Source organism: Cyanobium sp. Maggiore-St4-Cus, from assembly GCF_024345615.1.
Lineage (GTDB): Bacteria > Cyanobacteriota > Cyanobacteriia > PCC-6307 > Cyanobiaceae > Cyanobium_A > Cyanobium_A usitatum.
Genome location: NZ_JAGQBL010000002.1, coordinates 113042 through 222921 on the forward strand (window position 1 = coordinate 113042; position 109880 = coordinate 222921).

Genomic DNA, 109880 nt, shown 5'->3' on the forward strand with positions numbered 1-109880 from the left:
TTATCAGTACAGATCATCGAGGCTGGCATGCACAACCCTGGCGAGGTTCTCAAGGTGGGCTTGCTTGGTGTGGGGGTTACCAAGCACTGCCTTGAGATGATGGCGCCCGGCGTAGTGAGGGCGCGAAAGCATCAGCTGCTCTTGGAGCAGGTGCTGACGAGTGCGATCGCTCCAAGCCTGGCTGTCGGCTGCATCAAGTTGCTGGGGAGTGAAGGCCAGCAGATGGAAGGAGCCACCGACCAGCTGCAGCCGCTCGTTGGGTGTCAGCAAGGCCTGAAGCTGGCGACGACGCTGAATAGCCCCATTAAGCACCGCTTCGATGCCCACTAGGCCAAGCTGCCGCAAACCGAGCCAAAGCTTGAGAATTTCGGCGGGGCGGGAGCCCTGCAAGCCACTTTCACCGCCGTGGCTGCCGCCCCAGCTCGGCTCCATGTAGGGCAGTCCGGTGTGAAACGCCTCCGCCAGTGTCTGGGGGCGGGCCAGCAACAGCAGGGAGGACGTTTTGGTGATTCCCAGCAGTTTCTGGGGATTGATCGTGATCGAATCGGCTTGCTCCAGGCCAGCAACCCGATGGCGGTGGGCAGGCACCAGGCCGAACACGGCCCCGATAGCGCCATCCACATGCAGCCAGAGGCCCCGCCGCTGGCAAATCCCAGCAATCGCACTGAGGGGGTCGACTGCCCCCCGAACAGTGGTGCCAGCGGTGGCAACTACCGCGATCACTGGCAGCCCAGCCCGCTCGAGTTGATCAAGCTCCACCTCCAAAGCGCTTGGATCTAGTCGGCCCTGGCTATCTACTGGCACCGGCCGCAGGGCCTGAGGCGGTAGGCCCATAACCGCCAGAGCCTTAGCGAGGGAGACATGGGCATCAATGCTTGCTACCACCACCGCCCGGCCGTCTATGGCCAGACCCCGCTGGCGTCTCGCCGCCACCAGAGCCATCAAGTTGGAAAGGGTGCCGCCGCTGGCGGCCACACCGCCACTACCCGCAGGCAGGCCTAGCTGCTCAGCCAGCCAGGCCGTGAGGCTGCGTTCTAGGCGGCTCAAACTGGGGGACAATTCCTCAGCCAGCATGTTGTTGTTGAGGCCGGCGCAGATCAAATCTGCAGCCACCGAGGCCGGCAGAGGCGGTGGGTCGAGATGGGCAAGGGCACCGGGGTGGTTGGGATTGAAGGCCCCATCCATCACCAGCTGCAGATCGGCGAGCAGCATCTCCGGAGCCAAACCGTGATCTTCCGGCTCCACCGGTGGCAAAACGCTCAAGCCTGGCAGTGGCGAGCGTTCGGCAGCGCTACCAAGCCACACGCAGAGCTGCCGTGAAGCCTGCTCTAAAAAGTCCTGCAGCCTGGGGTCTAGCTGCTCCGGACTGGCAAAGGGCAGGGGCTGGCTGGCCCGCGGGGCAGGGGGGGCGCTAGCCAACGAACACCGATCGGATCAAGCCATTCTCACCTGTGGAGGTGGGCTACAAGTGGGTTTGTGCTGGGGCAGCAAGCAGTGGATCCATCCCTACTCCTGGGCCCACTAGGGCCCCAGCTGCAGCGCCAGTGGATGCAACTGCTGCTGCGCCACGCAGAGCGGGCCGGAAACCAGGGCGAAATTCCCGTCGCCGCTGTGTTGCTCGATGAAAGGGGACGCTGCATCGGCTGGGGCAGCAATCGGCGCGAACAACACAGCGATCCCCTTGGCCACGCCGAACTGGTGGCCCTTGGCCAGGCGGCCCGCTTGCGCGGCGACTGGCGATTTAATGGCTGCACCTTGCTGGTGACTCTGGAACCTTGCCCCATGTGTGCCGGTGCCTTGGTCCAAGCCCGCATGGGAACGGTCATTTTTGGCGCTAGGGATCCGAAGAGGGGCGCCCTCGGCAGTTGCCTTGACTTAGCCAGCAATCCCAGTGCCCATCACCACATGACCGTGATCGGAGGGGTTTTGGGCGAAGAGGCCAGCGGTCTGCTGGCGAGCTGGTTTAGGCGGCGACGGCAGCAGGGGCAACTGCGGGCCTGAAGGCCGGCAGCTCGGTTTCAAACAGGTTGAGCAGGAGGTCGACGTTTTCAGGCTGGCTGTTGTAACCCATCAAGCCGATCCGCCAAACCTTGCCCGCCAGCGCTCCCAAGCCTCCACCTACCTCAATGCCATGCTTAGTGAGCAGGTGCTGGGAGAAGGCTTTGCCGTCAACTCCTGTGGGGATGCGCACCGTGGTGAGGGTGGGTAGGCGCAGTTCTGCCGGAGCATGCAGCTCGAGCCCCAGGGCTTCGAGACCAGCCCATAGGAGCTCGGAATTGCTGCGGTGGCGTGCCCAGGCTGTCTCCAGTCCCTCCTCGGCCAGCAGGCGCAGGGCTTCGCGCATGCCGAAATTCATATTGACTGGCGCCGTATGGTGATACACCCGATCGCTGCCCCAGTACTGATTCAGCAGGGTGACGTCCAAATACCAGTTGGGGACCTTGCCGGCCCGGGCCATCATTTTTGCTTCGGCTCGCGGGCCCATGGTGAAGGGACCAAGTCCTGGAGGACAGCTGAGGCCCTTCTGGCTGCAGCTGTAGGCCAGATCTACCTTCCATTCATCGAGGTAGAGGGGCACCGCACCAAGGGAAGTGACGGTATCAAGCAAGAGCAGGCAGTCGTGCTGACGGCAGAGATCGCCGACGCCCTCCATGGGCTGGCAGATCCCGGTCGATGTTTCGGCGTGGACAATGGCCAGAATTTTGGGCCGATGGGTGGCTACGGCGTTCTCGAGTTCAGCAAGGCTGAATGCTTCCCCCCAGGGCTTCTCGATCGTCACAACATTGGCCCGGTAGCGACCGGCCATGTCGGCCAGACGTAGGCCGAAATAGCCCTTGACGGCCACCAAAACGGTGTCTCCAGGCTCAATCGTGTTGGCCAGGCTGGCTTCCATGGCCGCACTGCCGGTGCCGCTCATTGGAATGGTGAGGCGGTTGTCGGTCTGCCAGGCGTAGCGGAGCAGCTCCTGCACCTCACCCATCAGCTCGACGTAGAGGGGGTCGAGGTGACCAATCGGCATTCGGGCCAGGGCCTGAAGCACGGTGGGATGGGCATTGGAGGGGCCAGGACCGAGCAGCAGACGATCTGGCGTAGCTATTGGGGCCAGCGTGCGGCGATGGGCTGAATTAACTGGTGGCAGCACGGGCAGGGGAACCAAGACCAGGATGGAGCGGGTAAATCGAGCCTAAGCAACAATTCCGGGGCCTAGCGGGCCCGCAGATTGGTGGCACCAAGACCACGGCAGAGATGGTCAAAGGGGGCCCGAACCACTGCCGCGGATGCCACACCGGCGTCGAGCAGCATCTCGCAGACCACATCAGCCATCAAGGCAATGCTGCGCACGGTGGGGCCGGTCGGCACGCCAAGACTCTTGTATGTGTCGTCAAGACCATTCAGCACCCTCTCGTTGAGGATCGATGCGTCGTCGGCGATCAGGGCATAGCTGACGTAACGCAGGAAGTAATCCATGTCCCGCAGGCAAGCCGAAAGGCGCCTTGTGGTGTAAGCGTTGCCACCGGGCAGGATCAGCTCGGGATCAGCAAGCCAGAGACGCTGCGCCGCCTCGCGCACGATGGTCGCCGCCTCTCGGTTGATCAGCTCCACCGCAGCCAGGCGCACGCTGGATTCGGAGTAATAAGCGCTGATGCGGTCGATCGCATTGCGGTCTAAGTAGCGGCCGAGCTGGTCATAACGGCCAATCAGACCAGTGATGGCATCGCGCATGGCGGAATTAAATCGACGCACCTGCATCGGAAACTAGCACTCACATTCCGCCAAATCCCAGGCCAGGGGTGGGTTCTGGGGAAGTTGACAGAAACGGTTACGCAATCCTCGCCTTCAGTTTGGTTACAGCCGATACCAATTAGCTTCTGGCCGATCCGTACGGTCCGGCGACGCCGCAACCGGTCGGCACCCATCCTTCTTGTTCGTAATGGCCCAAACAGCCCAAGACGTCCTCCGTCAGATCCATGAGGAGGGAATCGAGCTAATCGACCTCAAGTTTGTCGACTTGCATGGCAAGTGGCAGCACCTGACGGTCTGCCGCGACCTGATCGATGAGGCCTCCTTCAGCGATGGCGTTGCCTTTGACGGCTCTTCGATTCGGGGCTGGAAGGCGATCAACGAATCGGACATGGCGATGGTGCCGGACCCCAACACCGCCTGGATCGATCCCTTTTACAGCCACAAAACCCTGAGCCTGATCTGCTCGATCCAGGAGCCCCGCAGTGGCAAGCCCTATGGCCGTTGCCCCCGGGCGTTGGCCCAGAAAGCCCTCAACTATCTCGGTTCCACCGGCATCGCCGATACCGCCTACTTCGGGCCGGAACCTGAATTCTTTGTCTTCGACGACGTCCGCTACAGCTCAGGCAGCGGCAGCAGCTTTTACAGCGTCGATTCAGTTGAAGCTCCTTGGAATAGCGCGCGCCTCGAGGAGGGTGGCAACCTTGCCTACAAGATTCAGTTGAAGGAGGGCTACTTCCCGGTCGCCCCCAACGACACCCTTCAAGACATGCGCACGGAGATGTTGCTCACCATGGGCAGCCTGGGCGTGCCGATCGAGAAGCAGCACCACGAGGTGGCAACAGCCCAGCATGAGCTGGGTATCAAGTTTGCCGAGCTGATCAGCGCAGCCGACAACGTGATGATCTACAAATACGTAGTGCGCAACGTTGCCCGTAAGTACGGCAAGACGGCCACCTTCATGCCCAAACCCGTGTTCGCCGATAACGGCAGCGGCATGCACGTGCACCAGAGCCTCTGGAGAGGCGGCAATCCCCTGTTTTTCGGCGAAGGCACCTACGCCAACCTTTCCCAGACTGCCCGTTGGTACATCGGAGGGCTGCTGAAGCACGCCCCCAGTTTCCTTGCCTTCACCAATCCCACCACCAACAGCTACAAGCGATTGGTGCCAGGCTTCGAGGCTCCGGTGAACCTGGTTTATTCCCAGGGCAATCGTTCCGCCGCGGTTCGCATTCCGCTCACGGGGCCGAGCCCCAAGGCCAAGCGCCTGGAATTCCGCTCCGGCGATGCCCTGTCCAACCCCTATCTCGGCTTCGCGGCAATGTTGATGGCAGGCATCGATGGCATCAAGAACCAAATCGACCCGGGCGATGGCACCGATGTTGATCTGTTCGAGCTTTCGCCAGAGGAATTGGCCCGAATCTCCACTGTGCCGGCCTCACTGAATGGTGCCCTTGAGGCCCTCGATGCAGACAAGGATTACCTGCTAGCTGGTGGCGTCTTCACCGAAGACTTCATCAACAATTGGATAACCCTTAAATACGAGGAAGTGCAGCAGCTACGCCAGCGGCCCCACCCCCACGAGTTCGTGATGTACTACGACGCCTGATCAGGCACTGGCGGGCAATAGCGCAGGTGGGCGATAGCGCTTGCCTGCAGTTGCTTTGCCCGGGCCTGGCGCCTAGCCCAGGTTTGGAGCTGATGCAGGGCGTCCCCGGCGGGGTTGGGATCGTGGTGCTTGGTTATCTGGGCCAGTTCGGCTCCATGGAGGCGGTTGTCACGGGCGTGCAACAGGCTCCAGGTTTGAAATTCAGGATCGGAATGCTGGCGCTGCAGGCGGGCAATGGTCATGGCGTGCTCCCCTCTCTCTGGATCCAGTCTGCAGCTGTTTTGGTAGTGGTTGCTACGAAACAGCCATAGCTTCACAGCTCTTCAGCAATCGCGGTGTCAGTACAAATTCGCTGAAATGGAGGCAAGCCATTGCCTAGCCATGCCCGATCAGCTCACAAAGTTGGCCTACCAAACCATGCAGCAGGGCAGGGCGCTACTTGGGGTCACCCATAAGGAGGTGAGCACCAGGCTTATGGGGTTGCTTGCTCCAGATGGCACCCCCAAAACCGTGCCAATCCCGCCTGAATTAATGGGCAGCCTCAGGCAGGCCATGGATTCATTGCACGAGCGCGACTGGCAGGAAGCAGAACAGGGCCTTTACCCGCCATCCCTGCTGTTCGATGCCCCTTGGCTTGATTGGGCGAGTCGGTATCCAATGGTGTGGCTCGATATGCCCAGCACCTGGAATCGCCGCCGGGAGCGCAATGTGCGCGATTTGCCCAGCAGTGTTGATCAAGATGATTACCCCGACTATTACCTTCAAAATTTTCATCACCAGACCGACGGCTACCTAAGCGACCACTCCGCGGCGCTCTACGACCTGCAGGTTGAAATTCTGTTTAATGGCACTGCCGACCCAATGCGGCGGCGGCTTCTGGCTCCCCTGCTGCGGGGTATCAAAGCCTTCGCCGATCGCCCAGCTGGCCAGGTGCGCGTGCTCGACCTTGCCACCGGCACCGGCCGCACCCTGCGTCAGATCAGGGCGGCTTTACCCAAGGCCCAATTGGTGGGATTGGATCTTTCCAGTGCCTACCTGCGCCAAGCCAATAAATGGCTTAGTCAGCTGCCCGGTGAACTTCCGCAGCTAACCCAAGGCAACGCTGAGGCACTGCCCTTTGCCGACGCAAGCTTTCAAGCGGTCACCTGCGTTTTTCTGTTCCACGAGCTGCCGGGGCAGGCACGTCAGAACGTGATTAATCAGGCCTACCGGGTGTTGGAGCCTGGAGGGGTTGTGGTCATTGCCGACTCCGTACAACTGGCTGATTCACCCCAATTCAGTGCCGTAATGGAGAACTTCCGGCGGGTTTTCCATGAGCCCTACTACCGCGATTACATCTCTGATGACATCGGAGCTCGTCTTGCCCAGCCTGGCTTTGAGGGCATCACGGCCCAAAGCCATTTCATGACTCGGGTCTGGACGGCCCGCAAACCTCGCTAGCGCTTCAGAATCCAGGCCAGGAGCAGGCCGGCGGTGGCCCAGCGCAGCCCACGCCAAAACAGCACCTCCTGGCGGTAGGGGGGAGCTAGCTGCTCGGGCAGGGGATCAAGCAATCTCTGGGTTAGCTCAAGGCGCTGGCGTTGCCGCCGCTGATTGACCCCGGAGCTTTTAGCTGTCAAAGATGCCTGGGTGAGCAGCCCATCCAGCAGGTGCAGTAGGCGAATTGGTTGGCGCACCGAGTGGTGGCCCAATGGTCGCGTCGGCATGGCCAGCTCCCAACGAGGCGTTACAGGCTTCAGGATGGAACCTTGAGCCTGTAGCCGTCCAGTGCAAACCCCGTTGTCCAAGCAAAAACGAAGCTGGCCAGAAGGCTCCTTAGAGCTGGCTGTCGCTTTGCAGCGACATCTGGCCATAGGCGACCGGGAATGGCACGCCTTCAAGTCCCAACGCCCCAGGCGCGGCGCTGAGCAGCTTGCTGCAGCCCTGGTGCTGCTGCTTAGGGGTGATGATCCCGGGGCACCTCAATCCTCAGACGCACGCCGCCAGGCCATCGAGTTGGTTGAGCATGGACTCGGCTGGCTCAAGGCTGAGTTGAACGATCCTGGTTGCCCCAGCCACCGACCGGCACCAGCAACGAAGCTCGCTGCCGACTGACTGCCAGTTGCAACCGGTTGCCACGGTTACTCCAGCGCACGTCGTCGAAGCAGTGATGAATCAAAAACAGCCCGCGACCACCCGCAGCATCTAGCTGCTCAGGCAGGCTTGTGCTGCGAGCCGCTGGTGGCACCCCGGCTCCCTCATCCTGCACCTGCCACACCAGCCAGTTGGGGGTTTCAATACGGCGCACTCTCAAGCATTTGGCTGGGTCGCACCCGTTGCCATGGCGGACCGCATTGACCAGTGCTTCTTGCAGGCCAAGCTGCACCTGGCCCTGAAGCTGCAGGCAGCGAATGGGCTCAATCAACAGTTCCAACAGCGGTGCTAGCTGCAGCGTTGAAGGCGTGATGAAGTCCGACCAGCGCAGGGCCATCGGGCTGAGATACGCAGGTGCCGTTTTGACCATACGCCGCTGCCTGCACCCTTGCTCAGGGCCTGATCCGCTGTTGCAGAGCTGGGTGGTTGAGCAGGGCATCCATCAGCCGCACACCGCGCAGTTGATTGACAAGGGGCATGTGGCCCTCAGGGGCCTCAATGGACCACTGGAAGGAGCCGGGGTAGCGAGTCCAGCGGCCTGCGTCCTTCCAGGCCAACTTGGGCCAGAGCAGCTCCCAACGGCCATTGCAACTGCGTAGCAACCTGCCCTGCACCGAGAAGCCAAAACGGCCGCGTGAAAAACAGACCCAGAGCCGATCGAGGCTGTCTAGGTCGGCGGAGGCTATCGGCGGCACCTCGCTGTAATACACGTAGCCGCGGCGTACGGCTTCTGGGCCGGCCAGCTCCCGGAGCAAGCTGCTGGTGATTCGGTCGGCTTCCTCAAGCTGCTGAGCCATCAGGGCCCGTTGAAGGGGTGCGTAGTCCAAGCCGCGGGCCGACACCGTGGCAAGCCAGCCATCGGGGTAGCGGGCCAGAAACTCTTCGCGCAGCCCATCCTGTTCATCGAGCAGGAGCTGAATTAAAAAACCAGCTGCCCAGTCATCTCCGGTGGCATCAACGCCAGCCAGATGGTCTGGGATTAGGGGCCGCAACGCATGGCTCTGCTGCTGCAGGGTGGCCAGCAAGGCACGCCTTTGACGGGTATTGCCGGCCTGAAAGCGCTCAAGCAGGGCACTAGGGCTGGTGCCGGTAGTGGCGGTGACCGGAGGTCCGGAAAGCATGGAAATGGAAGCCGAGCCTGAAGCAGTGCCAGCGTGGCCCACTATGTCAGCTGAGATCCTCAGCAGTGATGTCGGGCTCCTGCCCTCCCCAAGATGTGAACGCATTCCTGGCGGCCGAGGGGCCGATCGTGGACGTGCGCAGCCCAGGGGAGTTTGAACAGGGTCATGTGCCCGGAGCGGTCAACCTGCCGTTGTTTAGCAACGACGAGCGAGCTCAAGTTGGCACTGTCTACAAGCAACAGGGACGGCAGCTTGCCGTGCAACTGGGCCTGGAACTGGTTGGCCTGAAGTTGCCATCCCTTGCCCAGGCCCTATTGGAGCTTGCTGATGCAGACAAGACCCTGCGCCTGCACTGCTGGCGAGGTGGCATGCGCTCAGGCAGCATGGCTTGGCTGGCGAGCACTTTGGAGCTGCCCGTTTTGCTGTTGCAAGGCGGCTACAAGGCCTACCGCCGCTGGGTGTTGGACTGTTTTGAGTCCACCTGGCCCCTACTCGTGGTCGGCGGTCGCACCGGCACGGGCAAAACCGACCTGTTGCATGCTCTTCGCCGAAGAGGGCAGGCGGTCGTTGATCTTGAGGGATTAGCCAATCACCGAGGCAGCAGCTTCGGCGGCTTGGGCCAACCCCCGCAACCGAGCACGGAGCACTACGAGAACCTGCTAGCTGCAAGCCTTACGGCCAGCGCCGGCCAGGCACCGATCTGGCTTGAGGCCGAAAGCGCCCAAGTCGGTCGCTGCCGTATACCCGCGGGCTTGTGGCACCAAATGGGTGGGGCGCCGGCTGTTGAGATCCAACGTCCTATGTCGGAGCGGGTTGAGCAACTGGTTGCGGTATACGGCAATCAAGGGGAGGAGTCCTTGCGCCTCGCCACCGAACGCATCGCCCGGCGGCTTGGCCCCCAGCGCACGGCAACAGCTCTGGAGGCGATCGCCTCTCAAGACTGGGCTACTGCCTGCCTGCAGATGCTCGACTACTACGACCGCTGCTACGACAACGAGCTCAGCAGGCGTTCTAAACCCCTGTTGGCCAGCTTCGATTTGGGCGGAGTAGACCCGGATGCAGCTGCAGCTGAATTGCTGCAACCAGCTCCCTGGTGGGAGCAGGTCTGTGGGGAGTCAGTTAAGGCTGGCTCCTAGGATTGATTTTTGTCCCCGCTTGCCATGGGCGCCGCCATTCAGTTCTTCCGTGGGGTGGATGAGCCGGTCGTGCCCGACATCCGCCTCACCCGCTCGCGGGACGGCCGCACCGGCCAGGCCCTTTTCGTGTTCGACGAGCCCGATGCCCTTGCTCCCGAAAGCATGGGCGACATTACCGGCATGTTTTTGGTGGATGAGGAAGGCGAGCTGGTGACCCGTGAAGTGAAGGCCCGCTTCGTCAACGGCAAGGCCAGCGCCTTGGAGTGCACCTTCACCTGGAAGAGCACGGAGGATTTCGATCGCTTCATGCGCTTCGCCCAGCGCTACGCCGATAGCCACGACCTGGGCTTCTCGGGTAATAAAGATGATGACCAGCCCGAGCAGGACGAGGCCTGAGCCCTTGAAATTCGGCCAGTGGTTAGGCCTGTTGGCATTGGTGGCATCCCTGGTGCTGCTTTGGGGCTTGCGTCAAAGCCTGATCTACCTGTTTGCCGCCGTGGTGTTGGCTATGGCCCTTTGCACCCTGGTGGGATCGATCCGGTCCCGGCTGGGGTGCTCCAGGCCGCTGGCTCTCCTGCTCAGCCTGGGCACGGTCCTTCTGGTGTTGGCTCTGGCTGCCACCCTGGTGATCCCCCCTTTCGTTGAGCAATTCAGCCAGTTGTTGGGCAAGTTGCCGGCAGCAGCAGAAACCCTGCTGGATCTCCTGAGAGATGGTCTATCGCAGGTTTCACAAATGATTTATGGCAGCAGGGATGGTGACCTCTCCTGGCTGCGAGATGGGCTGGTTGGTAGCGACGCTGGCGGTGCCCCAGGCCTCTCCCCCCGCCTCAGCAGCAGCTTGGGCAGCGGCGCCCTGCGCCTGCTTGGGCTTGCAGGTGGCGTTGGCACCGGTCTGCTGCAGATCCTGTTTGTAGTTGCCGTTGCTGTGATGGTGGCTGTGCAGCCCACCGCCTACCTAGAGGTGGGTGTGCTGCTAGTGCCTTCGTTTTACCGGCGCCGCTTCCGTCAGGTTTTGGTGCAATGCGGTGATGCCCTAAGTGCCTGGATGGTGGGGGTATTAATCAGCTCACTTTGCGTCGGCATCTTGGCGGCAATCGGCTTGAGTTTGCTCGGGGTGAAGTTGGTGGCAGCAAACGCCCTGCTTGCAGGCCTGCTCAACATCATTCCCAACATTGGACCAACCCTAAGCACGGTTTTTCCGATGTCCGTGGCCCTACTAGATGCTCCCTGGAAAGCAGCAGCGGTACTAGCGCTTTATGTCGCTGTTCAAAACCTCGAGAGCTATCTAATTACACCTTCGGTGATGCATCACCAGCTCAAGCTGCTGCCTGGCTTCACCCTCACGGCCCAGTTGCTGTTCACGGTTGTGTTTGGCCCGCTGGGGCTGCTGCTGGCCTTGCCGTTAGCCGTTTGCCTGCAGGTGATGGTGCGCGAACTGCTGATTCACGACATCCTGGACCCATGGAAACGTCTGCGCCTTACAGGCTGACGCAATGAACGGCCGCACAGTGCTTGGGGCACTAGCCCTGGTTGTTATCGGGCTGCTCACCTGGGAATTGCGGTGGGTTCTGCTTGTGCTGTTCGGTGCCGTGGTGCTGGCCGTCGCCCTTGACGTACCAATCACCCTGCTGCGGCGTCTCCTGCCTCTGAATCGCCCAGCAGCCTTAATTGTGGTGCTGGTTTCACTGGTGTTGCTCGGCGGGGTGCTGGGCCAGCTGTTGCTGCCTGAGCTGCTGGAGCAGATCAAGCAATTGACCACCCTTTTGCCTGTCTTGGCTTTGCGGCTGAGCAGCCTGGCCCGCCAGGTGGATTGGCTGCCTGATCTGGAGCAGCAGCTGATGGCGCTTGGTACATGGGAGCGGCTCCAGCCCCTAGGCGGCCAGTTACTTGGCCTGGCCGGCGGCGCCGCAAACACCACCATCCAGATGCTGTTGATGGCCTTGCTGGCGATTCTGCTGGCCCTGGATCCTCGCAGTCATCAGAAGGTGATTGTTTCCCTTACTCCAAGCTTCTGGCGCCCCCAGATGCAAAAACTGCTGGGTGAATCCCGCCAGGCTCTGGGTGGCTGGCTCGCTGGCATGACCCTATCTGCCGTGAGCGTGTTTCTGCTCACCTGGGCCGGGTTAGCCCTATTGGGCGTGCCGTTGGCCCTATTGAGCGCCCTTGTATGCGGCCTGCTTACCTTCGTGCCCACGATTGGCCCCACCGCAGCAACCTTGTTGCCCCTAGCGGTGGGGTTACTGGTATCCCCAGCAAAAATGCTTCAGGTGCTAGTGCTGCGGCTTATTTTGCAAAATGCCGAAGCCTTTTTGCTTACGCCTGTTTTGCTACGGCGTACCGTCAATTTGCTGCCCACCGTCGCACTCACAGCCCAGCTATGCCTGGGAGCTCTACTTGGGCTGCCAGGAGTGTTACTTGCCTTGCCATTAGTGGTTGTGCTGCAAGCTCTTTTTGAAGAAGTATTGGTAAAGGAAGTAATGGATCAATGGAATTGATCACTCTTGGTGATCAATTGAAATTGTCACTAGAGTTTTTACTATGGCCTTTGGCGGTAGTGATGCAATAACGATGGCAATAACAACAGCACTGCTGTAGCCAGGAGATGATTGCGAATCGCGGCCGCCAAGGAAGCCAAGGTGAAGTGATCTGCCAGTAGTTGCAGCTCAACTCGCAGATCTAGAAGAGCAAGCAGAGCGAGCAAGATGGGCACAATGGAGCCTCTCAGGCTGCGGCGGCCCGTCCTTGCAACATGAGCAGGGCTCTGATTAGCGACGGGAAAATACCGGCAACAGGGTGGGCGCCACACCGATACTTGAATAAGCTCCCACCAAAATGCCAAAACTCAAGGCTATTGAGAACCAAAACAAGGTGCTGCCACCAAAGAAAATGAGGGCAATCAACGGCAGAAGGGTTGTAAGGGAAGTGTAAACAGAGCGGGTCAAGGTACTTATCACGGCCTCATCTGCCTGGTCCGCCAGGGGCAAGTCTTTGAGCTGTGAACGCTTCTCCCGTATTCGGTCAAAAATGACCACAGTGTCATTGACTGAGTAGCCTGCAATGGTAAGTAGTGCTACTGCAAAAAGGCTATTAACTTCTACCCCGGCTAGCACCCCAAGCCAAGCAAATAAGCCACAAGTGATCAAAACATCATGACCCAGACATACAAGTGCCAACAATGCATAAACGCGATCGTAGCGGAAGGAAATGTAGATGGATATACCTACAAAACTAACTATCAAAGAAACCAAGCTGGCACGCAGTAGCTGGGAGCCAAGGGTGGGGCCAATCGTGTCTACGGACAAACCGCCCGGGACCGTATCGCCGATTTCGCCCTTAAGGGACTTGATCACCGCTTCGGACTGGGCAGGGCTCAGGCTGGGCATTCGCAAGACCAAAGAGCGCCCACCATCAAGAACCTGAACTGTGGCTCCAGTTAGTGGTGGAGCAGGATCTGAGCCATCCCCTGGCAGCTTCAAGGCAACCAGGCTCGCTTGGAGCGAATCAACGGCCAATGGGGCACAGGCTGGGGTGCAGGTGCGCTCAATCTGAATCTGAGTGCCGCCAGTGAAATCAAGCCCTGGGCGCAGTGGAGCTCGGATTGAGGGCGACAACCAACTGACAGCCATTCCCAGCAAACTCAAAAGCAATGCCACTGTGGACAGGAGCCATAGCTGGCGGCGATTGCGATTAACGCGGAAAGAAAACATCGGCCGGTGACTATTTGGTGCCAGGGACATCTCAGGCAACCCCCTCTGAACGTTGAACAAGTGGGATGAAGTAGTTGATGCGCCGTAAGCCGGGGTAGCTCATCAATACCCGCAGGAGTGTGCGGGTGCACGTGAGGGAACTGAACAAACTAAGCAAAACACCAATTCCAAGTGTGACCGCAAATCCCTTGACAAGCCCCGTTCCTAAAGCGAATAAGGCGATGCAGCTAATTAAGGTAGTGACCTGGCCATCAAGGATGGATGAAAATGCGAGTGCGAAGCCAGTATCGATAGAGCGAATTAAGGTGTTACCAGCGCGCAGCTCCTCCTTAATACGCTCAAAAATAAGTACGTTTGCATCTACTGCCATTCCAAGCGACAAGATGAATCCAGCAATCCCGGGTAGGCTTAGTGTGACAGGGATTAGGGCATAAACTGCCAAGTTGAACAGGCCGTATAGGGATAGGGCAACTACCGCAACCACTCCAGCCAATCGATAAACGATCACCATGAACACGGCCACTAGCAGCAGGCCTGTAAGGGCTGCCACAAGGCTGGTACGAATGTTTTCAGCACCTAATGATGGTCCAACTGTGCGCACCTCGAGGATTTTCACTGGTAGCGGCAAGGAGCCCCCTCGGAGCTGAACCTCCAAGTCCCGAGCCTGCTCGGCGGTGAAATTACCCGTGATGCTTGCTGATCCTCCAGTAATGCCCGCGGCCTTGAACTCAGGGCCCACGCTTGCCTCACTTATGGAGCGACCATCTAGGACAATGCCAAGCAAACGACCAGTGCCGGCGATCGACTGGGTAAGGCTGGCAAACTTATCGCCCCCGTCCTTAGTGAAACCGAGAGTCACATCCCAGCCGGTGCCCGTCTGCTGCTGCTGGCGACCTGCGGTGACAAGATCCTTGCCGCTGAGGCCAGCTGGTTCGAATAGGGCAACAATGTCAACGTTCATACGTTGCAGTTCTGCCTCTAGCTGATCACGATCAGCTTGTTTGGTGTCAGGCTTAGTTGGTGCATCTTGCTGGGAGTCAGCAGCTTCCTTAACTGGGCCGTTTAGACGGATTAAAAGTGCTGTTGCTTGGCGCTTCAGGCTGAGCAATTCCTGCATCCGCTGCTCGGTGCCAGGTTTTTGGGCCCGAAATTCAAGTAGTGCTGTTGTGCCAAGAACCTTGGCGGCGCGGGAAGGATCTTGCTCCCCAGGCAGTTGCAGCACAAGCTGATCGTCACCGACAGTTTGCAAGGTCGACTCAGCCACACCCAAACCATTAATGCGGCGGTCAAGCACCTCCTTGACAGCATCAAGCTGCTCCTTCTGGACACTTTTGATGGCACCAGCTGGCATTACTTGGAGAGTTAGTTGGCTGCCACCGCGCAGATCCAATCCCAGGCGCTGGCCTAGGGGAGTCTCCGGTGTGTTCCAGGTAAAGAGCAAGGCCCCGGCCGCAATTGCCAAGGCAAGAATCAGGGCAAACCACCCCTGTTGACGAGCCATATCTAGATCTTTCCGGCGACGAGCTGCTGGGCCGCATCAACAATTTGATGGGGCTGAATGATGGTTAGGTTTTCCAGGGCACCGTTGTAGGGAGTGGGGATGTCCTGGGAAGACAACCGAATCGGCCGGGCATCAAGCTCATCAAAACAGTGTTCCGTAATTAAGGCGATCAATTCAGCTCCGATGCCGCCTGTCTTCATACATTCCTCAACCACAATCACCTTGTGGGTTTTGCGGATCGAGGCGGATATGGTCTCCATATCAAAGGGCGTAAGGCTGATTAGATCGATCAGCTCCACGCTCACCCCAGCCTTCTCCAACTGCTCGACAGCCTTGAGACAGTGATGACGCATGCGTGAGTAGGTGAGAATCGTGACATCCGATCCAGCCTTCACAACCTCGGCCTGGTCAAGGGCACAGATGTAATCACCTTCTGGAATATCTTCCGAAAGGTTGTACAGCAGCACGTGCTCGAAAAAGAGCACGGGGTTGTTGTCGCGGATTGCTGCCTTCATCAGGCCTTTGGCATTGGTGGGAGTGCTCACCGCCACAATTTTGATACCTGGTACGGCATGGAAATAGGCCTCAAGTCGCTGGCTGTGCTCAGCGCCCAGCTGGCGACCAACCCCGCCAGGCCCTCGCACGACAGTGGGAATGGTGTAATTACCGCCGCTGGTGTACCGCAACATCCCCATGTTGTTGGAGATTTGGTTGAACGCCAGCAGCAGGAAGCCCATATTCATGCCTTCGACGATTGGGCGCAGCCCCGTCATCGCCGCACCAACCGCCATGCCAGCAAAGGAGTTTTCGGCGATCGGGGTGTCCAGCACCCGCAGCTCACCATATTTCTCGTAGAGATCCTTGGTGACCTTGTAAGAGCCGCCGTATTGGCCGACGTCCTCACCCATCACGCAGACGTATGGATCTCTGGCCATCTCCTCGTCGATGGCTTCCCGAAGGGCATTGAACAGCAGCGTCTCTGCCACGTCTGGGCTTGCACCATTTAGCTGCCAACCTATCTCAGCCGCCGGCGGCGAAGGTTGAGAGCAGCAACACCGAAAGCAGCATGCCGGGTAGAAGCAGTGTTACCAGCAAACCCAGATCGTGGGGAGTCATGGACAGAAGTTAGGGCTTTTCGGCCGCATCGGCAGGGGCCGATCCGGAACCGGACACCAAGCTGCGCACGAACACCAACGCCAGACCAATGCCAATGAAGGCAAAGCTGAAGGTGGCAAGAAACGACATGCCAACAATCAGCGTTTTGAGGGCCGTGGCGATGCTCTGGGCAATTGCCGAGCCGTAGCTGGGTGGATGCAGTGCGTAGTACGCCACCAATTTCTGGCTCAGACCTAAGGCCAGCCAGGCCAGCAGACCAGCGGTGAGCGAGCCCGAGAGGAAACTAAGCGGCCCTTTACGGGGCGCTGGATCACTGGGCTTGATGGGGGATTCGGATTTTGTCACTGAATCAGGCTGACACCCCGATCGCTGAAGCCACAACACCAAGACTCAAAGCCGTACTGCTCAAATCGTTCGGATTGGTCTGCATGGGCGCTGCGAGCTTCGTCCAGGTCGGAGAACAGGGCGAAAAGACTTGGGCCAGAACCACTCATGGCAACTGCCAAGTGTTGCTCGGCCTGACGCAGCAATGCCAGGCCCTGGCGCACGGTTTCCACCTCTGGTTCCACCACGGCCTGCAGGTCGTTGCGCAGTGGTGGCCAGCTCCCATTCCCCGCGATGGCGCCTAGCAAGGGCGCCTGACGTAGGGCCTGACGGCGCTGCTCAAAGTCGGCTTCAGCCTCGAGATAGAAATCGCCGCGTAGCTCCTTGCAGCGTCCGTAGGCCCAGGGCGTGCTGACACTCACCCCCGGGTGCTTGAGCAGCAGTAGCGCCGGAGGCTCGGTTGACTTGAAGGCCAAGGCTTCCAACCGCTCACCGCGGCCAAAGCAGAGCTGGGTGCCGCCATCAAGGCAAAACGGCATGTCTGAACCAAGCTCAGCCGCCATGCTTTGCAGCTCCTGACTCTTAAAGCCCAGTCCCCATAGCTCGTTGAGACCAATCAGCGCCGCCGCTCCATTACTGGAGCCGCCCGCAAGGCCAGCACCGATCGGGATGCGCTTCTCGAGCACGATCTGGGCCCCAAGCTCGGCAAAACCTGAGCGGGCACGCAACATCTCCCCTGCCTTGACGACCAAATTGCTGCTGTCAGTTGGCAGGTCGGCCCGATCGCACTGGAGGCTGATTTGGCCATCCGCCGTGGGCCGCAACCGCAGGCTGTCGGCCAGATCGATCGACTGCATCACCATCGCCAGCTCGTGGAAGCCATCGGGGCGCAGGCCAAGCACCTCCAAGTGCAAATTGATCTTGGCGGGGGCACGCACGCATAGATCAGCCATGGGTAGGGGAGGCACCGGGCGCAGCAATGACCTGATTCAAGCTGCCCGCCAACGCCACCCAGGCTGCTGGCGCGATCTCCTGGGGCCGCTGCTGCAGGCCGATTCCCGCTGCATCAGCCAACCCAGCAAGTTCAGCTTCTGGCAGCAGCCCTGCGAGGGTATTGCGCAGCATTTTGCGGCGTGCGGCAAAACAGCGCTTCAAAAGCATCTCCACTGTTCGGGCTAGTTGGGGCGCCAATTGCTGCTCCACTGGCAGCGGCTCCAACAGGATCACCTCCGAGTGCACTTGGGGCGGCGGCTGAAAACAGCGCGGCGGCACGGCACAAACGGAGCGGCAGTTGGCCAGCAGCTGCATGCGCACGCTCAGAGCCGAAAAGGCGCTGGCGCCAGGCTCACTGCGGATCCTTTCCCCTACCTCCCGCTGCACCAGCAGCACTAGGCGGTCGTAGGGGTGGGCCACCGGTCGATCGAGCCGGCCCACCAGCCGCTCTAGGAGGGGGCCTGTGATGTTGTATGGAATGTTTGCCACAACCTTGTTGGCGGCAGGAAGCTCCACCGTCAGCACATCCCCCGAGGTGAGCTGGAAGCGCGGCTGGTCGCCGAAGCGCTCCTGCAGGCCCAGCACCAGATCGCGGTCAAGCTCCACTGCAGCCACTGCCGCCGCCGGTGTAGCCAGCAGCCGCTCGCTGAGAGCTCCCCGGCCCGGCCCCACCTCCAACACCCGATCGCTGGCTTCAAGCTCTGCGGCCGCCACGATGCGTGAGAGCACCCCCTGATCAATCAGCCAGTGCTGGCCGAAGCGCTTGCGGGCGCGGTGGGCAGTAAATGTCATCTTGAAGTCGTCAGGTATCCACAATGGCTGTTGCCCCAGATTCAGGCATTCATCCGCAGGCATTAATTTGCGCGGCGGCCATAGTTGCCGCGCTGCCGTTCCTGACCCTTCCCGCTCAGGCAGGCAGCGTCACCGCATCCTCGATCTGGGACAAAAGCAACGCCATTGAACGGGCTAGGCAGCAGCTTCCAGCTGGTGCGGTTGTTACCGCTGAGCGCTGCCAGGAAACGGAGGTAGGGATGGGCAACTATCGCTATTTATGCACTGTCGAGTTCAGCCAGCCAGCGCCGGCTGCTACTACCGATCAGTAATCGGCGCGGATCCAGCGGACAGGTCCGGGCGCCGGTGCCAGGGGCACCAAGGCAAACACCAGCTCCACCGAGCTCTCCGCCCAAACCGGATGGTCCTCCAGCCAGCAGTGCCAGGCACGCTCCAACCGCTGACGCTTGCCGCGACGCAAAGCGCCGGCACCCCAACTATCTGGCCCGCAACGGCTGCGACCTTTCACTTCCACCAGCAACAGGCGCCCCCCTTTTTCCAGCACCAGATCCAGTTCTCCCCAGCGACATGCCCACTGGCGTGAGAGCAACCGCCAACCCCTGCCGAGCAGTAGGCGCAGCACCCGCTGCTCGGCCCAGTCGCCCTGGCGGCGTGCAGTGGTGCGAGCCATAGGCCTGGAGCAGCAACTCCCAGGGTTCCCACGCAGTGCGCTGCTAGGTGGCCTGCCTAGGCTTGAGATACCCACCCAGCCGACATGTTGCCACTTTTATCTTCCGGTCGATCCCGTCCCGGTCGTTCTCCGGGCAGCCTGGCCGGCGGGGTGCTGGCGCTGTTGTTCGCCCTGGTCGGTGCCATCGGCTTGGCCTTGGTCTCCCCCCTGCCCGCCGAGGCGGCCATGGATGTGGCCAAACAGGTGCTGATTGGCGCTGATTTTCATGACCAGGATCTGCGGGGTGCCACTTTCAACCTCACAAATCTGCGGGATGCCACCTTTGCCGGCTCCGACCTTCAGGGGGCCAGCCTGTTTGGCGCCAAGCTTCAGGACGCTGACCTAAGCAACACCAACCTGAAAGAGGCAACGCTCGATTCAGCGATCTTCGATGGCACCAACCTCACCAATGCAGTGCTGGAAGACGCCTTTGCCTTCAACACCAAATTCACAAATGTGGTGATTGAGGGGGCAGATTTCACCAATGTGCCTTTGCGGGGTGATGCGCTCAAAACCCTTTGTGGCCTTGCCAGTGGCACCAATCCGGTGACCGGCCGCGACACCCGCGCCAGCCTGGGCTGCAGTTGAGCTGAATCGATGAGCTTCGACGCCCGTAGTCGCGAACGCCTCCAGGCGTTGGGCCGCAGTCTGCCCCAACCCCTACCCAAGCCTGAGCCTCCTCAGCAAAGCCAAACCAAGGCCAGCGATAGACGCCACAAGGTGGAGCTGGAGCAAAACCCGGAGGCCCTGTTCCGGGAGCTGATGCAGGTCAGCCCCGATGGCACGGTGCCGCCCCACCTGATGGAGCGGCTGCGCGAGCTGGAGAGCCGCCGCCAGAGCGTTACCCCTGCGCCGGCGCCAAGCATTGCCGCCAGCCCCACCAAGCTCCGTGGTCGCAACACCCCTGGGTGGGCCGATCGACGCACCGCAGCGGAATATGGCGATCTATACACCGCCTTCCAGCAATTGCTGCTGGAGGACGAGGAGGACATGCCCTCAGCTATTGATAAGTGATGGCTACACCCCTTTCCAGCGATCCCAGCCTGGCTGCCTTCGGCTCCAGCCTCACCGCCATCACCCTGGCCGAGCTGGGCGATAAAACTTTTTTTATGGCGCTGATCCTGGCGGTGCGCCACCGCGCCCGCTGGGTGTTTATTGGCTCATTTGCCGCCCTAACCGCGGTCACCCTGATCTCCCTTGCCCTTGGATACGGCCTGCGGGAGCTGCTACCCCAAAGCCTGGTGCCCTGGCTGGCCGCCGTGCTCTTCCTCAGCTTTGGCATCAAGCTGCTGATCGATGCCCAGGGCATGGCTGCCAATGCGGCTACCGAGGAGAAGGAGGAGGCTGAGCAGGCGATCAATACGGCGGAAAGCAGCAAGGCCTTCAACACGGCCTGGGCCGTGATCTGGGAGGCCTTCGTGCTGGTGTTTATCGCTGAGCTAGGCGACCGAACCCAGTTCACCACGATTTTTATGGCCACTGCGCCGGCCCAGGTATTCAGCTTTGGCGGCCTGCTCGCCGGCACCCTGTTAGGTCATGCCCTGGTCACCTGGCTGGCCGTAGGCGCCGGCAAGTGGATTGGTCAATGGGTGAATGAGCGCCTGCTCTATCGCCTCAGTGGCGGCCTGTTTCTGGTGTTTGGTCTGGCAGCCTTGAGCCAGGCCCTGAGCTGATCCATCCCCCGTATGGTGCCCCCATACTTTCGCCACAGGGTTTAGGGAGCACCACCATGACCATTCGCATCGGCATTAACGGTTTTGGCCGCATCGGCCGCCTTGCCTTCCGCCGTGCCATGACCCTGGCGGACGTGGAGATCGTTGGTATTAACGACCTTATCGAGGTCGACTACCTGGCCTACATGCTCCGTTACGACTCCACCCATGGCCGCTTCCAGGGTGAGGTGGCCGTCGAAAACGGACAGCTGGTGGTGAATGGCCAGGTGATCCGTATCAGCGCCGAGCGAGATCCAAACAACCTCAAGTGGGGCGAGGTTGGCGCCGACTACGTGCTCGAAAGCACAGGCTTTTTCCTCACCGACGACTCCGCCCGCGCCCACATCAATGCCGGCGCTAAGCGTGTGGTGATGAGCGCTCCCTCCAAGGACGCCACACCAATGTTCGTGATGGGCGTGAACCACAGCAGCTACGCGGGCCAGGACGTGGTTTCCAATGCCAGCTGCACCACCAATTGCCTGGCACCTGTCGCCAAGGTGCTCCACGACAACTTCGGCATCGTCAATGGCTTGATGACCACAGTGCATGCCACCACCGCCACTCAGAAAACCGTGGATGGCCCTTCGGTGAAGGACTGGCGTGGTGGCCGCGGCGCGGCCCAAAACATCATCCCCAGCTCCACCGGTGCCGCTAAGGCGGTTGGCCGGGTGATCCCCGAGCTCAACGGCAAGCTCACCGGCATGGCCTTCCGCGTGCCCACCCCCGATGTGTCGGTGGTGGACCTCACCGTGAACCTGGCCAAACCCGCCAGCTATGACCAGATCAAGGCCGCCATGAAGGCCGCCAGCGAAGGCCCCATGGCCGGGATTCTTGGCTACACCGAAGACGAGGTAGTGAGCACCGACTTTCTTGGCGAGAGCTGCACCTCGGTGTTTGATGCCGGCGCCGGCATCGCCCTCACCGACACCTTCGTGAAGGTTGTGGCTTGGTACGACAACGAGTGGGGCTACAGCTGCAAGTGCCTCGACCTGATGCGCCATATGGCCAGCGCGGGATAGAGCCGGGTCTGATCCGGGAGCTGCCACACCGCGGCTGACCGTGGGACAGGCCGGGCACTGGAGAAGGGTCCTGCCCTTTTCTGCCCATGGCCTGTGCCGCCGTGATCTCCCTGCTCGAACCCTGCCAATCCCGCCAGGGCCACTGGCTGCTGCCAGACGCCGGCTTCCCCCAGCAGCTCGCCAGCTTGCTTGGCTCGCCCCTTCGCAGCAGCGGCAGGCCCCCCAGCAGCTGGCAGGAGCTGCATGCTGTTTTCTTGCCCTTAGCGCCGCTGCCAGCACCGGAAACCCTGTCCCCAACACCTGCTGCTACCTACCGCTACCTGATCTGCCTGGACCGCCGCGGTGGCCGCCTGTCCTGCTGGCGGCGCTATCCGGAAGGGCTCGGCTGGCAACGCCGTTGCGGTCCGATGCCGCTGGCACTGTTCATTCGTCGCTTCAACCAGCGCCTATCCTCCACCCCATGACCGGCAATCTTCAGGCGATCGGCTTTCTATTCAGCTGGGTGCTCGGCTGGGGCATCGGCGGCTCCCTGATCGATGCGGGCCTAATCCAGGCCGGCGTCTATTCCCTCGAGACCGGCCAGCTCGGCACCCTCACCACCTTTGTGTTGTGGACCTTGCTATGGGGCGCAGCTGGCGCCTGGCTCTACCGCCGCTTCACCACCACTACGTCCGAGTCCGGCGAGCCGGACTAAAACAGCGCGGCAGTACGCCTGAACTAGTATGGATTGACCCGCGGCGCGCGCCTGGCACACCCAGCCCATCCGGTCTTTCCGCCATTGCCGGGAAGCGCCAGTCTCGATGCCCAGTTGATCCGTTGCCGCGCCAGCACGGTGTTGCTGCGGGTGAGTGGTGAATCGATGCAGGCAGCCGGAATCGACCACGGCGACCTGCTGATCGTCGATCGAGGCCTGGAGCCCCGCCCCGGCCAGATCGTGGTGGCCTGCCTGGACGGCCGCTTCACCCTTAAACGGCTAGTAGCCCACCAAGGCCGGCTACGGCTAGAGGCAGCCCACCCGGCCTACCCGCCCCTAGAGCTGGATTGCTTTGATTGCGCTCGCATCTGGGCGGTGGCCCTGCACGCGGTCCGCACGCTGGAACCTGGCTGGGGTGTGCCGTAGAGCGCCATGACCTGCGAACCCTGGAGCCGCCGCCGCCAGGCAATCGTGCTGATCGACGGCAACAACTTCTACGCCTCCTGCGAAGCGGTGCTGGATCCCGCCGTGCTGGGGCGGCCGTTGGTGGTGCTCTCCAATAACGACGGTTGCATCGTGTCGCGCAGCGCCGAGGCCCGAGCCCTCGGCATCCGCATGGGCCAGCCCTACTTTCAGGTGCGGCGCGAGCTGGAGCGCCAGGGCGTGGTGGTGCGCAGCTCCAACTACGCCCTATACGCCGATATGAGCCAGCGGCTGATGGCCACCCTGGAACCCTGGGTGGAAGCGCTGGAGATCTATTCGATCGATGAAGCTTTCGGCCAGCTAAGCCGGCCCGCCGACCAGCGCAGCCTGCACGATTGGGGCCGGCAGCTGCGTCACCACGTGCTCTGCCAGCTCGGCCTGCCGGTGGCGGTAGGCATCGGCCCCAGCAAGGTGCTGGCCAAGCTCGCCAACCGACTTGCCAAGACGACGGCCAGCGCCACGGGTGTCTTCGACCTCGGCAGCATGGATGACCCCGATCCCCACCTAGCAGCGGTCGCCATCGAGGATGTCTGGGGCATGGGCCGCCAGCTCTCCCGCTGGTGCCGCCTGCGCGGTGTCGCCGATGCCAAGGCTCTGCGCGACATGCCCAGTGGCGAACTGCGCCGCCGCTGCGGCGTGGTGGGACTGCGCCTGCAGCAGGAGTTGCGGGGTATGGCCTGCCTACCGCTAGAGACCCTGCCGGCCGCCAAGCGGGAAACCTGCGTGAGCCGCAGCTTTAGCCAGCCGATCACCAGCCAGAGCGAACTGAGGGAGGCGGTTGCTACCTACCTGAGCCGGGCAGCGGAGAAATTGCGGCGGCAACAGCAACGGGCTGGTGCCATCACGGTGTTCGTGCGCAGCAACCCCTTCAACGGCACCAGTTTTTACAGCAACAGCGCCACGGTGAGCCTGCCGCTAGCCAGCAATGACACCGCCGTACTGCTGCAGGCAGCCCTACCCCTGGTGGCAGTGCTGTTCAGCCCCCACAAGCCCCTGCACAAAGCAGGCGTACTGATGCAGCAACTGCAGGGAGAGGAGACCCTCCAGCACAACTTGCTGCTGCCACTGCCCTTGGAGCAACAACACCGTCGCACAGCCCTAATGGCCACAATCGACCAGCTCAACCGCCACTACGGCAGCGGCACCGTGCAATGGGCAGCCGCGGGACTGCAGACCCCTTGGCGAATGCGGCGCTCACGACTGTCTGGGGCGGCCACTACCCGCCTAGACGCCATCCCGGTAGTGCGGGCCTGATCACTGCGGGCCGGATGACTGCGGGCCTGATGACAATGGCAACAAGGCGGCTTCGATCATGGCGGCAGTAACGGTGATCGTCTCCTGTTCATCGGCATTGTCGAGGTAGGCCTCAAACGAGGCATAGCGCCGGATGCAGGGAGGAGCGCTGGCAGCGGCGCAGGCCTCAGCCCAGCTGATGTCTTCAGGCTGCACGGAGAGGTAGGCGGTGAGAGCTTCCTCAAGATCGCTGCCATCGCCGATGGCTTCACCGTCCCAGAACACCTCGAAAAACCCCATGGAACCAGGGTGGAATCAGCAGATAGGCAGCGTATGCGGGGATCAGCAAATAAAGGAGTAGACCAAGGATGACTGTGACGAGCCCATGACGCCATTGCCTAAAGCGGCCGGCAAAACCTGGTGGGAACACCAGCGCACCGGGCTATCGAAGTTGGTAGCAGTAGTGGCTTTCATCTTGTTAGCACTCACCCAGAGCCACTGGGAGCTGCAGGATGAGAATGTTGCCACGTTCCTGTTCAGCACCGGCCTTGGCCTGGCTGCCATTGGATCAACAGGTCGGATCTGGTGTTCATTTTTTATCTCCGGCCGCAAGGACGGAGAGCTGGTCACTGAAGGTCCCTACTCGATCAGTCGCAACCCTTTATATGTATTTAGCTGCATTGGTTTAGTGGGAGTGGGGCTTAGCACTGAAACACTCACCTACCCGCTGCTGTTTCTGGTGATATTTGGTCTTTATTACCCGGGGATTATGGCTAGGGAGGAAAGACGGCTAGAAGAACTATTCGGCGAATCCTTCCGCCAATACCGGCAGCGGGTGCCACGCTTCTGGCCCAATCCAAGGCTCTACAGCGAGCCCGCCAGCTGGAGCAGCAACCCGCGCCTGTTTCGCCGCCACATCCTCAGCGACATCTGGTTTGTATGGATTGCAGCAATCATTGAACTGGTGGAGGGCATGCGCAACGTTGGCTGGGTGCCCCACCTGCTGACGCTCTGGTGAAATCACCACCAGTCATCCCAGAAAGGGCCGCCAAAATCGTCGTCATAGCCAGGTTCCACGGTCCATTTAGGAGTGGGGCCACCTGCCTGGGGCGGTTTCGGCGGGCCGGAGAGAGTTTCGGCGTTGATGCCGGGAATCGGCACCACCCCACAGGGGCACTGACACAGACCATCTGGGCCGATCACGCCCTGGCTGGGTTGCTCACAGCTGCAGGGGCAGGGTTGGGCAAGCGCGGCAGGGGTAAGCCCCAAAGACAGCAGTAAAGATGCCAGTAAAAACAGGGAAAGCCGGGGAAGAAACATCAAAGTGAGGGGAAAAACAGAGTGCTGAAAAGGTCTTAGGGCAAGACAGAAGTGCTTACCGCTAATTAAGCCGCCGGTTGAGCCATCACCTCCTCGTAGCCAGCGCGGCGCTGGGAGTCGAGGTGTTCGAGATGTTTGCGTTCGTTGTAATAGAGCTCCTGAAAGCGCAGGGCGTCGCTGTTGAGTTCGCTGAAGAGGGCCTCGATGCGCGATTCCATATCGCTAAGCGGTGCCAGGCCTGAGGCCGTGGCCCGGGCCTCCTCCCTTTCCTGCTCCAGAAGCCGGGCAATACAACGCTCCAGGGTCTCAAGACGCTGACTGCTCCAGGCATCGAGCAGATGCCGACAGCGTTTGACACTCTTCTGGCGCTCCAGAGATGCCGTGGCACCGCGCAGCTGAAGCAGGGGCTGGCTGAAAGCCATGCGCTGCAGCTCATTAGGCTCAAGCAAGGGCGTCAGCCTGGAGAGCAGGGCGCTCTGCTCCACCACCAGCTGATCGCCCAGCAACCGAGGCAAATCAAGATCGGCGAGGTCTGAGCCGGGGTCGTGGCCGCGGTTGATCGCCTCGAGCCGCCCCACACCGAGGTTGACCTCCTCTAGGCCGCTAATCGCAGCCCAAAGCAGGCGGTGGTGCTTCAGGGCGAAATCGTCGAGTTCGCGCTGCCGCAACTCCACCCGGATCGCACTGCGGTAGCCGGGGCAGTGCAGATACATCCGCAACACCTCCGCTTCAGCCCGCTCCCGCAGCCCAGCCTCACCCGGCAACTCCCACTTCTGGGAACGTCCATGCCAGCGCTGGCCTTTGACCTGCTGACGCAGATCGTCTTCCAGCTGGATCGCCAGACGAGCCTGACCACCGCTGAGGCGCTCGGCCACCCGCTGCAAGTAGTGGCTGCGCACTGCGCTCTGGGGCAGCTTGCCAAGCAGGGCAACAAGGGCAGTCACCGCAAGCTGGAACTGGTCGGGACGGGCTAGATCTCGACCCTCGAGCACCTGCTCGATCTGCCAGTCGAGCCAGAGCGGCGCCTGATCAAGCAGGGCCCGGTAATCGCCGGCACCCTGGCTCTTGAGGAACTCATCGGGATCCTTGCCGGAGGGCAGTTGCAGCACCCGCAACTCCAGCTGGCCTTGCAGGGCCAGCTGCTCCACTTCGCCGATGGCCCGTTGGGCAGCGCGCACACCGGCGCCATCGCTATCGAAGTTGAGCACCATCCGCCGCCCCTCGCAGCAGCGGCAGAGCTGGGTGATCTGCTGGCTACTTAGGGCAGTGCCAAGGGACGCCACCGCATTTGTGATACCTGCGGCGTGCAGGGCGATCACGTCGAAGTAGCCCTCCACCACCACGGCTCGGTCGTCCTTACGGATCGCGGCCGCGGCTTTGTCGAGACCAAAGAGATGCTTGCCCTTCTCGAACACCTCAGTCTCCGGAGAGTTGAGGTACTTGGGCTCGCCGCCATCGAGGCTGCGGCCACCGAAACCGATCACCCGCCCCTGGCGGTCCTTGATCGGCACCATTACCCGGCCGCGAAAGCGGTCGTAGAAACCGCGGCCGTCCTGGGTACTGGCGCCCTTGCGTGGCACCACCAAGCCAGCTTCCTCCAGCAGCTCCGGCCCCAGCCCCTCAACCTGCTGCAGGTGGCTGAGCAGGCCATCCCAACGGTCGGGAGCAAAGCCGAGCTCGAAGGCTTCCAGGGTGGCTTCACTCAGGCCGCGACTTTCGCGCAAATAGGTGAGAGCGGCGACTCCCTCAGGGGCGCGCAATTGGCTGCGGAACCAACCAGCCGCCAGGGTGAGTACCCGGTGCAGCTGTTCGCGGCGGGAGAGCTGCTTGCGCAGCCGCTCCTGCTGGGGGCCATCGAGGGTCTCAATCGGCAGCTGGTATTTGCGCGCAAGCTCCAGCACCACATCGCTGAAACTCTGACGCTGGTGCTCCATCAAAAACTTGATGGCATTGCCGCCGGCACCACAGGAGAAGCAGTAGTAGAACTGCTTTGCCGGGGACACCGTCATCGACGGCGATTTGTCGTCGTGGAAGGGACAGATGCCTACGTACTCACGCCCCTTCTTTTTGAGCACCACGTGCTCGCCCACCACATCAACGATGTCAGCCCGCTCCTTGACGGCCTCAATCGTGCGGGGGTGGAGACGCGGCAGGCTCAAGGAAGGGGCTACTTGCGGTGGGCGCTGAAGCGAAGCCTGATTCTGACCGGGGGAGGCAAGCCATGCTCGGCATGGTTGCCAGTGCCCTGAGCTTTTCGCTGATGGGCGTCTGCGTCAAGCAGGTGGGCGGACGCATTCCCGCTGCCGAGGTGGTGTTCGCCCGGGCGATCGTGAGCGTGGCCCTGAGCTGGTGGCTGCTGCACCGAGCCGGAATTCCAGCTTGGGGCAATAGGCGCTGGCTACTGATCTGGCGCGGAGCGATCGGCACGGCCGCCCTGCTGTGTGTTTATGCCGCCCTAGCGGCCTTGCCCCTGGCAGCGGCCACGGTGCTGCAGTACCTCTACCCGCCGTTCACGGCCCTGCTGGCCTGGCTGATGCTCGGTGAGCCAATCGGCAAGCGGGTGCTGGCGGCCATGGCCCTGGGCTGGCTGGGGGTGTTGCTCGTCGCCCAACCGGCCGGACTGGTGCAGGGCGGCGCGACCCTGGCGCTTTTTCCCGTACTGATCGCCGTTGCCGGTGCCCTATTCACCGCCCTTGCCTACGTAAGCGTGCGCTCCCTGGGCAAGAGCGAGCACCCACTGGTAATCGTCTTCTATTTCCCCTTGGTAGCCCTGCCCTTGAGCCTGCCGCTGGTGGCCCTCAATCCCGTGCTTCCCACACCAGCGGAACTGCTTTGGCTGGTCGGGGTTGGGGTCTTCACCCAGCTTGGTCAGGTGTATTTGACCCGCAGCCTCACTGCCCTGCCGGCGGCGCGAGCAACGGCGATCAGCTACGTGCAGGTGCTGTTTGCCGGTGGCTGGGGCTGGTTGCTATTTGGTGAGTCAATCGACAACTGGACCATCGCCGGGGCTGGCCTCGTTCTGGCAGCCACCCTGGTGAGCCTTAGCCACAGTCGGCAACAGAAGCGGTCTTAGCCTCGTGATGGGCGAGAACCCTGCGGCAAAACTCCACCAACTCCTCCGGCGTCATGTCGTGTTTGGCGTCATTGGTTCGCCAGGCGCAGATAACGAAATTTGGCTCGGGAAGATTTGAATGGTGATCGATTGTGGGAAGTAGGGCGTACAGCTTCTTGTGTGCGCCGCTTCCAGCTTCAGCTTCCCGGTTGTCGTAGGTGCCAATCAGATGCCAGTCGAGCTGCTCGCCGGTCCAGTGATCCAGGCCGCGCGATGCAACCACGGCGTTGTGAATGGCGATGCGGTATTCCTGCACCTTGCTACTGCCGCCACGTTTCTGATCCCGCTTGCACAGGGTGACAGCCTTGCGCTGCACCCAACCGGGGTAGATGCGGGCGGCTGTCTCAGGCAGCCAGGCAGGTGGGCTCGTATCCATCATTCAAGTGTTGCTGATCAGCCCCTTGGCTTGAGTGGTAACGGGTCGGTGATCCAGGTCTGCTGGCCGTCAGCCCCGGCCCCGCCAACGGGGCGGGCCAAACGCCAGCTTTGGCCGCGCTCGCCCCGCTGCAGAAAGAGCTCAAAGGGACTGTCCACCCGAATCGGATCGCCAGCGAGGCGCCAGTCGAACTGGCCCTCCAGCCGCAGCCCCTTGGCCTCACCGATCCCGATCGGCTGCTGCTGAGCCACCCGCACCCGACTCACCTCCGGCATGCCGCCGGCATCTAGGGCCAGGGCATCAGCGATGGCGCCCTGGGTGAGCTGAATCTGCAACTCAAGGGCCTGCAATAACACCGATCGCGGCGGCTGAGCGGTAGCACTGCAACCAGTGAGCACCATGCAGACCAACAACAGCAATGGCAGCAACCAGGCGCTCAACCGGGGAAACGGCAGGGGCTGGGCACGGCTGAACACGGCGGGCACGATGGGGAACCTATTACTGACTCCATGATCGGCTGGCTGCAAGGGCAACTCAACCATCCCTGGCAGCAGGACAAGCGCTATGGCCTGCTGCTGGTGTGTCAGGGGGTGGGTTATGAGGTTCAGGTGAGCCAGCGGCAATGGCAGCAGCTGCCGCTGGAGGGCAGTGCGCTTGGGCTGCACACCCACTTGGCCATCCGCGACGACGCCTGGATTCTCTACGGCTTTGGTGAGCGCCACGAAAGGGATCTGTTTCGGGAATTGGTTGCCGTCAGCGGCGTAGGGCCTCAAATGGGCATGGGGTTACTGGGAGTGATGGATCCCAGGGAGTTGGTGCAAGCCATCGTGCAGACCGATCTGCGCCGGCTCTGCCAGGCACCAGGGGTGGGAAAGCGCACAGCCGAGCGCTTGGCTGTTGAGCTGCGCACCAAACTGCAGCAGCGGTTTCTGGGGCAACTGGAAAACCACGGCGATCCGGATTCGCTGGCGGACGGCCCCTTGCTGCCGGCAGAAGGCCGAGATGAAGTGCAGCTAACCCTGGCTGCTCTGGGCTACGAAGCCCTTGAAATCCATCGCGCCCTGCGCGCGGTAGCCGCCGTCGGCATGGGGGAGTCGGCCGGGGCAGAAGATTGGATCCGAGAGTGCTTGCGCTGGCTATCCCGCCAAATGGATTGAGACGGAATACCAATGTCCGTTAGAAGGTATGGTGGGACCTTGCACCGTAGGTCCCCAAACCGGGCCCAGCCTGCGTTTTATTCCCCAGCCCATGCCGCTCACCACCACCAAAAAGCAGGAACTGATCAACGGTCACCAGACCCATGGCACAGACACCGGATCGGTGGAAGTCCAGGTGGCCATGCTCAGTGAGCGGGTCAGCCAGCTGACCGGCCATCTGCAGAAAAACAAGCACGATTTTTCTTCGCGCCAAGGCCTGCTCAAGATGATCGGACGCCGTAAGCGCCTGCTTGGTTACCTAAATGGCATCAGCAAGGAGCGTTACAGCGCTTTGATCGCCAAGCTCGGCATCCGGGGCTGATCGAGGCAGCCATGGGCGGAAAGGGAATGCAGGGTCGCGCCCAATCGGGCAAAGGCAACCCAAAACCGCCCCGGCGTTCCGGCCCCAGCCAGCAGGTAATCCCTGATGCGGTTGCCAATCGCATGGCGCGCCGAATTGCAATCGGCACTGGCATTCCCACTGTCATGGGCATGGGCGTATTTGTTGGTAGCTACCTGTTAGTCAGCCGCCAAATTTTTGACGTTCCCCCCAGTGCCACCTTGGCGGCATCGGGGGGATGTTTTTTTCTAGGGCTGTTGGGCCTGAGCTTTGGTGTGCTGTCCGCAAGCTGGGAAGAGAAGCCAGGCAGCTTGCTTGGCAGCGAGCAGATTGGACTCAATATCAGCCGCTTGCGCAGCTCGATTAAGTCGATGCGCAATGGTGCAGGTAATCAGCCAACCAGCTCAGGCCGCCAAGAGCGGTGAGCTGATTCGGGCCTGAAAATCGGCAGCGGTGAGGGTATCAAGGGCTGCGGCCACATCGCCTACGCAAAATTGGGGGCCAAGCCGCACGAAGCGGGTCTGGCCCGCCTGACGAACCAGGGCCACCACAGGCACTCGCAGGCCAGCCTCGTCCTGGGGTGGCTTGTGGCGATGGAGGCACTCGCGCAGGCGGTGCTGAATGGCTATGTCGGCGGCCTGATCGGCAGGCAAATCGACCATCAACAACTGCAGATCGTCAATGGAGCGGCAGTCTTCGACAATTAATTGGACTCGATCATCACGGCGATCTACCGAGGCCCATACCAGCAAGCGCGCATCCACCATTAGGTGGTCGGCTAAACGGGCATAGCTTTTAGGAAATACGACCGCCTCACAGCTGCCGGTTAGGTCCTCAAGCTGAAGCACGGCCATGCGGTCGCCCTTGCGGGTGTTCACCTGGCGCAGCTCAGGCACCATCACAATTGCGCTCACCTTGGCCTTGTCGGCCATCTCGTCGAGATTGCCCAGAGCAACCGGCGATAGCAACTTCACCTGCTGGGCCAGCTGCTTCAGGGGGTGATCTGATAGGTAGAAGCCCACCAACTCCTTTTCCAGGCGGAGTTTTTCGGTTGGGGGATAGTCGCGCACAGGAGCCGCCTTGGGGGCGGTGCTGATGTCGCCCAGGCCGGTGGCATCGGAACCCCCAGCAGAGTCGGCTGCGGCCGTGGCGCCAAACAAATCAAAGAGGTTTCCCTGACCGCTGGCCCGATCCTTGGCACGGGAGCTGGCCCAGTCGATCACCAGATCCAGATCCGCCATCAATTGGGCGCGATTGCCGAGAGGCTCGAGGGCATCAAGTGCTCCTGAATGGATCAGGGCCTCCAAGGCACGGCGGTTGAGCTGCTGACCAGGAATGCGATCGCATAGCTCAGCTAGGGAGTTGAAACAACCATCGCCAGAGCGGGCCTCAATCAACTGTCGAATCGCCCCATCACCCAGATTGCGAACGGCCGAAAGACCAAAAAGAATCCGATCACCAACGGGTGTGAAATCGATGCCGGAAGCGTTTACATCAGGGGGCATCACCTCGACACCCATTGCATTGCAGTTGGCGATATATCGCTGCACCTTGGCCGAGTCTCCGGCATTGACTGTGAGCAGCGCCGCCATGTAGGCAACTGGGTAGTGGGCCTTTAGGTAAGCCGTCTGATAAGTCACCGCGCCGTAGGCGGTGGAATGGCTCTTGTTGAAACAGTATTCAGCAAACAAAACCATCTGCTCAAAAAGTGCCTCCGCTATTCGCGGTTCGACGCCACGTTCCGTGGCGCCACTAACAAAAAGTCCCTGGTGTTTCTCCATCTCACTCTTTTTCTTCTTACCCATAGCCCGCCGCAGCAGGTCTGCTTCGCCAAGGGAGTAACCAGCCAATTCCTGAGCGATCTTCATGATCTGCTCTTGGTAAACCATGATCCCATAAGTCTCCTTAAGGATCGGCTCAAGCTTCTCGTGGGCTACATCAATTACCTCCCTACCGTGCTTGCGATTAATGAATTTAGGAATCAGACCTGCATCAAGCGGACCGGGCCGGTATAGGGCCAAAATAGAAGAGATGTCCTCAAGCGATGAAGGCTTGAGATCGCGCACAATCTGGCGCATGCCACTGGATTCAAGCTGGAAGATGCCCTCCAGATCACCACGAGCAAGCAGGGCATAGGTACCTGCGTCGTTAAGAGGCAGATCATCAGGATCAACCTTGATGCCGCTGTATTGCTGCACAAGATCGACAGTTTTATCGATCATTGTCAGGTTTTTGAGGCCGAGAAAGTCCATTTTCAATAGACCCATTGACTCCACATCTTCCATGAAGTATTGAGTAATCACCTGGCCATCGTTGTTGCGCTGCAGGGGGACCAATTCATCAAGGGGCTCCGCTGCAATCACCACACCAGCCGCGTGTACGCCAAAGGTCTTGTTTGTGCCCTCAATACGCATTGCCATATCAACCCAGCGCTGCACCACTGGGTCCTTTTCATATTTCTCGCGAAATTCTGGAGCCGGTGATTCGGTTCCAATCATTTCCTTGAGCTTGGCAGGCTTGCCCCGCACCACAGGGATCAACTTGGCCAGGCGATCTGCATCGCCATAGGGAATGTCAAGTACGCGGGCCACATCCTTGAGCACCGCTTTTGATGTCATGCGGTTAAAGGTGATGATCTGGGCCACCTTTTCTTCGCCATAGCGCTTAGTTACATAGTCGATAACTTCGCCACGCCGCTCGATACAGAAGTCCGTATCAATATCCGGCATCGACTTGCGCTCAGGGTTCAAGAACCGCTCAAAAAGCAAGCCATTGGTAACCGGGTCAATATTTGTGATCCCCAGGGCGTAGGCCACCAAGGAACCTGCAGCTGAACCACGACCCGGCCCTACAGGTATGCCGTTGTCCCGGGCGAAGCGGATGTAGTCCCACACCACCAAGAAGTAGGTGGGAAAACCCATCTGCTCCATTACCTGGAGCTCAAAGGCGAGGCGATCGCCATATTGGGGCTCGAAGCTAACGTCATCAGTCAGGCGTAGGCGCTGCCGGAGGCCCTGCTCGGCCACCTCAGTGAGATAGCTCACCGCTGTGTGCCCAGTCGGGATCGGGAAGCGGGGCATCTGATAGCGGCCGAGGATGTCGTAGGCCTCCACCTTTTCAGCCACCTTGGCTGTGTTCGCAACAGCCCGTTCAATCAGCTCGGCAGGAAGGTGGTCATTGAACAGGGAGAGCATCTCGGACTCCCCCTTGATGTATTCCGTACCCGTGTAGCGCAGACGCTTCACGTCGCTGATCAACTTGCCCGTAAGTACGCAAAGCAGCGCGTCGTGGGCTTCTACGTCGTTGGCACTGAGGTAATGGGCATCATTGGTGGCGATAAGTTCAATGCCCAGCTCGGCACCGATGCGGGCAATCCCGGTGTTAACGATGCGGTCTTCGATGCCGCCATGGTCCTGGATCTCGAGGTAGAAGTCGTCGCCAAAAGTGCGTTGATACCAGCTGGCAACCTCTCGCGCCGCATCTGGCCGGCCATGCAAAATCGCCTGAGGAATTTCGCCTCCCAAGCAGGCAGTAGCCACGATCAAACCTTCGCTGTACTGGCTCAACAATTGCTTGTCGATACAGGCACGGGCAAAGATGCCCCGGCCGCGCATGCCGCGTAGGTGGCTGATGCTGGTGAGCTTGACCAAGTTGCGATAGCCGACCGCATTTTTGGCCAGCACCACCAAGTGGTATCGGCGCTCCTTTTTCTGCTGAGGGTCATCAATGGAGCCATTGATGACATACATCTCATTGCCGATGATCGGCTTGATCCCGGCTTTAGCGCAAAGCTTGAGCAGCTCTATGGCGCCATACATGACGCCGTGATCGGTGAGTGCAAGGGCTGGCATGCCCAGCTCCACAGCCCGATCCACCATCGCCGGCAACTGGCTCGCCCCGTCTAGGAGGCTGTAGTCGCTGTGGTTGTGGAGCGGAACGAAGGCCAAGGGCAGGTCTAGCCGGAAGGCATCGGAAGCCTCCCCAAGCTAGGCGACCACGCAAGATCCAGTGTCATTTGCGCGCCAGACCGGCGCAAAACCACTAGATATGGGGCCAGTCCCTAGGGCACCAATGGGGCCACTGGCCGAGCCTGCATCACCTGGGCGGCCTGTTCGTAGTGGTGGGCCACCTGAAGCAGGCGCGGCTCTTCAAGCACTCCCGTGATCAGCTGCAGACCAATCGGCAGGCCCTCGAGATCAAAGCCGCAGGGCACATTGATGGCAGGCAGGCCTGCCATGTTCGCCGGGATGGTGAGCAGGTCGGCGAGGTACATGGCCAAGGGGTCGTCGCTGTGGGCGCCAAAGCCAAAGGCCGTGGTGGGCGAGGTGGGGGTGAGCAGCACATCCACTGCCTCAAAGGCCAGGTCAAAGTCGCGCCGAATCAAGGTGCGCACCTGCTGGGCTTTCTTGTAGTAGGCGTCCACATATCCGGCCGAGAGGGCGTAGGTGCCGATCAGGATGCGGCGCTGCACCTCGTCGCCAAAGCCCTCAGCCCGGCTGCGGGCCGTCATCTCGGCAAGGCTGGTGGCATCTGGGGCCCGGTAGCCGTATTTGACACCGTCGTAGCGGGCCAGGTTTGCAGAGGCCTCTGATGGCGCGATTACGTAATAGGTGGCGATGCCGTCGTTGAAGCGGGGGCAGCTCACATCCACCAGCTCGCAGCCCAGGGCCTCCAACTGGGCGGCAGCGGCCAGCACCGCAGCCTTCACCTGTGGATCAAGGCCCTCAGCTTCGAAGCACTCGCGCACCATGCCTACCCTCAAACCTGCAACAGGTTGGTCAAGGGCGGTGACGTAATCGGGCACGGGGGCCTGCAGGCAGGTGGCATCGCGCGGATCCGCACCGGCGATCACCTGCAGCAGCTCGGCCGCATCCGCCACCGAGTTGGTGAACGGGCCCACCTGGTCGAGGGAGCTGGCAAAAGCGACCAGGCCGTAGCGGCTGACGCGGCCATAGGTGGGCTTCAATCCCACCACCCCGCAGAAGGAGGCGGGCTGGCGAATCGATCCGCCGGTATCGGAGCCAAGGGCGGCGATGCACTCGCCTGCAGCCACAGCGGCGGCGCTGCCACCGGAGCTACCACCAGGCACCCTCTCTGGATTCCAAGGGTTGCGGCTGGGGCCGAAGGCTGAGGTCTCGGTGGAGCTGCCCATGGCGAACTCATCGAGGTTTGTCTTGCCAAGCAAGACAGCTCCCGCCTGCCAGAGGCGGTCGGTAACAGTGCTCTCGTAGGGGGGAACGAAGTGCTCCAGCATGCGGCTGGAGCAAGTGGTAGTAACCCCCTTAGTGCAGAGGTTGTCCTTGATCGCCAGAGGAATACCTGCCAGGGGTGGCAAAGCTTCTCCAGCAGCGCGGCGGGCGTCGATCCGATCCGCATCTGCCCTGGCCCGCTCGGCAGTTATCTCCAGATAGGCGTGAACGGTGGGATCAACCGCCTGGATGCGGGCCAGATGGTGATCGGTGAGTTCACGGGCTGAAACCTCACCATTGCGCAGCTGCTGACGCCATTGAGCAATCCCCTGTTCGAGTGAATCAGCGATCCCCATCAACCCTGTTGCCTGTTGGATTGGACGCTATCAGCCAGCGGCAACGGCCACTAGCCCTCAGTCGAGCTCGGTGAGCGGTTCGCCCCGCCGGGTGCGCAGTAACTGGTGATCCAGAGAACCCGGAGATTCAGCCCGGAGGTCGTTCAAGAAAGCCGGCAGATGTCTTTCCAGGGTGCCGCGACGCACGAAGGGACCAAACCAATAAACAGCATTGGGAGAGTGGGTTTCTACCCGTGCCCACCAGGCCAGGCCCAGACCATTAGCGCAGCTGCGCACTGGCCACAGCAGGGGATTCATGAGGCAGGAGCGGCTTGTGATCCATTCTGCCCGGCGTCGGTACCGTGGCTTGAGGGTTGAGTCACAGTTGAATATCCCCAAGGAAACCAGATTTGGCGGCTGGCTCCATACCCAGGTCAATGACCGGTTCCTGGTTGACCGGTTCCTGGTTGGCAAGTTCCTGGTTGAGCGTGATCGCTGCAGCAATCTGGTGCTCTGCCGATAGCTCTGACTGATCCTCTGGCTCGATTTCCGGCATTACCTCTTGCTCCAGCTCGGGCTCCTGATCGTGAAGAAGCTCAGGGGATCTATCCGGCTGGCCAGCGGGCAGTTGCTGCGCTGCTGCAGAACTCGCTTCGGGTGCCGTGGGCTCTTCCTCAGGCTCGGGGCTAGCGGCTGGAGCCGGCAGCTGGGGGCGCACCAAGCGGGGCGCGGGCTGGGAACCGCTCAACCCCTTCATCCAGCCACGCCGTGCCACCTCATAGAGCAGCAGGGCGGTAGCCACAGAGGCGTTAAGGCTTGGTGTGGCGCCACGCAGAGGGATGCGCACCAGCTGGTCGCAGTTGCGGCGGGTCAGCATGGAGAGACCATCACCCTCAGAGCCGGTGACAATGACCAAAGGCCCAGCTAGATCGGCCTCCTCCAGGCTGACGGTGCCCTCGGCTGCCAGACCCACTACCCGATAACCCTCCTGCTTAAGGGTGTCGAGGGCGCGGTTGAGGTTAACCACCCTTGCCACGGGCAAGTGCTCAAGAGCACCTGCCGCAACCTTGGCCACCGAGCCCGTAAGTCCAGCGCTGCGGCGCTGGGGTAAAACCAGGCCATGGGCACCCAGGGCTTCGGCACTACGCACAATTGCGCCGAGGTTCTGGGGATCAGTAAGACCGTCGACCGCCATCAGCAAGGCCGGCTCACCAATGGTTGCGCAGCCCTCCATCAGGGTCTGTAGATCAAGGGTCTCAGCTGCCGCTGTTTGCAGGGTGATGCCCTGGTGCACGGCACCTCCGGTGAGCTGACCCAGGCGCGCCCAGGTGACCTCCTCAACCAGTACTCCCGATGCCTTGGCTTCTCGCAGCAGCTGCAGAAACTTGGGGCTGAAGCGCATTTCTGGAGTGCACCAGACGCGATGAATCGGTCGACCGCTCTCAAGTGCCGCCTGGGCTGGATGCCGGCCCCAGATCAAATCGGCGCTGGGATCGACGCTGTGGCGCTCCGCATCACCGCTGGGGGGAAGGGTATCGGCGTCGACGATCAGCGGCTTGCCAGCAAACCTGCCAGGCGCTGGGCGGCTCCCCGTGTCAAAACGTCGGCCAACAGGGCGACCATCAGGGCGACCGGCCCCTTCAAAGCGACCCCCACCCTCATAACGACGGCTATCTGGGCGGCCAGAGTCGGGACGGCGGCCCTGGGGACGACCTTCAAAGCGGCCGCCGGGTCGCCGCTCGTAGGGCTTGCTGTCTGAGCCGGAGCGATCGCTGGAAAAACGGGGAGCAGGCGGACGCTCGAAAGAAGGTCGCTCGCTGTCACCACGCCGTTCAAATGGGCGGCGCTCGCCGCGACTACTGGGGCGGTCGGCTGGCCCATCGCGGCGGGGCTGGAAGCGGGACACACCCCGGGGAGCGGGTCGTGCACCGGTCTCTCGCCGGGGATCCCGATCTCTTGGCCCTTCACGGCCTTCACGGCCCTCACGGCCTTCTCTTCCCTCACGCACCTCACGGCCTTCACCGGCTCCATCACGGCGCCATTCAGGCTTGGGACCGCTGAAGCGGGGCGGACGGCCAGCCCCGCGGGCGCCGCCCCCCGTCCGCTTCTCGGGACGGCGTTCAAATCGTGGGCTCATGGCGTTGTCTGCAGGTTATGGATCGATCTCCTGCAAGTGATCTAGCAGCTCGGCTAACCGGGCAGGCTCGTGGAGAAACAACCAACCAAGCAGGGCCTCAAGGCCCGTTGCCTGGCCGTAGGCCGCCGCATCCCCCCGCCGGGGGCCCCTGCCAGCCCGATTGCGGCCCCGGCGCACAAGGTCTCGCTCCGCATCAGTGAGCTGTTGATCAAGCTTCTCCAGTGCCAGAGCCTGGGCGTCGGCACGCACTGCCTGCACAACCTCCTGGTGCAGGGTGTGGGAGCGGCCTGGACGCTGACAGCGCTGCAGGCGGTGATGAAGCTCCCAGACCGCATCACCCAGCCAGGCCAGCTGTAGCGGGCCTAATTCGGCTTGGGGAGGATGGGGGGCAAGGCCAGCTAGCCAGCTCGAAGCGGGCCGCAGCTCAGCCTTTCCCTGCTCAAGCGGCGAGGTTGCCAAGGGCTGTTTCGAGGTCGGGCTGAAGGTGCAGAAATTCTTCTAGGCGCACCAGCTTCACGGTTTGAACAACCCGGGCATTACCCACCACCAAAAATTTCTGCTTATCGCCGTTGCACTGCTTAGCAAGCTGGACCAATGCGCCAAGACCGGACGAGTCGAGGAAGTCGATGTGGCTTAGGTCGATCACCAAAGGCTGACCATTGCCGCGGTGAGAGGCCACAAATTCGCCGAACTGTTTGTCGGAGTAGGCATCCAGCTGGCCAGTAAAGCTGAACAGCTGGCAGTGGGCCTGCTGCTCGAAGCCTCCTCGCAGGGAGACAGTCAATCGCTGCAGGTCGTTGATGGCTCCAGTCCTCGATCCGTTCTGGGGCGAAGTGTAGGGAGCAATTTTGCCGCTGCAGAAGACGCAACAAAAATGCGTTAGCGGCGGCTGGCCATCAGGGCGGCGAAGCGAGCGAAATGATGGTCGGCGTCGTGGGGACCGGGACTGGCCTCCGGGTGGTACTGAACGCCAAACACCGGTGCCTCCAGCAGCTCCAGAGCAGCCACGGTTTGGTCGTTGAGGTTGTGGTGGGTTACCCGCACTCGGTCGGCGGGCAGGGATTCGGGTACGAGGGCAAAACCATGGTTTTGGCTGGTGATCTCCACCTGCCCTGGGCTGCCGCAAGGGTGATTTAAACCGCGATGGCCGTAGCCCAGTTTAAATGTGGTGCCTCCAAGGGCCAGCCCCAGGATCTGGTGGCCAAGGCAGATGCCAAACAGGGGGAGATTGGGCAGGGCGATAAGACTTTTGGCGAGCTCAATAGCGGAGCTAACGGCGGCCGGATCGCCGGGCCCATTGGACAGGAACACTCCCTCGGGCTTGTAACTGAGGACCTGCTCCAAGCTGGCATCGGCTGGAAGCACGGTCACCTCGCAGCCGTGGGCCGCAAGACGCTCGAGGATCGCCCGTTTGATGCCGAAATCAATTGCCACCACACGGTAAGGGCGATCAGGCTGGGATTGCATACGGGCATCAAAAGCGACCCCACAGGTTTGATCCCAGTGATAAGGATTAGGAGTAGTAACTGATGCCGCCAGGTTTAGGCCCTGCATCGAAGGGGCCGAGCGGACTTGATCAAGCAGGGCCGAAGCCGAGGTGCCATCACTGCAAATTGCGCCGTTGATCGCGCCACCATCACGTAAATGACGCACGAGAGCTCGCGTATCAATTGCTCGAATTCCAACTACTCCATGGAGTAGAAGCCAGCCATCTAGGTCACCCTCTGAGCGCCAGCTACTGGTACAAGGTGAAAGCTGGCGGGCAATCACCCCACGCACGTGGGGGCGATCCGCCTCCTGATCGGCTTCATTGATCCCGGTATTGCCCAGTTCGGGGTAGGTAAAGGTGACCAACTGCCCGGAGTAACTCGGGTCGGTCATGACCTCCTGATAGCCGGTCATGCCGGTGTTGAACACCACTTCTCCGATGGCCGTGCCCCGGGCCCCGAAGGCCTCACCCCTCAGCACGGTGCCGTCGGCCAACACCAGCAAGGCAGTGGCAGCGGGCTCGCTCACGGGTTCAGGGCAGTTGCTTTGATCATCCTGCAACGGGGGCTGGCAGGGCGGCGCGTAGCCGCTCTAGGGCTTGCCAGCCAGCTCCATCGGCAATGGCCTGCTGGGCCAGGCTCAAACCAGCGGCGACTGAGTCCGTCAAACCAGCGGCCCACAGCACCAGCGCTGCGTTGAGGGCCACCACATCAGCCTGGGCGCGGCTAGCTCGGCCCTGGAGCACGGCTTCGAGGATGGCTTGGTTGGTGGCGAGATCTCCACCTGCAAGATCGGCGATCGGAGCAAGCTGCAAGCCCAAGGCCTCAGGGTCGAGCTGGTCGTTGCTCACAACTCCAGATTTCACCAGTCGCAGCGAATTAACTCCAGCAAGGGAGGCCTCATCAAGGCCGCCATGACCATGCACAACCACAGCTCTGCGCAGCCCCAGCCGGGCCAGGGCCTCAGCCATCGGATCGAGCAGATCAGGCCGGGCCACCCCGAGCACCTGGGCCTCGGGCCGCAGGGGATTTACCAATGGGCCCAGCAGATTGAAAACAGTCCGTACCCCCAGGCTGCGGCGCAGGGGGGCCAGCCCCACCAGCGCCGGATGCCAACCAGGGGCGAACAAAAAAGTCACCCCCGCACTTGGTAAGGCACCAATCACCTGCTCCTGGGGGGCCTGCAAATGAATGCCCACTGCCTCCAGCACATCGGCTGATCCCACCCGACCACTGGCACTGCGGTTGCCGTGCTTGGCCACGTGGGCGCCACAGGCGGCAGCCACAAACGCCACAGCCGTTGAAATATTGAAGCTGTCGGCCCCATCGCCACCGGTGCCACAGGTATCGACGAGCGCCAGGGAAGGGCGGGAAGCCGGCAGCGGACAAGCTTCTCGCAAGACCTCAGCCATTGCCGCCAGCTCCTCGCCATTAACTCCCTTGGCTCGCATGGCGGCCAGCAACCCTCCGGTAAGCACTGGATCGATCTGTTCGCTCAGCCAGCCCTGCATCAGCTCGGTGGCCTGTTGGGCCGACAGCGACTCGCCATTGAGCAGCTGGTCCAACAGGGCAGGCCAGGACTGAACAGTGGGCATAGCTAGTAAAAAGCCCGGGTGCAAAGCACTCCGGGCCGGGTGATGGGGACCTATCCACTATCACCCGAAGAAGGGGTAAATGGCGATGACTGCCTTGGCAAAACGTCAGGTCTGCTCCTGGTCAGCGGTGTCAAAGCTAGAGCCCACCGCCTCACTCGCCGCTGGTGCGGGCCGAAAACCTTTTGCCCAGATTGCCTGGGTGCGGCTGTGCAGATCTTCACGGCTAAGACCCCACAAGCGCAGGGTCTTGGCCAAATCTGAGCTGAGATCACGGGCACCGGGAAAGGCCTCGTAGCGCATCAACAAACGGGCAGCATCAACCAGGTGGTGGTCGGCTGGCACCTCAGCGGCAAGCAGCCGATCCACCACCTCGCGATCCGTGGCGTAAAGCGGATGGCTTTGATCATTGCTGCCGGATTGGGAAGGAGCGGAAGCCATGGCGCAGCTGTTGCTGAGGCCAGCCTGCCGGAAAAGCAGCTGCCTAGGTTGGTGGACCTGTGAAAACGGCCCCTGATGGGAGCCATACGGCTGGATCTGATCCGTCGCTACCTGCGGCCCCATCGCAAGGTGGTGTTAATCGGCGTCGCCGCCCTTGTGGTGGTGAACCTGCTGAGCGTCTCCATTCCCCTTTTGGTGCGGCGGGTAATCGACGACCTGCAGGATGGTTTCGCTCTTCAAGACGTGCTGGCTCAGGCGGCGCTGATCGTCGCCCTGGCAACGGTGATGGGGGCGGTGCGGCTCTACTCACGCATGCTGGTGTTCGGGGTAGGCCGGCAGGTGGAGGCCGAGCTCAAACAACAGATTTTTGATCACCTGCTCAAGCAGGAACCCGGCTGGGTGCAGACCACAGGCAGCGGCGAGGTGATCAGCCGAGCCACCTCCGACGTCGAAAACGTGCGCAGGCTCCTGGGCTTCGCCGTGCTGAGCCTCACCAACACGGTGCTGGCCTACGCGCTCACCTTGCCAGCAATGCTCTCCATCGACGGCTGGTTGACCGTGGCGGCGGTGGGGCTCTACCCCCTGATGTTGATGGTGGTGCGCCTGTTTGGCGGTCGCATGATGCGCCAGCAACGCCGCCAGCAAGAGGCATTGGCCTCCTTAAGCGACCTGATCCAGGAGGACCTCTCCGGCATCAGCGCCATCAAGATCTACGGCCAGGAGAGCACCGAGCAGACCGCCTTCGCCGGTCGCAACCGCATCTACCGGGATGCTGCCCTGAATCTGGCCCGCACCCGCAGCACCCTCTTTCCTCTGCTGGAGGGCATCTCGTCCATCAGCCTGCTCCTGCTACTCGCCTTGGGCAGTGGCCAACTTGAAAGTGGCCGCCTCAGCATCGGCGACCTGGTCGCCCTGATTCTGTTTGTGGAGCGGCTGGTGTTCCCCACTGCCCTGCTTGGGTTCACCCTCAACACCTTCCAAACCGGCCAGGTGAGCCTGGAGCGGGTAGAGGAGCTGCTGCGACGGCGGCCCTTGATCGTTTCTTCAGCTTCACCAACTCCCCCAGCCAAGCCCGCTCGGGGGGCTGTGGAGGCCCGCGGCCTCACCGTGCGGTATCCCAACGCGCCTCGACCAGCCCTGGTGGACGTCAGTTTTGAGCTCCACCCCGGCGAGCTTGTGGCAGTGGTGGGGCCCGTGGGCTGCGGCAAAACCACCCTGGCCCGTGCCCTGGGGCGCATGGTCGAGGTCGATCCCGGTCAACTTTGGCTCGATGGGGTCGACATCACCGCTCTGGATTTGGCTGAACTGCGGGGCCAGGTGGGCTTAGTCCCCCAAGAGGGCTATCTGTTTACCGCGAGCCTGGCCGACAACCTGCGTTATGGCGAGCCGGATGCGCCGTTTGAGCGGGTCGAGGCAGCAGCTCGCCAGGCCAGGCTTGAGGGCGACATCAAGGGATTTCCCGACGGCTACCAGACCCTGGTGGGGGAGAGAGGCATCACCCTTAGCGGCGGCCAGCGACAACGCACAGCCCTGGGGCGGGCCCTACTGGTTCGCACCCCCCTATTGGTGCTTGATGACGCCCTAGCCAGCGTCGATAACACCACCGCTGCCGAGATCCTGCGCACGATTCGCAGTGAGCAGGCCAATGCCCAGTCAAATGACCAAGGTCTGGGTCGCACCGTATTGATGATCAGCCATCAGTTGTCGGCGGCTGCCGCCTGTGATCGAGTGCTGGTGCTCGAAGATGGCCGGCTAGTGCAGCAGGGCCACCACAGCGAGCTCGTGGCTGAGCGCGGCACCTACCGTCGCCTTTGGGATAGGGAGCAGGCAACGGAACAGCTGAGGTCGGCCGGCTGATCTCAATACTTGTTGAGCTGTTCAGCCAAGTGACCTAGATGGGGCTTAGGTGGATGGTGTCGCCTTTTGCGTTCCACGCCTAGGAGGATCCATGGAGCCAGTTGCCCCGATTACCGGCTTGCCCTACCGGCTGCGCTGCACCCTGACCTTTGGCGACATCTACGGGCAGATTTTGATCTGGATGCTGGTGATCTTCGCCAGCCTGGCGGCTGGCTTGGCCTTGATGGGGGCCAGCAAGCCGATCTTTGCCCTTGTGGGTGTGGGCCTGATCCTGGTGCTTTCCCTGCCGTTCCTGTTGTTCGCCTTCACCACCACTCTCCTTAATCACATTGCCTTTGAGCCCGACGCGGCAACTAAAGGGACTCTCTAGGCTCCGATTTCATTGCAATTAGCTGCGTGTTCGGCCTGTTTCAGGGCACCCCTCAGGCCCAAGCTCCCCACGTTGTTCTGGGCACCCCAATTGATGCGGCCATAAAGGGCGGCCAGTCAGAGGCGGTTTTCGGTTGCGGCTGCTTTTGGGGAGCCGAAAAGGGCTTTTGGCGCCTGCCTGGCGTGGTTACAACAGCCGTGGGCTACGCCGGTGGCTCAATCCAGCAACCCAGCTACGACCAGGTCTGCTCTGGACGCACGGGCCACAGCGAGGTTGTGCGAGTGGTCTGGGATACGGCCCTGATCGATTTCAGCGATTTGCTGAAGCTGTTCTGGGAATGCCACGACCCCACCCAGGGGAATCGCCAGGGCAATGATCGGGGCAGCCAGTACCGCTCGGTGATTTATGCGGATGATCCTGGTCTGGTGGCCCTAGCAGAGGCCAGCCGCGACGCCTACCAGACCCTGTTGAGCAGCGCTGGCTTTGGGGAGATCACCACTGAGCTTCGCAGCAACCAAACCCTTTGGTACGCGGAGCCATATCACCAGCAATATCTAGCCAAACCCGGCAGCCGGCCTTACTGCTCGGCCCAGCCAAGCGGCCAAAGGCTCGGGGAATTTGCGGGCTCGGCCTACAAGCTCGATCCACGGGTGTGGTCTTCCTATGACTGGACGGTGGCCCACTGCGTGTTGCGGGGGGAGAATGCCCCAATTCAGCTGGCCTGAGCATGTCCATGCCGCTGCTTGCCCTCGCCTTGCTCTCAATGGGGTCGCCCTGGTGGGAGGACTACGGCATCACCGAACAATTCATCTGCCCCGATCAGAGCCGGGTCACCCTGGAGCGCAATGACGCCCAAGCCTCCCTGCTCACCGGACGCTTCCGCTCCACCATGTTTCGCGAGGCCTCAGACCTACCAGGCATCCGTTATCGCAACGAGCAACTGACCTTGGTACTCAGAGGCGATGTGCTGACTATGGAGCAGCAATTCAGAAGGTTGGAGTGCCTGCGCACGGACCAGGTATGAGCAGGAAAGCGCTGTGAACCCCTTACCGGATCGCCTGGTGATTCTTGGGTTACTCATCACCCTGGGGCTCTGCTTTGCCCTGATCTTCTGGAGCGTCAAACTGAACCCGAGGCCCGAACCCCAGCTGCAATGGCGCGATAGGCCCTCCGGTCAGCCGACCGGTCAGCCGTCCGGCTGGTTGAACGACCCCAAGGCCCCCCTGCTGTGAGAAAGCTCGAGCCCAGGCCACGCAACCGCCCCCTGCATCCTCTGCCTAAGGGGCTTGTGGAGCTCTATGGGTTGCTGGCCGTGTTGTTTGTGCTGGTGCCTGAGTGGATGGCTGGCGGCGCCCTGCTGAGCTTCTCAGCCAATCGCAAAGGTTCGGACCTGCCTGCGGCCTCAGCCGTATGGAGCCGCTTGCCCGAATTGCGGCTGGCAGGCCTGGGGGTCGGTGAACTGCGGCAACTAGCCCGTCGCCTGCGGGTTCCTGGGTATGCAGTTTTGGGACGGGAGCGACTCACAGAACGGCTGATACGCCGGCTGAAACAGCGCAAAGCGCTGTGGTAACTTCGATCTGCCGGGGCGTAGCGCAGCTTGGTAGCGCACCACTTTGGGGTAGTGGGGGTCGCAGGTTCAAATCCTGTCGCTCCGATTTCGACAATTCACCGATTACCAAGGTGACCTTCTTCCATGCCGGCTTCCCCAGCCGGTTTTTTTATGCTCCGCCGCCGCTTGCCAATGAGGGCATGCAGGCAATCAGGGCAACCTGGTGCTCACATTCAGGCGTTCCAACCAGAGATTGACGCGACGTCGCAGCCGGGGCGGCACCTCCTGCAGCAGCTGACCCAGCTCATGGGCGCCGACCCTGCGCAGATCGCGCACATCGACCCGCCAAAGCCCCTCGGCTTCGCGGATCAGCCGTGCCCAAGTGCGCACGGCCTGCCAGCTGAGCAGCCGCTGCCGCGGCATCCGACCAGCCATGGATCCATGGCAACTACCAACTCAGCCTGTGGCGGCCACGGCCAAATGGCGATAGAGCACCGTTCGGCTTCGGAGATTGGAAGAAAAACCATGACTAATGGGTACCAGTTCCGGGCGTTCAGGCCACTTGTGAATCGGCCTCCACCCTCTGGACCTCAAAAGCCAGGGCTAGGGCCTGGCGCTCGCTTAGTCGACGACTCCAGGCACCTCGCACCGGTTCATTCCAGCGAAAGCCTGCCTGTTTGGCCTTATGCCGTTCGGCATAGGGAAGATTGGCCCGATAGAGCAGCTTCGGCTCCATAGCTGCAGCCAGTAGGCCTTCGAGGTTGTCGCAGCGCTCCAACACCTGAACGAGATAGGTGCAATCGGTAAGGGCCCGATGGGCAGCCCACACCGGCACCCCGTAGGCCAAGGCCAGATCGCGCACCGAAGGGGCCGTCCTCAGGTGTCGCTCAGGCGGCCACTCGATATCGTCCATCGAGCAGATCCATGGCTTGTCAATAGCCGGCAGCGGTCCCAGCCCAAACCACTTGGCATCAAAGGCTGCGTTGTGGGCGAGCACCGCATCGGCCCCGGCGAGCAGGGCAAGGAAATGCTGGAGGCCCGCCTGCCAGGGCTGGGAGAGTCTGGTCACTTCAGCAGCAATGCCATTGACATGCTCCGCAGGGTTGGCAGCAGCTGGCAAAAGAAAGGAAACCTGGCTCAATACCGACCTACTGGGTACATGAAACAGAACTGCTCCGACCTCGATGCACTGGGCTGAAACCGGCTCCAGACCCGTGGTCTCCGTGTCCAGGATCAGCAGGTTGATAAGTGCTGATCGGGATTGTGGATCGCAGTTGGAAGGGCTGGGTTCACGAGCCACAACCTGCTTGGGCTGGGGCGCTGGGCTCAAGGCCGGGGTTGCACTCACCAGGCTCAGCAGGTCGCTCTGCTGCCAGAGGCTTGGCTGTTCCTCGATAGGGCCAGTCACATCTGCCTGCGTCGCTCAACCCATCGTCCCAGCCCACCGCTAGAAAAACAGCTACGACTTGAACAACGACTACGGCAACCAGGACAGCTGCCTAGGGTGAAAACGATTGCCCAATTTGATTTAGATGGCACTTGCCGCCGGAGATCGAGCCCCCCTAGTTGCCCTTAATGATCAAAATGGTGAGGAGCACCGCAGCGATCAGCTAGCCGGCAAGGCATTGGTGCTGTTCTTCTATCCAAAGGACGACACCCCAGGCTGCACCGCTGAAGCCTGTGCCTTCCGTGACAGCTACGCCGACCTTCAGTCCCTGGGAGCTGAGGTGTGGGGTGTCAGCGGCGACGACCAGGCCAGCCACCAGCGCTTTGCCAGTCGTCACAACCTGCCCTTCCCGCTTCTGGTGGACCAAGGCAACGCCCTACGCAAAGCCTTCGGAGTGCCAAATGTGCTTGGGTTGCTGCCAGGCCGGGCCACCTACGTGATCGACGGCGAAGGCGTAATCCGCCATGTGTTTAACAACCTTCTTGATGGCGCAGCCCATCGCAACGAAGCGCGGGCGGCCTTGCAACGCCTCGCCCTCTGACCATGACTGGCTGGCGGCAGCGCGGCGATATCTGGCAACTGGAGGCCAAGCGACCCAACCGCGGCACGCTCGAATTCATCGGTGGCAGTTACCTGGCGGCGACCCCCCAACTCAGCTACCGCCGGCTTCTGGAGGCACTGGCGGCTAGGGGCTGGCGGATTAGGGCCTGGACCTATGTGCCTGGCTTCGACCACCAGGATCAGGCCAATAACGCCTGGCGCCGGTTCCGTCAGCTGCGTGATGCGGATGGAGAAGAGGGCGACTCCAGCAGGTTGATGTTGCGACTTGGCCACAGCCTGGGCTGCAAGCTGCACCTGCTGGCACCCGATGGGGGGCGGGGGGGCGCCGGCCTAGTGGCCTTGAGCTTCAACAACTTCTCAGCCGAGCGCTCGATACCACTGCTGGCGGAGCTCGGTCAGCAGTTCAACTTTCGCAGCGAGTTCAGCCCCTCACCGGAGGAAACCCTGCAGCAGGTGGCTCGCACCTATCTCCAACCCCGCAACTTATTGGTGCGATTCAATCGAGACCAAATCGACCAAAGCCAACGGCTGCTGGGGGTGCTGCAAGGTCGTACTGGAGATGCCAGCCTGCTGAAGGAATACCCGGGCGATCATCTCGCCCCCGCTAGCGCGGGGCTGCGACAGAGCCTGCTGGGCCAGTGGGCCGACGATCCCGCTAAAAAAAGATCCCTGGATGGCATCGCAGCGGCTGTTGATGCTTGGGCCAGCGGGTCCTAGATGCTGAGCCGTCCCTACGGGGGTAGACAATTGTGAGTAACAGTCGGGGGCATACTCCGACGCATGAGCCAGCCTCAATGGTCACGCCGATGGTTGCTGAAAGCTGGGTCAAGGTAGGCGCCTCTTCGTTAAACGACACCGGCCAGGCCCTTGAGCAGGCACTGCAGGCTCTGCAGTGCCCCCAGGATCCCAAGCTGATCGTGACCCTGCTTGCGCCAAATTTTGATCTGGCGGCGATAGCCGAGCAGCTCTATGGGACCTTTCCCCATACGCAGGTGATTGGTTGCACAACATCTGGCGAAATCACCCCAGGCGGTGCGGTGGCCAATGCGCTGGTGCTGTGGGCCCTGGGAGGCTCGGCAATTGAGATAAGTACGGGTTCTGGTCAGGGTGATGCGCAAGGCCTGCGCCAGGCTGCAACCGAGGCAGCCCACTGCCTGGACCATCTTGAGCAACGGGCCAATACGGTCTTGATCGTGCTCTCCGATGGCCTTTGCGGTGATCAAATGGATGTGGTACGCGGCGCCTACGACGTAGCTGGAATCGACGTTCCCCTGGTGGGAGGCTGCGCCGGCGACTATCTAGCGATGAGCCGAACCCGGCAGATCCATGGCCGTAGGGTTATGACTCAGGCAGTGGTGGCAGCAGCAGTTAGTTCCGACCGCCCCTTAGGCATCGGCGTAAGCCACGGCTGGACCCCAGCAAGTGACCCTATGTTGGTCACTGGGAGCAAGGGAAACATTCTGTCGACTTTGGAAGATAAGCCAGCACTTGATGTATACCTCGATTTCTTCAATCCAGAAGATATTGTTCGGACCGACCCTGCCGCATTCGCCAATTTTGCTGCGACTCACCCCATTGGAATACGCCGGCGCGATAAAATCGAGATGCGTCACGTCACCGGCTTCAACCTCGATAGGCGAGAACTGATCTTGGTGGCAGAGGTTCCCCAGGGAGCATTGGCCTTCCTCACTGAAGGCAATTTCGATTCTGTTCTTAATGCGGCAGCCCAGTCCTGCATTTCGGCTGTCGAGGCCCTAAACGGGTTTCCGCCGGCTGGCTTACTGCTATTCGACTGCGTCTCACGAAGGGCAGTATTTACAGAAGAGCGCGTACATGAAGAAACTGATTTAATCACCAGCAGTTGCGGAGCCGTACCGATGGCAGGGTTCTACACCTATGGAGAAATTGCTCGCACCAAAGGCGCAGGAGGCTTTCATAACCAAACCCTCGTAACACTGGCGATCGGCTAATGGAGACCTCCTGGTCCCTGCATATGCTTTCGGAGATTCTCTCAGCTTTCTCCACGGAGGATCCAGACAATCTCCGCAATGTGCTCAACCGGGTGGCTGAATCAGTTGATGCCGAGGTGGCAGCAATCATCTGCGATCAATCAATTGACTGGTGCATAGGGCTATCAGACGAGGATCAGCAACTGCTTCTGGGGGAGTTAAACAACCAACCAGGCGATATGACCATTCGTTCAGGCATCCTCCGCACCTGTTGGGCTCCTATGGGTCCAATGGACATGCTGTTTGTGGGCCGCCTCGGTGAACGTTTTGACTTGGAGGAACGGTCCCTGCTGCGAGCTATGGGCCGCAGTATCGAACTAAGTATAAAAATATTAAGGGCTGTTACATCGGAAAGACAGGCACGTAAGGACGCCCTTCTTCAAGCAACTCATGACGCCCTTACTGGTCTGCCCAATCGGCGCATGGTGCTGGATCGCCTGCAGGCAGCGATTGATCATCTTTCAGCAGATAACTCCCTTTTTACAGCGGTGCTTTTTATCGATATAGATCGCTTCAAGTGGATCAACGATGCCCATGGACACAGCGCCGGCGACCAACTACTAATTCATGTCAGTCGTGTCCTAAGACACGTAGTTCGCCATGACGATCTAGTCGGTCGTCTATCGGGAGATGAATTTATCGTTATCACCCGTACAAGCCACCGAGATGATGCCAGTCAATTGGCCAGCCGGATTATCGAGGAAATCCGTCAGCCCCTAAAGGTTGCTGGCTCAGAACTCAGCCACACCGTGTCGATCGGCATCAGCTTTGTCCAGCCAGGAGATAGCCCATCAACTCTGCTGGAAAATGCGGACATGGCTATGTATCAGGCAAAGGCCTTAGGCCGTGGTCGCCACTCAACCTTTCATTCGACCATGCGTCTGCAAGCCCAACAACGTCTCTCGCTAGAGGAGTCCATCGGCAATGCGGTGCAAAGCGGGGAAATCAAACCCTATTTACAACCCATCTTCCGCCTCGTTGACGATACCCTCACTGGCTTTGAAGCCCTGGCTCGCTGGGAACATCCCCAACTAGGACTGCTGATGCCCGCCGCCTTTCTGGAACAAGCCGAAGACAGTGGCCTGATCCAGGAGATCGACATGTGTGTGTTTGCGAGCGCCTGCGCTGTTATCGCCAGGTGGCAGCAGATTCACAGCCTAGGCAATCTGAGGTTGTCTTCAAACCTGTCTGCCCGCAGTCTTGCCGACCCACGGGTGAAGGTACGAATCAAAGAAATACTAGAATCAACAGGAATCAATCCGGCTAGTGTTTACCTAGAGATTACAGAAACAACCCTTGTTGATGATATTGAATCGACAATGGCCACTATCAACGTACTGCGAGATCTTGGCCTACGACTGGCAATTGATGATTTCGGCACGGGGTATTCATCACTGCTATACCTAAAGCGCTTCCCGGTAGGGGTTCTTAAAATTGATCGCTCATTTGTGAGCGGATTGGGAAAGAATCCAGAAGATGAGGTGATTGCAACCACAATTCTCACTCTCGCCAAGGCTCTCGAACTGGAGGTAGTGGCTGAAGGAGTGGAAAGTGAGGCCCAGATGAATCGGATGCGCGAATTGGGTTGTGCTTACGGCCAGGGATACTGGTTTGGACGTCCGATCACCATTGAGTCAACGGACGTCGCCTTCATCGAACCGCTTCGCCTGGCCCCCTTAACCCCCTAAACCCTTAGGGCATCGAGTACTGAACGGTCCTCCAAGGTGGAGGTGTCACCAGTCACTTCCTGGCCAGAGGCCAGGGCCCGCAGGATGCGGCGCATGATTTTGCCGCTACGGGTTTTGGGCAGGGAATCGGTGAAACGAATTTCATCGGGCTTGGCGATCGGTCCGATCTCTTTGCCCACATGGGCCCGCAAATCGGCAATCAGGGCGTCGTCGCCGCTGCGACCCGCCTCCAAGGTCACAAAGGCCACGATCCCCTCACCCTTGAGCTCATCGGGCCGGCCCACCACCGCCGCCTCAGCCACCGTGGGATGGCTCACAAGAGCACTCTCAATTTCCATCGTGCCGAGTCGGTGACCACTCACGTTGATCACGTCATCAACCCGGCCCATTACCCAGAAATAGCCGTCGGCGTCACGCCGGGCGCCATCACCGGCGAAATACAAGTAGGAGCCATCTGCGGGTCGGATCTCCTCCCAGTAGCTCTTGCGGAAGCGATCCGGATCGCCATGCACGGTGCGCATCATCCCTGGCCAAGGCCTACGCACCGCCAGGTAGCCACCAGCATCAGCCGGCTGGGAAACGCCGTCCATGTCAACGATGTCGGCCGCGATTCCCGGCAGGGGCAGGGTGCAGGAGCCCGGTTTGGTGGGGGTGGCGCCGGGCAGGGGGCTGATCATCACGCCGCCGGTCTCGGTCTGCCACCAGGTGTCCACCACCGGGCAGCGGTTATGGCCGATCACGTCGCGATACCACATCCAGGCCTCGGGATTGATCGGCTCACCAACGCTGCCGAGGATTCGCAGCGAGCTCATGTCGTATTGATCGGGCACAGCGCGGCCGCTCTTCATGAAGGCCCTGATCGCCGTGGGGGCGGTGTAGAAGATCGTGCAGCGATGCTTCTGAATCACCTCCCAGAAGGCGCCGGGTTTGGAGGGCCGCGGTGCACCCTCATACATCACCGTGGTGGCGCCATTGGAGAGTGGGCCATACACGATGTAGCTATGGCCGGTGATCCAGCCCACATCGGCGGTGCACCAGTGGATGTCGTCGTCACGGATGTCGAAGATCCACTGGAAGGTGAGGTGGGCCCAGAGGTTGTAGCCGGCAGTGGTGTGCACCACCCCCTTGGGCTTGCCGGTAGAGCCGGAGGTGTAGAGCACAAATAGGCGGTCCTCGCTGGCCATGGGCTCGGCGGGGCACTCGGCGCTCTGCCCATCCACCAGCTCGTGCCACCAGTGGTCCCGGCCGGTAGCCATGGTGCAGTCGCCCTTGATCCGCTGCACCACCAGCACATGCTCAACGCTTGGTGCACCGCCATTTGCCGCGAGTGCCTCATCCACCGCGGGCTTAAGGGGCACGGGCTTGTCCTTACGGAAGCCGCCATCGGCGGTGATCACCGCCTTCACTTGGCCATCGATCAGCCGATCCCGCAGGGCATCGGCTGAGAAGCCGCCAAACACCACCGAGTGGGGGGCACCAATGCGGGCACAGGCCAGCATGGCAATGGCTGCCTCAGGGACCATCGGCATGTAGAGGGCAACTAGGTCCCCCTTGCCGATGCCAAGTGCCTTGAGGGCATTACTCGCCTTACACACCTCGGCATGCAGTTGGCGGTAGGTAAAGCTGAGGCTGTCGCCGGGCTCCCCTTCCCAAATCAGGGCGGTCTTATCGGCCCGAGGGCCATCGAGATGGCGATCGAGGCAATTGAAACTCAGGTTGGTGGTGCCCCCTGCAAACCACTTGGCGAAAGGGGGATCACTCCAATCGAGCACCGAGTCGAAAGGCTCAAACCAGTGCAGCTCACTACGGGCCAGGTCGCCCCAGAAGGCATCGGGATCACGCTCAGCCTTGCTGCATAGGGCCCGGTATGCATCCAGAGAGCCAATGCGGGCCGAGGCGGACAGCTCAGCTGGAGGCCCAAATAACCGTTGCTCCTGAAGCACCGATTCGATCGTCGGGCCCGTTGTGGCATCAGGCATAGGTGGCAGAAGGGCGGTTGCTAACGGGCGGTTGCTGACGGGCGGTCTCTAACGGGCGGTTGCCATAGAAAAATTAAACCAGCTGGCGCCGCAGTCCCAGGCTCCTTGCACCGGCATGTAATGGGCCGTCGTGATGCAGGATAGATATATGGGTCCTGCCGCCTGCCTGTTCGATCTCGACGGCCTGCTTCTAGACACCGAACCACTGCAGGCCAGGGCTTGGCATAAAGCAGCCGCCCACTTTGGTTGCCAGCTCGGTGCTGAACAGTTGCTCAGGCTGCGGGGCCAGCGCCGGTTGGATTGTGCTGCCTTGGTATGCCGCTGGATCGAAGCTTCAGGCTCCAATCCCCCGAGTTGTGAGGCTTTGCTGGCCGTGCGCCAACCCCTGGCCGATGCCTTGGTGCCCACCGCTGCCGCAATGGACGGCGCCGCCGAACTGGTGCAGATGTGCAGGGATCACCAGGTCCCCATGGCCCTCGTCACCAGCAGCACCCAGGACGCGGTGCGGCGTAAGGCTGCACCCCACCGATGGCTGGAGCTGATCCAGGTAAGGGTTTATGGTGATGATCCAGCCCTGGCGGCGGGCAAACCGGCGCCGGACCCATTTCTGCTGGCAGCTAAACGCCTAGGCCGCAATCCCAGCGACTGCTGGGCCTTCGAAGATTCAGCCGCCGGCATCGAGGCCGCAGTGGCCGCCGGTTGCCAGGTGTATGCGCTTCTCCCAAGCGACGCAGATGCCCAAGCCACACCTGCCGGAGTGATCCGCCTCAATTCCCTCAGAGATGTGCGCTGGTAGCTGTCTGAACAGCGTCAGTAGAGGCGACTAAGGACGAAATCAGGCAGGGCCCGCAAGGCGCTGCGCGGTTCGGAGGGGGCTAGCCATTCCAAGGATTCAGCTGCTTCCCGGGCGAAGCCTTCAGCCAAGGCCCGGGTGCGGGGAATGGCCTCGCAACCCCTCACCAGTTCAAGAGCTTGCTCGAGATCACCTTCCTCACAAAATTCGCGTTCAATCAAGCAGGCCAGGGCAGGGCGCTCCTGGAGTGCATAAAGGGCCGGAGCGGTGAGATATCCGGAGGCCAGATCGCTTGCAGCTGGCTTGCCGAGCTGCTGATCACTGCCAGTGAAATCGAGAATGTCGTCTACGACCTGGAAGGCCAAACCCAACTGGCGGCCGAAACGATAAAGATCATCGAGCTGGGCCCCTGGCAAACCCGTAAGTACGCCAGCTGCCCTAGCGCTATTTGCAATTAGCGAGGCTGTTTTGCAGTAGCTCTTTTCGAGGTAAGTCTCGAAGCTCTGGCCGGTGTCGTAGCGGAAAAGGCCCTGTTTCACCTCGCCGTCTGCCAAATCCATGATCACCCGGCTGAGCAGCTTCACCACCTCGAGATCATCGAGATTGGCCAAATGCCAGCTGGCCTGGGCAAAAAGGAAATCCCCAGCAAGCACCGCCACTCGATGATTGAAACGGCTGTGCACCGTATCAACTCCGCGGCGGGTTGCAGCCTCATCGACAACGTCGTCGTGGACGAGCGAAGCCGTGTGGATCATTTCAGTGATCTCCGCCAGGCGGCGGTGGCGGGGGCCCAGCTCACCATCCGGTGCTACTGCCCGCGATAGCAAGAGCACAATGCCGGGTCGCAGCCGCTTACCACCTGCAGCAAACAGATGCTCTGCTGCAGCCTGCAAAATCGGATGGCCAGCTCCTATAAGGCTGCGCAAGTCGGCCAGCAGGGCATCTAAGTCAGCCTCTACGGGCTGGAGCAGCTCTGCAACCGTTGCCACAACACCTCCGCCGTGGCGTGATCCTAGAAGGCTTGCCCCATCGACCGCAGGTCCACCCGCTCAACGGCAGGCCGGTAACCCAACCAGCGGCTCGCCCCGTCGGCAAAGGCTTCCGCAGATCCACTGACGCAGACCCGGGTGCGCTCGGCTGGGGTCACCACCTCCACCGCTGCGAGTTCGCCCTCCGGCATGCCGCCCATGCTTGCCAAAAGGGGCCCTAGTCGCCGTACTGCCGATTCAGCTGGGTCAACAAGGCGCACATGGGGAGGCAGCAGGGCCGTGAGCAAGGGGCGCAGCATCGGGTAGTGGGTGCAGCCCAGCACCACCGTGTCGACACCGGCTGCGAGTAGGGGCTCAAGGTATGCCTTGGCATCCAGTATCAGGTCTGGAGACTGGAGATCACCGGCCTCGATCAAGGGCACGAAGGTGGGACAGCCCACCTCGAGCACAGAGGTGTGGGGCCGGCAGGCATGGATTGCCCGCCTATAGGCACCGCTTGCGGCTGTGGCGGGAGTAGCCAACACCCCCACGCACTCGCTGTTCAGGTCGGCAGCAACACTGTCGATCAGCCCCACCACGGGAACGCCGGCCTCCGCCACGGCCACATCAAGAGCGAGGGCATTGGAGGTGTTGCAGGCCATCACCAGAACTCCGACCTGTTGGTTGCGCAGCCAGCCCACCACCTCAGCGGCAATGGAGCGAATATCGGCGACGCTGCGCTGGCCGTAGGGAACTCGGGCCGTATCCCCGAGATAAAGACAGGAGGAATGGGGATAGCGCTCCTGAAGTCTCCGCAGCACCGTGAGGCCCCCCAAGCCGCTGTCAAATAGCCCCACCAAAGCGCTCATGGCTGACCCTGCAGGGCGTTAAGAATTCCAGCGCTCAGGGCTAAAGCCATGCGACGACGAAAATTGGCATCGGCGAGGCGCCGGGAATCGAGTTCACCGGTGACAAAGCCCATCTCAACAAGGGCGGAGGGCATCACAGTGCGGCGGATCACGAAAAAGCGTCCGCTACGCACGCCGCGATCAGGACTGCCAGGGGAAATGGCCACCATTTGCTCCTGCAAGGCCGAAGCCAGTCGACGGGAGGGCGATCCCGCACCCTCAAAGAAAAAGGTCTCGATGCCATTCACATCGGGACGGGCCATGCTCAAGGCGTTGGCGTGCACGCTCACAAACAGATCGGCACCGCTGCTGTTGGCCAGGGCCACCCGGGGAGGCAGGTCAACGTCCACCTCAGAGGTGCGTGTCATCAACACCTGGACGCCGCGGGCCTGCAATAGCCGGGCGATTTGCAGACAAACATCAAGCACTACGTCGGTTTCCCGTAGGCCACCAATGCCGACGGCACCTGGATCGGGGCCCCCATGGCCAGGGTCGATCACCACCTTGAAGCGGCCCCGGGGCACAACCGGCAAGCCATCGGCGGAGAGGGGCGTAGCTGCGGTGGGGAAGAAGGTCTGCTGATCGGCGCCAAAGCTGGCGACAGCATCGAGGTCTCCCTCGCCGAGGCCAAGCCCAGCTTGGTTGCCAAGTCCCGGCAACTCCATGCGCCAGCGGTCGCGGGAGGTGCCCACCAGGCGCAGGCCAGAGGGATCGAGCTGGGTACCTGGCGCAAATTCCAGCACCAGGCGGGTTGTGAAGCCATCTGGACGACCAATCCGTACCTCACGCAAGGCACCACTGCCTCGCACAGTGCGTGTGCGCGATGGGGCACCGGGCAGGTCTACCCAGACCCGGGGGCCCCTAAAGCCAGTACCAGCCTCAAAAAAGGCCTGGGGGCGTACATCGATACTGGTACGCAACTCCAGCTGACCGCTGCGGGAAACGCGCCAGGCCGCGAGGGAAGAAGCCCAGGCCGGTAGATCGGCCATCAGCAAAGCAACCGCTGCCAGAGCAGCACTCCAGCGGAATCTGACGGACCAGGGCATCGGGACAGTCAGAACAGGGCCGGCCGGCGGTGCCTCAGGCTGGGCATCTGGGCCCTCACCCTCTGGGCATGGCCCGGATCGATCGGGGCAATGGCAGCGCTGACACTTACGCCGGCATCTGCCAGCACCGTGCCCCAAGGGTCGATTACCAAGGCATGGCCGTGGCTCTGCCTGCGTCCGTAGTGCTGGCCCGTTTGGGCGGGGGCGACCACGTAGGCAGTGTTTTCAATCGCCCGGGCCTGCAGCAGCACCTGCCAGTGGTCCTTGCCGGTAAAAGCGGTAAAGGCTGCGGGCACAAACAAAACATCAGCCCCTGACTGGGCTAGGTGGCGATAAAGCTCAGGGAAGCGAACGTCGTAGCAGATCGACAGGCCAATCCTGCCAAGACCGGGCACATCAACTACAGGGGGCAGTTGGTCTCCGGGCTGCACCGTGGCCGATTCCCGATAGGTGTTGCCGTCGGGTAAGTCGACATCGAAGAGGTGGATTTTGTCGTAGCGAGCCAGCAGCTGGCCCTCCGTTCCTACTAACTCAGCTCGGTTGAAGGTCTGCCCCGGTCCAGCTGGGACGGGGAAGCCCCCACCTAACAAGGTCACTTGATAGCGGCGCGCCATCGTGACCAGGAAACTGCTGCAGCGCTCAGCCAAAGATGGGGCCAGCTCAAGTCGCTGCTCGTCCTCCCCCATGAAAGCGAAGTTTTCGGGGAGCCCGACCAACTCAGCGCCGCGACGGGCAGCCAGCTCAATCTGCTCTTCCGCTGAAGCGAAATTCCCATCCGGATCCGGGGTGCTTGTGAGTTGCACAGCTGCCGCCAGAAAACTGCTCACTCACTGCCCCAACCAATCCGACTGACTTTAAGGGAAGTGCCAAGAGGCGTTCCGCACGGCTGCTACGAGCCGGCTTTAAGCACCCCGGGTTCGGCCTGGAAGGGCACGATCTTCAGGCTGTCAACAGAGGCACAGCATGCGAAGTCGGCGTCGTGGTTGCCAATGCCCATCAAACGCTGGCCATGGCTGGCGGCGCGCAGGCACCCTTCGGTGTCCTGGCCCCACTGGTGCCAAACCGCCAGGGCAACATACATTTCATCGTTGGCGATGCGGGCCGGCCTCTGGCTGGCAGTCCCAATGGCAAGCAAGGCATCAGCCACGGCCCCGGCAGCAAGGCTGTCTTCCAGGGAGTAATCCCCCTCCCAACCACTTCCAACGATCCAGACCGTCTCACACTGCTTTTCCCAAAGGCTTGTTGCCACTGCGGTGCGATTCGGAAGGCAAGCGGTGAGAAGCAATGGCACAGCTTTGACCGCTGCCAAGGAGCGGGTGCCATTGGTTGTGCTCATGAAAATTCGCTTGCCTGAAACCAGCTCCGGAGTGATCGCAACCGGTGAATTACCTAGGTCATAGCCATCGATGCGTTTCCCCCCGCGCTCCCCTGCCCGCAAACGGGACTCCACAGGCCAGGCACTAGCCGCTGCTTCGAGTTTGGAGAGATCCGCAAAAGCCTCGACGGCCTCCGCACCTCTCTCCAGGGAAAAGGCAATCGTGGTTGTGGCCCGCAGCACGTCGATCACGACGGCGGCATCGGGGCCTCCCTCGCTAGGAGGAACCACCTCGGGAACCGTTTCTGAAGTCGCGAAATAAGAGATCTGCACCGGCACAGCCAAGGGAGGGTGCGCCACAGTAGGCAGTACTGGTCAAACTTGATGGCAGCTACGGCGTCCCCCCAGCGCAGCCGCCGTGATCTTCGCGGCTTTATTGCGCTCTTGGAATCACGCGGCGCCCTGCGCCGGATCACCGCGCCGGTGGATCCAGACCTGGAGTTGGCAGCGATTGCCGACCGGGTGCTGGCAGCTGGCGGCCCGGCCCTGTTGTTTGAAAATGTGATCGGCTCCACCATGCCGGTCGCCGTGAACCTGCTGGGCACCCAGGAGCGGGTGCTGTGGAGCATGGGCATGGAACAACCAGAGGAGCTGGAACGGCTCGGCGAGCGCCTAGCCCTGTTGCAGCAACCTCGCCCCCCCAAGGGGGTCCGGGAGGCGGTGCGCTTTGGTTCTGTGCTACTGGATGTGCTCAAGGCCAGGCCCGATCTCGACCTCACCCCCCCCTGCCACCAGCAGGTGTTTAAGGGCGAGGCAGTGAACCTTGATGCCCTGCCCCTGCTGCGGCCCTGGCCCGGCGACGGCGGCCGGATCATCACCCTGGGCCTGGTGATCACCAAGGACCCAGAAACTGGCACACCCAATGTGGGCGTGTACCGGCTGCAACAACAGTCGGCGAACTCAATGACCGTGCACTGGCTGAGCGTGCGCGGTGGCGCTCGCCACCTGCGCAAGGCGGCGGCGATGGGCAAAAAGCTTGAAATCGCCATTGCCATCGGCGTGCATCCGCTGCTGGTGATGGCGGCCGCCACGCCGATCCCTGTGCAGTTGAGCGAGTGGCTGTTTGCTGGCATCTACGCCGGCGAGGGCGTGCGGCTCGCTAGGTGCAAAACAGTAAATTTGGAGGTGCCGAGCCACAGTGAAGTGGTGCTGGAAGGCACGATCACCCCTGGCTCTGAGCTGGCTGACGGACCATTTGGCGACCACATGGGCTTCTACGGCGGCGTCGAAGATTCGCCCCTCGTCCAGATCCAGTGCGTCACCCAGCGACGTGATCCGGTGTACTTCACCACCTTCAGTGGCCGGCCCCCCAAGGAAGACGCCATGTTGGCGATCGCCCTAAACCGCATCTACACGCCGATCCTGCGCCAGCAGATCCCTGAAATCGTCGATTTCTTTCTGCCGATGGAGGGGCTCAGCTACAAACTGGCTGTGATTGCCATCGATAAGGCCTATCCAGGCCAAGCCAAGCGGGCCGCGATGGCCTTCTGGAGCGCCTTGCCCCAGTTCACCTACACCAAATTTGTGGTGGTGGTGGATAAAAGCATCAACATCCGCGACCCGCGCCAAGTGATCTGGGCGATCAGTGCCCAAGTAGATCCGCAGCGGGATTTGTTTGTGCTCGAAGACACCCCCTTTGACAGCCTCGATTTCGCCAGCGAGCGCCTGGGCTTGGGCGGCAGGCTGGCGATAGATGCCACCACCAAGATCGGTCCAGAGAAGCGCCACCCCTGGGGCGAACCGCTTAGCCGTCCCGCCGAGCTGGAGTCCAGGCTCGATGCCCGTTGGGCCGAGCTTGGCTTGGCAGATATCGGTAAGGACGAGCCAGATCCAGCCCTGTTCGGTTACACCCTGGAGCACGTGCTGGAGCGGCTGGCGGGGCGGGCAACGGCTGAGGCGTGATGCTTTCTCGCCAGGCCAGCCATGCTCTTAAGGCCCTGTTGGAGCTGGCAGCAAGGCCCTTGGAGTGGCAGTCAACCCACGCGCTGGCCACGACCCATGATCTACCCGAACCCATGCTGGAACAGCTGCTCCTGCGCCTACGCCGAGCCGGGCTGCTCGATGCGAGGCGGGGTCGGGTGGGCGGCTACCGACTCACCAGGCCTGCGCGGGACATTTCAATGGAGCAGATTTTTGCAGGGCTTGGCGAAGCTTTGATAGTCGGCGAAGCTTTGAGTGTTGGCGAGGCATTGAAAGAAAGTGCGAATCGGTCCGCACCGTCGGAGCCGGCCAGCTCTCCAGCCGATCAAGTGACCAATGCATTGCAGCTACGGCTAGAGCGGGTCCGGCAAAAGGCGCTGGCGGATCTCAGTCTCGAAGACCTGCTGTTCGACCTCCGCAGCGCCGTGGCCGGATCCGATGGCGAGGGTGGGGTGATGCTTGGTTAAGCCATGGGCCTCCCCACCGTTCATTGCTGGAGCAAGCCGATAACTCCCGCCATCGCTATGACAATCGGCGGCAGTGATTCCAGCGGCGGCGCCGGCATCCAGGCCGACCTCAAGACCTTCACGAGCATGAAGGTGTACGGCTGCTCGGCCATCAGCTGCGTCACTGCCCAGAACAGCACAGGTGTCAGCCGCGTGGACGCTCTGTCGCCAGAGGCCCTGAGCGCCCAAATCACCGCGGTGCTAACAGATCTGCCGGTAGCGGCCCTTAAAACCGGCATGTTGCTCAACGTCGGCCTAATCGAGGCCACTGCTGCCGCCCTGGCGCCGCTGACGATCCCGAAGTTGATCGATCCGGTGATGGTGTCGCGGGCTGGTTCAGTGCTGCTTGAACCCAGCGCCATCGCTGCCTACCTGCTGCTGCTGCCCCAAGCCGAGCTGCTCACCCCCAACCTGCATGAAGCCCAGCTGCTCAGCGGCGTGACGATCGAGTCGGCTACCGATCTGGAGCGGGCGGTTGAGCAAGCGGCGCAGAGGCTGCTGGAGCTGGGGTCAGCAGCAGTGCTGGTCAAGGGCGGCGGCCGGCCGGAGCTGAGAGGCCGCGACTACCTGCTGCAGCGCCATGCCCCTGGCCAGTGGCTCAGCCACGCGCCAATCAGCACCACCCACACCCACGGCAGTGGCTGCACACTGGGGGCAGCGATCACCGCCCAGCGGGCCCTCGGGCTATCCCTTCAGGAGGCCGTGATCGAGGCCAAGGGCTACGTGGAAGGCGGCTTGCGTTCCGCCCTCGCCATTGGCGCTGGTCACGGTCCTCTATGCCACTGGCACGCCTATGGATCAGTCGGGCAGCGGCGCGCTCCATAGGATCGGCCAACTGCCGTCACTGCTTCGTGGCCCATTCCGCCGCTAATTCCGCCCCGCTCAGCCTGCCTGGCGGCGGCACTCTGGTGGGAACCGTGCAAGTACCCGGGGATAAATCAATCTCCCACCGGGCCCTTTTGTTTGGGGCAATCGCCGAAGGAGAAACCCGCATCGAGGGCTTGCTCCCAGCGGAGGACCCGCTCAGTACGGCCGCCTGCCTGCGGAGCATGGGCGTGGAGGTATCGCCGATTCAGGCCGGACAGCCAGTGACCGTGCAAGGCGCTGGCCTTGATGGCTTCCAAGAACCTGGCGATGTGCTCGATTGCGGCAACTCGGGTACCACCATGCGGCTGATGCTGGGGCTGCTGGCAGGCCGGGTTGGCCGCCACTTCGTGCTCACTGGTGATGGCTCCCTAAGAGGCAGGCCGATGCGGCGGGTCGGGGCCCCCCTGGCCCAAATGGGTGCCCAGATCGGTGGCCGCGGGGACGGCAACTTCGCACCGTTAGCGGTGCAGGGCCAGCCATTGCGTGGCACAACGATTCACACCCCGGTGGCCTCCGCCCAGGTGAAGAGCGCCATCCTGCTTGCCGCCCTCACCGCTGACGGGCCCACCACCGTGATTGAGCCGGCCCAGAGCCGCGATCACAGCGAGCGAATGCTGCGGTCCTTCGGCGCCGAGTTGTCTGTGGGCGGTGCGGGCAACACGGTGGTGACCCTGATCCCGGGGCAAACGCTCAAAGGTCAAGCGGTGGTGGTGCCAGGTGACATCAGCTCCGCCGCCTTCTGGCTGGTGGCCGGTGCCATCACCCCAGGCGCTGAGATCACAGTGCAGAACGTGGGGCTCAACCCCAGCCGAACCGGCATCCTCGAGGTGCTGGAGCAGATGGGCGCCCAAATAAGCGTGCTCAACCGCCGGGATGTGGCCGGAGAGCCGGTGGGAGACCTGCGGGTTTGCCACGGCCCGCTGCAAGCCTTTGATATTGGTGGCGAACTGATCCCCCGGCTCGTGGATGAAATCCCAGTGCTGGCGGTTGCCGCCTGCTGCGCCGAGGGCATCAGCCGTATTCGTGACGCCGAAGAGCTGCGGGTCAAGGAAACAGACCGCCTCGCGGTCATGGCAAGGCAGCTCGGTGCGATGGGCGGCCGCATCGAGGAATTCGCAGACGGCATGACTATCAATGGCTACACCGAACTGCACGGCGCAGAGGTTGACAGTGAGACCGACCACCGGGTTGCCATGAGTCTGGCGGTAGCTGCCGGCATCGCCCGGGGTGACACCCTGCTGCACCGGCCGGAAGCGGCAGCCGTCTCCTATCCGGGCTTCTGGGACGACCTAGCCCGCCTCAAGCAGCAGGCAAGCTGACAGGTAGTCCACGTAGATTCCCGGCCAGTAGTTACCGCCTGACCATGCTCGCCGTCGCCGTATTGGCCGCAGGGAAGGGCACCCGCATGAAGAGCGCCCTGCCCAAAGTGCTCCAGCCCTTAGCCGGGGCCACCCTGGTGGAGCGGGTACTGGCCAGCTGCGAGCAGCTTCAGCCCGAGAGGCGCCTGCTGATCGTTGGCCACCAGGCCGAGCGGGTGGAGCAGCAGCTGCAGGGCATAAGCGGCCTGGAATTCGTGCTGCAGCAGCCCCAGAACGGCACTGGCCACGCCGTGCAGCAACTGCTCGAACCGCTAAATAACTTCAGCGGCGATCTGTTGGTGCTCAATGGCGACGTGCCGTTGCTACGCCCTGAAACTCTTGCGGCCCTGCTGGAGCAACACCGCAGTAGTGGCGCTGCCGTGACTCTGCTCACGGCCAGGATGGACGATCCCAGTGGCTACGGACGAGTATTTGCCGATGCCAACGGCTCCGTTAGCGCGATCGTGGAGCACCGCGACTGCAATGACCAACAGCGTCTCAACCACCTAACCAACGCAGGTATCTACTGCTTCAACTGGGCCAAGTTGGCCGAGGTGCTGCCCAAGCTCACCACCGACAACGACCAAGGCGAGCTCTACCTCACCGACACGGTGGGCCTGCTCCAGCCGGCCATGCACCGAGAGGTCGCTGATGCTGACGAAATCGCCGGTATCAACGACCGGCTTCAGCTCAGCCAATGCGAGACGGCTCTGCAGGAGCGGCTAAAGCGCCACTGGATGGCTGAGGGTGTGAGCTTTGTGGATCCAGCTAGCTGCACCCTCAGCGAAGACTGCCGCTTTGGTAAGGATGTTGTTGTTGAACCCCAGTGCCACTTCCGTGGCAGCAGCTCCATCGGCGATGGCTGCCGCATCGGGCCCGGCTGCTTGATCGAAGACAGCAGCTTGGGAGCATGTGTGACCGTGCTCTATTCAGTGCTGCGCCAAGTGCAGGTGGCTGATCACTGCGCCATTGGCCCCTTCGCCCAGCTACGCCCCGGCACCTCATTGGCAGAGCACTGTCACATCGGCAATTTTGTGGAGGTGAAAAACAGCAGTCTTGCCAATGGCGTGAAAGTAAACCATCTCAGCTATATCGGCGACGCAGATCTGGGCGCTGGCGTTAACGTGGGAGCAGGCACAATCACCGCCAATTACGACGGCGTGCGCAAGCACCGCACCGTGGTGGGCGCCGGCAGCAAAACCGGGGCAAATTCCGTGCTTGTAGCACCATTGACCCTGGGCGAAAACGTGACCGTTGGTGCCGGCTCGACGATCACTAAAGACGTGCCGGCCGGCTCGCTCGCCTTGGGCCGTGCTCGCCAGCTCGTCAAGGAAAACTGGTCCACCCAGTTAAATCAGCCGGGCCCTCCAGCCCCATAGGCTGCGCCAATCTTCCCCAGCTTTTATGAATCGCGACAAGCGTCCTGCGGCTTCACCAGATGCAGCGTCACCAGATAAAGAGGGCTTTCTCTACGAGCCGGTGGAACGGTTTGGCGAGAGCATGACCAGTCCCAAACCCTGGAACAAGGCTGCCCTTGCCGGGGTGGAATTATTAAACGGTCGGGTGGCCATGCTTGGCTTTGCCGCAGCAATCGCCGGCGAGCTTCTCACCGGCAAGGGCATGGTGGGCCAGCTGGCTGCCATGTTGCATTGGTATTTGGGCTGAAAGCAGAAAGGCCCCGAGTGAACCACCACCCAGGACCTTCGCCCGAAGGCACAACATCGTGAAATGCTGCTCCGCTGCCATCATGGCCGATGGCGCCCAACATGGCGTGCCCTATTAGAGAAGCGGAATCAAGCGCTCCAAAGCAACACCCCTGCTGGCCTTGAGCAAAAGAACATCGCCAGGCTGCAGCCATTGTTGCAATGGCTCGGCCGCATCTTCCGGGCAATCAACCTGCCTTAAACGCGATAGGCCAGTGGCAGCCTCAACCATGGCCGCCCCTTCCTCGCCCTGGTCCACGATCACCAGCCCATCAAGGTCTAGTTGCCTTGCCCGCTCGGCCACGCTGCGGTGCAGAGCCAGGCTCTGCTCGCCCAACTCGAGCATCGTGCCGAGCACCGCGAAGCGGCGGCCAGGCTGCTGGGCCAGTAGCTCCAAGGCGGCAAGCACCGCCTCCGGTGAGGCGTTGTAGGTCTCGTCAAGTACCAGCACGCCATTTTGCTGCAAACGGCGGCTGCGTCCTCCGGGCAGATTCACCTGCAGGGGCCGCCAACGCTCAGGTTCAAGGCCGAGCTCCCGAGCTACCGCCATTGCAAGCATCAGGTTGCGGGCGTGATGCACTCCCTCTAGCGGCACGGGCAGGGCCACTCCGGCCAACTCCAGAATCTCCCCCTGGCAATCAAACGTGCCCACCAGATCTGCGGCCGCTTCATGGCCTTCTCCCTGCAGGGCAACCCGCACTACCCGGCCAGACCACACCCTGGCCAGGGCACGGTCCAGCAGGGGATCACCAGCTGGGATCACCACCAAGCCATCGGGCCTTAAACCAGCCACGATTTCGCACTTAGCCGTTGCGATTGCCTCGCGACTGCCAAGCCGGCCGATGTGGGCTGTGCCGATGTTGGTGATCACTGCCACATCGGGGCTGGCGCAACGACTCAGCCGTTCGATCTCACCGAGGCCGCGCATGCCCATTTCCACAACCAAGGCCGCCTGATCAGGGGCTGCGCCCAGCAAGGTCAGGGGAACGCCTACGTCGTTGTTTTCGTTGCCGCTGGAGGCCCAGATCGGCCCAAGCGGAGCCAGGGCACTGCGGATAAGTTCCCGCGTGGTGGTCTTGCCGGCAGAACCGGTCACCGCCACCACTGGCGCTGCAAGCTGCAGGCGCCAGAGACCCGCCAGGTCCTGGTAAGCCTGCAGGGTGTCCGGCACCAGCCAGAGGGGAACGTGAGCTGCGGCAGCAGCAGCCAACACAGTGGCCTGGGAGGCTGGCGCAAGGTGGCCCGCCTGGGCTAACAGGGCGGCGGCACCTGCCTCGAGGGCACCGGCAAGGAAGCCATGGCCATCGAAGCGCTCGCCAATCAGCGGCAGAAAAAGGTCGCCGCCGCGCAGCTGGCGGCTATCGGTGCAGATGGCCTGGGGGGCAAGCTTCAGCTCCGCCCGATCCAGCGCAAGTGGGCCGGTGGCGGTTGGACCCCAAAGCTCCTGCAACTGGGCTAAACGCAGACTCATCGTCGGCAGTCGGGGGCGATGCGGAGGATCATGCCTGAGGAATTGTCTCCGCCTCCCACAGCACCATGCCGCTACCCACCCGGGCGGCCTGAGCCAGCAGATTGCCGCCAGGGGCTACCAGGCGTAGACGCTCATAACCCAACTCACGGCTGCGCTGCAGCCAGAGATCGGCTTGCTGTTGGCGTCGCTGCAATGGCAAGCCTGCCCAGGTACTCACCAGCTCCAGATCGAGCAGCCCCTGCTCAGGGTGGGGGAGCGCAGAAGAAATGCTGCCATCGGGGTCATCGTTTGAGAGCAGGGCCAGCAGGGGGTCTAGCTCAAGGCGCACGGCAGGAGCAGGCTCTGCAAGCTCAGGAGGCTCAGGGGAGCTTGGCGCTGGACCAACAGAGCGAGCAGCTGGCTGGCCTAGGGCCTGGGCAAGCGGCAGGTCAGAACGGGGGGCAAGTCGTTCAGCAAGTTGTTCAACAACTGGTTGAGAGGCTGAACTATCCGCGATATCAAAAGTGGTTGGGCTGGGGGTGGGGCTAGAGAAGAGAGTTTTTATCAGCAGCGTCAGCAAAAACGCCAATACAGCCAGGCCCAGGGCTAGCAGCACCGGCCAAAAAAAGGCCGCAAGCCCTTGGGGCCAAAAGCCAGGCACGGATAAATCTCCCTCCCGGTTTCGGCGCACCAGCTCCCGCAGCTTGAGCACCGTGCTGGCCAAGGCGGCACGCAGGTCGAATGCAAGACGGCCCCAAGGTTCTACGTAAGGGGCCGGATAGGGAGCTGGTGGCTCCGAACGGCCCGACCTATCGGGGGCGGAAGTGGGTGGCGTCACCAAAAGGTGTTCAACGACGCTTCAGCAGGGAAGCCAGACCCCTCCGGCTGGGGTCCGCATCTTGACCCTGGGAGAAACGCTCAACGGCGGCAGCCTCGGGGGTTGGCTCCTTTACCCCGCAAACGTCGCGGTACATGGCGTCGTATTCGAGCGCCGAGCGGGCCCAGCTGAAGTCCACGCCCATGCCCCGGCGCTGGAGTTCCTGCCAACTGGCCTGATTGCGGTAGGCCTCCCAGGAGCGCACGATCGCCGTGTAGAAGTCGATTGGTTCATAACGGTCGAAGCCATAGCCGTTGCCGCTGCCAGCCAGGGGGTCGTTGGGGGGCACGGTGTCCACCAGACCGCCCACCATCCGCACCACCGGAATCGATCCGTAGCGCATCGCCAGCATCTGGCTGATACCGCAGGGCTCAAAGCGGCTCGGCATCAAGAAGGCGTCGCTGCCGGCATAGATCAGCCGAGAGAGAGCGTCGTCGTAGGTGAGGAAAACGGCGAAGCGGCCGGGATGGCGTGCTGCCATCTGCCATAGCCCCGACTCATAGGTGCGATCCCCCGTGCCCAGAACAACAACCTGGCTGTCGGTGTAGGCCAACACCCGATCAGCAACCTGCAGCAGCAGGTCGACACCTTTTTGATCGACTAGCCGGCTCACCATTCCCATTAGGTAGGAGCGGGGATTCACAGCCAGGCCAAAGCGCTCCTGCAGGGCCTGCTTATTAATGGCACGGGGAGCTAAATCTGCAGACGAAAACTGGGCTGGCAGGCTGGCATCAGTGGCTGGATTCCAGTCTTCGGTATCAATGCCGTTGAGAATGCCGCGCAACTTGCCACTGATGAAATTAAGCAAGCCATCTAGATGCTCGCCGTATTGGGGCGTGCGGATCTCCATCGCATAGGTGGGAGACACCGCATTGACCCGATCTGCATACAGTAAGGCCGCCGCCATCGTGTGGTCCCCTTGCATATACCAGGGACACCAGGTAATGCGATCAAGCTTCCAGCGCCAAGGGCCCTGATACTTGAGATTGTGGATTGTGAAGACCGTGCTGATCTCCGGGTCTTGGTGCATCCACACCGGCAACATCCCGGTGTGCCAGTCGTGGCAGTGCAGCACCTGAGGTTTCCAGTGATGCCAGCAGAATTCCGCAGTCGCGCTGGCAAAGAAAGTGAAGCGCCAATCCTCGTCTTCACCGCCGTAGATGCGCTCCGGATCGAAAACTGGATGGCCCACTAAATAGAGAATTAGGCCGTTGGTGGGATGGCGGGCCTCAAAGACAGCGAAGTCATTCCCCATCGTGTGGCCACGCCAGATGGGCTCGGGCGAAACCTTCAACTTCGACCACAACTTGCCGTAACCCGGCAGGATTATGCGTACGTCGTGGCCTAAGGCAGCTAAAGCAGGGGGCAAAGAGCCCACCACATCACCCATGCCCCCGACCTTGATCATCGGCGCGCATTCGGCCGCCGCAAACAAGACCCGCATCCCAGAGTTACCGGAGGTGAGCGCAACTCTACGGTTGTCGCTAGGGCAGCACCGTCACGGGCGTGCCCATCTCCACCAGATCAAACAGTTCCCGCACATGCTCATCCAGTAGGCGCACGCAGCCGTGCGATACGGCCTGGCCAACGCTGTGCCGCTGGGGTGTGCCGTGGAAGCCAGAACTGACGCAACCCTTCACCACAAGGTGCTCGCTGCCGTTAAAGCCGGCACGGCCCTTGCAGTCGCGGTGAAAGCCAATCCAACGGCTGCCGAGGGGGTTGGCAGGTCCAGGCGGGATGCGTTGGCCGGTGGCTGGGTGCTCCCAGGTGGGGTCTACCGCTAGCTCGATAACCGAAAACTGACCCACCGGGGTCTCCCAGCCCGGCCGGCCGACACCCACCGGGAAGCGTTTGCGCTCCTGGTTGCCCTCTAGTACCAACAACTGGCGCTGGCGCCGGTCAAGTACGAGCCGACGCTGCTGCGATGGCTCCACAGCTGCAACGGCAAGGGGTGGCGCACTTAGGACGGCTCCCACAAGCAGGAGCGGAAGCAATCGCAGCAGCCCCAACCAACCCACTGCCCTGAGATGAAATCTGTTTGTTTTCAAGGTAGCCAGGGTGCATCGGAGAAGTCCGGCGGTCGCTTCTCAAGGAAGGCATTGCGGCCCTCCTGGCCCTCCGCTGTTCGATAAAACAGATGGGTGGCCTGGCCGGCCAGTTCCTGAATTCCTGCCATGCCGTCGGTTTCAGCGTTGAAGGCAGCCTTTAGGCAGCGGATTGCCGTGGGGCTGTGCTGCAGCACCTCGCGCGCCCAGCTGATCCCCTCCGTCTCCAACTGATCTAGGGGCACAACCCCATTCACCAAGCCCATGGCCAAAGCCTGGTCGGCCCCGTATTGACGGCAGAGAAACCAGATCTCCCGTGCCTTGCGCTGGCCCACCAGCCGGGCAAGGTAGCCGGCGCCAAAGCCGCCATCAAAACTGCCTACCCGCGGTCCCGTCTGGCCAAATACGGCGTTCTCAGCCGCCAGGCTCAGATCGCACAGCAGGTGCAGCACCTGGCCACCACCGATCGCGTAACCGGCCACCAAGGCAATCACCACCTTCGGCAAGCTGCGGATCAGGCGCTGCAGATCCAGCACATTGAGACGGGGCAAACCCGACTCGTCGAGATAGCCGCCATCGCCGCGCACGCTTTGATCGCCGCCAGCGCAAAAGGCCCAGCCACCATCAGCCGCTGGGCCGGCTCCGGTAAACAACACCACCCCAACCCGAGGGTTGTCGCGAACTCGCGAAAAGGCGTCGCAAAGCTCCTGCACGGTGTGGGGCCGGAAGGCGTTGCGCTTGTGGGGTCGGTTGATCGTGATGCGGGCGATCCCCTCCTCGCACAGGTCAAAAAGAATGTCCTCGTAGGAGCCGGCGGGCTGCCACTGCACCGCTGACGGGGTCGGGGAGGAAGGGCTCAAGACTGCATCAGGGCTTGGGCGGCCATTCTGCGCAAGGTCTGGCGCCTGAGTGCATCGGCGCGGCGATCGCTCACCAGCTCAAGCAGTGCCAGCGGCTGATTCAGCGCCCAGTCCAGCTGGGATGGCAAGTCAGCGAGCTGCTCCACCCTGCGCCCCGGCACGCCATGGGCTGCAGCCAAAGCCAAGTGATCAAGCTGCTGGGGCATGGCAAACAGCCTCTCGAAATCCAGGGCCTGCTCAGGCGTGGTGCGAATTGGCAGCTGCTCAAAGATGCCGCCACCGCCGTTGTTGATCAGGATCACGGTGAGTCGCCCCTTTAGTTGGCGCTGCCAGAGCCAGCCATGGCTGTCATGCAGCAGGGCCAGATCACCGGTGAGCAGCACCGCCTGGCCATGGGCCTCTGCGACCCCGCAGGCGATCGACAGGGTGCCATCGATACCGGATGCCCCTCGAAACCCAAAAACCGGTCGCCAGGGGGCTGCGGGGTTGGCGAAGCTTTCCCAATCGCGCACTGGGCTGCTGTTGGCAAGCACCAGCGGCAAGCCGGCAGGCAGCAGGAGCCCCAGTTGGCGCGCCAAACAAAGCTCGTTAACACCGATTTCAGCCCCATCACCGCTGGCCAGCTGCTGATCTAGCCAGAGTTGTAATTGCAGCTCCTGCTGGCGCCAGCGAGACCCAAACTGCAGGGCCTCGGCGCTGGGGCCGCCGGCCCAAAAAGATGGAGGCAAGCTGGCGCTCCAGCCAGCCAAACCGGCAGCGCTCTGCTGGCATCCGCTGCCGTGCAATCCGCTGCCAAGCGGATCAAGACATCTCGGCTCGCCCTCACTGACAAGCCACTGGAGAGCGTTCTGGTCGGCCAGCCAGCGCTGCAGGCGGCGGCTGGCGGGCAAGGGGCCAAGGCGCAGCACCTGGGCTGAACGCAGCATGGGTTGAGGAGCCTCGAGCAGTAGGTCGTAGCTGCTGATCAAATCGAGGTCAGCCAACCCCCGCAGCCCGCTGAGTCCATCTGCCAGCACGGGCCAGCCCGTGCGCCGCTGCCAGCGCAGCAAAGCTTCCACGTAACCAGGCCAGTGCTGGGGCAGGCCGCGCCAGGGACCAGCCACAACCATGCCTGGCTGGCCTGGATCGGGAGCGGGGCTGAAGGGCGTTGCCTGTATCCCTGATCCAGCAGCCCCTAGGGCGAGCTCGGCCAATGAAGGTGATCTTGACGAAAGGGAAGTTGTCTCAAGGGAACCGTGGGCGATTGCCTCAAGCAGCGCCGGCCCGTCCGCATGTAGAGGTTCGGCAAAGGGAAGGTTGAGGTGCACTGGCCCCGGGGCCAGGCCAGGGGGCCGGGTGGCAGACCATGCCTGGAGAGCCAGGGCGGCGATGGCAGCGTCCGTCATGGCAGCCAGTCCAGTGCCATCGCCCTGGCCAAACCAGCGCACACTGGCGGCCAGAAAGCTTTCCTGGTTCACGGTCTGGTTTGCCCCACAGCCCTTGAGCCGGGTGGGGCGATCAGCACTGATCAGCAATAGGGGGATGGCGCCATAGTCCGCTTCCACCGCGGCGGGCAGCAGATTTGCCACAGCGGTTCCCGAGGTGGTGACAACCGCAACCGCTTTTCCAGTCGCCCTGGCCAATCCCAGGGCAAAAAAAGCGGCAGAGCGCTCATCAATGGCGGTGTACAGCTCCAGCCCGCGCGGCTCGAGCACGCCCAAGGCCAGGGCAAGGGCACCGGAGCGACTGCCCGGACACAACACAGCCTGGCTGAGCCCCTCACCCATCAGGGCCTTCAGCAGCAGCAGCGCCGCCTCGAGATTGCGACGGGCCAACTCCACGCCAGGGCGGTTCAGGATGGATTGAACCAGTCTCCCCTGCACCCTTGTCGTCCTCACCCCGCAGCAGCACTTCCAGCCTGGTCGAAACCCTGCGCCGCCAGGTGGTGCCAGTGCTGGCCTGGGTGTTGCTGGCCCTGGTGCTGCGCTGGGCGGTGCTGGAACCCCGCTGGATTCCCTCGGGATCAATGCTCCCGGCCCTGCAACTGCAGGATCGGGTGCTGGTGGAGAAGCTGCGCGCCCGGCTGCATCGCCCCCTACCGATCGGCACCGTGGTGGTCTTCCATCCCCCCACAGCCCTAATAGCCGCTGGCTACGACCCCAAGGCGGCCCTGATCAAGCGGGTGGTGGCGCAAGCGGGTGATGAAGTGGAGGTGCGCGATGGTGTGCTTTGGCGCAACGGCAGCAAGGCGGCGATCGATTGGTCAGCTGAACCGATGGACTACCAGCTGGAACCCCTCACGGTGCCCCCAGACCATCTGCTGGTTTTGGGTGACAACCGTAATGCCAGCTTGGATTCCCACCTCTGGGGGCCCCTGCCTCAAAAGGCCTTGATCGGCACGGCGGTGCTTCGCTACTGGCCCCTCAATCGGTTTGGCTGGTTACGGATCTCCGCCATGGGCCACCCCCCTGGTACGACGAATGAGCTGGGGTAGGGTGCAATATGGATGCAGCGCACGCCGGCGATGTTCAACCCGGAGTTCCTGACCACCGATAACGAAGCAATCAGCGGTAACTCGTTGATTCAGTACCTGCAGGAGCAGTCTCCTGATGTGCTGCAAAGGGTTGCTCGCTCAGCCAGTGGCGACATCCAGGACATCATTCGCCACAACGTCCAAGGGCTGTTGGGGATGCTCCCCGGCGAGCAGTTCGAGGTCAAGATTCAGACCAACAGAGAAAACCTGGCTGGCCTGCTCGCTTCTGCGATGATGACCGGTTACTTCCTGCGCCAGATGGAACAGCGCATGGAACTGGACACGAGCCTGCTGGGCTGCGGAGATCTGGACAGCGACCTCGATGCCGACCCTGGCGAGCTCAGGCTCTGAGTTAGCTCAAACTCAGAAATCCCCGAGTCCAGAATCCCCTAATCCAAAAACCCTGGTCCAGGCTCCGCGGGCTGCTCTGGCACAACTCCAAAGCGCAGGAGGGTTTTGTCAATGCCGCTCAGGTAGGCCCAGCTGCCCCTATCTGGTGCCCAATCTCGCCCTTCAAGGCATTCTGCAAGCTCCCCTAGTTGCTGAGGGCTGCAGGCCACCGGAGCTTCGTAATGGGCCGGCACCAGCCAGCGGATCTCGGATTGGCCAGCCAAGGTGCGGATCCAAGTCACCAGGGCGGCCCGGCAGCGGGGAAAGACCAGCCGCTCCAACACAGGCGCCACCAGCAGTGCGGCCTCAGGGCCGGGCACCAAACTCCGAAATTCAGCCTGCCAGCCCTCCTGCCAGCGGAAGGGATATAGGCCGAAATAGGCCCGCGGGGAGCGCACCCCCGCGGCCAGCAGGCCGGCAAGCAACTCCCTGATGCCAGGTACCTGCAAATGATCTGGGCGGAGATAGGAGGCAAACAACACCAGTCGCTGCCAGCCCCGTCTGCGGCAATCAGGGGTGTCGAGCAGGGGCGCATCACCGCGATCCCTGGCATGGAAAAGCAGCGGCGTTGGATCGGCATCAAATAGCTCTGGGGGCTGCTCACTGATGGCCACTAGGGCATCGGTGAGCAACAGGCAACCGCTAGCGCGGTGCAGGCAGGCCGCCTCCATGAAGGTGCCCAGGCCTAGGTCTAGGGGCCCGAGCGGTAGCCAGTGCAGCTCATCGGCATGGGGAAGCCCCTGCTCAAACAGCACCCGGGTGCGCTGGGCCGGGAACCCCAGCCAAGCCAGCGGCAGCGGCAAGGGGAAGCTCCACTGCCGTGGTGTCACCCACACCTGAGCAGCGGGAAACGCCCTTGCCATCGCCGGCACCGGCAGCTTGTGCTCAAGGCCAGAGCTGGTGGGCAGCACGATCGTGCAAACGGGCCCGTAGCGGTGTTCCAGCTCGGCAAGAGCTGCCCGCACCTCTCCAGTGGGGGGCACGGGGGCATAGAGCAACAGACCACCCCGCACACGCACCACCGTCATCCGGATCGGCACTGCCACGTAAAACACCCCCTGGAGCTGCTCGAAACTCCAGACCTGGCCTGGGATCAATTCGCGCACCAAGGTGCGGCGGCGTCCGTAGGGGTAGAGCGGCAACAGCGGCCACCAGGGCCAGCTCTGATCTGCGCCCGGCGCAGCTTGATCTCGGCTGGAGAGCTGGTTCACCTCAGGCCAGCAGCACCAAGCTGACACTCATCACCACCATTCCTGCCGTGAGGCCAGCAATCATCACGTGGTGATGGGCCCCGGTGCGCTGGGCGGCAGGCAGCAATTCGTCGAAGCAGATGTAAACCATCAATCCGGCAACGCTGGCAAAAACCAAGCCCATCACCGTGTCGCTGAGGAATGTTCTTAAAAAGACGTAGCCCACCACTGCACCGATGGGCTCGGCAAGCCCTGAGGCGAAAGACACCCAAAAAGCAGTGCGGCGGCTCCCAGTGGCGTAATACACCGGAGCTGAAATCGCCAGGCCTTCGGGAATGTTGTGGATCGCGATGGCAATGGCGATGCTGATGCCAAGCTTGGGACTTGAGAGGGCACCAACAAAGGTGGCTAAACCCTCTGGAAAATTGTGGATTCCAATCGCCAGGGCCGAAAACAAACCTGTGCGCAGCAAGGCCTGCGACTGGGCCCTGGGCAAGTTGGCCTCAGGGAGGGTCAGATCATGGCTGGGTAGGGCGTTGTCGATCAAGGCAATCACCACCATGCCAGCAAAAAACGCCAGCACGGTGACCGCATAGCCCGTAGTGGCTCCAAGCCCAAGGGCCAGCGCCTGCCTGGCCTTAGGAAATATCTCCACAAAGGAGACAAAAATCATCACGCCAGCCGAAAAGCTCAACGACAAACTGAGCAACTTGGGGCTAAATCGCCTCGACACCAGGCCAAGCAAACTACCGAGCCCGGTGCAAAGGCCGGCTGCCAGGGTGAGTAGAAAGGCAAATAGCACCCGCTGATCGAGGGCAATCAAGGGGTTGGCTCCGCTGCCATCAGATCTGAGCCGTCCATGCCGGCAGGGGGCAGGTTGCGAAGCCATTGCCGGCCCTGCTCGAGAAAGGCCGGCCAGTCGAGTTTTTCAGCCGCCGCTGCCTTGGCCACCAACAGGGGTGCCTGGCGTTTGATCTCGGCGAGATCCGGCTCGCTCACCCCCGCCGAGAGGGCCAACATGTCAGCCATGGACCTGGCCACAACCCGGGTGAGATAGGCAGCGCTGAGCGCCTGCAACGCCCCCCCCACCAGCCAGGTGGCGCCATGCAATTTGACTAGGCCAGTAAGAAGCTGGCTGCTCCACTCCACCACCCCCTGGGCGAGGGCTGCCTTGGCGAGCTCGCTAGCGGCGGCCTGCAGTTGCTCGAAAGTCCAGGGGCAATCCCATAGGCGAGCCATCTCGCGCAGCATCAAGCCGTTAGCCACCGCCAGCACCAGCAGGTCGAGGCTGGGCAGGGGCGCCGCCACCACACCAGCCGCCACCAGCCATTGGGTGCGCCGTTGCAGCGGCAGGAAGTGCTGCCTCCGCAGCTGCTCAAGCTCGCACTGCCAAAGGCCATGCAATTGCTCAAGACGACGCAGCTGGCGGCCGCTGCGCAGCTCCGCTCCGCCACTGGCGAGGTGCCGGGCTAGGGGCGAAATGCTGGCTGCAAGAGTCGTGGGCTGGCCATTCCAAAAGAGCAGACGCTGGGAAAGATCCTGTCCAAGCTGGGAGCGCAATTCAGCGGCCAGAGCTTCGAGAGTCTGGTCACCTCTGCTGAATTCCACCAGCAGCCAGGCGGGCTGAGCGGCGGGTAGGGCCTCGAGCCAGCGCAGATCAGCAGCTGAGAGAGGAGTGCGCAGATGGTGGATCAGCAGGTCGCAGGCAGCAAATGCTTCAGGCCAAGACCAATTCTTACTCCAGGCCGGCAAGGGGTGGGCCCAGTGCAGCTGCAGGGTCTCGGGACCACGCAGGGCCTCAATCAGATCTGGTTGCAGAGCCAGAGCCGGAGGACAGGTACCCACTAAGGCCACCTGCAAGCCCCGCCGATCCAGCTCCTGGCGCAGGGCTGCCAGTTGGTCCTTGCGCATCCGGCTATCAAGCTCAGCCTTGGCTGGGGCTGGCTCCGCTGCCAACCGTAAAAACTGGCCCTCAAGCTGCTCCAGGCGCCCCAGCCAGCCGGGCACATCCGTAGGGGCTGGCCCCCGGGGTTGGCGGCGGCGCAGCAGCGAAGCACCCAGGCCCAGGCCAGCCAAGGTGAGGCCAGAGGCGATGGGCAGGTGACTCAACCGCAGCAGCCCATCGAGGGCAAACCAGCCCATGACCCCGGTGCCGATAGCCGGCAGCCAAGGTTTGAGGGTCGTGGGCATGGCCTGGCGAACCATGGCTAACCCGGCGAGCTGGGGGAGGGTCACCGGCGGCGTCAACGGCGCTGGACAAGCTGATGCATCTTTAGCTCAGCTTGAGACGCTGCGCAGGCGGCAAATGCCAATAGCTTGGGCGCGAGTCGGGGGTCTGCCTTGCCAACTCCAGGAGTAAGGGACAACCCAATGGAGGTTCGCCAGGACACCCGAGAACAAGTGAAGCGAGTGCTGCTGGTGGCCCTAGCCGTCAACATCAGCATGACGCTGTTGAAATTGCTGCTGGGGCTATTGAGTGGCTCACTAGCCGTGCTGGCGGATGCCATGCACAGTGCCACTGACGGATTCTCAAGTCTGTTGGGACTGGTGACCAATGGACTTTCGGATCCCGAACCAGACCGGGACCATCCCTACGGGCACCACAAGTACGAAGCGGTCGGTGCCATGGCTATTGCAGCCTTCATCCTGTTCACTGCCTTCGAGATCCTGCAGGCCGCCCTCGAACGTCTTCGCAACGGACTACAGCCGTTGCGAATGGACAGCCGGGAGCTACTGGTACTACTGCTCGTGCTCGGCATCAACATTCTGTTAGCTAGTTACGAGCGGGCCGAGGGGCGAAGGCTAGGCAGTCCCCTCCTCAAGGCCGATGCGGCCCACACCAGCAGCGACATCTGGACAACGGCGGTGGTGCTGGTGGGCCTGGCAGGAGCGCTGTGGCTCAACCTCAGTTGGCTCGATGTCGCCCTAGCAATTCCGCTGTGCTTGCTGCTGGTGCGGGTGTGCTGGTCGGTGCTGCGGACCAACCTGCCCCAGTTGGTTGATCAGATCGCCATTGCTCCGGAGGCCATTCACCAGGTCGCGATGGAAGTTGCGGGGGTGCTCAACTGCCACGACATCGCAAGCCGCGGGGTGCTCGGCCAGCAGGTGTTCATCGACATGCACATGGTGGTGGACGCCAATGACCTGCCAACGGCGCACCGGATCACCGAATTGGTGGAGGAGCACCTAGAGGCCCGTTTTGGTCGGGTGCGCTGCACGATCCACCTCGAACCCCGCGAATACGCAAGCGCCGCCATCACCTTTAAGGGCACCCATGGCTGAGCAGCTGCCGCAATTGACACTCCCGCAATTGACCCTTAGGCAGCAGGCCCAGCTGCTGGATTGGGCAGTGGAGCTTCAGGCTGCTCCCATTTGGGTTGGCAGCCTGCCGGTGGCCCTGCTTGAGCGCTGCTGGCTGAGGCTGCGCCGCATATCACTAGAGCAGCTTGCCCTGGTGCTGCCTCCAGATGCCAGCGCTGAAGCCCCGGAGCTGGTGCGCTATCGGGCCTGGATCGCCGCCGGACAGCCGGCCTGGTCAGCCCAGCTGCGCTGCTGGCAAGAATTCGGTCAACCGGCCTGCCAGGAGGCGCTGCGCCACTTTTGGGGTCACCAGGAGCGAGGCAACCACGGCTGGACATTTACTGCCTATCTGGAGCTGCTGGAGACCTATAGAAACCAGTTTCAACCAGGAACCGTGCGGGCCTTGCCCCTGATAGTGCTAGCTCGCAGCGGGCAGCGGGAGCCCCATCGGCTGCACTGGCTCACCCCCCCTTTGGCCAGCCGATGCGGCACACTTGCCCCTGACTGCACAGGCTGAGGCGATGGCCGACGAAACCACCCCCTCTCAATCTCGCGATGACCAGGGAGGCCGCGCCGGTGGCCGCCCGCCAGGCAACCGCGAACCCGGCGGATTCCGCATCCGGCTCAGCGACAACGAGATGCGTGCCGCCAGAGCCATTCAGGAGGGCTTCGCGCTGCGCTCCACGGTGGCTGCCCTCGGCTTCGCCATTCGCACGGTGGCCCAGCTACTCGAGGATGGAAAACTCGACGAACTGGTCGCTCAACAAAGGGCCCAGGCCGGTCCTCGGGGTGATGCCCCACGTGCAGAGCGCCGGCCGGGGGGTGGCGAGAGCCGGGTGATCCGCCAGGAGCGGGCACCTCGCATCGATCCCTTTGCTCGCCCCAGCAAGCCTCCTGCTCCCGTGGCAGAGCCCATCGAGACCAACTCTGAAGAGGATGCTGCTGACGAGCAGATCGAAGCTGCCGCCGACGATCTTGCCGCTGAAGATCTGGCCCCTGAGAGCACTGAGAGCCCCGAAAACTCGGAGAGCACCGAAAACCCTGAGAGCACCGCGAGCTGAGTCCCATGACACGGCCGAGGGTTCTGTCTGGGGTGCAACCCACTGGGGCTCTGCACCTCGGCAACTGGCTGGGCGCAATCCGCAATTGGGTTGATCTCCAGAGCAGCCACGACACCTTTTTTTGTGTGGTGGATCTTCATGCGATCACAGTTCCCCATCAGCCAGCCCAGCTCGCCGAGGACACGCTCTCAACAGCAGCTCTCTATCTCGCCTGCGGCATAGATCCCGATCGCTCAACCGTGTTCGTGCAGAGCCATGTGAGCGCCCACTGCGAACTTGCCTGGCTGCTCAACTGCGTCACCCCGCTCAATTGGCTGGAGCGGATGATCCAGTTCAAGGAAAAGGCAATCAAACAGGGAGACCAGGTGTCTGTGGGCCTGTTGGATTACCCGGTATTGATGGCTGCCGACATCCTGCTCTACGACGCTGATCTGGTGCCAGTGGGGGAGGACCAAAAGCAGCACCTTGAACTCGCCCGCGACATTGCTCAACAGCGCATCAACGCCCGTTTTGGCAAGCGCAATCCAGACGGTGAGGTAATTCCAGTGCTCAAGGTGCCAGAGCCCTTGATCCTGCGCGAAGGGGCCCGGGTGATGAGTCTCACTGATGGCAGCTCAAAGATGAGCAAAAGCGACCCCAACGAGGGCTCGCGGATCAGCTTGCTGGATCCACCGGAACTGGTGGTTAAAAAAATCAAACGGGCCAAAACCGACCCCACCATGGGGCTGGAATTCGGTAATCCCGAGCGCCCGGAAGCGGACAACCTTCTGGGGCTCTACGCCCTGCTGGCCGGCAAAAGCCGCTCGCAGGCAGCCGAGCAGTGCGGCGCCATGGGCTGGGGCACTTTTAAGCCCCTGCTGGCAGAAGCTGCCGTAGAGGCCTTAAGGCCCGTGCAGCAGCGTTATCAGGAGTGGCGTCAGCAGCCAGGCGCGGTGGCAGAGGTGCTGCGCAATGGCCAACACAAGGCTGCGGCCGTGGCCGATGAGACCCTCAAACGGGTGCGGGAAACTCTGGGTTTCTTGCCACCCGCCTAGGAACTTCCTCGGCAGTTCAGGCCGGCAAAGGCTGGCCCTGGCTCCAGCCCCAAAGCCGCAGCAGCCAGTAGCCAAATGCCAGCAGCGCAGCGGCACAGGCCAACTGCAGCAGCTGCCGAGACGCCAGGCGGCCACCTAAGAGAGTCCAGAGCCCCAGGGCCAGCGCTAGCCCCACCAGCACCGGGCCAAATGCATGCCACTCCAGGGCCTGGGCGAGGTCGCCATGCAGGGTCGCCAGCACGGAGCGCGTTAAGTAGCAGGTGGGGCAGGGTATGCCCGTGAGCTGACGCAGGGGGCAACTCCACAACCCCATGGGCAGAGAGGCTCCAGCCGCCAGCCCCAGCAACAGCAAAAAACGTCGCTGTCTCAAGGCTCCTTGTAGATCACCCGGCCCCGATCGTCATTGCCGACATCCAGCAGCTCAGCATGGAGCAACCTTTGGATCTCATCACGCACCTGGCGACTCTCCACCCCAGCCGGCAACTCCATCTCGACGAGGGCGTCATTGAGGGTGAAGCCCAGCTCACCTCTGCGCCTAGCCAGATGAACTAGCTGCCGCTCAACCGAGAGGGTCGAGCCTGATAACACCAAAGGCCGGTTCGCCTGGTCAACCAGTTCGGGCATCAACCAGAGATCAACCAACTGGCCCACGAAGCAGAGGCCAAAAGTGAGCAACCAGAGAGTGCCGCTGAGGGGCTTGCGGTTGTAAAAGCGATGCACGCCACACACTCCCACCAGGCCTAGGGCCCAGAGGACGTAGCTCAAAGCCAGGTTGCGGCGATCGCCCATCACGGCAGGGTCACCCCATGCCGGCGCAGGGCCGCCGAAAGATTCCACACCGACAACATCAGTTGATGCCAGGGAGCCAGGGTCTCCATCTCGAGGGCCATTGGTATCGGAGCCGCCTGGCGCAAGCTGGTGGCAGCGCAGAGTTCCTTGCGGGCCTCCACCAGGTGATCGCGCAGGATCAGCTGCTGGTCTTGGGGCATCACGGTTTCCGGACAATGATCTAGCAGCAACAAACCCCGTTCAAAACAGGAACTGAAGTCGTCGAGCAAGGACCCAAGCAGCTGATCAAGCAGGACGCCGGGGGATTCATGCTCGGGTGTTGGAGGAGAAAGACCCATAGATCCAGCTTAGGAGCGCTGCGTAAGATCGAGATTCGCCTTAGTTAGCCGCGCGATCAGTGCCCGTGAACCCAAGCAGCTCCGAGCCCGCACCGATCGCCCTGCCCAAAACCAGCGAAAGCAACCAGCTGCTGCGCATCCGTCACTCGATGAGCCATGTGCTGGCCATGGCGGTGCAGAAGCTCTTTCCCCAGGCCCAAGTCACCATTGGCCCTTGGACCGAGAGCGGCTTTTATTACGACTTCGACAATCCCGATCCCTTCACCGAGGCCGATCTCAAGGCAATAAAAAAGGAGATGGGCAAGATCATTGGCCGGCGTCTGCCGCTTGAGCGGATCGAAGTAAGCCGCACTGATGCCGAGGCAAGGATCAAAGCCCAAAACGAGCCTTACAAACTGGAGATCCTGGCGGGGATCAGCGAGCCCATCAGTCTCTACACCCTGGGCGAGGAGTGGTGGGACCTCTGCGCCGGGCCCCACGTAGCCAACACCAGCGAGCTCAACCCCAAGGCCTTCGAGCTTGAGAGCGTCGCCGGCGCCTATTGGCGTGGCGATGAAACCAAAGCCCAGCTGCAGCGCATCTACGGCACCGCCTGGGAAACCCCCGAGCAGCTGGCGGAACACAAGCGGCGCAAGGAAGAGGCCAAACGTCGGGACCACAGGCGTTTGGGCACCGACCTGAATCTGTTCTCGATCGAGGATGAGGCCGGGGCTGGGCTGGTGTTCTGGCATCCCCGCGGGGCGCGGATGCGCCTTTTGATCGAGGATTTTTGGCGTCAGGCCCATTTCGCAGCTGGATACGAACTGCTGTACACACCACACGTGGCCGATATCAGCCTGTGGAAGACCTCCGGCCACCTCGACTTCTATGCCGAGAGCATGTTTGGCCCCATGCAAGTAGATGAGCGGCAATACCAGCTCAAGCCCATGAACTGCCCCTTTCACGTGCTCACTTACGCAAGCACCCTGCGGAGTTACCGGGAGCTGCCAATTCGCTGGGCCGAGTTGGGAACCGTTTATCGCTACGAGCGGCCGGGCGTGATGCACGGCCTGATGCGGGTGCGCGGCTTCACCCAGGATGACGCCCACGTTTTTTGCCTTCCAGAGCAGATAAGCGATGAGATCCTGCGCATCCTCGATCTCACAGAGGAGATCCTTTCCACCTTCGATTTCAAGACCTACGAAATCAATCTCTCCACCCGGCCAGAGAAATCGATCGGCGAAGACGCCGTGTGGGAACTGGCAACCCAAGGACTGATCGAGGCCCTCGATCGCAAGGGATGGGCCTACAAGATCGATGAAGGCGGCGGCGCCTTCTACGGCCCCAAGATCGACCTAAAAATCGAAGATGCCATCGGGCGAATGTGGCAGTGCTCCACCATCCAGCTCGATTTCAACCTGCCAGAACGATTCGAACTGGAGTACGTAGCCGCTGATGGCTCAAGAATGCGCCCGATCATGATTCACCGGGCCATCTTCGGTTCGCTGGAGCGGTTTTTCGGGATCATGACCGAGAACTACGCCGGCGATTTCCCCTTCTGGCTGGCACCCGAGCAGATCCGGCTGCTGCCCGTTACCGATGAGGTGATGCCCTACGCCGAGCAGCTACTTGAGCAGCTCAAGGCCGCTGGCATCCGCGCCACCCTGGACCATTCCGGCGAGCGCCTCGGCAAGCTGATTCGCAACGGCGAGCAGATGAAAATCCCCCTGCTGGGGGTGATCGGCGCCAAGGAAGCTGAAACAAATGCCGTGAGCCTGCGCAGCAGGCGCGAAGGCGAGCTCGGCAGCGTGGCAGTGGCCAACCTGCTGGCTGCAGCAGTGACGGCAAATGCCGAGCGGGCAGCCGGCCTAGGCCTGCCGGCGGTCCCAACACCCGGCCAGTGACCACCCTCCTAGCTGGGGACATCGGCGGCACCAAGACCCTTCTCGCCCTGTATCAGCTGCAGGCTGGGGGTGAATTGGAGCTGCTGCGCAGTGAGCGCTACCTATCCGCCGACTGGGACGACCTAGCCCCAATGCTTGAAACCTTTCTGGGTGTTGGCCAGCCCACCCCAGCTGCCGCCTGCCTGGCGGTGGCTGGGCCGGTGGTGGCGGGTCAGGCCCAACTAACCAACCTCCACTGGCAGCTCGATGGCAGCCAGCTGGCTGCGGCCACAGGTATTGGGCGGTTTGAGCTGGTCAATGATTTCGCCGTATTGATCTACGGGCTGCCCCACCTCACCTCAGAGCAACAGGCGCTAATACGCCCGGGGGTGGCGAGGCCTGAGGCGCCCCTGCTGGTGCTAGGTGCGGGAACGGGTCTGGGAGTGGCCTACGGGGTACCAACCCCAGCTGGGCTGGTAGCGGTAGCTAGCGAGGCCGCCCACGGTGAATTCGCCCCGCGCAGCCAGCAGGAATGGGAGCTCAAACAGTGGCTCGCCCAAGAGCGGGGCCTGGAGCGAGTCTCGATCGAGCGGGTGGTTAGCGGCACGGGCCTGGGCGAAGTGGCGCGCTGGCTGCTTCACATCCGCCACCCCGGCGGAGACCATCCCCTTTTCCCGCTAGCCGAGGGGTCGGAACTGCCCGCTGCCGTGGCAGCCAGCGCTGCCCTAGGGGAAAGCCTGGCCTGCGAAGCCTTGGAGATCTGGATCGGCTGCTACGGCAGTGTGTGTGGCGATCTGGCCCTGGCTGGTCTGAGCCGGGGAGGGCTGTGGTTGGCCGGCGGCACCGCAGGAAAACTGCTCGAAACCCTGCGCTCGCCCACCTTTAACCGGGCATTCCTTAATAAGGGTCGGCTAGAGCCGGTTCTGGCAAGCATGCCGATCACGGCCGTGGTCGATCCGGCCATTGGCCAATTCAGTGCGGCCTGCCGGGCCCGCATGCTGCTGGCCTGAGACACTGGGCGCAGCAGAAGTTGTCCCATGGTGCGCCCCCGGGTCGGACAAGGGGTTGAAGTTCACGTTCCCGCCACCACCGCCAATGTGGGCCCCGGCTTTGACTGTCTGGGGGCTGCCCTGGATCTCGACAATGTCTTCCAGATGCGCTGCATCGAGGGAGGCAGCGAGCGCTTTGATCTGATTATTGAAGGCAGCGAAGGAGCTCACCTACGCGGTGGGCCCGACAACCTGGTGTATCGCTCGGCCCAACGGGTGTGGAAAGAAGCTGGCGAGGAGCCGGTGGCCCTTGAGGCAAGAGTGCGGCTGGCGGTGCCGCCGGCCCGAGGTCTAGGTAGCAGCGCCACTGCGATCGTGGCTGGCCTGATCGGCGCCAATGCGCTGGTGGGCGAGCCCCTCAGCCGCGAGAAGCTGCTGGAGTTGGCCATCGATATTGAAGGCCATCCCGACAACGTGGTGCCATCACTGGTGGGGGGATTGTGCATGACAGCCAAAGCGGCCTCTCACCGCTGGCGGGTGGTGCGCTGTGAGTGGTCGCCCCTGGTTCAGGCCGTGGTGGCAATCCCCGCTATCAGGCTCACCACCAGCGAAGCAAGGCGGGCCATGCCCAAATCAATTCCGGTGGGGGATGCGGTGATCAACCTGGGCTCCCTAACCTTGCTGCTGCAGGGGCTGCGCACCGGCAATGGCGACCTGATCACCGATGGCATGCACGACCGCCTGCATGAGCCCTACCGCTGGGGCCTGATCCACGGTGGCAAGGCCGTGAGGGAGGCGGCCCTGGCAGCGGGAGCCTGGGGTTGCGTAATCAGTGGCGCCGGTCCAAGCCTGCTTGCCCTTTGCCCCAAACCAGCGGCCGAGAACGTCAGCAGAGCGATGGTGAGGGCCTGGCACCAGGCCGGTGTTGAGTCCCGCTCCGAGGTGCTGGCCATCCAGCAACTGGGCAGCCGCTGGGAGCACTTGCCAGACCAGAAGCTAGGCGACAGTGAGTAAATCTACTCAGTCGAGAGACTGGGGCTGATAGGTTGGTTGCCGATTTGAACAGTGCCTGACCTCGGCTTTGTTCAGCGAATCACCAGATCTGCAATCGGGCCGTGATGGACGTCAACATGCCCCTGCTAGCCGCGTCCAGCCTGGTCGCTCCAGCAGCGGAATCGGCATTTCCCTGGCTTAGCCTGATCGTGCTGCTGCCAGCAGCAGTCGCCCTGGTAATGCCGCTGCTGCCGGGAGATGGCAGCGACCCCAAGTGGCCCCGCACCCTGGCCCTCGCCACCCTGGCGATTGACCTTGGCCTGATGGTGTTCTGCTTTAGCAGGCACTTCGATGGCTCCAGCAGTGATTTGCAACTGGTGGAAAGGGTCAGTTGGGTGCCGGCCATGGGCCTGGAGTGGTCCCTGGCAGCTGATGGCCTTTCCACGCCGCTGGTGCTGCTCTCAGGCCTGGTAACCCTGCTTTCGGTGGCAGCCAGCTGGAACATCAAGACCAAAACCCGCCTCTATTTCGCCCTGATGCTGGTTCAGGCCTCAGCCCAGGGCCTGGTTTTTCTCTCACAAGACTTTCTGCTTTTCTTCCTTGCCTGGGAGCTTGAGCTGGTTCCGGTATATCTATTAATCGCAATATGGGGTGGCAAGCAGCGTCAATATGCGGCCACTAAGTTTATTTTATATACCGCCACAGCCTCCCTATTGATCCTGCTGAGCGGCCTTGCTCTTGCCTTCTCAGGCGACAGCTTCAGCTTCAACCTCTCAGAGCTAGCCAGCCGTTCCCCCGGTGGCACCTTTGGCCTGCTCTGTTACCTGGGCTTCCTGGTGGGCTTCGGTGTGAAATTGCCAATGTTCCCCCTCCACACCTGGTTGCCCGACGCCCACGGTGAAGCAAATGCGCCCGTATCGATGCTGCTGGCAGGGGTGCTGCTGAAGATGGGTGGCTACGCCCTGCTGCGCTTCAACGTGCAGATGCTTCCGGAGGTGCATCTGAGGTTGGCACCAGCCCTAATTGTGCTCGGCATTGTCAACATCGTCTATGGCGCCCTGAATGCTTTTGCCCAGGACAATGTCAAACGTCGAATTGCCTGCAGCTCCGTGAGCCACATGGGTTTTGTGCTGCTCGGTATTGGTGCAGTAGATGCCCTCGGCATTAGCGGCGCCATGTTGCAGATGATCAGTCATGGCCTGATCGCAGCTGCCATGTTCTTTGTTACCGGGGTGTTTTACGAGCGAACCAAAACCCTTTCAATCCCCAACATGGGCGGCCTCGCCAAAGCCCTGCCGATCACATTCGCCTTTTTCCTGGCCAGCTCTCTTGCTTCCCTTGCCCTGCCCGGCATGAGTGGCTTTGTGAGCGAGATCACGGTGTTTCTCGGTATCACCGCGAACGACGACTTCACCATCGGCTTCCGGGTGATCGCCATCGTGCTGGCAGCGATCGGATTAGTGCTTACTCCTGTTTATCTGCTCAGCCTCTGCCGCCGGGTGTTCTTCGGTCCCAGAATTCCGGCCCTAGCAGTGGTGGGCGACATGCGTCCAAGGGAGCTTTTTATTGGTCTCACCCTGCTGATACCGACGCTGGCGATTGGCTTTTGGCCGCGGCTGGCAATCGATGTCTATGAGGCCTCAACCAACGCCCTTGCCCAGCAATTGAGTGCAACTGCCCTGGTTGCCATGGGCCGGGTCACCGCCCTGGGCTAATTCACAAAAGCTTGCTGGATCGGCTGGAATGGATGCACCAAATCCCCCATCCATGACCCTGAGCGCACCCCTGCCCTTGCTGGTTGGTCAGGGTCTTCCGCCCTTCGATGTGATCACGCCGGAGCAGGTAGAGCAGGCGATCCCTGCCTTACTAGGCGAGCTAAACGAATCGCTTTCCGCCCTAGAAGCCAGTCTTGAGATGCGCTTAGGCGAATCCGAGTCGCTCAGCTGGGAGGAGGTTATGGAGCCTCTACACCAGCTTGGCGAGCGGTTGCGCTGGAGCTGGGGGGTGGTGAGCCATCTCAATGGCGTCTGCAACACACCAGCCCTGCGGGAGGCCCACCAACAGCAGCAGGGGGCCGTGGTGCAATTCGGCAACCGCGCTGGGCAATCGCGTCCTATATATCGGGCTCTCGAGACACTGCAAGCCAATCCCAGCCAGCTCGATGCCACCCAGAGCCGCATCCTGGCGGCGGAGCTACGGGACATGCAATTGCGGGGCGTGGGTCTGGAGGGGCAGGAGCAGCAAGCCTTCAACGCCGCCTGTGAGCGGCTCGCGGAACTCGCCACCGCCTTCGGCAACCACGTGCTCGATGCCACCAACGGCTGGAGCCTCACTCTCAACAGCGAAGACGAACTGGCCGGCCTACCAGGCAGCCTGCGGCAGCTGCTTGCCCAAGCTGCGACAGATGCCGGTGAAAGCGGCTGGCGCCTGGGCCTAGACATGCCCAGGGTGCTGCCCTTTCTAAAATTCAGTGAGCGCCGGGACCTGCGCGAAAAGGTCTACCGCGCCCAGGTGGGCAGAGCCGCCAGCGGCGAACTGGATAACAATCCCCTGATTGCCCAAATCCTGGAGCTGAAGTTGAAACAAGCCCAGCTGCTGGGATATGCCAACTGGGCCGAGGTAAGCCTGGCCTCCAAAATGGCAGGCTCGGTGCAAGAGGTGGAAGACCTACTTGAAGACCTGCGCGCTGCAGCATTCCCAGTGGCCCAGCAGGAGCTCGCCGCCCTTGCTGCCTGCGCCAGCCGCCACGGGGCACCAGAGGCAGCTGAGCTCAAGCCCTGGGACGTGAGCTACTGGGCAGAGGTGCTGCGTCAGGAAAGCTTCGAGCTCAACAGCGAGGCCCTCAGACCCTGGTTTTCCCTGGAGAAGGTACTGCAGGGGCTGTTTGTTCTTTGCCAGCGCCTGTTCGACATACAAATAGTGGCCGCAGATGGGGAAGCACCGATCTGGCATAGCGATGTGCGCTATTTCCGAGTGCTTGAAGCCCGTAACGGCGAGCCCCTAGCCGGTTTTTACCTTGATCCCTATAGCCGCCCTGGCAGCAAGCGAGGTGGTGCCTGGATGGATGAATGCCTCGGCCGCTCCCGCAGCGCCACCGGCGAGCCCGTGTTGCCGGTGGCCTACTTGATCTGCAACCAGAGCCCACCGGTTGGGGACACCCCCAGCCTGATGACCTTCGACGAGGTCGAAACCCTCTTCCACGAATTTGGTCACGGCCTCCAGCACATGCTCACCACGGTGGAGCGGCCCCAGGCAGCCGGTATCAACAACGTGGAGTGGGACGCGGTAGAGCTACCCAGCCAATTCATGGAGAACTGGTGCTACGACCGTGCCACCTTGATGGGCATGGCTCGCCACTGGCAGAGCGGCGAACCGCTACCGGAGGCCGAATACCAAAAGCTGCTGGCAGCTCGCACCTTCATGGCTGGCGGCGCCACCCTGCGCCAGGTGCACTTCGCCCTCACCGATCTACGCCTGCACAGCCAGTGGACCCCCGACAGCGGGGATAGTCCCGATCAACTGCGCCGCCATATCGCTGCCACCACAACGGTGCTTGAGCCCATAGCCGAGGACGCCTTCCTCTGCGCATTCAGCCATATTTTTGCCGGCGGCTATGCGGCCGGCTACTACTCCTACAAGTGGGCTGAGGTGCTCAGCGCCGATGCCTTCAGCGCTTTCGAGGAGGTGGGCCTAGAGCAGGAGGAGGAGATAGTGGCCACCGGCCGCCGTTTCCGCGACACCGTGCTCAGCCTCGGTGGCAGCCGCTCTCCAGCTGAGGTGTTCGAAGCCTTCCGAGGGCGTCAGCCAAGCAGCGAGGCTCTGATCCGCCATTCCGGGCTGGTGGCCGCCTGATGGCCACTCCTGAACCGGAGCTGGTGGCGGTCGCCGAGGCCTTCGCCCTCCCCGGACCTGTCACAACGATTGCGCCCCTTGGTAACGGCAACGTAAACGACACCTATTTATTGGAGTTGCACTCGGGGGGGGCAACAGCACGCCGCTACGTGTTGCAAAGGCTCAATACCCGGGTGTTTCCCCAGCCGGAGCTGGTGATGCAAAACATGGAGGCGCTCAGCGAACATGCCGAGCAGCACCCTCTGATCGGACAACGATGGGAAGTGCCGCGGCTAATCGCAAACCGCCATACCGGCCGACCCTGGCTATGGGCAGAGGGCCAATTTTGGCGTCTACAGAGCTTCATCGAAGAGGCCGTGACGGTTGAGGCGATCACGGACCGGGAGCAGGCCCGGCAGGTAGGTCGCGGCCTGGGGCTATTCCACTTGCTGATCAGCGACCTGCCCGCAGAGCAACTAGCCGACACCCTGCCGGGTTTCCACGTCACACCGACCTACCTGGCGGCCTACGACCAAGCTTTGCTATGCAGCCCAATAGGTCATGACGATCGGGAGCAATGGTGTGCGGCATTCGTGGAGAAACGCCGCGAACTGGCACCGGTCCTTGAGGACGCCAATAAAGCGGGCCTTCTGCAGCTGCGGCCTATTCACGGCGACCCCAAAATCAACAATGTGATGCTCTGCGCCCACACGGGAACTGCCGTGAGCATGGTGGATCTAGACACAGTTAAGCCAGGCCTGGTGCACTACGACATTGGTGATTGCTTGCGTTCAGCCTGCAATCCTGCGGGGGAAGAAGCCTGTGAACCTGATAGCGTCAAATTTGATCTCGATCTCTGCGAGACCCTCCTAGAGGGCTACCTCGACGCGGCAAGAGCATCCCTAAGTGATACAGACCTGGATTACATCTACGTGTCGGCAAGGCTGATCAGCTTCGAGCTAGGCCTGCGCTTCTTAAGCGACCATCTAGCTGGCAATGTCTACTTTCGTACAACCCATTCAAACCACAACCTCGATAGGGCTTTGGCCCAATTTCGTCTGACCGAAAGTATTGAGGCCCAGGAAGAACAAATCCAGCAGATTGTGGCAAAACTGCGATGAACAGCACCAGCTTCAAATTAATTCCTTTTGCTACCGAAATGCAGGGGGAACTTACCCTCTACTCACTCCATGGCCAACTCAGCGTGACTGAGAATACTCTGCAGATCACATTCCAGCTTGAGGGCGAACTAGCCAAGTTGAGGATTGCTAATAGCAGCGGCCCACCACTGCGACAAGACCTTCTTTGGCAAGCAACCTGCCTGGAATTCTTTCTTGCCGCGGCAGGTAACAGCGACTACTGGGAGTACAACCTCTCGCCCGCTGGTGACTGGAACGTCTATCACCTAGAGGGCTACCGGCAGGGGCTAGCTGAGGAACCTGCCTACAAGCAACTCCCCTTCAGCGTGATTGGCGATGACAAACAATTGAGCTTGAGCCTTACTTGCGCGCTGCCACCAGCGCTGGCCACCCAGCGGGCAGCTGCGGGGCTCGAAGTTGGGGTGTCCGCCGTGCTCAAAAGCTCCAGCGGAGAGCTGGCCTACTGGGCCCTGGCCCATCCCGGCAGCGAACCTGACTTTCACCACAGAGGCGGATTCTGCCTCAAATTTGCCTAGTGATGCCGGCTGCGCCGCACCGCCACAACCCCGCCAAAGCCTGACACCGGGGCCTGACACTTGCGCAGTTCAAGGCGAACCGGCACCGGGCCATAGAGCTCCTCGATCCGTTCGAGAATCCTCTCGCTGTAGTGCTCCAGGGTTTGACAGCGCAGGCTACGGGCCTGCTTTTGCAGGGCGGTGATCAACTGGCTGTAGTCGAGGGTGTCGGCTAGGGAATCACTGCGCCCAGCAGCACTTAGATCCGCGCCCAATTCCAGATCCAGCTCAAACCACTGGCCCTCCCTGCGCTCAAAATCGAGCACCCCCACATGGGCCCAAAGCCTCAGGCCGCGCACCTGTATCGCATCGCTCATGGCAGGAAGCTCACAAAGGCAGGGGGCGATGGATGAACTGGCGCACGCCGCTGGCGTAATCGGCGGCGATATGGCCCTCACCGCGCAGACGGTAGCGATAGGTCACCAAACCCTCCAGCCCAACGGGGCCGCGGGGGGGCATGGTTTGGGTGGAGATGCCCACCTCGGCGCCGAAGCCGTAGCGGAAGCCATCGGCGAAGCGGGTGGAGCAATTGAGGTAGACGCCGGCGCTGTTTACCGCAGCCAGGAAGCGGTCGGCCGTGGCGGCATCTCGGGTGCAGATCGCGTCGGTGTGACGGGAGCCGTAGCGGGCGATGTGGTCGAGGGCTGCCTCCAGATCGGCCACTACCTTCACGCTCAGGATCAGGTCTGAATATTCGGTACTCCAGTCGTCGTCTGAGGCGGCATGGCTCACACCCAGCGCCATGGCGGCGGCATCGCCGCGCAATTCAACCCCGGCTGCCCCGAAGGCCAGCACGGCCCTGGGCAGAAAATCGGCAGCTGTCTCCGCGTCAACAAGCAGGGTTTCGATCGCGTTGCAAGCTGCCGGGTATTGGGTCTTGGAATCCAGCGCCACCTTCAGTGCCAGATCCAGATCCGCGGCCCTATCCACAAACAAGTGGCAAATGCCATCGGCATGACCCAGCACTGGAATACGGGTGTTGTCTTGGATGAAGCGCACCAGGGCATTGGAACCTCGGGGAATAATCAAGTCCACCAGCCCATCGAGCTTGAGCAGCCCCAGGCTTTCCTCCCGGCTGGTGAGCAGCTCCAGGGCATCGGGCTGCACCGCACTAGCGGCCAGGCCACGGCGCAGCGCTGCATGAATGGCCTCACAGCTACGGCTTGCTTCGCGGCCACCCTTGAGCAGGGCGCCGTTGCCGGAGCGAATTGCCAAGGAGGCGATCTGCATCACCGCATCTGGCCGCGCCTCAAAGATCACGCCCAGCACCCCCAGGGGCACCGTTAACCGCTCCAGCACCAGCCCCTCATCTAGCTCGGTGTGGAGTTGACGGCGGCCAACCGGATCGGCAAGCTCCGCCACCTGGCGCACACCCGCGATCGCCCCTGCCAATTTGGGACCATCGAGCTTGAGCCGGGCCACCAGCGCCGGCGCCAGCTCCTCGGCGGCAGCGGCCTCAAGATCGGCCTGGTTGGCGACCAAAATGGCTTCACTGCCCTGCTCTAGGGCTTCTGCCATGGCCAGCACGGCCAGACGGCGCTGGCCATCGTCGAGTTGGCCAAGGGCCATGGCGCAGCGGCGCACCTGGGCGGCCCGGGCCAGCAGGTCTGGGGAGGGATCAGGAATCATCAAGCCATCATCCCAAGCTGGGCGCCAAACGTTGCAACGCCAGGCGAGCCGCCCCCAGCCGGCCGGCTCCGTTGCCGAGGCTGCAGCGACGAATCGTCAGACCCTCCCGGCTGGCTGCCTGCACCCGCTGCTCCACCTCCTGCCAAACCGCTGGCAAGAAGTGATCGCTGGCGCCGCTGAGGCCACCACCAATCAGCACTAGCTGCGGTGTGAGCACATAGAGCAGGGAGCTCAAACCTTGCCCCAGCAGCTGGCCGTAGGCCCGCCAAACCCCCAGAGCTTCGCCATCGCCGCCAGCGGCCCGGCGGCAGAGTTCGGCCGGATCCACGTTGGAGAGGCGATCGAAGCCACGGCGACTGCAGAAGGATTCCAGTGAGCCGTTGTTACCGCTGTTGCAGGGCGGACCAGCGGGATCTAGGCCGATCAAACCGGGCTCGGCGGCCGCCCCCCGATGACCTGTAAACAACTGGCCATCAAGCAAAACCGCTCCGCCCACGCCCGTGCCCAAGGTGAGCAGCAAGACATCGCTAACTCCGCGGGCCGCCCCGAGCCAGTGCTCACCGAGCAGGGCGCAGTTGCCATCATTTGCCAGGGTCACCGGGCGCTCCAGCAGGGGCTCGAGCCAATTGGCCAAGGGCACATCCAGCCAACCCGGCAGGTTTATGGCGATGCGCGCCACCCGGCCGGCCTGGTCGCTCGGCCCCGGATGGCCCACCCCAACCCGATCGGCCAGCCGCTGAGGATCTAGTTGCTGCACCGCCGCCACGATTGCCGTTGTCACGGCACCAGGCACCGCTGGCTGGGGCGTAGGCACCTGCAGCTCCGCCAGCAGGTCGCCGGCTTCGCTGAAGCGCCCCAACTTGATGGCGCTACCACCGAGATCCACCCCGATCAACTGGTTCATCAGAATCGCTGCATCGAAATAAACAAGCTCAGAAGCGGAAAAACAGCTGCAACTGGGTCTGCCAGGCACCCTGGGCGTCGACGGCCCCTTGCAGGTTGAGCAATTCTGAGGCCTTGAAATTCAGATTTAATTGGGGCGGTACGTCGGAGCGGTTGGGGGCAGCCAACACGGATGCATTGAAGCGTTCCGTGAGATCAAGACCTATTTCTGCTCCCAGAACCAGCTGGGGCGGCACCCGGCCTGAGCGACGTTCGGCGCCACTGGCGACACCTTGGTTCACGTAGGTGGGATAAAGGGCAAAGCTGAGTCGCTGGCCGAAGGCATCGCCGAGGGTGCCGAGCAGGGGCGAGAGCAGGGTTTGGCCTAGGGCGGTGGCAAGAGCAGTGCCGCCTGCCGATCCCGCCAGGCCGGCCAGGGTATTGCCGCCGATCAGGGCCAGTAGCCGATCCTCCGAGAGCGGTGGCGAACTGCGCAGCACCAGGTTGTCCGCAAGACGGTCCGCCGGGCCGCTCACACTCAGAAAAACACGCACCAAGTTGAGCTGGTCGAGGGAGTTGGTGGCGCCAACCGCCTGAAAGTCCTGCAATGAAAGGCTGCCGGCGGTCCCAATACCACTGGTGGTCGGCAGGTTGTCGGAGACCCTGGTACGCAGCGAGATATCTAAAAAAGGAATCAATCCCATCGAGGGTGTGAACACCGCAACGTTTGGAGAGTCGGGATCGAGTCCAAACGTGGTGGTGAACAGGTTGAGTCGCCCGTTCAGCAACCGAACCACGCCCTGCAAGCGCAGGCTCGGATCCAGCCGACCATTGAGACGCAGCGCCCCACTCGTACCAAAACTTGCCAGGTTGGGAATACCCACCCTCAGGTCGGGACCCAGCTTCAGCTTCAGGTCATCGAAACCCACAAAGCTGGCGTTAGGTACGGCGGCACGCAGGGCCTCACTGGCGTTGCTCTCCACATCGGGACCGAGCAGTACCAAGGGCTGGTCGTAATTCCAGCGGGATTCGAGCAATTCAGCAGCGCTAGCTACCGGTGCCGCCAGATTGGCTTCACTGGCCAGTCGGGCCGGCTGAACGTTGACGCTGCCCCGGGAGATAGCCAGCTCCCCGCCAATATCAAGGGCAGCAACGCTGCCTCCGATTTGAAGGGACCCGTCAGCCACGGCCTTGATCCGAGACATGGCAAAGGGCACCTTTTCGAGCTCTACCTTCAGGGTGGCGTCTTTGCCATCAGGTGTGGCCTCAGGGCGAAACAGCCCCAGGCTTCCGCTACCACGCACCACTCCCTTATCTCCCACCTTGGCGTTGAACTCCTGAAGCAGGAGCTGCTCAAAGTCGAACAGCACGGTGGCATCGACGTCACGAACCTTTTGGCCGATGAACTGCAACTGAGCACCTCGGAAACGCAAAAATCCGTTAGCGATCGGCTCTTTGACGCTGCCGCGCACAAGCAGTTGCAGGTCGCCGCTGCCCTGATTCCACTGCAGGGCAGGCTGGGCAAGCCCCGCCAGGAAACGCAAGCCGTCGTCACGACTAGCCAGGCGCAGTTCAAGACCCTGCTTGCCCGGATCTAAGGGCACAACACCCGCCAATTCGACGCTGCTTGAAGCCCCGGCCGCCCGCAAAGAAAGATCGAGGAGCAACCTGGCCTGCTCCAGCTGAATGGTGCTCCGCTCCAGCACCAAAGCCGTTTCCCTTAGGTAGCCATCAACCAGGCTGATGTTGAGGGCAAGCTCAGGTTGGGGAGTGCCGAGGCGGTAGCGCCCCTGCAGAGATAGGCGGCCACGCAATCCGGCGGGCACAGGGGTAAGCAGCGCCAACAGCTCAAGGGGCAGGTCAGCCAGGCTGAAATTGCCAGCCCCCCGGCGCAGGGGCCCGGTGAACTTCACCAGCACCGGCACAGAGGTAAGGGGCTGGTCCTGGTTTGCCTCAGGCATCCAGAGGTGGGCGCGGGCCTGGAGGTCGGCGCGGGCTTCCAGCAGGCTGGCTCCGTCAAGGCGCAGGTCTGCATCGATCTGACCTGCCAGCCGCTGCAGTCGCTCCTGGGGGCTGCTTTGCCGGTCACGCTCCAGCCGGGCAGCGCTCAGGCGAGCTCTAGCAAGCTCCAGGGCCCGCAGCTGGTCCTGAACGCTGCCGCTAAAGGTATCGATAAGCAGGGTGCCGATGTCGCTGGCCCGGCCCAGGATCGGCGAGCTCCCTCCGCGCCACTGGGGCCAGGCCCTGACCAATTGCTGCAAAAACAGCGGCGGTAATCTCTCAGCCTGGAGGCGAGCTCGGAAGGCGCCATGCCATACGCCACTCCAATCGATCGCAAGGTTGCCCCCAGCAAGGGGAGAGATAGCTCCTTGGACTGAGTAGCGACGCTTGGCGTAGCGGATATTCGCCTGGGCCGATTTCCCCCAGACGCCGAAAAAGACCGGCCTATCAAGCTGGGCGCTACCGCTGAAGGCCAGGGGTTGGAGTTCAAGCAGGCCGTTACCGCTCAGCCGGGCTTGCAGGGGTTGCCGCCTCGAATTTGGCCCCAGGGCTAGCTGCAATCCGTCGAGGGGCAACTGGGATGCCTGCCAGCGGTAGGCACGAGGGCTGCCGTTGAGTTCCAGAGTGCCGCCGGCCCGGTCAAGGCGAACTGCACGGGGGAGCCAACGGGAATCGAGGCGGGCCGTAAGCACCCCCACCGGCGCAGGAGCGAGAGCTTGCATGCGTAGGCGCCCGCCACCAGCCGGATCACCAAACCACTGGCCCTGCCAGTTTTCCCGCAAGCTGAGGGGGCCCGCACCGGGCTGGTCGATCCGGAGATCCAGGTCTGGCCTCAAGGCTTTGAGAGGGCCCCGAACCCGGCCAGTGGCCTGCAAGATTCCCTGCAATTGGGTGCCCACAAGCAAATCAAGCCGCTCGAGGGGGTAGCGCTGCAGCTCCAAGTTGAGATCGAGCTGGCCTGGCACCAGCCCCTCACCAGCCCGCAGGCCCAGGGGCAACACGCCACGGGCGGAGAGGTGGGCACTACTGAAACGCTGCAGCACTAGGCGCTTATCGCGCCAATCCAAAACCGCATCCCAGCGACCCAGCAACGGGTTACTGGGCTGACCAAAGCGGGCCTGGAGCTGGGGCAGGCGCCACGGCCCCCTGGCCGAAACTGAGCCGCTTACCTGTTGGTTCAACAGCCACTCAGGGGTGCCGGCTTGCAGGGGAAGGTCACCGGGCCGGAGCTGCCATTGCCCCGTCAGATCAAAACGCCTGGCCAAGCTCCCCTTGAGCTTTAGCCAGGAGCGGCCGCGGGCCAGCTCAAACTGGCGCAACTGAAGCTGGTTTCGCTGCCACAGCCCCTCAAGCCGCAGGGTGCCCTGCAGGCCCTTGCTGCCCGGTGCTCCCCAGCGCCAGGCAGAGCGGTCCAACTCGAGCGCCTGGCCGCTGCAGCGCAGTTGGCTGAATGGCAACTCCAGTCGGGATAAGCCAGTAGCAGGCCGCCAGCGCAATTGGCGCAGCTGGGCTCCACCTCGACAGAAGGGCTGGCGATCCCTCCAGGCCAAGGCGAACTTGCCGTCTGCGCGACCCGCAAGTTGACCAGGCAGGCCTACCAGGCGCTGCAGCGGGGCTAGCTGCAAGGCCTTTGCCCGCAGGGTTCCATCCCAGCGCTGCCTCTGCCAATTGCCTTGGAGCTCCATGGCCAGAGAGTCAGCAGCTGCATCGGCTCGCAGCCAAGCCGCCAGTTCAACCTCCCGGCGATGGGGCCGCACTGCACCACGGCCCGTGAGGCGGAGGCGCGTACCGGAGGGCTGCAGGTTGAGCAAGGCAGGATCCACCAGACGCAACCTGAGATCCAGGCGCGGTGGCTGGGTGCCTACAGCAAGGCGCCCTGGCACCCAATACTGACCTTGGGAGTTGCGCCGCAACTCAGCGCGCACACCAGCCAGGCCCACATGCACCACTGGCAACCGCTGGCGCAGGCTGGCTAGTGGATCCAAGCTCACCAAAACCGAACGCACCAAGACGGAGGAGCCATCCAGTCGCCCAGGGGCGATGCGACTGGGCCCAATGCGCAGACCACCCCAGCCCAGGCCCTGGTATTCGCCAAGCTCAACGGGATGGCCAGAAAGCTGGCTGATCGGCTGTTCAAGCCGAGGTCTCCAGTGCTCGTAGAGCTTTCTCAGTGCCTGATCCCCGCCCCAGACCAGCAGAAGCAGGGCACCGCAGCCGCCAGTAAACGCCGCCAGCAAGCGGACGCTGTCCTGGCCCTGAGGCCAGGGTGGGGGTGCAAGTGACGGCGAAGCGGGGACTGGCCCAGGGTTCTGTTCTGGCAACTCCGCCATTCCCGTGGGCTGCCACCCCTGCGACCGGCGCAATATAAAGGCACTAACCCAAACATCCAGCCCTATGGCCGCTGATCCAATCCTGCTGACAGCGGGCAAATGGCTGGGGGCCGCCAGTGGGGTCCTGGCTTTGACCACGATTGTTGGTTATTTGAGCCGCTGGGGGATTCGCTTTCGGCTGGTTGGTGTCACCAGCTTCACGGCCCTGCTCGCCGTTTCCTGCCTTGCCTTTGCGGTGAGCTATACCCCTCGCGTGCAGCTAGCTGGGGCCGTGAGCGTGCCGGTGGTGTTTGACAACGGCATCGACCTGGTGGTGGCAGCAGCGCCAGACGGCCTAGCGGATGGGGCCGCCGCACCCACAGTTCAGCAAGTCGCCCAAAACCTCAGGGGTGGCGGCCGCAGCAGCGCCGACAACCTGGTGCACGTGCGACTGCGCCGCGTCGAGACGATCGCCCCGGGGCTGAGCAAGCCAGTGGTGCTGGCAGAAGCCACCCGCAGCCTGACAAGTGGTGATGTTGAGCTACAGCCCTAGCCATGTGGCAACTGCCGATTCACTTTCAGCGTGAACAACGCCAATTGGAGCTGGCCGGCATCGATAGCTGGCCCCAACTCGCCGGACTCCAAGACCAGGACCTGCGCCGGCTCGGCCGCAGCGGCGGCGCCAGCGAGGCCCGGCTGATCAAGCTTCGGGGCCAGGCCCGGCTAGTGGTGGAAGTGGGACTCGAGCCGGCAGAAGCCGCCCTGCTGCTCTACGCCGGCATCGCTAGCAGGGCTGGATTGGCGGCCAGTGACCCGCACCAACTCTTGGTACAGATGGGCCGGCTGCAACGAAGCCTCACCGGCATGGCCTCCCCCCTGCTCGATCTGACCACCTTGAGCGAATGGATCCGGCGCGCTCAGCGCCGCCCCACGAACTGATCCAGAGCAGCCACCAGCCGCCGCCCCAGGTGGCTCAAATGGAAGTGCCTTGGGGCTGCATACGTTGTCAAATCTCCACTCCCCACCCAGTAATTCGACCTGCGGCCGTTACATCTTCGGCCTGGTGCCGCTTCTGCTGATCAGCCTGGCAGCTCTGTGGTCACCCGCCATGGCTCAATCCCAATTGCTTGAGTCCGTGAAGCAAAACCCGGCGCGGGCGAAGGCGCTTTGCAGCCAATTTCAGGGCTTGAACGCCCAGGGGCTCTCCGCTACATCCAGCTCGGCCGTGAGCCAGATCGCCCGCCAAGAAAACCTCAGTCCCATGGATTCTGAGGTTCTTATCACCTATGTAATTGGGCTTTATTGCCCCGATGTGCGCTGAGTGAGCAGCCCAGCGCCAAACCTTTTGCAGGTTCGATGGCGAGACGAGGCCATGGATTGCCGGGATGGCACCCAGCTGATCAGCCGAGTCTGGCAACCAGCAGACCAAGGATCATGGCCGGTGCTGCTGATGCGACAGCCCTACGGCCGAGCGATCGCCTCAACTATTACCTATGCCCATCCCAGCTGGTACGCAGCCCATGGCTTTCTGGTAGTTGTTCAGGATGTGCGCGGTCAAGGTGCTTCCCAAGGGACGTTCCAAGGATTCGAGCAGGAGTTATCCGATGGGGCAGACACCATCCGCTGGGTTCGCAAACTTGAAAGCAGTAACGGAAGAGTCGGTTGCTATGGATTTTCATACCAAGGCCTGACCCAACTGCTAAGCGACGATCCAGCGGCCCTGCCCGACTGCCTTGTACCGGCTATGGCTGGTTTGGACGAGCGCGGTGACTGGGCCTGCGAGGGAGGAGCCCACTGGTGGGCCCTAGGCCTGGGCTGGGGACTGCAATTGGCAGCCCTGCGCTGCAAAAAACTTGGGGACGATGCCGGCTGGCAAGCGATTCGCCGCAGCCTCGACTCGGGCGACTTTCTGGCTGAAGGCTTGGAGCTGCTCAAGCGCTATGACCCCCAAGGCATGGCCTGCCGCTGGCTGCAGCTGCCGGCAAGCGAGGCCCCTAGGTGGGTTTGCCACCAACCAGTCGCAGCTCTATTGCAGCGCCCGATGCTGCTGATCGGTGGCTGGTACGACCCCCATCTGCGCGGCATCTTGAACCTCTTTGCCCGTGCTAGCGCTGCAGGTGGCTCGCCGCTGCTGCGCATTGGCGCATACACCCACCTCAACTGGAACGGCGGCCTTGATCGATTGCAACTGGCCTTCTTTCAGCACCATCTTCAGGATCAAGCCGCTACAGAAGAACTCAGCACTGCAGTTCTTGTAGAGAAAGACCCCCTTACAAACGGCAAGAACTCAAGCCGCCATTGGCGGGCACCCAATTCAGACAGTAGCCCCCTGAGCTGGGGGCTACGCAGTAGTGGCCTGGCCACAATCGACGTGGAGGAGGGCGAATTGCTGCTTGATCGATTTGGCAGCGGCGAGGTCGCCCTGGTTCACGATCCCTGGCGACCAGTCCCAGGCCGGGGCGGCCACCTTGGCCTCGATCCAGGCCCGTGTGAACGCGGCGACCTGGACGGCCGTAGTGATGTGATCTGCTTCAGCAGTTCACCACTCAGCACGCCCCTGGAGCTGGAAGGTCGGCCCCTATTGACCATTTCTGTGCGGGCCGACCAACCCAGCTTTGACCTTTGTGCAGCTCTCTCGGCGGTTGATCCCCAGGGAAGGGTGCTCCAACTGAGCACGGGCGTGGCCAGGACCCAGCAGCTGGCAGGCAAAAAATCGTTGCTGCAAGTTCAATTGCAGCCCCTGCTAGTTGAGCTCTGCCCCGGGGAACGGTTGCGACTCTCCTTAGCGGGAGCGGCCTGGCCGCAGATTGCCGTAAACCCCGGCGACGGCCTCGAGACCTTCGGGCCTACCGGCCCGCACCATCGAGTCATCACGCTGGAGCTTGAACTGGCTGATTCCCAATTGCAGCTGCTGCCACTCTTGGGCGACAAATTTGGGGCACACTGAGCCGAGTGTTTGTTTTTGCGATGTCGCTGCGCCACCTGCGCTCTGTTCAACAGCCCCAGGCCCTCAGCCGCATGGCTCTCGGCATGCTTGCCCTGGCCACCGGCCTGAGCATCACCATGGCCGCAGTGCCAGGAACATCAGGCAGTGCGGCTTTGGCCCAGAGCCAGAGCGGTGGTGTGGATCGTCCAGCCCTCAGCGTCGAAGCCGCCCGCGCTGCCGCCAATCGCATTTTGGCAGCAGTTAAAAGCCGCGATCCCAACCTGCGCTACAGCCAATTCTCAGAGGAACTCAAGGCGGTTAGCAGCCCTTCGATGGTGGCGGAAACAATGCGCACCCAGCCGAAACTGTTGAGCTGGACCCTGCTCAGCGTGCAAGGGGGTTTGCGCAACACCACTGTTGAGGCCAGCATCACCACAAGCATGGGCAAGCGAGAGCTGTTCATCGTGCTCAACCCCGAAGGCAAACTCGCTGGTTACCACCTGGATGTAACCGATGAGGCGCCCGGCGCGGTTGCCAAGAGATTTGTCACCGCCCTAAGCAGTGGCCAGTTCATCTCAGCGCGCAGCTTTTTGAGCCTGTCACTGCAGAAGGAAATCTCCGCGAGCAGCCTGCAGGTGCGCTGGCAGCAGCTGCAACGTCAAACCGGCGAATTTGTACGGATCCGCAAGGTTGTGGTGGCCGAGGGCGGCGGCGACCAGCGTCTCGTACTCGTCAATAGCGATTTCAATCGACTTAGCGATTCACTCTTTGTGATCCTTAATGCCAACAACGAAATAATCGGCATCGACTTTCCCAGCGATCCAATCACCCCCAAGCCGGTGCGCTGAGCCCTAAGCCGCCTAAGCTCGCCTTCCGATCGCTGCTGGTACATGTCCTTGCTCACCCTTAACTGGATGGCGGAGGATTGCCAGCGGCTGGCTGAATGCCGGCACGACCACCCGTTTGCGGTGCTGGGGCCCCAGCCCCTCGAATCGGGCGGATGGGTGCTACGCGTCTGGATGCCTGAGGCAGAGCGTGTTGAGCTGCTGATCGATGGCCAATCGCTGCCGATGGCCACTCCGAATCACCCATGGATTTTCGAAGCAGCTTGGGGCAGTGATCCCGGTACCGCTTACCAAGTGCGGGTAAACCGCGGCGGCATCGAACACGTGCAGCCCGATCCCTGGTCGTTTCGCCATGAATGGATGGGCGAACTAGACCGCCTGTTGTTTGCAGAGGGCAACCACCACCACATATGGCGCCGTATGGGTGCCCACGTGGTGGAGCACAACGGCGTCAAGGGCGTTCAGTTCTGCCTCTGGGCCCCCAATGCCCGCAGCGTGGCGGTGCTGGGCAATTTCAACGGCTGGGATGGCCGCCACCATCCGATGCAGGCAAGGGTGGGTGGATCCTGGGAGCTATTCATTCCCGGGCTTCAGCCAGGTGAGATTTACAAATACGAGGTAAGAGCTCAAAACGGGCACTGCTACCAAAAAGCAGACCCCTATGGCTTCCGCCATGAGATTCGTCCCAACAATGGCTCGATCGTTGAGTCCCTTGCGGGGCACCAATGGCAAGACTCGGGCTGGATGCAGGAGCGGGATAGCCGCAACCCCCTCGACCAACCGGTGTCTGTGTATGAAATGCATCTGGGCAGCTGGATGCACGGCGCTGCGGACCAGCCCTACATCGAAGCTGACGGCACACCGCGCCCGCCGGTGCCTGCAGCCGATCTCAAACCCGGCGCTCGCCTGCTCACCTATCCGGAGCTAGCTGATCGGGTCATCCCCTACGTGAAAGCCCGCGGCTTTACCCACATCGAGCTGATGCCGATCTCGGAGCATCCCTTCGATGGTTCCTGGGGCTACCAGGTCACGGGCTGGTACGCCCCCACCAGCCGCTTTGGCACACCGGATGAATTCCGCGCCTTCGTGGATCGCTGCCACGCCGAAGGCATTGGCGTGATCCTCGACTGGGTGCCAGGCCACTTCCCCAAAGATGCCCACGGCCTGGCCTTCTTTGATGGCGCCCATCTTTATGAGCATGCCGATCCGCGCATCGGCGAGCACAAGGAGTGGGGCACCCTCATCTTCAATTACAGCCGCAACGAAGTGCGCAACTTCCTTGTGGCAAACCTAGTTTATTGGTTTGAGGAGTTCCACATCGACGGCATCCGCGTAGATGCGGTGGCCTCCATGCTTTATCGCGACTACCTGCGCCCAGATGGTGAATGGTTGCCAAATGACCATGGTGGCCGTGAAAACACAGAGGCCGTCACTTTCCTGCAACAGGCCAACCACGTGCTGTTCGAGCACTTCCCTGGAGCACTCTCGATCGCCGAGGAATCCACCACCTGGCCCATGGTTACCCAGCCCACCAATATTGGCGGCCTCGGGTTCAACCTCAAATGGAACATGGGCTGGATGCACGACATGCTCGATTACTTCGAGCTAGATCCCTGGTTCCGCCAGTTCCACCAGAACAACGTCACCTTCTCAATCTGGTACGCCTTCACCGAGAACTTCATGCTGGCGTTGAGCCACGACGAAGTGGTGCATGGCAAGAGCAACCTCTTGCACAAAATGCCTGGTGACGACTGGCAAAAATTTGCCAACGTGCGGGCACTGCTGGCATACATGTGGACCCATCCCGGCAAGAAAACCATCTTCATGGGGATGGAATTTGGCCAGAGGGCTGAGTGGAATGTATGGGGCGATCTGCAGTGGGAGCTGCTGCAGCACGACTCTCACCAGGGGCTGCAGCGTCTCGTCGACGATCTCAACGTCTTCTACAAATCGGAGCGGGCTCTCTGGGGCGACGATTTCAGCGAATTCGGCTTCCAGTGGATCGATTGCAACGACAATCGCCACTCGATCATCAGCTTCATGCGGCGTGAAAGTGCCACGGGCAAGTGGCTTGTGGTGGTGGCCAACTTCACTCCCCAGAGCCATTCCCACTACCGAGTGGGCGTGCCGCTGGAAGGCTTCTATGAGGAAGCCTTCAACACAGATTCTGAGCGCTACGGCGGCAGCAACCTGGGCAACCTGGGCGGCAAATTCACCGACCAGTGGGGGATCCATGGCTATGACCAATCCCTGGATCTCTGCCTACCACCCCTTTCAGTGCTCGTCTTCCGCCGGGACGAAATCCGCAGCCAACAGTTGGATAAAGACACCTGTGACGAAGCCAGCGGTTCCGGGGCCCTGCTCGGGTAAGTTCTCGCTTCGCTCTGCTTGCAACCATGACCGAAACCGCCCCCCTGCTGCTGCGCGCCGCCCGAGGTGAGCAGGTGGAGCGGCCCCCGGTTTGGATGATGCGCCAGGCCGGGCGCTACATGAAGGTGTATCGCGACCTACGCGACCGCCATCCCGGTTTCCGCGAGCGCTCAGAAAACCCAGATCTCTCCTACGAGATCTCCATGCAGCCCTTCCACGCCTTCAAGCCCGACGGCGTGATCCTCTTTTCAGACATCCTCACGCCCCTGCCGGGTATGGGGATCAACTTCGACATCATTGAGAGCCAGGGGCCCCTGATCCAGGACCCCATCCGCAACCTTGCCCAAGTAGAGGCTTTGCGGGCCTTGGAGCCGGCCGAGAGCATGCCATTTGTGGGTGAAGTGCTCACCCGTTTGCGCCAATCGGTGGGCAATGAAGCGGCTGTACTGGGCTTTGTGGGAGCCCCCTGGACCCTGGCCGCCTATGTGGTGGAAGGCAAGAGCAGCAAGAATTACGCCGTGATCAAGGCGATGGCCTTCCAAGAGCCGGAGCTGCTGCACAAGCTCCTAGACCACTTCGCCGAGTCAATTGCCACCTACCTGCGCTATCAGATCGATTCCGGCGCCCAGGTGGTGCAGATGTTCGATTCCTGGGCCGGCCAGCTCAGCCCCATGGATTACGACAGCTTCGCGGCGCCTTACCAGAAGAAGGTGGTGGATCTGGTTAAGCAAACCCACCCCGATACCCCCTTCATCCTCTACATATCCGGCAGCGCCGGCGTACTTGAGCGCATGGCACGCACAGGTGTAGACATCATTTCGCTCGACTGGACCGTGGACATGGCCGAGGGCCTGGCCCGCCTACCCGAGAACATTGGCGTGCAGGGCAACGTGGATCCCGGATTGCTATTCGGCACCCCAGCGGCCATCCAGGCCCGCATCGACGACACCGTGCGCAAAGCCCGCGGCCGCAAGCACATTCTCAACCTGGGCCACGGCATCCTGCCGGGCACTCCAGAAGAAAACGGCCGCGCCTTCTTTGAAGCCGGCAAGAGTGTGATGGAGCGCATCGGAGCGGCGGCTTGAGCAGCCCCGCGGGAGGATCCCGACCCCAGAGGATCCTGATCACAGGGGCTAGTGGCTGCGTTGGCCAATACATCACTGAGCGGCTTTATCGCCACAGCGATGCGGAGTTGCTGCTCCTGCTCCGTGATCCAACCAAGCTCACGGTTGTTTCAGCAGATGATCCTCGGGTCACCCTGCTGGTCGGTGACCTGCGGGAGCTAACGCCCCATGCCGGTGCAATCGCCACCGCCACTCGCATCATCCACACGGCCACCGCCTGGGGCGATCCATTAAGAGCCCAGCAGGTGAACGTGGACGCGGTCAAGCAGCTGCTGGCTTTCACCAGCCCTGTATGGCTGGAGCAGGTGATCTACTTCTCCACTGCCTCAATTCTGGATCGGCAGTTGCAGCTGCTGCCCGAGGCAGCGCAATTTGGCACTGAATACATCCAAACCAAGGCCCTCTGTCTGCAGCAACTGGAGGACCACCCCCTAGCCGCCAAAATTGTGGCCGTATTTCCCACCCTGGTATTTGGGGGTCAGGTTGGTCCTGGAGACCGCCATCCCACCAGCTACCTCACCGCCGGGATTAGGGAGGCAACCCGCTGGTTGTGGCTTGCTAAGTGGCTGCGCACCGAAGCCAGCTTCCACTTCATCCACGCCGCCGACATAGCCCTGGTGTGCGCCCATTTGGCCACCCAGCCCCATCAACCCAATCCGGAACCAAACCAGGGAGCTCTGCGGCGCCTGGTGCTCGGCCAGGCGCCGATCAGCGTCAATGACACCGTGGCCCAGCTCTGCCGTTGGCGCCGCAGCTGGCAGCCACCCTTTGGGATCGACCTGCAAGGCTGGTTAATCGAAGCCCTGATCAAACTGCTACGCATTGAAGTCAATGCCTGGGATCGCTTCTCAATTCGCCAGCGCCACTTCGTGCACGAGCCGGTGAGCCCACCAGAACGCTTTGGCCTGGTGAGCTACGCACCCACGCTCCAAGCGGTGTTCGAAACCGCTGGCCTGCCGCATAGGTGAGTAACCACAGGCTGGTCTGGCTGCTGGGCAGGCTGGTGCTGGCCTGCCTCGTGTTCACGATGCTGCTTAGCGGCGGACCAAAGACAGCCCTGGCGGCCACCGTTTCGATGGGGCTCGGCAACGACGAAGGCTTTTTGGTGTTCAAACCCGAGCAGCTGACGATCAACGCCGGCGACACAGTGAGCTTTGAAATGCGGGGGCTCGGCCCCCACAACTTGATCGTGGCAGGCCATCCCGAATGGAGCCATGAACCGCTCAGCTTCGCTTTGGGCGAAAGCTGGGAGCAAAAATTTGATATGCCCGGCCGCTACGCGATCTGGTGTGAGCCCCATCGGGCAGCAGGCATGACCGCTGAAATCAACGTCTTGGCACTCGGCTGATCCCACAGCACAGCCAACTTTGTGGCAATTGTTTCGAACCTGGTTGCCGGAGGTCACATCAGCCCCGTTCACGCCTTAATTTTGTCGAGTTGCCCATGCTTTTAAGCGCCCCCCATGCGCCGTCTCTTCTCTCTGATCGCTCTCTGCCTAGCGCTCGTGCTGGGTGCTGCTCCTAGCTTCGCTGCAGATGTGGCCCATGGCGGCCAGATCTTTTCCGCCAACTGCGCCGCTTGCCACATGGGTGGTGGCAACGTTGTTAACGCCGAGCGCACCCTTAAGCAGGATGCCCTAACCGCTTACCTGGCCAACTACAGCGAAGGCCACGAAGCTGCCATTGCTTACCAGGTAACCAACGGCAAGAACGCCATGCCTGCCTTCGGTGGCAAGCTCAGCGAAGGTGACATCGCCGATGTCGCTGCCTACGTCGAAGACATGTCTTCTAAGGGCTGGGCCTGATCTAAGGGCTGGTCTTCCGGGGCCGATGTTCCTGGGCTGGTCTTCCTGACTCAATTATCCAATTAGTCCTTCAGCTAACCCCGGCCAAGGTCGGGGTTTTTTGTTGGCCTCCGAAGCCGAGCGAAAATCCGGGAAAATTCTGCCCGGATCTCAGTCCTGGCTTCGGCGGGCAGCCAGCACGGCCAGGTAGAGCTCCTCAGGAACCTCGCGGATGTCGTATTCGCTGGGAAGTACACCGTGCACATACCGATGCACTGCCAGCCAGCAGTTGCGCTCCGGATCCCGACCCGTGCCATCAAACTCCCGCGACTCGGACGCCAGTTGCTCGATCAAGGGGTCATTCCAGGTGTCGTTCACGGCAGCGATCCCCCATGCGGGGGGCCAGAGTGGTCACAGTCTGAACTAGGCATTGGCATGGCAGCCCATACCCCCTCGCCCCAGGCCCGACTGCTGATGAGCATGGATGCCGTGGTGCTGGGACTCGCCATCGCCGGGGCTGGGCTGCTGGGAGGCTTCCAAGGCCAGGCTCAGGCTCAGGCCTTGCCTAAGCCTCCCTGTCCACTGGTGGTGCCCGCCAGCCAGAAACTGCTCCAGCCCAGGCGGATCCAAGCCAATCAAGTGCAGGCAAAGAACGCGATGGGCTGCCTATCCCCCGCCGACGCGCTGTATGGAGCGGATGGCTGTCCGCTGCGAATGTGCGGCGCCGATGCTGGTGTGATTCAGCTCCCGAAGAACTAGGCCCACCAGCTCGGGGGAGGACCGAATCAATCCGGTCGGTTCTCCTCGCTGCTGAATTGAGACAACGGACATACGTTTAATCCAGCAGCTCAAACGAGGCAAGTGGCCATGCATCCCACCGCCGAAATTTTCACCGAAAAAGCCTGGGCTTCCGTGGTGGCGGCCCAGCAGTTGGCGCAGCAGCGGCGTCAGCAGCAAATGGAAAGCGAGCACCTGCTCGCCGCCCTACTAAGCCAGCAGGGCTTGGCAGGCCGCATTCTGGAAAAGGCCGGCGTGGATGTGGGCAGCCTTAGCCAGAAGGTTGACGCCTGGATCGCCGGCCAAGCCAGCCTTAGTGCGCCCCCAGACAACGTCTATCTCGGCAAGGGGCTCAATACCGTTCTTGACCAGGCGGAGGAGCTCAAACAGTCCTACGGCGACAGCTATATCGCCATTGAGCACCTACTTCTGGCGCTAGCGATCGACGACCGCTGCGGCAAGCAATTGCTATCTCAAGCGGGCACAAACACCAACAAACTCAAAGAAGCAGTACAGGCCATCCGCGGATCCCAAAACGTGACCGATCAGAACCCCGAAGGTACCTACGAATCCCTGGAGAAATACGGCAGAGATCTCACCGCCGCAGCGCGCGAGGGCAAGCTCGATCCCGTGATTGGCCGCGATGAAGAGATCCGCCGCACGATTCAGATCCTCAGCCGCCGCACCAAGAACAACCCGGTGCTGATCGGCGAGCCCGGCGTGGGCAAAACGGCGATTGTGGAGGGCCTGGCCCAGCGCATCGTGAATGGGGATGTGCCCCAGGCGTTGCAGAACCGCCAGCTCGTGTCTCTCGATATGGGCGCCCTGATCGCCGGTGCCAAATACCGCGGTGAATTCGAAGAGCGGCTCAAGGCCGTGCTCAAGGAGGTCACCGCCTCGGAGGGGCAGATCGTGCTGTTCATCGACGAGATCCACACGGTGGTGGGGGCCGGCGCCAGCGGCGGCGCCATGGATGCCAGCAACCTGCTCAAACCGATGCTGGCCCGGGGCGAGCTGCGCTGCATTGGCGCCACCACCCTCGATGAGCACCGGCAACACATCGAGAAGGATCCGGCCCTAGAGCGCCGCTTCCAGCAGGTGTTCGTGGATCAACCCACGGTGGAAGACACCATCTCGATCCTGCGGGGTCTCAAAGAGCGCTACGAGGTGCACCATGGCGTGCGCATCGCCGACAACGCCCTGGTGGCAGCGGCCGTGCTCTCCAGCCGTTACATCGCCGATCGCTTCCTGCCAGACAAGGCCATCGATCTGATGGATGAATCGGCCGCCCGCCTAAAGATGGAGATCACCTCCAAGCCGGAGCAGATCGACGAGCTCGATCGCCGCATCCTGCAGCTGGAGATGGAAAAGCTGTCTCTGGGGCGCGAATCCGACCCTGCCAGCAAGGACCGGCTCGAGCGACTGGAGAAGGAGCTGGCCGATCTCAGCGAACAGCAGAGCACCCTCAATGCCCAATGGCAGGCAGAAAAGAGCTCAATTGATGAGCTTGGCGCGATCAAAGAGGAGATCGAGCAGGTGCAGCTGCAGGTAGAGCAGGCGAAGCGCAACTACGACCTCAACAAGGCCGCCGAGCTCGAATACGGCACCCTGGCCGAGCTGCACAAGAAGCTGGCCGCCAAAGAAGAGGCGCTTAATGCCAGCGGTCGCGATAAAACCATGCTGCGTGAAGAGGTCACCGAAGACGACATCGCCGAGGTGATCGCCAAATGGACCGGCATCCCCGTGGCCAAGTTGGTCCAAAGCGAGATGGCGAAGCTGCTGCACCTAGAGGAGGAGCTGCACACCCGGGTGATTGGTCAGGCCCAGGCGGTCACCGCAGTAGCCGATGCAATTCAGAGATCAAGGGCAGGGCTGAGCGATCCCAACCGGCCAATCGCCAGCTTCCTTTTCCTTGGCCCCACGGGTGTGGGAAAAACGGAACTCTCCAAGGCCCTGGCAGCCCAGCTGTTCGATTCCGAGGAGTCGATGGTGCGCATCGACATGAGCGAGTACATGGAGAAGCACGCCGTGAGCAGGCTGATCGGAGCACCTCCGGGATACGTGGGCTACGAAGAGGGCGGCCAACTCACCGAAGCGGTGCGGCGCCGACCCTACGCCGTGATCCTGTTCGACGAGGTGGAGAAGGCCCACCCCGATGTGTTCAACGTAATGCTGCAGATCCTCGATGACGGCCGCGTCACCGATGGCCAGGGCCGCACGGTGGACTTCACCAACACGGTGCTAATCCTCACAAGCAACATTGGCAGCGCCTCGATCCTGGATCTGGCAGGCGATCCAGCCCGCCACGGCGAAATGGAGGCCCGGGTAAATGAGGCCCTCAGAGGTCACTTCCGGCCTGAATTCCTCAATCGGCTTGATGAATCGATCATCTTCCACAGCCTCAAGCAGGAGGAATTGCGCGAGATCGTGGAGCTGCAAGTGCAGCGGCTGGCCAGGCGCCTAGACGACAAAAAACTGGGGCTGCAGCTCAATGCCGATGCCCTCGACTGGCTTGCCGGTGTGGGCTACGACCCGGTGTATGGAGCCCGGCCGCTCAAGCGGGCTATCCAAAGGGAGCTGGAAACCCCTTTAGCCAAGGGAATCCTGGCCGGGACGTTCACCAGCGGCCACACCATCACGGTGGATGTTGCAACCGAAGGCGAGGCACGCCAGCTGCGCTTCCAGCAAAGCGAGCTGGCCAAGCTACCGGTGCTGGTGTAGCTCACTGCAATAGCTGGTCCGAAAAGCTGCTGCGGGCCCGGATCACCAGGTCCGCCACATGCTCAGGCGCTGCGGGCTGCAGCTCTCCAGCTGCTACAGCTCGATAGTGATCTGCCACCAACCAGGCGCTAGTGCGGGGATCGCCAGCAAAGCGGGGAATTAGGTGGAGGTGCAAATGGGGCGCACCCTCGCCAAAAGCAATCGCATAAACCCTGTCGCAGCCGGTTTGCTCCTTGAGCAGAACGCTGGCGGAGCGCACAGCAACCCCCCAGGAGGCTGCCTCCTGGTCGTTGAAATCAGCCGGGCCCGCTACATGGCGGAGACTATCTAGGAGCAGCCAACCAACCAGGGGGGCGAGGTCGGGATGGTGGCGCAACAGCCAATGGGAACCGCGACCGATTTCATAAACTCCCCGCGCTGCGGGGTCGTCATGAATTCTGCAGATAGGACAGGGGGTGCTGCTGCTCATGGATCTAATCAAACGAATGGAGCCCTAAGAACCCAATAGGTGAAGTGTCAGCAACCGCTCGCTGCCCCTTCTGCGGTGCTCCCACAGATAAACAGCCTGCCAGGTGCCAAGTAAAAGACGGCCAGCCTCAAAAGAAAGGCTGAGCTGACTGGTGGTGAGGGCCGTACGAATGTGGGCCGGCATGTCGTCGGAGCCTTCATCAGCGTGTACGTAGGGTCGCAGTTCCCCACGGCCGCTGACCGGACGGATGCCCTCCTCGGGCACGAGGGCTCGCAGGTAGCTGGAAAGGTCGCGCAGTACGCGCGGGTCGGCGTTTTCGTTTATAGTTAGGCTGCATGAGGTGTGCAGACACACCAA

General features: G+C 61.9%; 119 protein-coding genes and 1 tRNA gene (1 of these 120 cut by a window edge). 65 read left to right on the plus strand and 55 right to left on the minus strand.

Annotation, left to right across the window (positions count from 1 at the left end; all coding sequences use genetic code 11):
* Positions 1–3 precede the first annotated feature (3 nt).
* Entirely contained in the window at positions 4–1419 is a 1416-nt protein-coding gene (locus KBY99_RS02290) for a pyridoxal phosphate-dependent decarboxylase family protein (protein ID WP_254997083.1), read from the minus strand.
* 129 nt (positions 1420–1548) lie between these two features.
* On the opposite strand from KBY99_RS02290, the gene KBY99_RS02295 reads away from it, so the two are divergent.
* Complete coding sequence (locus tag KBY99_RS02295) at positions 1549–2001, plus strand: nucleoside deaminase (protein ID WP_409996521.1); 453 nt, start codon at positions 1549–1551, stop codon at positions 1999–2001.
* On the opposite strand, the gene KBY99_RS02300 is transcribed toward KBY99_RS02295, so the two are convergent.
* Positions 1964–3157, minus strand: a complete 1194-nt coding sequence (locus KBY99_RS02300; RefSeq protein ID WP_409996516.1) for a pyridoxal-phosphate-dependent aminotransferase family protein — start codon at positions 3155–3157, stop codon at positions 1964–1966. The genes KBY99_RS02295 and KBY99_RS02300 overlap by 38 nt on opposite strands.
* A gap of 47 nt (positions 3158–3204) precedes the next feature.
* Entirely contained in the window at positions 3205–3723 is a 519-nt protein-coding gene (locus tag KBY99_RS02305; RefSeq protein ID WP_254941092.1) for an allophycocyanin subunit beta, read from the minus strand.
* 208 nt (positions 3724–3931) lie between these two features.
* On the opposite strand from KBY99_RS02305, the gene glnA reads away from it, so the two are divergent.
* Positions 3932–5350, plus strand: a complete 1419-nt coding sequence (glnA, locus tag KBY99_RS02310) for a type I glutamate--ammonia ligase (RefSeq protein WP_254941093.1) — start codon at positions 3932–3934, stop codon at positions 5348–5350.
* On the opposite strand, the gene KBY99_RS02315 is transcribed toward glnA, so the two are convergent.
* A complete protein-coding gene (locus tag KBY99_RS02315; RefSeq protein WP_254997086.1) occupies positions 5338–5592 on the minus strand; it encodes a hypothetical protein in 255 nt (84 codons plus the stop codon). The genes glnA and KBY99_RS02315 overlap by 13 nt on opposite strands.
* A gap of 139 nt (positions 5593–5731) precedes the next feature.
* Here KBY99_RS02315 and KBY99_RS02320 point away from each other — a divergent pair, with 139 nt between their 5' ends.
* A complete protein-coding gene (locus tag KBY99_RS02320; RefSeq protein WP_254997088.1) occupies positions 5732–6790 on the plus strand; it encodes a class I SAM-dependent methyltransferase in 1059 nt (352 codons plus the stop codon).
* Here the strand turns inward: KBY99_RS02320 and KBY99_RS02325 are convergent.
* A complete protein-coding gene (locus tag KBY99_RS02325; RefSeq protein WP_106501840.1) occupies positions 6787–7056 on the minus strand; it encodes a hypothetical protein in 270 nt (89 codons plus the stop codon). The two genes, KBY99_RS02320 and KBY99_RS02325, sit on opposite strands and share 4 nt — an antisense overlap.
* Before the next feature lie 61 nt (positions 7057–7117).
* Between KBY99_RS02325 and KBY99_RS02330 the strand changes: the two genes are divergently transcribed.
* Entirely contained in the window at positions 7118–7444 is a 327-nt protein-coding gene (locus tag KBY99_RS02330; RefSeq protein ID WP_315857937.1) for a DUF6439 family protein, read from the plus strand.
* On the opposite strand, the gene KBY99_RS02335 is transcribed toward KBY99_RS02330, so the two are convergent.
* Positions 7371–7820 (minus strand): ATP-binding protein, encoded by a 450-nt coding sequence (locus tag KBY99_RS02335; protein ID WP_254997089.1) that lies wholly within the window; start codon positions 7818–7820, stop codon positions 7371–7373. The two genes, KBY99_RS02330 and KBY99_RS02335, sit on opposite strands and share 74 nt — an antisense overlap.
* A 55-nt stretch (positions 7821–7875) precedes the next feature.
* The gene (locus KBY99_RS02340) at positions 7876–8604 is read right to left on the minus strand and encodes a GUN4 domain-containing protein (RefSeq protein ID WP_254997090.1); all 729 of its coding nucleotides are present in this window, start codon (positions 8602–8604) and stop codon (positions 7876–7878) included.
* Between the two features lie 68 nt (positions 8605–8672).
* On the opposite strand from KBY99_RS02340, the gene mnmH reads away from it, so the two are divergent.
* From mnmH to KBY99_RS02360, 4 genes are read left to right on the plus strand one after another with little or no spacing between them, the layout of a single operon-like run.
* Positions 8673–9740 (plus strand): tRNA 2-selenouridine(34) synthase MnmH, encoded by a 1068-nt coding sequence (gene mnmH, locus KBY99_RS02345; protein WP_254997091.1) that lies wholly within the window; start codon positions 8673–8675, stop codon positions 9738–9740.
* A gap of 24 nt (positions 9741–9764) precedes the next feature.
* Positions 9765–10136: a photosystem II reaction center protein Psb28 gene (gene psb28 / locus KBY99_RS02350; RefSeq protein WP_106501844.1), complete on the plus strand. Its 372-nt coding sequence runs from the start codon at positions 9765–9767 to the stop codon at positions 10134–10136.
* Positions 10137–10140: 4 nt separating this feature from the next.
* The gene (locus KBY99_RS02355; protein WP_254997093.1) at positions 10141–11229 is read left to right on the plus strand and encodes an AI-2E family transporter; all 1089 of its coding nucleotides are present in this window, start codon (positions 10141–10143) and stop codon (positions 11227–11229) included.
* A gap of 4 nt (positions 11230–11233) precedes the next feature.
* Positions 11234–12235 carry an AI-2E family transporter gene (locus KBY99_RS02360; RefSeq protein ID WP_254997095.1) on the plus strand — a complete coding sequence of 334 codons (1002 nt, stop codon included), beginning with the start codon at positions 11234–11236 and terminating at the stop codon, positions 12233–12235.
* A gap of 270 nt (positions 12236–12505) precedes the next feature.
* Here KBY99_RS02360 and secF read toward each other — a convergent pair whose 3' ends face one another.
* The 6 genes from secF to rsmA all read right to left on the minus strand — a co-directional run bounded on the left by secF (position 12506) and on the right by rsmA (position 18173).
* Complete coding sequence (gene secF, locus KBY99_RS02370) at positions 12506–13477, minus strand: protein translocase subunit SecF (RefSeq protein WP_254997096.1); 972 nt, start codon at positions 13475–13477, stop codon at positions 12506–12508.
* A gap of 1 nt (position 13478) precedes the next feature.
* Positions 13479–14948, minus strand: a complete 1470-nt coding sequence (gene secD, locus KBY99_RS02375; RefSeq protein ID WP_254997098.1) for a protein translocase subunit SecD — start codon at positions 14946–14948, stop codon at positions 13479–13481.
* 2 nt (positions 14949–14950) lie between these two features.
* Positions 14951–15934, minus strand: coding sequence for a pyruvate dehydrogenase complex E1 component subunit beta (locus tag KBY99_RS02380; protein WP_254997100.1), 984 nt, complete (start codon positions 15932–15934; stop codon positions 14951–14953).
* Positions 15935–16073: 139 nt separating this feature from the next.
* Positions 16074–16409: a DUF3082 domain-containing protein gene (locus KBY99_RS02385; protein WP_254997102.1), complete on the minus strand. Its 336-nt coding sequence runs from the start codon at positions 16407–16409 to the stop codon at positions 16074–16076.
* Positions 16406–17341, minus strand: coding sequence for a 4-(cytidine 5'-diphospho)-2-C-methyl-D-erythritol kinase (gene ispE, locus KBY99_RS02390; protein WP_254997280.1), 936 nt, complete (start codon positions 17339–17341; stop codon positions 16406–16408). The genes KBY99_RS02385 and ispE overlap by 4 nt, the downstream gene beginning before the upstream one ends.
* Entirely contained in the window at positions 17334–18173 is an 840-nt protein-coding gene (gene rsmA, locus KBY99_RS02395; RefSeq protein ID WP_254997104.1) for a 16S rRNA (adenine(1518)-N(6)/adenine(1519)-N(6))-dimethyltransferase RsmA, read from the minus strand. Before rsmA ends, ispE begins: the two co-directional genes overlap by 8 nt.
* 23 nt (positions 18174–18196) lie before the next feature.
* Here rsmA and KBY99_RS02400 point away from each other — a divergent pair, with 23 nt between their 5' ends.
* A complete protein-coding gene (locus KBY99_RS02400) occupies positions 18197–18484 on the plus strand; it encodes a hypothetical protein (protein WP_254997106.1) in 288 nt (95 codons plus the stop codon).
* Here the strand turns inward: KBY99_RS02400 and KBY99_RS02405 are convergent.
* Positions 18478–18843, minus strand: coding sequence for a YraN family protein (locus tag KBY99_RS02405; protein ID WP_254997108.1), 366 nt, complete (start codon positions 18841–18843; stop codon positions 18478–18480). The two genes, KBY99_RS02400 and KBY99_RS02405, sit on opposite strands and share 7 nt — an antisense overlap.
* A gap of 84 nt (positions 18844–18927) precedes the next feature.
* On the opposite strand from KBY99_RS02405, the gene KBY99_RS02410 reads away from it, so the two are divergent.
* From KBY99_RS02410 to KBY99_RS02445, 8 genes are all read left to right on the plus strand, one after another.
* Positions 18928–19470: a pentapeptide repeat-containing protein gene (locus KBY99_RS02410; RefSeq protein WP_254997109.1), complete on the plus strand. Its 543-nt coding sequence runs from the start codon at positions 18928–18930 to the stop codon at positions 19468–19470.
* A gap of 9 nt (positions 19471–19479) precedes the next feature.
* On the plus strand, positions 19480–19896 hold the full coding sequence (locus KBY99_RS02415; protein ID WP_254997111.1) for a hypothetical protein: 417 nt from the start codon (positions 19480–19482) through the stop codon (positions 19894–19896).
* Positions 19896–20555, plus strand: coding sequence for a TMEM165/GDT1 family protein (locus KBY99_RS02420; RefSeq protein ID WP_254997112.1), 660 nt, complete (start codon positions 19896–19898; stop codon positions 20553–20555). The genes KBY99_RS02415 and KBY99_RS02420 overlap by 1 nt, the downstream gene beginning before the upstream one ends.
* A gap of 56 nt (positions 20556–20611) precedes the next feature.
* Positions 20612–21613, plus strand: coding sequence for a type I glyceraldehyde-3-phosphate dehydrogenase (gene gap, locus KBY99_RS02425; RefSeq protein ID WP_254997113.1), 1002 nt, complete (start codon positions 20612–20614; stop codon positions 21611–21613).
* Positions 21614–21699: 86 nt separating this feature from the next.
* Positions 21700–22077 carry a hypothetical protein gene (locus KBY99_RS02430; RefSeq protein ID WP_254997115.1) on the plus strand — a complete coding sequence of 126 codons (378 nt, stop codon included), beginning with the start codon at positions 21700–21702 and terminating at the stop codon, positions 22075–22077.
* Positions 22074–22307 (plus strand): hypothetical protein, encoded by a 234-nt coding sequence (locus tag KBY99_RS02435; protein ID WP_254997117.1) that lies wholly within the window; start codon positions 22074–22076, stop codon positions 22305–22307. Before KBY99_RS02430 ends, KBY99_RS02435 begins: the two co-directional genes overlap by 4 nt.
* Before the next feature lie 51 nt (positions 22308–22358).
* Positions 22359–22733: a LexA family protein gene (locus KBY99_RS02440; protein WP_254997282.1), complete on the plus strand. Its 375-nt coding sequence runs from the start codon at positions 22359–22361 to the stop codon at positions 22731–22733.
* Between the two features lie 6 nt (positions 22734–22739).
* Positions 22740–24044: a Y-family DNA polymerase gene (locus KBY99_RS02445; protein WP_254959913.1), complete on the plus strand. Its 1305-nt coding sequence runs from the start codon at positions 22740–22742 to the stop codon at positions 24042–24044.
* Here the strand turns inward: KBY99_RS02445 and KBY99_RS02450 are convergent, their stop codons facing one another.
* The gene (locus tag KBY99_RS02450; protein ID WP_254997119.1) at positions 24045–24323 is read right to left on the minus strand and encodes a hypothetical protein; all 279 of its coding nucleotides are present in this window, start codon (positions 24321–24323) and stop codon (positions 24045–24047) included.
* 85 nt (positions 24324–24408) lie between these two features.
* Between KBY99_RS02450 and KBY99_RS02455 the strand changes: the two genes are divergently transcribed.
* Positions 24409–25041 carry a methyltransferase family protein gene (locus KBY99_RS02455; RefSeq protein WP_254997120.1) on the plus strand — a complete coding sequence of 211 codons (633 nt, stop codon included), beginning with the start codon at positions 24409–24411 and terminating at the stop codon, positions 25039–25041.
* 2 nt (positions 25042–25043) lie between these two features.
* On the opposite strand, the gene KBY99_RS02460 is transcribed toward KBY99_RS02455, so the two are convergent.
* Positions 25044–25343, minus strand: coding sequence for a hypothetical protein (locus KBY99_RS02460; protein WP_254997123.1), 300 nt, complete (start codon positions 25341–25343; stop codon positions 25044–25046).
* A 65-nt stretch (positions 25344–25408) separates the two neighbouring features.
* Positions 25409–27502, minus strand: coding sequence for a DNA primase (gene dnaG, locus KBY99_RS02465; RefSeq protein WP_254997124.1), 2094 nt, complete (start codon positions 27500–27502; stop codon positions 25409–25411).
* Positions 27503–27573: 71 nt separating this feature from the next.
* On the opposite strand from dnaG, the gene KBY99_RS02470 reads away from it, so the two are divergent.
* Entirely contained in the window at positions 27574–28416 is an 843-nt protein-coding gene (locus tag KBY99_RS02470; protein WP_254997283.1) for a DMT family transporter, read from the plus strand.
* Here KBY99_RS02470 and KBY99_RS02475 read toward each other — a convergent pair.
* Both KBY99_RS02475 and KBY99_RS02480 read right to left on the minus strand, forming a co-directional pair.
* Positions 28385–28831, minus strand: coding sequence for a hypothetical protein (locus KBY99_RS02475; protein ID WP_254997125.1), 447 nt, complete (start codon positions 28829–28831; stop codon positions 28385–28387). The two genes, KBY99_RS02470 and KBY99_RS02475, sit on opposite strands and share 32 nt — an antisense overlap.
* A gap of 17 nt (positions 28832–28848) precedes the next feature.
* Positions 28849–29319, minus strand: coding sequence for a hypothetical protein (locus tag KBY99_RS02480; RefSeq protein ID WP_254997284.1), 471 nt, complete (start codon positions 29317–29319; stop codon positions 28849–28851).
* Between the two features lie 21 nt (positions 29320–29340).
* Between KBY99_RS02480 and ruvA the strand changes: the two genes are divergently transcribed.
* The 3 genes from ruvA (at position 29341) to KBY99_RS02495 (ending at position 30792) form a co-directional block, all read left to right on the plus strand.
* Entirely contained in the window at positions 29341–29988 is a 648-nt protein-coding gene (gene ruvA, locus KBY99_RS02485; RefSeq protein ID WP_254997126.1) for a Holliday junction branch migration protein RuvA, read from the plus strand.
* A gap of 91 nt (positions 29989–30079) precedes the next feature.
* A complete protein-coding gene (gene rpsO, locus KBY99_RS02490) occupies positions 30080–30349 on the plus strand; it encodes a 30S ribosomal protein S15 (RefSeq protein ID WP_106501986.1) in 270 nt (89 codons plus the stop codon).
* Between the two features lie 11 nt (positions 30350–30360).
* The gene (locus tag KBY99_RS02495) at positions 30361–30792 is read left to right on the plus strand and encodes a photosystem II biosynthesis protein (RefSeq protein WP_409996517.1); all 432 of its coding nucleotides are present in this window, start codon (positions 30361–30363) and stop codon (positions 30790–30792) included.
* On the opposite strand, the gene KBY99_RS02500 is transcribed toward KBY99_RS02495, so the two are convergent.
* From KBY99_RS02500 to KBY99_RS02540, 9 genes are all read right to left on the minus strand, one after another.
* Positions 30772–34314: a DNA polymerase III subunit alpha gene (locus KBY99_RS02500; protein WP_254997127.1), complete on the minus strand. Its 3543-nt coding sequence runs from the start codon at positions 34312–34314 to the stop codon at positions 30772–30774. The genes KBY99_RS02495 and KBY99_RS02500 overlap by 21 nt on opposite strands.
* 113 nt (positions 34315–34427) lie before the next feature.
* The gene (gatA, locus tag KBY99_RS02505) at positions 34428–35912 is read right to left on the minus strand and encodes an Asp-tRNA(Asn)/Glu-tRNA(Gln) amidotransferase subunit GatA (RefSeq protein WP_254997128.1); all 1485 of its coding nucleotides are present in this window, start codon (positions 35910–35912) and stop codon (positions 34428–34430) included.
* Between the two features lie 57 nt (positions 35913–35969).
* Entirely contained in the window at positions 35970–36209 is a 240-nt protein-coding gene (locus KBY99_RS02510) for a DUF1816 domain-containing protein (RefSeq protein ID WP_254997129.1), read from the minus strand.
* Between the two features lie 61 nt (positions 36210–36270).
* Complete coding sequence (gene rlmB, locus KBY99_RS02515; RefSeq protein WP_254997130.1) at positions 36271–38028, minus strand: 23S rRNA (guanosine(2251)-2'-O)-methyltransferase RlmB; 1758 nt, start codon at positions 38026–38028, stop codon at positions 36271–36273.
* Positions 38029–38043: 15 nt separating this feature from the next.
* Positions 38044–38451: a ribonuclease III domain-containing protein gene (locus tag KBY99_RS02520; RefSeq protein ID WP_254997286.1), complete on the minus strand. Its 408-nt coding sequence runs from the start codon at positions 38449–38451 to the stop codon at positions 38044–38046.
* Positions 38452–38467: 16 nt separating this feature from the next.
* Positions 38468–38812 (minus strand): STAS domain-containing protein, encoded by a 345-nt coding sequence (locus KBY99_RS02525; RefSeq protein WP_254997131.1) that lies wholly within the window; start codon positions 38810–38812, stop codon positions 38468–38470.
* A gap of 95 nt (positions 38813–38907) precedes the next feature.
* On the minus strand, positions 38908–40044 hold the full coding sequence (carA, locus tag KBY99_RS02530) for a glutamine-hydrolyzing carbamoyl-phosphate synthase small subunit (RefSeq protein ID WP_254997132.1): 1137 nt from the start codon (positions 40042–40044) through the stop codon (positions 38908–38910).
* Positions 40045–40066: 22 nt separating this feature from the next.
* Positions 40067–41110, minus strand: a complete 1044-nt coding sequence (gene trpD / locus KBY99_RS02535) for an anthranilate phosphoribosyltransferase (RefSeq protein WP_254997133.1) — start codon at positions 41108–41110, stop codon at positions 40067–40069.
* 105 nt (positions 41111–41215) lie between these two features.
* Positions 41216–41548, minus strand: a complete 333-nt coding sequence (locus tag KBY99_RS02540) for a DUF3288 family protein (protein ID WP_254997134.1) — start codon at positions 41546–41548, stop codon at positions 41216–41218.
* Between the two features lie 75 nt (positions 41549–41623).
* On the opposite strand from KBY99_RS02540, the gene KBY99_RS02545 reads away from it, so the two are divergent.
* From KBY99_RS02545 to KBY99_RS02575, 7 genes are all read left to right on the plus strand, one after another.
* Entirely contained in the window at positions 41624–43405 is a 1782-nt protein-coding gene (locus KBY99_RS02545; protein WP_254997135.1) for an ABC transporter ATP-binding protein, read from the plus strand.
* A gap of 91 nt (positions 43406–43496) precedes the next feature.
* Positions 43497–43775 (plus strand): hypothetical protein, encoded by a 279-nt coding sequence (locus KBY99_RS02550; RefSeq protein WP_254961114.1) that lies wholly within the window; start codon positions 43497–43499, stop codon positions 43773–43775.
* A 26-nt stretch (positions 43776–43801) separates the two neighbouring features.
* On the plus strand, positions 43802–44500 hold the full coding sequence (gene msrA / locus KBY99_RS02555) for a peptide-methionine (S)-S-oxide reductase MsrA (RefSeq protein WP_254997138.1): 699 nt from the start codon (positions 43802–43804) through the stop codon (positions 44498–44500).
* Positions 44501–44508: 8 nt separating this feature from the next.
* The gene (locus tag KBY99_RS02560; protein ID WP_254969505.1) at positions 44509–44799 is read left to right on the plus strand and encodes a hypothetical protein; all 291 of its coding nucleotides are present in this window, start codon (positions 44509–44511) and stop codon (positions 44797–44799) included.
* 13 nt (positions 44800–44812) lie between these two features.
* Complete coding sequence (locus KBY99_RS02565; RefSeq protein ID WP_254997140.1) at positions 44813–45007, plus strand: hypothetical protein; 195 nt, start codon at positions 44813–44815, stop codon at positions 45005–45007.
* Positions 45004–45345: a hypothetical protein gene (locus tag KBY99_RS02570; RefSeq protein ID WP_254997141.1), complete on the plus strand. Its 342-nt coding sequence runs from the start codon at positions 45004–45006 to the stop codon at positions 45343–45345. The genes KBY99_RS02565 and KBY99_RS02570 overlap by 4 nt, the downstream gene beginning before the upstream one ends.
* Before the next feature lie 11 nt (positions 45346–45356).
* Positions 45357–45430 (plus strand) — tRNA-Pro (locus tag KBY99_RS02575).
* Between the two features lie 104 nt (positions 45431–45534).
* On the opposite strand, the gene KBY99_RS02580 is transcribed toward KBY99_RS02575, so the two are convergent.
* A complete protein-coding gene (locus KBY99_RS02580; RefSeq protein ID WP_254997142.1) occupies positions 45535–45759 on the minus strand; it encodes a hypothetical protein in 225 nt (74 codons plus the stop codon).
* Between the two features lie 118 nt (positions 45760–45877).
* Complete coding sequence (locus tag KBY99_RS02585; RefSeq protein WP_254997143.1) at positions 45878–46732, minus strand: 3'-5' exonuclease; 855 nt, start codon at positions 46730–46732, stop codon at positions 45878–45880.
* Between the two features lie 124 nt (positions 46733–46856).
* Between KBY99_RS02585 and KBY99_RS02590 the strand changes: the two genes are divergently transcribed.
* The 4 genes from KBY99_RS02590 (at position 46857) to KBY99_RS02605 (ending at position 51029) form a co-directional block, all read left to right on the plus strand.
* Positions 46857–47312 (plus strand): peroxiredoxin, encoded by a 456-nt coding sequence (locus tag KBY99_RS02590; RefSeq protein WP_254997144.1) that lies wholly within the window; start codon positions 46857–46859, stop codon positions 47310–47312.
* Positions 47313–47314: 2 nt separating this feature from the next.
* Positions 47315–48049 carry a DUF1350 family protein gene (locus KBY99_RS02595; protein WP_254997145.1) on the plus strand — a complete coding sequence of 245 codons (735 nt, stop codon included), beginning with the start codon at positions 47315–47317 and terminating at the stop codon, positions 48047–48049.
* A gap of 200 nt (positions 48050–48249) precedes the next feature.
* A complete protein-coding gene (locus tag KBY99_RS02600; RefSeq protein WP_254997146.1) occupies positions 48250–49302 on the plus strand; it encodes an FIST signal transduction protein in 1053 nt (350 codons plus the stop codon).
* Positions 49302–51029 (plus strand): putative bifunctional diguanylate cyclase/phosphodiesterase, encoded by a 1728-nt coding sequence (locus KBY99_RS02605; RefSeq protein WP_254997147.1) that lies wholly within the window; start codon positions 49302–49304, stop codon positions 51027–51029. The genes KBY99_RS02600 and KBY99_RS02605 overlap by 1 nt, the downstream gene beginning before the upstream one ends.
* Here the strand turns inward: KBY99_RS02605 and acs are convergent.
* Positions 51026–53008 (minus strand): acetate--CoA ligase, encoded by a 1983-nt coding sequence (gene acs / locus KBY99_RS02610; protein WP_254997148.1) that lies wholly within the window; start codon positions 53006–53008, stop codon positions 51026–51028. The genes KBY99_RS02605 and acs overlap by 4 nt on opposite strands.
* Positions 53009–53141: 133 nt before the next feature.
* On the opposite strand from acs, the gene KBY99_RS02615 reads away from it, so the two are divergent.
* A complete protein-coding gene (locus KBY99_RS02615) occupies positions 53142–53804 on the plus strand; it encodes an HAD family hydrolase (RefSeq protein WP_254997151.1) in 663 nt (220 codons plus the stop codon).
* 14 nt (positions 53805–53818) lie between these two features.
* Here the strand turns inward: KBY99_RS02615 and sds are convergent, their stop codons facing one another.
* From sds to KBY99_RS02640, 5 genes are all read right to left on the minus strand, one after another.
* On the minus strand, positions 53819–54790 hold the full coding sequence (gene sds, locus KBY99_RS02620; RefSeq protein ID WP_254997152.1) for a solanesyl diphosphate synthase: 972 nt from the start codon (positions 54788–54790) through the stop codon (positions 53819–53821).
* A 23-nt stretch (positions 54791–54813) separates the two neighbouring features.
* Positions 54814–55638 (minus strand): glutamate racemase, encoded by an 825-nt coding sequence (gene murI, locus KBY99_RS02625; RefSeq protein WP_254997153.1) that lies wholly within the window; start codon positions 55636–55638, stop codon positions 54814–54816.
* Complete coding sequence (locus KBY99_RS02630; protein ID WP_254997154.1) at positions 55635–56723, minus strand: N-acetylmuramoyl-L-alanine amidase; 1089 nt, start codon at positions 56721–56723, stop codon at positions 55635–55637. The genes murI and KBY99_RS02630 overlap by 4 nt, the downstream gene beginning before the upstream one ends.
* Before the next feature lie 8 nt (positions 56724–56731).
* Positions 56732–57550, minus strand: a complete 819-nt coding sequence (locus KBY99_RS02635; RefSeq protein WP_254997155.1) for a carbon-nitrogen hydrolase family protein — start codon at positions 57548–57550, stop codon at positions 56732–56734.
* A gap of 62 nt (positions 57551–57612) precedes the next feature.
* Positions 57613–58371 carry a 2-phosphosulfolactate phosphatase family protein gene (locus KBY99_RS02640; protein WP_254997287.1) on the minus strand — a complete coding sequence of 253 codons (759 nt, stop codon included), beginning with the start codon at positions 58369–58371 and terminating at the stop codon, positions 57613–57615.
* Positions 58372–58422: 51 nt separating this feature from the next.
* On the opposite strand from KBY99_RS02640, the gene KBY99_RS02645 reads away from it, so the two are divergent.
* From KBY99_RS02645 to KBY99_RS02670, 6 genes are read left to right on the plus strand one after another with little or no spacing between them, the layout of a single operon-like run.
* Positions 58423–60000 (plus strand): UbiD family decarboxylase, encoded by a 1578-nt coding sequence (locus tag KBY99_RS02645; protein WP_254997157.1) that lies wholly within the window; start codon positions 58423–58425, stop codon positions 59998–60000.
* Positions 60000–60485 (plus strand): Rrf2 family transcriptional regulator, encoded by a 486-nt coding sequence (locus KBY99_RS02650; protein ID WP_254997158.1) that lies wholly within the window; start codon positions 60000–60002, stop codon positions 60483–60485. Before KBY99_RS02645 ends, KBY99_RS02650 begins: the two co-directional genes overlap by 1 nt.
* A 3-nt stretch (positions 60486–60488) precedes the next feature.
* Positions 60489–61349 carry a bifunctional hydroxymethylpyrimidine kinase/phosphomethylpyrimidine kinase gene (thiD, locus tag KBY99_RS02655; protein WP_261352058.1) on the plus strand — a complete coding sequence of 287 codons (861 nt, stop codon included), beginning with the start codon at positions 60489–60491 and terminating at the stop codon, positions 61347–61349.
* A 26-nt stretch (positions 61350–61375) separates the two neighbouring features.
* Entirely contained in the window at positions 61376–62710 is a 1335-nt protein-coding gene (gene aroA / locus KBY99_RS02660; protein ID WP_254997160.1) for a 3-phosphoshikimate 1-carboxyvinyltransferase, read from the plus strand.
* 44 nt (positions 62711–62754) lie between these two features.
* On the plus strand, positions 62755–64128 hold the full coding sequence (gene glmU / locus KBY99_RS02665) for a bifunctional UDP-N-acetylglucosamine diphosphorylase/glucosamine-1-phosphate N-acetyltransferase GlmU (protein ID WP_254997162.1): 1374 nt from the start codon (positions 62755–62757) through the stop codon (positions 64126–64128).
* Between the two features lie 25 nt (positions 64129–64153).
* Complete coding sequence (locus KBY99_RS02670) at positions 64154–64414, plus strand: chlorophyll a/b-binding protein (RefSeq protein WP_254997163.1); 261 nt, start codon at positions 64154–64156, stop codon at positions 64412–64414.
* Between the two features lie 114 nt (positions 64415–64528).
* Here KBY99_RS02670 and murF read toward each other — a convergent pair whose 3' ends face one another.
* Genes murF through menD form a run of 6 tightly spaced genes read right to left on the minus strand, consistent with a single transcriptional unit; the run spans position 64529 to position 71504 of the window.
* Positions 64529–65923, minus strand: a complete 1395-nt coding sequence (murF, locus tag KBY99_RS02675) for a UDP-N-acetylmuramoyl-tripeptide--D-alanyl-D-alanine ligase (RefSeq protein ID WP_254997164.1) — start codon at positions 65921–65923, stop codon at positions 64529–64531.
* A 28-nt stretch (positions 65924–65951) separates the two neighbouring features.
* Complete coding sequence (locus KBY99_RS02680) at positions 65952–66740, minus strand: hypothetical protein (protein WP_254997166.1); 789 nt, start codon at positions 66738–66740, stop codon at positions 65952–65954.
* Positions 66741–66750: 10 nt separating this feature from the next.
* Positions 66751–68223, minus strand: a complete 1473-nt coding sequence (glgA, locus tag KBY99_RS02685) for a glycogen synthase GlgA (protein WP_315857941.1) — start codon at positions 68221–68223, stop codon at positions 66751–66753.
* 40 nt (positions 68224–68263) lie between these two features.
* A complete protein-coding gene (locus KBY99_RS02690) occupies positions 68264–68773 on the minus strand; it encodes a L,D-transpeptidase (protein WP_315857942.1) in 510 nt (169 codons plus the stop codon).
* Between the two features lie 50 nt (positions 68774–68823).
* Positions 68824–69684 (minus strand): 1,4-dihydroxy-2-naphthoyl-CoA synthase, encoded by an 861-nt coding sequence (menB, locus tag KBY99_RS02695; protein ID WP_254997168.1) that lies wholly within the window; start codon positions 69682–69684, stop codon positions 68824–68826.
* Positions 69681–71504 carry a 2-succinyl-5-enolpyruvyl-6-hydroxy-3-cyclohexene-1-carboxylic-acid synthase gene (menD, locus tag KBY99_RS02700; protein WP_254997169.1) on the minus strand — a complete coding sequence of 608 codons (1824 nt, stop codon included), beginning with the start codon at positions 71502–71504 and terminating at the stop codon, positions 69681–69683. Before menD ends, menB begins: the two co-directional genes overlap by 4 nt.
* Before the next feature lie 44 nt (positions 71505–71548).
* Here menD and lepB point away from each other — a divergent pair, with 44 nt between their 5' ends.
* Positions 71549–72157 carry a signal peptidase I gene (gene lepB, locus KBY99_RS02705; RefSeq protein ID WP_409996518.1) on the plus strand — a complete coding sequence of 203 codons (609 nt, stop codon included), beginning with the start codon at positions 71549–71551 and terminating at the stop codon, positions 72155–72157.
* 30 nt (positions 72158–72187) lie between these two features.
* A complete protein-coding gene (locus KBY99_RS02710) occupies positions 72188–72547 on the plus strand; it encodes a DUF760 domain-containing protein (protein ID WP_254941274.1) in 360 nt (119 codons plus the stop codon).
* Between the two features lie 38 nt (positions 72548–72585).
* Here KBY99_RS02710 and KBY99_RS02715 read toward each other — a convergent pair whose 3' ends face one another.
* The 3 genes from KBY99_RS02715 to KBY99_RS02725 are packed head-to-tail and all read right to left on the minus strand — an operon-like array spanning position 72586 to position 76011.
* Positions 72586–73797: a DUF4336 domain-containing protein gene (locus tag KBY99_RS02715; protein WP_254997171.1), complete on the minus strand. Its 1212-nt coding sequence runs from the start codon at positions 73795–73797 to the stop codon at positions 72586–72588.
* 1 nt (position 73798) lies between these two features.
* Positions 73799–74599: a zinc transporter ZupT gene (gene zupT, locus KBY99_RS02720; protein ID WP_254997174.1), complete on the minus strand. Its 801-nt coding sequence runs from the start codon at positions 74597–74599 to the stop codon at positions 73799–73801.
* Positions 74596–76011 carry a YcjF family protein gene (locus tag KBY99_RS02725; protein ID WP_254997176.1) on the minus strand — a complete coding sequence of 472 codons (1416 nt, stop codon included), beginning with the start codon at positions 76009–76011 and terminating at the stop codon, positions 74596–74598. Before KBY99_RS02725 ends, zupT begins: the two co-directional genes overlap by 4 nt.
* 135 nt (positions 76012–76146) lie before the next feature.
* Here KBY99_RS02725 and KBY99_RS02730 point away from each other — a divergent pair, with 135 nt between their 5' ends.
* The 4 genes from KBY99_RS02730 to trpS are packed head-to-tail and all read left to right on the plus strand — an operon-like array spanning position 76147 to position 79171.
* Complete coding sequence (locus KBY99_RS02730) at positions 76147–77058, plus strand: cation diffusion facilitator family transporter (protein WP_254997178.1); 912 nt, start codon at positions 76147–76149, stop codon at positions 77056–77058.
* Complete coding sequence (locus KBY99_RS02735) at positions 77051–77593, plus strand: hypothetical protein (protein ID WP_254997180.1); 543 nt, start codon at positions 77051–77053, stop codon at positions 77591–77593. Before KBY99_RS02730 ends, KBY99_RS02735 begins: the two co-directional genes overlap by 8 nt.
* Entirely contained in the window at positions 77571–78137 is a 567-nt protein-coding gene (locus KBY99_RS02740; RefSeq protein WP_409996519.1) for a hypothetical protein, read from the plus strand. The genes KBY99_RS02735 and KBY99_RS02740 overlap by 23 nt, the downstream gene beginning before the upstream one ends.
* Before the next feature lie 5 nt (positions 78138–78142).
* Positions 78143–79171: a tryptophan--tRNA ligase gene (trpS, locus tag KBY99_RS02745; protein WP_254997181.1), complete on the plus strand. Its 1029-nt coding sequence runs from the start codon at positions 78143–78145 to the stop codon at positions 79169–79171.
* A gap of 16 nt (positions 79172–79187) precedes the next feature.
* Here the strand turns inward: trpS and KBY99_RS02750 are convergent, their stop codons facing one another.
* From KBY99_RS02750 to KBY99_RS02760, 3 genes are read right to left on the minus strand one after another with little or no spacing between them, the layout of a single operon-like run.
* On the minus strand, positions 79188–79541 hold the full coding sequence (locus KBY99_RS02750) for a DUF2752 domain-containing protein (protein WP_254997182.1): 354 nt from the start codon (positions 79539–79541) through the stop codon (positions 79188–79190).
* On the minus strand, positions 79538–79960 hold the full coding sequence (locus KBY99_RS02755) for a TM2 domain-containing protein (RefSeq protein ID WP_254997183.1): 423 nt from the start codon (positions 79958–79960) through the stop codon (positions 79538–79540). Before KBY99_RS02755 ends, KBY99_RS02750 begins: the two co-directional genes overlap by 4 nt.
* Positions 79960–80298 (minus strand): DUF2605 family protein, encoded by a 339-nt coding sequence (locus KBY99_RS02760; protein ID WP_254997184.1) that lies wholly within the window; start codon positions 80296–80298, stop codon positions 79960–79962. Before KBY99_RS02760 ends, KBY99_RS02755 begins: the two co-directional genes overlap by 1 nt.
* A 149-nt stretch (positions 80299–80447) precedes the next feature.
* On the opposite strand from KBY99_RS02760, the gene thrS reads away from it, so the two are divergent.
* The 7 genes from thrS to KBY99_RS02795 all read left to right on the plus strand — a co-directional run bounded on the left by thrS (position 80448) and on the right by KBY99_RS02795 (position 89648).
* Complete coding sequence (gene thrS / locus KBY99_RS02765; RefSeq protein ID WP_254997291.1) at positions 80448–82181, plus strand: threonine--tRNA ligase; 1734 nt, start codon at positions 80448–80450, stop codon at positions 82179–82181.
* Positions 82178–83170: a glucokinase gene (locus tag KBY99_RS02770; RefSeq protein WP_254997185.1), complete on the plus strand. Its 993-nt coding sequence runs from the start codon at positions 82178–82180 to the stop codon at positions 83168–83170. The genes thrS and KBY99_RS02770 overlap by 4 nt, the downstream gene beginning before the upstream one ends.
* Before the next feature lie 27 nt (positions 83171–83197).
* Positions 83198–84163 (plus strand): homoserine kinase, encoded by a 966-nt coding sequence (thrB, locus tag KBY99_RS02775; protein ID WP_254997187.1) that lies wholly within the window; start codon positions 83198–83200, stop codon positions 84161–84163.
* Between the two features lie 104 nt (positions 84164–84267).
* Complete coding sequence (locus KBY99_RS02780) at positions 84268–85857, plus strand: NAD(P)H-quinone oxidoreductase subunit 4 (protein WP_254941270.1); 1590 nt, start codon at positions 84268–84270, stop codon at positions 85855–85857.
* A 52-nt stretch (positions 85858–85909) separates the two neighbouring features.
* The gene (locus tag KBY99_RS02785; protein ID WP_254997188.1) at positions 85910–87994 is read left to right on the plus strand and encodes a M3 family metallopeptidase; all 2085 of its coding nucleotides are present in this window, start codon (positions 85910–85912) and stop codon (positions 87992–87994) included.
* Positions 87994–89094, plus strand: coding sequence for a phosphotransferase enzyme family protein (locus KBY99_RS02790; RefSeq protein ID WP_254997189.1), 1101 nt, complete (start codon positions 87994–87996; stop codon positions 89092–89094). The genes KBY99_RS02785 and KBY99_RS02790 overlap by 1 nt, the downstream gene beginning before the upstream one ends.
* The gene (locus KBY99_RS02795; RefSeq protein ID WP_254997190.1) at positions 89091–89648 is read left to right on the plus strand and encodes a DOMON-like domain-containing protein; all 558 of its coding nucleotides are present in this window, start codon (positions 89091–89093) and stop codon (positions 89646–89648) included. The genes KBY99_RS02790 and KBY99_RS02795 overlap by 4 nt, the downstream gene beginning before the upstream one ends.
* Here the strand turns inward: KBY99_RS02795 and KBY99_RS02800 are convergent.
* Genes KBY99_RS02800 through KBY99_RS02815 form a run of 4 tightly spaced genes read right to left on the minus strand, consistent with a single transcriptional unit; the run spans position 89645 to position 96529 of the window.
* Entirely contained in the window at positions 89645–90004 is a 360-nt protein-coding gene (locus KBY99_RS02800; RefSeq protein WP_254997192.1) for a dihydroneopterin aldolase, read from the minus strand. The genes KBY99_RS02795 and KBY99_RS02800 overlap by 4 nt on opposite strands.
* A 10-nt stretch (positions 90005–90014) precedes the next feature.
* Complete coding sequence (locus KBY99_RS02805) at positions 90015–91316, minus strand: glutamate-5-semialdehyde dehydrogenase (protein ID WP_254997193.1); 1302 nt, start codon at positions 91314–91316, stop codon at positions 90015–90017.
* A gap of 7 nt (positions 91317–91323) precedes the next feature.
* A complete protein-coding gene (locus KBY99_RS02810) occupies positions 91324–92220 on the minus strand; it encodes an ROK family protein (RefSeq protein WP_254997194.1) in 897 nt (298 codons plus the stop codon).
* Positions 92221–92248: 28 nt separating this feature from the next.
* Positions 92249–96529 carry a translocation/assembly module TamB domain-containing protein gene (locus KBY99_RS02815; protein WP_254997195.1) on the minus strand — a complete coding sequence of 1427 codons (4281 nt, stop codon included), beginning with the start codon at positions 96527–96529 and terminating at the stop codon, positions 92249–92251.
* 64 nt (positions 96530–96593) lie between these two features.
* Between KBY99_RS02815 and KBY99_RS02820 the strand changes: the two genes are divergently transcribed.
* The 10 genes from KBY99_RS02820 to KBY99_RS02865 all read left to right on the plus strand — a co-directional run bounded on the left by KBY99_RS02820 (position 96594) and on the right by KBY99_RS02865 (position 105577).
* Positions 96594–97061, plus strand: coding sequence for a Ycf51 family protein (locus tag KBY99_RS02820; RefSeq protein ID WP_254997196.1), 468 nt, complete (start codon positions 96594–96596; stop codon positions 97059–97061).
* Between the two features lie 2 nt (positions 97062–97063).
* Positions 97064–97447, plus strand: a complete 384-nt coding sequence (locus KBY99_RS02825) for a DUF4332 domain-containing protein (protein ID WP_254997197.1) — start codon at positions 97064–97066, stop codon at positions 97445–97447.
* Positions 97448–97511: 64 nt separating this feature from the next.
* A complete protein-coding gene (locus KBY99_RS02830) occupies positions 97512–97829 on the plus strand; it encodes a hypothetical protein (protein ID WP_315857943.1) in 318 nt (105 codons plus the stop codon).
* Positions 97830–97880: 51 nt separating this feature from the next.
* Positions 97881–99455, plus strand: a complete 1575-nt coding sequence (locus KBY99_RS02835; RefSeq protein ID WP_254997198.1) for a CocE/NonD family hydrolase — start codon at positions 97881–97883, stop codon at positions 99453–99455.
* Positions 99456–99460: 5 nt separating this feature from the next.
* Positions 99461–100282, plus strand: coding sequence for a DUF3887 domain-containing protein (locus tag KBY99_RS02840; protein WP_254997199.1), 822 nt, complete (start codon positions 99461–99463; stop codon positions 100280–100282).
* A 42-nt stretch (positions 100283–100324) separates the two neighbouring features.
* A complete protein-coding gene (glgB, locus tag KBY99_RS02845; protein WP_254997200.1) occupies positions 100325–102649 on the plus strand; it encodes a 1,4-alpha-glucan branching protein GlgB in 2325 nt (774 codons plus the stop codon).
* 26 nt (positions 102650–102675) lie between these two features.
* On the plus strand, positions 102676–103734 hold the full coding sequence (gene hemE, locus KBY99_RS02850; RefSeq protein ID WP_254997201.1) for a uroporphyrinogen decarboxylase: 1059 nt from the start codon (positions 102676–102678) through the stop codon (positions 103732–103734).
* Positions 103731–104741 carry an NAD-dependent epimerase/dehydratase family protein gene (locus KBY99_RS02855; protein WP_254997203.1) on the plus strand — a complete coding sequence of 337 codons (1011 nt, stop codon included), beginning with the start codon at positions 103731–103733 and terminating at the stop codon, positions 104739–104741. Before hemE ends, KBY99_RS02855 begins: the two co-directional genes overlap by 4 nt.
* Positions 104738–105121 (plus strand): plastocyanin/azurin family copper-binding protein, encoded by a 384-nt coding sequence (locus tag KBY99_RS02860; RefSeq protein WP_254997204.1) that lies wholly within the window; start codon positions 104738–104740, stop codon positions 105119–105121. Before KBY99_RS02855 ends, KBY99_RS02860 begins: the two co-directional genes overlap by 4 nt.
* 114 nt (positions 105122–105235) lie before the next feature.
* Positions 105236–105577, plus strand: coding sequence for a c-type cytochrome (locus tag KBY99_RS02865; RefSeq protein ID WP_106501929.1), 342 nt, complete (start codon positions 105236–105238; stop codon positions 105575–105577).
* A 150-nt stretch (positions 105578–105727) separates the two neighbouring features.
* Here the strand turns inward: KBY99_RS02865 and KBY99_RS02870 are convergent, their stop codons facing one another.
* Positions 105728–105934 (minus strand): hypothetical protein, encoded by a 207-nt coding sequence (locus KBY99_RS02870; protein ID WP_254997206.1) that lies wholly within the window; start codon positions 105932–105934, stop codon positions 105728–105730.
* A gap of 57 nt (positions 105935–105991) precedes the next feature.
* On the opposite strand from KBY99_RS02870, the gene KBY99_RS02875 reads away from it, so the two are divergent.
* Positions 105992–106315, plus strand: coding sequence for a hypothetical protein (locus KBY99_RS02875; RefSeq protein WP_254997207.1), 324 nt, complete (start codon positions 105992–105994; stop codon positions 106313–106315).
* Between the two features lie 108 nt (positions 106316–106423).
* Positions 106424–109054 (plus strand): ATP-dependent chaperone ClpB, encoded by a 2631-nt coding sequence (gene clpB / locus KBY99_RS02880; protein WP_254997208.1) that lies wholly within the window; start codon positions 106424–106426, stop codon positions 109052–109054.
* A gap of 1 nt (position 109055) precedes the next feature.
* Here the strand turns inward: clpB and KBY99_RS02885 are convergent, their stop codons facing one another.
* Positions 109056–109523 carry an HIT family protein gene (locus KBY99_RS02885; protein WP_254997210.1) on the minus strand — a complete coding sequence of 156 codons (468 nt, stop codon included), beginning with the start codon at positions 109521–109523 and terminating at the stop codon, positions 109056–109058.
* 24 nt (positions 109524–109547) lie between these two features.
* Positions 109548–109880, minus strand: partial view of a secondary thiamine-phosphate synthase enzyme YjbQ gene (locus KBY99_RS02890; RefSeq protein WP_106501934.1) — the 3' portion only. 120 nt of this gene lie beyond the right edge of the window; the window shows 333 of its 453 coding nt (coding positions 121–453); the start codon falls outside the window, past its right edge; its stop codon occupies positions 109548–109550.

Coding starts and splice junctions, on each gene's coding strand:
- KBY99_RS02295 (WP_409996521.1), top strand. CDS start 1,549: ATGCAACTGCTGCTGCGCCACGCAGAGCGGGCCGGAAACCAGGGCGAA.
- KBY99_RS02305 (WP_254941092.1), bottom strand. CDS start 3,723: ATGCGCGATGCCATCACTGGTCTGATTGGCCGTTATGACCAGCTCGGC.
- glnA (WP_254941093.1), top strand. CDS start 3,932: ATGGCCCAAACAGCCCAAGACGTCCTCCGTCAGATCCATGAGGAGGGA.
- KBY99_RS02315 (WP_254997086.1), bottom strand. CDS start 5,592: ATGACCATTGCCCGCCTGCAGCGCCAGCATTCCGATCCTGAATTTCAA.
- KBY99_RS02320 (WP_254997088.1), top strand. CDS start 5,732: ATGCCCGATCAGCTCACAAAGTTGGCCTACCAAACCATGCAGCAGGGC.
- KBY99_RS02325 (WP_106501840.1), bottom strand. CDS start 7,056: ATGCCGACGCGACCATTGGGCCACCACTCGGTGCGCCAACCAATTCGC.
- KBY99_RS02335 (WP_254997089.1), bottom strand. CDS start 7,820: ATGGCCCTGCGCTGGTCGGACTTCATCACGCCTTCAACGCTGCAGCTA.
- KBY99_RS02340 (WP_254997090.1), bottom strand. CDS start 8,604: ATGCTTTCCGGACCTCCGGTCACCGCCACTACCGGCACCAGCCCTAGT.
- mnmH (WP_254997091.1), top strand. CDS start 8,673: ATGTCGGGCTCCTGCCCTCCCCAAGATGTGAACGCATTCCTGGCGGCC.
- psb28 (WP_106501844.1), top strand. CDS start 9,765: ATGGGCGCCGCCATTCAGTTCTTCCGTGGGGTGGATGAGCCGGTCGTG.
- KBY99_RS02360 (WP_254997095.1), top strand. CDS start 11,234: ATGAACGGCCGCACAGTGCTTGGGGCACTAGCCCTGGTTGTTATCGGG.
- secF (WP_254997096.1), bottom strand. CDS start 13,477: ATGTCCCTGGCACCAAATAGTCACCGGCCGATGTTTTCTTTCCGCGTT.
- secD (WP_254997098.1), bottom strand. CDS start 14,948: ATGGCTCGTCAACAGGGGTGGTTTGCCCTGATTCTTGCCTTGGCAATT.
- ispE (WP_254997280.1), bottom strand. CDS start 17,341: ATGGCTGATCTATGCGTGCGTGCCCCCGCCAAGATCAATTTGCACTTG.
- rsmA (WP_254997104.1), bottom strand. CDS start 18,173: ATGACATTTACTGCCCACCGCGCCCGCAAGCGCTTCGGCCAGCACTGG.
- KBY99_RS02400 (WP_254997106.1), top strand. CDS start 18,197: ATGGCTGTTGCCCCAGATTCAGGCATTCATCCGCAGGCATTAATTTGC.
- KBY99_RS02405 (WP_254997108.1), bottom strand. CDS start 18,843: ATGGCTCGCACCACTGCACGCCGCCAGGGCGACTGGGCCGAGCAGCGG.
- KBY99_RS02410 (WP_254997109.1), top strand. CDS start 18,928: ATGTTGCCACTTTTATCTTCCGGTCGATCCCGTCCCGGTCGTTCTCCG.
- KBY99_RS02415 (WP_254997111.1), top strand. CDS start 19,480: ATGAGCTTCGACGCCCGTAGTCGCGAACGCCTCCAGGCGTTGGGCCGC.
- KBY99_RS02420 (WP_254997112.1), top strand. CDS start 19,896: ATGGCTACACCCCTTTCCAGCGATCCCAGCCTGGCTGCCTTCGGCTCC.
- gap (WP_254997113.1), top strand. CDS start 20,612: ATGACCATTCGCATCGGCATTAACGGTTTTGGCCGCATCGGCCGCCTT.
- KBY99_RS02430 (WP_254997115.1), top strand. CDS start 21,700: ATGGCCTGTGCCGCCGTGATCTCCCTGCTCGAACCCTGCCAATCCCGC.
- KBY99_RS02435 (WP_254997117.1), top strand. CDS start 22,074: ATGACCGGCAATCTTCAGGCGATCGGCTTTCTATTCAGCTGGGTGCTC.
- KBY99_RS02445 (WP_254959913.1), top strand. CDS start 22,740: ATGACCTGCGAACCCTGGAGCCGCCGCCGCCAGGCAATCGTGCTGATC.
- KBY99_RS02450 (WP_254997119.1), bottom strand. CDS start 24,323: ATGGGGTTTTTCGAGGTGTTCTGGGACGGTGAAGCCATCGGCGATGGC.
- KBY99_RS02455 (WP_254997120.1), top strand. CDS start 24,409: ATGACGCCATTGCCTAAAGCGGCCGGCAAAACCTGGTGGGAACACCAG.
- KBY99_RS02460 (WP_254997123.1), bottom strand. CDS start 25,343: ATGTTTCTTCCCCGGCTTTCCCTGTTTTTACTGGCATCTTTACTGCTG.
- KBY99_RS02470 (WP_254997283.1), top strand. CDS start 27,574: ATGGTTGCCAGTGCCCTGAGCTTTTCGCTGATGGGCGTCTGCGTCAAG.
- KBY99_RS02475 (WP_254997125.1), bottom strand. CDS start 28,831: ATGGATACGAGCCCACCTGCCTGGCTGCCTGAGACAGCCGCCCGCATC.
- ruvA (WP_254997126.1), top strand. CDS start 29,341: ATGATCGGCTGGCTGCAAGGGCAACTCAACCATCCCTGGCAGCAGGAC.
- rpsO (WP_106501986.1), top strand. CDS start 30,080: ATGCCGCTCACCACCACCAAAAAGCAGGAACTGATCAACGGTCACCAG.
- KBY99_RS02495 (WP_409996517.1), top strand. CDS start 30,361: ATGGGCGGAAAGGGAATGCAGGGTCGCGCCCAATCGGGCAAAGGCAAC.
- gatA (WP_254997128.1), bottom strand. CDS start 35,912: ATGGGGATCGCTGATTCACTCGAACAGGGGATTGCTCAATGGCGTCAG.
- KBY99_RS02510 (WP_254997129.1), bottom strand. CDS start 36,209: ATGAATCCCCTGCTGTGGCCAGTGCGCAGCTGCGCTAATGGTCTGGGC.
- rlmB (WP_254997130.1), bottom strand. CDS start 38,028: ATGAGCCCACGATTTGAACGCCGTCCCGAGAAGCGGACGGGGGGCGGC.
- trpD (WP_254997133.1), bottom strand. CDS start 41,110: ATGCCCACTGTTCAGTCCTGGCCTGCCCTGTTGGACCAGCTGCTCAAT.
- KBY99_RS02540 (WP_254997134.1), bottom strand. CDS start 41,548: ATGGCTTCCGCTCCTTCCCAATCCGGCAGCAATGATCAAAGCCATCCG.
- KBY99_RS02545 (WP_254997135.1), top strand. CDS start 41,624: ATGGGAGCCATACGGCTGGATCTGATCCGTCGCTACCTGCGGCCCCAT.
- KBY99_RS02550 (WP_254961114.1), top strand. CDS start 43,497: ATGGAGCCAGTTGCCCCGATTACCGGCTTGCCCTACCGGCTGCGCTGC.
- KBY99_RS02560 (WP_254969505.1), top strand. CDS start 44,509: ATGCCGCTGCTTGCCCTCGCCTTGCTCTCAATGGGGTCGCCCTGGTGG.
- KBY99_RS02580 (WP_254997142.1), bottom strand. CDS start 45,759: ATGGCTGGTCGGATGCCGCGGCAGCGGCTGCTCAGCTGGCAGGCCGTG.
- KBY99_RS02590 (WP_254997144.1), top strand. CDS start 46,857: ATGGCACTTGCCGCCGGAGATCGAGCCCCCCTAGTTGCCCTTAATGAT.
- KBY99_RS02595 (WP_254997145.1), top strand. CDS start 47,315: ATGACTGGCTGGCGGCAGCGCGGCGATATCTGGCAACTGGAGGCCAAG.
- KBY99_RS02605 (WP_254997147.1), top strand. CDS start 49,302: ATGGAGACCTCCTGGTCCCTGCATATGCTTTCGGAGATTCTCTCAGCT.
- acs (WP_254997148.1), bottom strand. CDS start 53,008: ATGCCTGATGCCACAACGGGCCCGACGATCGAATCGGTGCTTCAGGAG.
- KBY99_RS02615 (WP_254997151.1), top strand. CDS start 53,142: ATGCAGGATAGATATATGGGTCCTGCCGCCTGCCTGTTCGATCTCGAC.
- murI (WP_254997153.1), bottom strand. CDS start 55,638: ATGAGCGCTTTGGTGGGGCTATTTGACAGCGGCTTGGGGGGCCTCACG.
- KBY99_RS02630 (WP_254997154.1), bottom strand. CDS start 56,723: ATGCCCTGGTCCGTCAGATTCCGCTGGAGTGCTGCTCTGGCAGCGGTT.
- KBY99_RS02645 (WP_254997157.1), top strand. CDS start 58,423: ATGGCAGCTACGGCGTCCCCCCAGCGCAGCCGCCGTGATCTTCGCGGC.
- KBY99_RS02650 (WP_254997158.1), top strand. CDS start 60,000: ATGCTTTCTCGCCAGGCCAGCCATGCTCTTAAGGCCCTGTTGGAGCTG.
- thiD (WP_261352058.1), top strand. CDS start 60,489: ATGGGCCTCCCCACCGTTCATTGCTGGAGCAAGCCGATAACTCCCGCC.
- glmU (WP_254997162.1), top strand. CDS start 62,755: ATGCTCGCCGTCGCCGTATTGGCCGCAGGGAAGGGCACCCGCATGAAG.
- KBY99_RS02670 (WP_254997163.1), top strand. CDS start 64,154: ATGAATCGCGACAAGCGTCCTGCGGCTTCACCAGATGCAGCGTCACCA.
- murF (WP_254997164.1), bottom strand. CDS start 65,923: ATGAGTCTGCGTTTAGCCCAGTTGCAGGAGCTTTGGGGTCCAACCGCC.
- glgA (WP_315857941.1), bottom strand. CDS start 68,223: ATGCGGGTCTTGTTTGCGGCGGCCGAATGCGCGCCGATGATCAAGGTC.
- KBY99_RS02710 (WP_254941274.1), top strand. CDS start 72,188: ATGTTCAACCCGGAGTTCCTGACCACCGATAACGAAGCAATCAGCGGT.
- KBY99_RS02730 (WP_254997178.1), top strand. CDS start 76,147: ATGGAGGTTCGCCAGGACACCCGAGAACAAGTGAAGCGAGTGCTGCTG.
- KBY99_RS02735 (WP_254997180.1), top strand. CDS start 77,051: ATGGCTGAGCAGCTGCCGCAATTGACACTCCCGCAATTGACCCTTAGG.
- trpS (WP_254997181.1), top strand. CDS start 78,143: ATGACACGGCCGAGGGTTCTGTCTGGGGTGCAACCCACTGGGGCTCTG.
- KBY99_RS02755 (WP_254997183.1), bottom strand. CDS start 79,960: ATGGGCGATCGCCGCAACCTGGCTTTGAGCTACGTCCTCTGGGCCCTA.
- KBY99_RS02760 (WP_254997184.1), bottom strand. CDS start 80,298: ATGGGTCTTTCTCCTCCAACACCCGAGCATGAATCCCCCGGCGTCCTG.
- thrS (WP_254997291.1), top strand. CDS start 80,448: ATGAGCCATGTGCTGGCCATGGCGGTGCAGAAGCTCTTTCCCCAGGCC.
- thrB (WP_254997187.1), top strand. CDS start 83,198: ATGGTGCGCCCCCGGGTCGGACAAGGGGTTGAAGTTCACGTTCCCGCC.
- KBY99_RS02780 (WP_254941270.1), top strand. CDS start 84,268: ATGGACGTCAACATGCCCCTGCTAGCCGCGTCCAGCCTGGTCGCTCCA.
- KBY99_RS02785 (WP_254997188.1), top strand. CDS start 85,910: ATGACCCTGAGCGCACCCCTGCCCTTGCTGGTTGGTCAGGGTCTTCCG.
- KBY99_RS02790 (WP_254997189.1), top strand. CDS start 87,994: ATGGCCACTCCTGAACCGGAGCTGGTGGCGGTCGCCGAGGCCTTCGCC.
- KBY99_RS02795 (WP_254997190.1), top strand. CDS start 89,091: ATGAACAGCACCAGCTTCAAATTAATTCCTTTTGCTACCGAAATGCAG.
- KBY99_RS02800 (WP_254997192.1), bottom strand. CDS start 90,004: ATGAGCGATGCGATACAGGTGCGCGGCCTGAGGCTTTGGGCCCATGTG.
- KBY99_RS02805 (WP_254997193.1), bottom strand. CDS start 91,316: ATGATTCCTGATCCCTCCCCAGACCTGCTGGCCCGGGCCGCCCAGGTG.
- KBY99_RS02810 (WP_254997194.1), bottom strand. CDS start 92,220: ATGAACCAGTTGATCGGGGTGGATCTCGGTGGTAGCGCCATCAAGTTG.
- KBY99_RS02815 (WP_254997195.1), bottom strand. CDS start 96,529: ATGGCGGAGTTGCCAGAACAGAACCCTGGGCCAGTCCCCGCTTCGCCG.
- KBY99_RS02820 (WP_254997196.1), top strand. CDS start 96,594: ATGGCCGCTGATCCAATCCTGCTGACAGCGGGCAAATGGCTGGGGGCC.
- KBY99_RS02825 (WP_254997197.1), top strand. CDS start 97,064: ATGTGGCAACTGCCGATTCACTTTCAGCGTGAACAACGCCAATTGGAG.
- KBY99_RS02835 (WP_254997198.1), top strand. CDS start 97,881: ATGGATTGCCGGGATGGCACCCAGCTGATCAGCCGAGTCTGGCAACCA.
- glgB (WP_254997200.1), top strand. CDS start 100,325: ATGTCCTTGCTCACCCTTAACTGGATGGCGGAGGATTGCCAGCGGCTG.
- hemE (WP_254997201.1), top strand. CDS start 102,676: ATGACCGAAACCGCCCCCCTGCTGCTGCGCGCCGCCCGAGGTGAGCAG.
- KBY99_RS02865 (WP_106501929.1), top strand. CDS start 105,236: ATGCGCCGTCTCTTCTCTCTGATCGCTCTCTGCCTAGCGCTCGTGCTG.
- KBY99_RS02875 (WP_254997207.1), top strand. CDS start 105,992: ATGGCAGCCCATACCCCCTCGCCCCAGGCCCGACTGCTGATGAGCATG.
- clpB (WP_254997208.1), top strand. CDS start 106,424: ATGCATCCCACCGCCGAAATTTTCACCGAAAAAGCCTGGGCTTCCGTG.
- KBY99_RS02885 (WP_254997210.1), bottom strand. CDS start 109,523: ATGAGCAGCAGCACCCCCTGTCCTATCTGCAGAATTCATGACGACCCC.